103 protein-coding genes (2 of these 103 running past the window's edge) are annotated in these 115,343 nt (G+C 72.4%); 39 read left to right on the top strand and 64 right to left on the bottom strand.

The features are described 5' to 3' along the window. The 5 genes in view from AWQ70_RS08930 to AWQ70_RS08910 are tightly spaced (at most 34 nt apart) and all read left to right on the top strand, a layout consistent with a single transcriptional unit that may run on beyond the window. Positions 1 to 345: the 3' portion of a DUF7847 domain-containing protein gene (locus tag AWQ70_RS08930; protein WP_084516676.1), read on the top strand. The gene continues 1,062 nt to the left of window position 1, outside the view; only the last 345 of its 1,407 coding nucleotides appear in the window; the start codon falls outside the window, past its left edge; it ends in the stop codon at positions 343 to 345. Then, complete coding sequence (locus AWQ70_RS08925) at positions 342 to 1,034, top strand: DUF4129 domain-containing protein (protein WP_245646852.1); 693 nt, start codon at positions 342 to 344, stop codon at positions 1,032 to 1,034. The genes AWQ70_RS08930 and AWQ70_RS08925 overlap by 4 nt, the downstream gene beginning before the upstream one ends. Further along, positions 1,031 to 2,197, top strand: a complete 1,167-nt coding sequence (locus AWQ70_RS08920; RefSeq protein WP_157529959.1) for a DUF4350 domain-containing protein — start codon at positions 1,031 to 1,033, stop codon at positions 2,195 to 2,197. Before AWQ70_RS08925 ends, AWQ70_RS08920 begins: the two co-directional genes overlap by 4 nt. Further along, complete coding sequence (locus AWQ70_RS08915) at positions 2,194 to 3,168, top strand: AAA family ATPase (protein WP_067172627.1); 975 nt, start codon at positions 2,194 to 2,196, stop codon at positions 3,166 to 3,168. The genes AWQ70_RS08920 and AWQ70_RS08915 overlap by 4 nt, the downstream gene beginning before the upstream one ends. Positions 3,169 to 3,202: 34 nt before the next feature. Then, complete coding sequence (locus tag AWQ70_RS08910) at positions 3,203 to 4,525, top strand: DUF58 domain-containing protein (RefSeq protein WP_067172624.1); 1,323 nt, start codon at positions 3,203 to 3,205, stop codon at positions 4,523 to 4,525. Positions 4,526 to 4,570: 45 nt separating this feature from the next. Here the strand turns inward: AWQ70_RS08910 and AWQ70_RS08905 are convergent, their stop codons facing one another. Further along, positions 4,571 to 5,563, bottom strand: a complete 993-nt coding sequence (locus AWQ70_RS08905) for a stage II sporulation protein M (RefSeq protein WP_067172621.1) — start codon at positions 5,561 to 5,563, stop codon at positions 4,571 to 4,573. Between the two features lie 45 nt (positions 5,564 to 5,608). Between AWQ70_RS08905 and AWQ70_RS08900 the strand changes: the two genes are divergently transcribed. Beyond that, entirely contained in the window at positions 5,609 to 6,607 is a 999-nt protein-coding gene (locus tag AWQ70_RS08900; protein WP_067172801.1) for an RDD family protein, read from the top strand. Positions 6,608 to 6,979: 372 nt separating this feature from the next. Here the strand turns inward: AWQ70_RS08900 and AWQ70_RS08895 are convergent, their stop codons facing one another. Together AWQ70_RS08895 and ahcY are read right to left on the bottom strand one after the other, a co-directional pair. Continuing rightward, complete coding sequence (locus tag AWQ70_RS08895) at positions 6,980 to 8,227, bottom strand: adenosylhomocysteinase (RefSeq protein WP_067172617.1); 1,248 nt, start codon at positions 8,225 to 8,227, stop codon at positions 6,980 to 6,982. Positions 8,228 to 8,270: 43 nt separating this feature from the next. Then, complete coding sequence (ahcY, locus tag AWQ70_RS08890; RefSeq protein WP_067172614.1) at positions 8,271 to 9,698, bottom strand: adenosylhomocysteinase; 1,428 nt, start codon at positions 9,696 to 9,698, stop codon at positions 8,271 to 8,273. Positions 9,699 to 9,911: 213 nt separating this feature from the next. On the opposite strand from ahcY, the gene AWQ70_RS08885 reads away from it, so the two are divergent. Then, complete coding sequence (locus AWQ70_RS08885) at positions 9,912 to 10,244, top strand: MerR family transcriptional regulator (RefSeq protein WP_067172611.1); 333 nt, start codon at positions 9,912 to 9,914, stop codon at positions 10,242 to 10,244. 106 nt (positions 10,245 to 10,350) lie between these two features. On the opposite strand, the gene AWQ70_RS08880 is transcribed toward AWQ70_RS08885, so the two are convergent. The 6 genes from AWQ70_RS08880 to AWQ70_RS08855 form a co-directional block, all read right to left on the bottom strand. Further along, positions 10,351 to 10,896, bottom strand: a complete 546-nt coding sequence (locus AWQ70_RS08880; protein WP_169808637.1) for a nuclear transport factor 2 family protein — start codon at positions 10,894 to 10,896, stop codon at positions 10,351 to 10,353. A gap of 112 nt (positions 10,897 to 11,008) precedes the next feature. Then, complete coding sequence (locus AWQ70_RS08875; RefSeq protein WP_067172608.1) at positions 11,009 to 11,260, bottom strand: hypothetical protein; 252 nt, start codon at positions 11,258 to 11,260, stop codon at positions 11,009 to 11,011. Between the two features lie 19 nt (positions 11,261 to 11,279). Then, positions 11,280 to 12,185 carry a VOC family protein gene (locus AWQ70_RS08870; protein ID WP_067172604.1) on the bottom strand — a complete coding sequence of 302 codons (906 nt, stop codon included), beginning with the start codon at positions 12,183 to 12,185 and terminating at the stop codon, positions 11,280 to 11,282. 46 nt (positions 12,186 to 12,231) lie between these two features. Further along, positions 12,232 to 13,410 (bottom strand): acyl-CoA dehydrogenase family protein, encoded by a 1,179-nt coding sequence (locus AWQ70_RS08865; RefSeq protein ID WP_067172601.1) that lies wholly within the window; start codon positions 13,408 to 13,410, stop codon positions 12,232 to 12,234. A gap of 31 nt (positions 13,411 to 13,441) precedes the next feature. Continuing rightward, complete coding sequence (locus AWQ70_RS08860; protein WP_067172598.1) at positions 13,442 to 14,590, bottom strand: 3-ketosteroid-9-alpha-monooxygenase, oxygenase component; 1,149 nt, start codon at positions 14,588 to 14,590, stop codon at positions 13,442 to 13,444. Between the two features lie 158 nt (positions 14,591 to 14,748). Then, complete coding sequence (locus AWQ70_RS08855; protein ID WP_067172595.1) at positions 14,749 to 15,321, bottom strand: flavin reductase family protein; 573 nt, start codon at positions 15,319 to 15,321, stop codon at positions 14,749 to 14,751. Between the two features lie 216 nt (positions 15,322 to 15,537). Here AWQ70_RS08855 and AWQ70_RS08850 point away from each other — a divergent pair, with 216 nt between their 5' ends. Next, positions 15,538 to 16,563, top strand: a complete 1,026-nt coding sequence (locus AWQ70_RS08850; RefSeq protein WP_067172592.1) for an IclR family transcriptional regulator — start codon at positions 15,538 to 15,540, stop codon at positions 16,561 to 16,563. Between the two features lie 105 nt (positions 16,564 to 16,668). On the opposite strand, the gene AWQ70_RS08845 is transcribed toward AWQ70_RS08850, so the two are convergent. From AWQ70_RS08845 to AWQ70_RS08830, 5 genes are all read right to left on the bottom strand, one after another. Then, complete coding sequence (locus AWQ70_RS08845; RefSeq protein WP_067172589.1) at positions 16,669 to 17,598, bottom strand: cation diffusion facilitator family transporter; 930 nt, start codon at positions 17,596 to 17,598, stop codon at positions 16,669 to 16,671. 32 nt (positions 17,599 to 17,630) lie between these two features. Continuing rightward, on the bottom strand, positions 17,631 to 18,788 hold the full coding sequence (locus AWQ70_RS08840; RefSeq protein WP_067172585.1) for an SIS domain-containing protein: 1,158 nt from the start codon (positions 18,786 to 18,788) through the stop codon (positions 17,631 to 17,633). After that, a complete protein-coding gene (locus AWQ70_RS37455; RefSeq protein ID WP_084516674.1) occupies positions 18,785 to 18,958 on the bottom strand; it encodes a Trm112 family protein in 174 nt (57 codons plus the stop codon). The genes AWQ70_RS08840 and AWQ70_RS37455 overlap by 4 nt, the downstream gene beginning before the upstream one ends. 6 nt (positions 18,959 to 18,964) lie before the next feature. Then, complete coding sequence (locus AWQ70_RS08835) at positions 18,965 to 20,320, bottom strand: phosphomannomutase/phosphoglucomutase (RefSeq protein ID WP_067172582.1); 1,356 nt, start codon at positions 20,318 to 20,320, stop codon at positions 18,965 to 18,967. A 90-nt stretch (positions 20,321 to 20,410) separates the two neighbouring features. Continuing rightward, the gene (locus tag AWQ70_RS08830; RefSeq protein WP_067172579.1) at positions 20,411 to 20,776 is read right to left on the bottom strand and encodes a DUF3499 domain-containing protein; all 366 of its coding nucleotides are present in this window, start codon (positions 20,774 to 20,776) and stop codon (positions 20,411 to 20,413) included. Positions 20,777 to 20,965: 189 nt separating this feature from the next. Here AWQ70_RS08830 and AWQ70_RS08825 point away from each other — a divergent pair, with 189 nt between their 5' ends. Next, positions 20,966 to 21,361, top strand: a complete 396-nt coding sequence (locus tag AWQ70_RS08825; RefSeq protein WP_067172576.1) for a metallopeptidase family protein — start codon at positions 20,966 to 20,968, stop codon at positions 21,359 to 21,361. Positions 21,362 to 21,391: 30 nt separating this feature from the next. Here AWQ70_RS08825 and AWQ70_RS08820 read toward each other — a convergent pair whose 3' ends face one another. The 4 genes from AWQ70_RS08820 to AWQ70_RS41090 form a co-directional block, all read right to left on the bottom strand. Continuing rightward, complete coding sequence (locus tag AWQ70_RS08820; protein WP_067172572.1) at positions 21,392 to 22,870, bottom strand: DUF5719 family protein; 1,479 nt, start codon at positions 22,868 to 22,870, stop codon at positions 21,392 to 21,394. Beyond that, the gene (locus AWQ70_RS08815) at positions 22,867 to 25,710 is read right to left on the bottom strand and encodes a glycosyltransferase family 2 protein (RefSeq protein ID WP_067172569.1); all 2,844 of its coding nucleotides are present in this window, start codon (positions 25,708 to 25,710) and stop codon (positions 22,867 to 22,869) included. Before AWQ70_RS08815 ends, AWQ70_RS08820 begins: the two co-directional genes overlap by 4 nt. Before the next feature lie 166 nt (positions 25,711 to 25,876). Continuing rightward, positions 25,877 to 26,134, bottom strand: a complete 258-nt coding sequence (locus AWQ70_RS08810; RefSeq protein ID WP_067172567.1) for a WhiB family transcriptional regulator — start codon at positions 26,132 to 26,134, stop codon at positions 25,877 to 25,879. A gap of 193 nt (positions 26,135 to 26,327) precedes the next feature. Beyond that, positions 26,328 to 28,541: a hypothetical protein gene (locus AWQ70_RS41090; protein WP_245646851.1), complete on the bottom strand. Its 2,214-nt coding sequence runs from the start codon at positions 28,539 to 28,541 to the stop codon at positions 26,328 to 26,330. Positions 28,542 to 28,709: 168 nt separating this feature from the next. On the opposite strand from AWQ70_RS41090, the gene cofD reads away from it, so the two are divergent. Both cofD and AWQ70_RS08795 read left to right on the top strand, forming a co-directional pair. After that, positions 28,710 to 29,687 (top strand): 2-phospho-L-lactate transferase, encoded by a 978-nt coding sequence (gene cofD / locus AWQ70_RS08800; RefSeq protein ID WP_067172563.1) that lies wholly within the window; start codon positions 28,710 to 28,712, stop codon positions 29,685 to 29,687. Further along, positions 29,684 to 30,991, top strand: coding sequence for a coenzyme F420-0:L-glutamate ligase (locus AWQ70_RS08795; RefSeq protein WP_067172561.1), 1,308 nt, complete (start codon positions 29,684 to 29,686; stop codon positions 30,989 to 30,991). Before cofD ends, AWQ70_RS08795 begins: the two co-directional genes overlap by 4 nt. Positions 30,992 to 31,169: 178 nt before the next feature. Here the strand turns inward: AWQ70_RS08795 and AWQ70_RS08790 are convergent, their stop codons facing one another. The 4 genes from AWQ70_RS08790 to manB all read right to left on the bottom strand — a co-directional run bounded on the left by AWQ70_RS08790 (position 31,170) and on the right by manB (position 38,330). Beyond that, complete coding sequence (locus tag AWQ70_RS08790) at positions 31,170 to 32,855, bottom strand: substrate-binding and VWA domain-containing protein (protein ID WP_245646850.1); 1,686 nt, start codon at positions 32,853 to 32,855, stop codon at positions 31,170 to 31,172. Between the two features lie 174 nt (positions 32,856 to 33,029). Continuing rightward, the gene (locus tag AWQ70_RS08785) at positions 33,030 to 35,633 is read right to left on the bottom strand and encodes a bifunctional FO biosynthesis protein CofGH (RefSeq protein ID WP_084516671.1); all 2,604 of its coding nucleotides are present in this window, start codon (positions 35,631 to 35,633) and stop codon (positions 33,030 to 33,032) included. Positions 35,634 to 36,130: 497 nt separating this feature from the next. Next, positions 36,131 to 37,099 carry a DNA-3-methyladenine glycosylase family protein gene (locus AWQ70_RS08780; protein WP_067172792.1) on the bottom strand — a complete coding sequence of 323 codons (969 nt, stop codon included), beginning with the start codon at positions 37,097 to 37,099 and terminating at the stop codon, positions 36,131 to 36,133. Positions 37,100 to 37,226: 127 nt separating this feature from the next. Continuing rightward, entirely contained in the window at positions 37,227 to 38,330 is a 1,104-nt protein-coding gene (gene manB / locus AWQ70_RS08775; protein WP_245646849.1) for a mannose-1-phosphate guanylyltransferase, read from the bottom strand. 247 nt (positions 38,331 to 38,577) lie between these two features. Between manB and AWQ70_RS38690 the strand changes: the two genes are divergently transcribed. Continuing rightward, positions 38,578 to 38,751: a hypothetical protein gene (locus AWQ70_RS38690; protein ID WP_157529958.1), complete on the top strand. Its 174-nt coding sequence runs from the start codon at positions 38,578 to 38,580 to the stop codon at positions 38,749 to 38,751. A gap of 51 nt (positions 38,752 to 38,802) precedes the next feature. Here the strand turns inward: AWQ70_RS38690 and AWQ70_RS08770 are convergent, their stop codons facing one another. Together AWQ70_RS08770 and AWQ70_RS08760 are read right to left on the bottom strand one after the other, a co-directional pair. Beyond that, a complete protein-coding gene (locus AWQ70_RS08770; RefSeq protein WP_084516670.1) occupies positions 38,803 to 39,756 on the bottom strand; it encodes a lysylphosphatidylglycerol synthase transmembrane domain-containing protein in 954 nt (317 codons plus the stop codon). 178 nt (positions 39,757 to 39,934) lie between these two features. Beyond that, a complete protein-coding gene (locus AWQ70_RS08760; protein ID WP_218004466.1) occupies positions 39,935 to 40,780 on the bottom strand; it encodes a class I SAM-dependent methyltransferase in 846 nt (281 codons plus the stop codon). A 276-nt stretch (positions 40,781 to 41,056) separates the two neighbouring features. Between AWQ70_RS08760 and AWQ70_RS08755 the strand changes: the two genes are divergently transcribed. Next, the gene (locus AWQ70_RS08755; protein ID WP_169808636.1) at positions 41,057 to 42,016 is read left to right on the top strand and encodes a lysylphosphatidylglycerol synthase transmembrane domain-containing protein; all 960 of its coding nucleotides are present in this window, start codon (positions 41,057 to 41,059) and stop codon (positions 42,014 to 42,016) included. Here AWQ70_RS08755 and AWQ70_RS08750 read toward each other — a convergent pair. The 5 genes from AWQ70_RS08750 to AWQ70_RS40180 form a co-directional block, all read right to left on the bottom strand. Then, entirely contained in the window at positions 41,986 to 43,062 is a 1,077-nt protein-coding gene (locus AWQ70_RS08750) for a glycosyltransferase family 4 protein (RefSeq protein ID WP_067172555.1), read from the bottom strand. The two genes, AWQ70_RS08755 and AWQ70_RS08750, sit on opposite strands and share 31 nt — an antisense overlap. Positions 43,063 to 43,072: 10 nt before the next feature. Further along, positions 43,073 to 44,002: a glycosyltransferase family 2 protein gene (locus tag AWQ70_RS08745; protein WP_067172553.1), complete on the bottom strand. Its 930-nt coding sequence runs from the start codon at positions 44,000 to 44,002 to the stop codon at positions 43,073 to 43,075. A gap of 92 nt (positions 44,003 to 44,094) precedes the next feature. Continuing rightward, positions 44,095 to 44,904, bottom strand: a complete 810-nt coding sequence (locus AWQ70_RS08740; protein ID WP_067172551.1) for a permease-like cell division protein FtsX — start codon at positions 44,902 to 44,904, stop codon at positions 44,095 to 44,097. A 212-nt stretch (positions 44,905 to 45,116) separates the two neighbouring features. Beyond that, positions 45,117 to 45,296: a hypothetical protein gene (locus AWQ70_RS38685; protein WP_067172549.1), complete on the bottom strand. Its 180-nt coding sequence runs from the start codon at positions 45,294 to 45,296 to the stop codon at positions 45,117 to 45,119. 125 nt (positions 45,297 to 45,421) lie between these two features. Then, positions 45,422 to 47,746, bottom strand: coding sequence for a hypothetical protein (locus tag AWQ70_RS40180; RefSeq protein WP_174552369.1), 2,325 nt, complete (start codon positions 47,744 to 47,746; stop codon positions 45,422 to 45,424). A gap of 142 nt (positions 47,747 to 47,888) precedes the next feature. Here AWQ70_RS40180 and AWQ70_RS08725 point away from each other — a divergent pair, with 142 nt between their 5' ends. From AWQ70_RS08725 to AWQ70_RS08705, 5 genes are all read left to right on the top strand, one after another. After that, entirely contained in the window at positions 47,889 to 49,403 is a 1,515-nt protein-coding gene (locus tag AWQ70_RS08725; protein WP_245646848.1) for a hypothetical protein, read from the top strand. A 435-nt stretch (positions 49,404 to 49,838) separates the two neighbouring features. Beyond that, the gene (locus tag AWQ70_RS08720; protein WP_157529957.1) at positions 49,839 to 52,118 is read left to right on the top strand and encodes an LCP family protein; all 2,280 of its coding nucleotides are present in this window, start codon (positions 49,839 to 49,841) and stop codon (positions 52,116 to 52,118) included. A 940-nt stretch (positions 52,119 to 53,058) separates the two neighbouring features. Beyond that, on the top strand, positions 53,059 to 55,146 hold the full coding sequence (locus tag AWQ70_RS41945; RefSeq protein WP_157529956.1) for an acyltransferase family protein: 2,088 nt from the start codon (positions 53,059 to 53,061) through the stop codon (positions 55,144 to 55,146). Positions 55,147 to 55,206: 60 nt separating this feature from the next. Then, the gene (locus AWQ70_RS08710; protein WP_157529955.1) at positions 55,207 to 56,358 is read left to right on the top strand and encodes a glycosyltransferase family protein; all 1,152 of its coding nucleotides are present in this window, start codon (positions 55,207 to 55,209) and stop codon (positions 56,356 to 56,358) included. Between the two features lie 151 nt (positions 56,359 to 56,509). Next, positions 56,510 to 57,244 (top strand): acetoacetate decarboxylase family protein, encoded by a 735-nt coding sequence (locus AWQ70_RS08705; RefSeq protein ID WP_067172544.1) that lies wholly within the window; start codon positions 56,510 to 56,512, stop codon positions 57,242 to 57,244. Between the two features lie 33 nt (positions 57,245 to 57,277). Here AWQ70_RS08705 and AWQ70_RS08700 read toward each other — a convergent pair whose 3' ends face one another. Then, positions 57,278 to 58,000 carry a hypothetical protein gene (locus AWQ70_RS08700; protein ID WP_067172542.1) on the bottom strand — a complete coding sequence of 241 codons (723 nt, stop codon included), beginning with the start codon at positions 57,998 to 58,000 and terminating at the stop codon, positions 57,278 to 57,280. Between the two features lie 52 nt (positions 58,001 to 58,052). Beyond that, entirely contained in the window at positions 58,053 to 58,403 is a 351-nt protein-coding gene (locus AWQ70_RS08695) for a hypothetical protein (RefSeq protein ID WP_067172540.1), read from the bottom strand. A 263-nt stretch (positions 58,404 to 58,666) separates the two neighbouring features. On the opposite strand from AWQ70_RS08695, the gene AWQ70_RS08690 reads away from it, so the two are divergent. Beyond that, a complete protein-coding gene (locus AWQ70_RS08690) occupies positions 58,667 to 60,649 on the top strand; it encodes a sensor histidine kinase (protein ID WP_157529954.1) in 1,983 nt (660 codons plus the stop codon). Further along, entirely contained in the window at positions 60,637 to 61,278 is a 642-nt protein-coding gene (locus AWQ70_RS08685) for a response regulator transcription factor (protein ID WP_067172536.1), read from the top strand. Before AWQ70_RS08690 ends, AWQ70_RS08685 begins: the two co-directional genes overlap by 13 nt. A 75-nt stretch (positions 61,279 to 61,353) precedes the next feature. On the opposite strand, the gene AWQ70_RS08680 is transcribed toward AWQ70_RS08685, so the two are convergent. The 6 genes from AWQ70_RS08680 to AWQ70_RS41935 form a co-directional block, all read right to left on the bottom strand. Then, positions 61,354 to 62,235 carry a glycosyltransferase family 2 protein gene (locus AWQ70_RS08680; protein ID WP_157529953.1) on the bottom strand — a complete coding sequence of 294 codons (882 nt, stop codon included), beginning with the start codon at positions 62,233 to 62,235 and terminating at the stop codon, positions 61,354 to 61,356. A 202-nt stretch (positions 62,236 to 62,437) separates the two neighbouring features. After that, the gene (locus tag AWQ70_RS08675) at positions 62,438 to 63,196 is read right to left on the bottom strand and encodes a CDP-alcohol phosphatidyltransferase family protein (protein WP_067172534.1); all 759 of its coding nucleotides are present in this window, start codon (positions 63,194 to 63,196) and stop codon (positions 62,438 to 62,440) included. Then, a complete protein-coding gene (locus AWQ70_RS08670; protein ID WP_067172532.1) occupies positions 63,174 to 64,214 on the bottom strand; it encodes an iron-containing alcohol dehydrogenase family protein in 1,041 nt (346 codons plus the stop codon). Before AWQ70_RS08670 ends, AWQ70_RS08675 begins: the two co-directional genes overlap by 23 nt. Positions 64,215 to 64,361: 147 nt before the next feature. Next, entirely contained in the window at positions 64,362 to 65,093 is a 732-nt protein-coding gene (locus tag AWQ70_RS08665) for a phosphocholine cytidylyltransferase family protein (RefSeq protein WP_067172530.1), read from the bottom strand. 119 nt (positions 65,094 to 65,212) lie between these two features. Continuing rightward, on the bottom strand, positions 65,213 to 65,836 hold the full coding sequence (locus AWQ70_RS41940) for a DUF5941 domain-containing protein (RefSeq protein ID WP_067172528.1): 624 nt from the start codon (positions 65,834 to 65,836) through the stop codon (positions 65,213 to 65,215). 13 nt (positions 65,837 to 65,849) lie between these two features. Further along, positions 65,850 to 67,403 (bottom strand): CDP-alcohol phosphatidyltransferase family protein, encoded by a 1,554-nt coding sequence (locus tag AWQ70_RS41935; RefSeq protein WP_281196860.1) that lies wholly within the window; start codon positions 67,401 to 67,403, stop codon positions 65,850 to 65,852. Positions 67,404 to 67,506: 103 nt separating this feature from the next. Between AWQ70_RS41935 and AWQ70_RS08650 the strand changes: the two genes are divergently transcribed. Further along, entirely contained in the window at positions 67,507 to 68,913 is a 1,407-nt protein-coding gene (locus AWQ70_RS08650) for a bifunctional cytidylyltransferase/SDR family oxidoreductase (RefSeq protein ID WP_067172526.1), read from the top strand. A gap of 18 nt (positions 68,914 to 68,931) precedes the next feature. Then, on the top strand, positions 68,932 to 70,707 hold the full coding sequence (locus AWQ70_RS08645) for a CDP-glycerol glycerophosphotransferase family protein (RefSeq protein ID WP_067172524.1): 1,776 nt from the start codon (positions 68,932 to 68,934) through the stop codon (positions 70,705 to 70,707). 3 nt (positions 70,708 to 70,710) lie between these two features. On the opposite strand, the gene AWQ70_RS08640 is transcribed toward AWQ70_RS08645, so the two are convergent. Next, the gene (locus tag AWQ70_RS08640) at positions 70,711 to 71,907 is read right to left on the bottom strand and encodes a glycosyltransferase family 2 protein (RefSeq protein WP_505794577.1); all 1,197 of its coding nucleotides are present in this window, start codon (positions 71,905 to 71,907) and stop codon (positions 70,711 to 70,713) included. Between AWQ70_RS08640 and AWQ70_RS08635 the strand changes: the two genes are divergently transcribed. Then, positions 71,834 to 73,348, top strand: coding sequence for an LCP family protein (locus AWQ70_RS08635; protein WP_067172520.1), 1,515 nt, complete (start codon positions 71,834 to 71,836; stop codon positions 73,346 to 73,348). The genes AWQ70_RS08640 and AWQ70_RS08635 overlap by 74 nt on opposite strands. 15 nt (positions 73,349 to 73,363) lie before the next feature. Here the strand turns inward: AWQ70_RS08635 and AWQ70_RS08630 are convergent, their stop codons facing one another. Both AWQ70_RS08630 and AWQ70_RS08625 read right to left on the bottom strand, forming a co-directional pair. Then, positions 73,364 to 74,578, bottom strand: coding sequence for an MFS transporter (locus AWQ70_RS08630; protein WP_218004465.1), 1,215 nt, complete (start codon positions 74,576 to 74,578; stop codon positions 73,364 to 73,366). 188 nt (positions 74,579 to 74,766) lie between these two features. Continuing rightward, complete coding sequence (locus AWQ70_RS08625) at positions 74,767 to 75,501, bottom strand: TetR/AcrR family transcriptional regulator (RefSeq protein WP_084516665.1); 735 nt, start codon at positions 75,499 to 75,501, stop codon at positions 74,767 to 74,769. Between the two features lie 82 nt (positions 75,502 to 75,583). Here AWQ70_RS08625 and atpB point away from each other — a divergent pair, with 82 nt between their 5' ends. Beyond that, entirely contained in the window at positions 75,584 to 76,372 is a 789-nt protein-coding gene (gene atpB / locus AWQ70_RS08620) for a F0F1 ATP synthase subunit A (RefSeq protein ID WP_067172516.1), read from the top strand. Between the two features lie 296 nt (positions 76,373 to 76,668). Here atpB and AWQ70_RS08615 read toward each other — a convergent pair whose 3' ends face one another. Then, a complete protein-coding gene (locus tag AWQ70_RS08615) occupies positions 76,669 to 76,980 on the bottom strand; it encodes a hypothetical protein (protein ID WP_067172515.1) in 312 nt (103 codons plus the stop codon). Positions 76,981 to 77,123: 143 nt separating this feature from the next. Here AWQ70_RS08615 and AWQ70_RS08610 point away from each other — a divergent pair, with 143 nt between their 5' ends. Together AWQ70_RS08610 and AWQ70_RS08605 are read left to right on the top strand one after the other, a co-directional pair. Continuing rightward, positions 77,124 to 77,423 carry a hypothetical protein gene (locus tag AWQ70_RS08610; RefSeq protein ID WP_245646847.1) on the top strand — a complete coding sequence of 100 codons (300 nt, stop codon included), beginning with the start codon at positions 77,124 to 77,126 and terminating at the stop codon, positions 77,421 to 77,423. A gap of 261 nt (positions 77,424 to 77,684) precedes the next feature. Continuing rightward, on the top strand, positions 77,685 to 78,290 hold the full coding sequence (locus AWQ70_RS08605; RefSeq protein WP_067172755.1) for a DUF1707 SHOCT-like domain-containing protein: 606 nt from the start codon (positions 77,685 to 77,687) through the stop codon (positions 78,288 to 78,290). A 204-nt stretch (positions 78,291 to 78,494) separates the two neighbouring features. Here AWQ70_RS08605 and AWQ70_RS08600 read toward each other — a convergent pair whose 3' ends face one another. From AWQ70_RS08600 to AWQ70_RS38680, 4 genes are all read right to left on the bottom strand, one after another. After that, positions 78,495 to 78,968 carry a hypothetical protein gene (locus tag AWQ70_RS08600; protein WP_157529951.1) on the bottom strand — a complete coding sequence of 158 codons (474 nt, stop codon included), beginning with the start codon at positions 78,966 to 78,968 and terminating at the stop codon, positions 78,495 to 78,497. 309 nt (positions 78,969 to 79,277) lie between these two features. Continuing rightward, on the bottom strand, positions 79,278 to 79,673 hold the full coding sequence (locus AWQ70_RS08595; RefSeq protein ID WP_157529950.1) for a hypothetical protein: 396 nt from the start codon (positions 79,671 to 79,673) through the stop codon (positions 79,278 to 79,280). 224 nt (positions 79,674 to 79,897) lie between these two features. Next, a complete protein-coding gene (locus tag AWQ70_RS40430; protein WP_218004464.1) occupies positions 79,898 to 80,173 on the bottom strand; it encodes a hypothetical protein in 276 nt (91 codons plus the stop codon). Positions 80,174 to 80,428: 255 nt separating this feature from the next. Continuing rightward, the gene (locus AWQ70_RS38680) at positions 80,429 to 80,887 is read right to left on the bottom strand and encodes a hypothetical protein (RefSeq protein WP_157529949.1); all 459 of its coding nucleotides are present in this window, start codon (positions 80,885 to 80,887) and stop codon (positions 80,429 to 80,431) included. Positions 80,888 to 81,044: 157 nt separating this feature from the next. Here AWQ70_RS38680 and AWQ70_RS08585 point away from each other — a divergent pair, with 157 nt between their 5' ends. After that, positions 81,045 to 81,701: a TetR/AcrR family transcriptional regulator gene (locus AWQ70_RS08585; protein WP_067172509.1), complete on the top strand. Its 657-nt coding sequence runs from the start codon at positions 81,045 to 81,047 to the stop codon at positions 81,699 to 81,701. A 137-nt stretch (positions 81,702 to 81,838) separates the two neighbouring features. Here AWQ70_RS08585 and AWQ70_RS08580 read toward each other — a convergent pair whose 3' ends face one another. Continuing rightward, positions 81,839 to 82,894: a serine hydrolase domain-containing protein gene (locus tag AWQ70_RS08580; protein ID WP_067172508.1), complete on the bottom strand. Its 1,056-nt coding sequence runs from the start codon at positions 82,892 to 82,894 to the stop codon at positions 81,839 to 81,841. Positions 82,895 to 83,797: 903 nt separating this feature from the next. Between AWQ70_RS08580 and AWQ70_RS08575 the strand changes: the two genes are divergently transcribed. After that, on the top strand, positions 83,798 to 84,748 hold the full coding sequence (locus AWQ70_RS08575) for a hypothetical protein (RefSeq protein WP_067172506.1): 951 nt from the start codon (positions 83,798 to 83,800) through the stop codon (positions 84,746 to 84,748). 647 nt (positions 84,749 to 85,395) lie between these two features. On the opposite strand, the gene AWQ70_RS08570 is transcribed toward AWQ70_RS08575, so the two are convergent. Then, complete coding sequence (locus AWQ70_RS08570) at positions 85,396 to 86,559, bottom strand: acyl-CoA dehydrogenase family protein (protein ID WP_281196857.1); 1,164 nt, start codon at positions 86,557 to 86,559, stop codon at positions 85,396 to 85,398. Between the two features lie 90 nt (positions 86,560 to 86,649). Between AWQ70_RS08570 and AWQ70_RS08565 the strand changes: the two genes are divergently transcribed. Then, positions 86,650 to 87,369 (top strand): TetR family transcriptional regulator, encoded by a 720-nt coding sequence (locus tag AWQ70_RS08565; RefSeq protein ID WP_218004463.1) that lies wholly within the window; start codon positions 86,650 to 86,652, stop codon positions 87,367 to 87,369. A gap of 144 nt (positions 87,370 to 87,513) precedes the next feature. Further along, on the top strand, positions 87,514 to 88,833 hold the full coding sequence (locus AWQ70_RS08560) for a UDP-glucose dehydrogenase family protein (RefSeq protein WP_067172502.1): 1,320 nt from the start codon (positions 87,514 to 87,516) through the stop codon (positions 88,831 to 88,833). Between the two features lie 201 nt (positions 88,834 to 89,034). Here the strand turns inward: AWQ70_RS08560 and purE are convergent, their stop codons facing one another. Both purE and AWQ70_RS08550 read right to left on the bottom strand, forming a co-directional pair. Beyond that, entirely contained in the window at positions 89,035 to 89,556 is a 522-nt protein-coding gene (gene purE / locus AWQ70_RS08555) for a 5-(carboxyamino)imidazole ribonucleotide mutase (RefSeq protein ID WP_067172500.1), read from the bottom strand. Next, positions 89,549 to 90,682: a 5-(carboxyamino)imidazole ribonucleotide synthase gene (locus tag AWQ70_RS08550; protein WP_281196856.1), complete on the bottom strand. Its 1,134-nt coding sequence runs from the start codon at positions 90,680 to 90,682 to the stop codon at positions 89,549 to 89,551. Before AWQ70_RS08550 ends, purE begins: the two co-directional genes overlap by 8 nt. 271 nt (positions 90,683 to 90,953) lie before the next feature. Here AWQ70_RS08550 and AWQ70_RS08545 point away from each other — a divergent pair, with 271 nt between their 5' ends. Continuing rightward, complete coding sequence (locus AWQ70_RS08545; RefSeq protein ID WP_067172741.1) at positions 90,954 to 91,442, top strand: GtrA family protein; 489 nt, start codon at positions 90,954 to 90,956, stop codon at positions 91,440 to 91,442. On the opposite strand, the gene AWQ70_RS08540 is transcribed toward AWQ70_RS08545, so the two are convergent. The 9 genes from AWQ70_RS08540 to AWQ70_RS08500 all read right to left on the bottom strand — a co-directional run bounded on the left by AWQ70_RS08540 (position 91,415) and on the right by AWQ70_RS08500 (position 98,801). After that, entirely contained in the window at positions 91,415 to 92,683 is a 1,269-nt protein-coding gene (locus AWQ70_RS08540; protein ID WP_067172499.1) for a sensor histidine kinase, read from the bottom strand. The two genes, AWQ70_RS08545 and AWQ70_RS08540, sit on opposite strands and share 28 nt — an antisense overlap. Before the next feature lie 26 nt (positions 92,684 to 92,709). Next, complete coding sequence (locus AWQ70_RS08535) at positions 92,710 to 93,378, bottom strand: response regulator transcription factor (RefSeq protein WP_030451323.1); 669 nt, start codon at positions 93,376 to 93,378, stop codon at positions 92,710 to 92,712. A gap of 264 nt (positions 93,379 to 93,642) precedes the next feature. Beyond that, entirely contained in the window at positions 93,643 to 94,122 is a 480-nt protein-coding gene (bfr, locus tag AWQ70_RS08530) for a bacterioferritin (protein ID WP_067172497.1), read from the bottom strand. Between the two features lie 15 nt (positions 94,123 to 94,137). Next, positions 94,138 to 94,317, bottom strand: a complete 180-nt coding sequence (locus AWQ70_RS08525; protein WP_067172738.1) for a (2Fe-2S)-binding protein — start codon at positions 94,315 to 94,317, stop codon at positions 94,138 to 94,140. A 189-nt stretch (positions 94,318 to 94,506) separates the two neighbouring features. Further along, the gene (locus tag AWQ70_RS08520; RefSeq protein WP_067172496.1) at positions 94,507 to 95,112 is read right to left on the bottom strand and encodes an MBL fold metallo-hydrolase; all 606 of its coding nucleotides are present in this window, start codon (positions 95,110 to 95,112) and stop codon (positions 94,507 to 94,509) included. 49 nt (positions 95,113 to 95,161) lie between these two features. Next, positions 95,162 to 96,247, bottom strand: coding sequence for an S-(hydroxymethyl)mycothiol dehydrogenase (locus tag AWQ70_RS08515; protein WP_067172494.1), 1,086 nt, complete (start codon positions 96,245 to 96,247; stop codon positions 95,162 to 95,164). 58 nt (positions 96,248 to 96,305) lie between these two features. Next, positions 96,306 to 97,331, bottom strand: a complete 1,026-nt coding sequence (locus AWQ70_RS08510) for an adenylate/guanylate cyclase domain-containing protein (protein ID WP_084516663.1) — start codon at positions 97,329 to 97,331, stop codon at positions 96,306 to 96,308. Positions 97,332 to 97,349: 18 nt separating this feature from the next. After that, on the bottom strand, positions 97,350 to 97,862 hold the full coding sequence (locus AWQ70_RS08505; RefSeq protein ID WP_067172492.1) for a PH domain-containing protein: 513 nt from the start codon (positions 97,860 to 97,862) through the stop codon (positions 97,350 to 97,352). Between the two features lie 105 nt (positions 97,863 to 97,967). Continuing rightward, positions 97,968 to 98,801: a biotin--[acetyl-CoA-carboxylase] ligase gene (locus AWQ70_RS08500; protein ID WP_067172491.1), complete on the bottom strand. Its 834-nt coding sequence runs from the start codon at positions 98,799 to 98,801 to the stop codon at positions 97,968 to 97,970. A gap of 190 nt (positions 98,802 to 98,991) precedes the next feature. On the opposite strand from AWQ70_RS08500, the gene fdhD reads away from it, so the two are divergent. After that, positions 98,992 to 99,858 carry a formate dehydrogenase accessory sulfurtransferase FdhD gene (gene fdhD / locus AWQ70_RS08495; RefSeq protein ID WP_373282312.1) on the top strand — a complete coding sequence of 289 codons (867 nt, stop codon included), beginning with the start codon at positions 98,992 to 98,994 and terminating at the stop codon, positions 99,856 to 99,858. Between the two features lie 42 nt (positions 99,859 to 99,900). Here the strand turns inward: fdhD and AWQ70_RS08490 are convergent, their stop codons facing one another. From AWQ70_RS08490 to AWQ70_RS08480, 3 genes are all read right to left on the bottom strand, one after another. Then, positions 99,901 to 102,555: a phosphoenolpyruvate carboxylase gene (locus AWQ70_RS08490; protein WP_067172489.1), complete on the bottom strand. Its 2,655-nt coding sequence runs from the start codon at positions 102,553 to 102,555 to the stop codon at positions 99,901 to 99,903. Positions 102,556 to 102,658: 103 nt separating this feature from the next. Next, positions 102,659 to 104,215: a hypothetical protein gene (locus AWQ70_RS08485; protein WP_067172487.1), complete on the bottom strand. Its 1,557-nt coding sequence runs from the start codon at positions 104,213 to 104,215 to the stop codon at positions 102,659 to 102,661. Further along, positions 104,191 to 104,967 (bottom strand): ABC transporter ATP-binding protein, encoded by a 777-nt coding sequence (locus AWQ70_RS08480; protein ID WP_067172485.1) that lies wholly within the window; start codon positions 104,965 to 104,967, stop codon positions 104,191 to 104,193. The genes AWQ70_RS08485 and AWQ70_RS08480 overlap by 25 nt, the downstream gene beginning before the upstream one ends. A gap of 189 nt (positions 104,968 to 105,156) precedes the next feature. On the opposite strand from AWQ70_RS08480, the gene AWQ70_RS08475 reads away from it, so the two are divergent. From AWQ70_RS08475 to AWQ70_RS08450, 7 genes are all read left to right on the top strand, one after another. Next, positions 105,157 to 105,909, top strand: a complete 753-nt coding sequence (locus AWQ70_RS08475) for a lytic polysaccharide monooxygenase (protein ID WP_067172483.1) — start codon at positions 105,157 to 105,159, stop codon at positions 105,907 to 105,909. Between the two features lie 64 nt (positions 105,910 to 105,973). Continuing rightward, positions 105,974 to 107,563 carry an acyl-CoA carboxylase subunit beta gene (locus AWQ70_RS08470; protein ID WP_067172481.1) on the top strand — a complete coding sequence of 530 codons (1,590 nt, stop codon included), beginning with the start codon at positions 105,974 to 105,976 and terminating at the stop codon, positions 107,561 to 107,563. Further along, complete coding sequence (locus tag AWQ70_RS37425; protein WP_084516662.1) at positions 107,560 to 107,769, top strand: acyl-CoA carboxylase subunit epsilon; 210 nt, start codon at positions 107,560 to 107,562, stop codon at positions 107,767 to 107,769. Before AWQ70_RS08470 ends, AWQ70_RS37425 begins: the two co-directional genes overlap by 4 nt. A gap of 101 nt (positions 107,770 to 107,870) precedes the next feature. Beyond that, positions 107,871 to 108,806 (top strand): NYN domain-containing protein, encoded by a 936-nt coding sequence (locus AWQ70_RS08465; RefSeq protein ID WP_066933177.1) that lies wholly within the window; start codon positions 107,871 to 107,873, stop codon positions 108,804 to 108,806. 117 nt (positions 108,807 to 108,923) lie between these two features. Beyond that, on the top strand, positions 108,924 to 110,459 hold the full coding sequence (locus AWQ70_RS08460) for a DNA-3-methyladenine glycosylase 2 family protein (protein ID WP_067172480.1): 1,536 nt from the start codon (positions 108,924 to 108,926) through the stop codon (positions 110,457 to 110,459). A 91-nt stretch (positions 110,460 to 110,550) separates the two neighbouring features. Further along, complete coding sequence (locus AWQ70_RS08455) at positions 110,551 to 111,030, top strand: methylated-DNA--[protein]-cysteine S-methyltransferase (protein ID WP_245646846.1); 480 nt, start codon at positions 110,551 to 110,553, stop codon at positions 111,028 to 111,030. A gap of 122 nt (positions 111,031 to 111,152) precedes the next feature. Further along, on the top strand, positions 111,153 to 111,857 hold the full coding sequence (locus AWQ70_RS08450) for an NPCBM/NEW2 domain-containing protein (protein ID WP_067172476.1): 705 nt from the start codon (positions 111,153 to 111,155) through the stop codon (positions 111,855 to 111,857). On the opposite strand, the gene AWQ70_RS08445 is transcribed toward AWQ70_RS08450, so the two are convergent. The 3 genes from AWQ70_RS08445 to AWQ70_RS08435 form a co-directional block, all read right to left on the bottom strand. After that, complete coding sequence (locus AWQ70_RS08445; protein ID WP_067172474.1) at positions 111,847 to 112,857, bottom strand: hypothetical protein; 1,011 nt, start codon at positions 112,855 to 112,857, stop codon at positions 111,847 to 111,849. The two genes, AWQ70_RS08450 and AWQ70_RS08445, sit on opposite strands and share 11 nt — an antisense overlap. An 88-nt stretch (positions 112,858 to 112,945) precedes the next feature. Further along, positions 112,946 to 113,638 (bottom strand): hypothetical protein, encoded by a 693-nt coding sequence (locus AWQ70_RS08440; RefSeq protein WP_067172472.1) that lies wholly within the window; start codon positions 113,636 to 113,638, stop codon positions 112,946 to 112,948. A 119-nt stretch (positions 113,639 to 113,757) separates the two neighbouring features. Next, positions 113,758 to 115,343: the 3' portion of an AfsR/SARP family transcriptional regulator gene (locus tag AWQ70_RS08435; RefSeq protein WP_245646845.1), read on the bottom strand. 1,486 nt of this gene lie beyond the right edge of the window; 1,586 of the gene's 3,072 nt are visible here — the last part of the coding sequence; the start codon falls outside the window, past its right edge — the gene reads right to left on this strand; it ends in the stop codon at positions 113,758 to 113,760.

Below are 115,343 nucleotides of genomic sequence, written 5' to 3'. Positions count from 1 at the left end.
CTCGCCGGCGCGCTCGTGGGCGCGCTCGGCGGCTCGTCGGCGGGGGTCGCCGTGATCGTGACCCTCCTCACGGCCCTCGGCGGCACGGTGAGCGCGATGATCACCTATCCCTTCCAGGCCGGGGTGAACGGCCTGCTGTATGCCGACCGGCGGATGCGGGCGGAGGCGTTCGACCTCGTGCTGCGGTCGGCGGCGGCGCAGAACCAGACACAGGGCTGGGTGCACGCCTCGGTGGACGACCTGTGGGACCCGTCCAACGCCGCGGCGGCCGGCGCCGGCGCCTCCGCGTACGGCCAGGGCGAGCGGGACGGGTTCGGCGCGCCGCCGTACGGTCCGCGGTCGTGACCCTGCCCGCCTCCGCCCCGGCGTGGGCCGCGAGGCTGCCCGTGTACGCGCCCGCGACCGCCCTGGCGGCGCTCGGCCCGCCCCTGGACCTCGGCCGCGACGAGGCCCGGGACGAGGCCGCGCGGGAGCTGCTGCGCTCGGGATACCAGCAGGAGCCGCTGGCCGACCGGGTGTGGCGCCACATCTCGCAGTTCATCGGCGACCTGCTCGACGGCGCGTCCGGAGGGCCGGGCGGCGGGCTCGCGCTGGTCGTCATCGTGACGGTGCTCGTGCTGCTGGCGCTGCTGCTGCTCTGGTCGCTGCGCCGCATGTCCCGCTCCCGCCGGGTCGTGGAGGAGGGTGTCCTCGGCGGCGGCGTACGCACGGCCGCCGAGCACCGCGCCGAGGCCGAACGGCTGGCCGCCGCCGGAAACTGGGCCGAGGCGATCCGGGAGCGGCTCCGGGCGATCGCCCGCGACCTGGAGGAGCGGGCGATCCTCAGCCCCGTGCCGGGCCGTACCGCCGCCGAGCTGGCCGCCGACGCGGGGCGGGCGCTGCCCGAGCACGCCTCCGGGCTGGCCGCCGCGGCACGGCTCTTCGACGACGTCACGTACGGCGAGGCGCGGGGCACGCCGGCGGGCTACGTGAGCGTGGCCGGGCTGGACAAGCGCCTTGCGGCGGCCCGGACGCGGCTGGGAGCGGGCGCGTGAGCGCCGTGGCCGCGCCGTCGTCGGTCTCCACCGCGCCGACGGCCAGGGGCGTGTGGCGGAGCGGGCGCGGCGTCCTCGTGGTGGCCCTGCTGGTGCTGGTGACCGCGCTGGCCCCCGTGCTGCTGTCGTCGCCGGGGACGGCGGGCCGCCCGCTCGACCCGGCCGACCCCTCCCTCTCGGGCGGCAAGGCCCTCGCGGAGCTGCTCACGCGCCGCGGCGTGTCCGTCGAGCGGGTCGAGAGCGTCGCCGCGATGCTCGCCGCCGCGCGCCCCGACAGCCAGCTCCTCATCGGCGACACGGTCGCCATGACCGAGGACGAGGCACGTGAGATCGCCGCTTCGGGCCGGGACCGGCTGATCGTCGGCAACGCGGCCCACCTCGGCGTCCTGGCCCCCGGCGTGCTGGCCGACGACGACGCGCGCTCCAGGTCCCGCGAGCCGCGCTGCTCCCTGCGCGAGGCGGCGGGCGCGGGCAGCGCCTTCATCGGCGGTCTGTCGTTCACCGCCCCCGCCGGCGCCACCGGCTGCTATCCGGCGGACGGGCGGCCCACGCTGGTGCGGTACTCCCCGGACGGGGCGACGGTCACCGTGACCGGCGGCGGCGCGTTCATGACGAACCTGCGCCTCGCCGAGGACGGCAACGCCGCGCTCGCGCTGAACCTGGCCGGGGCCAGGCCCCGGCTGATCTGGCTGGCCGCCCCCGAGAAGCCGGGCCCCGGCGCGGCCGGCCCCTCGGGCACGTCCCTGGGCGACCTCATCCCGGACGCCGTCCCCTGGGCGATCCTGCAACTGGCCGTCGCGGTGGTCGTGGTGGCGCTGTGGCGGGGGCGCCGCCTCGGCCCGGTCGTCGCCGAGCGGCTGCCGGTGGTCGTCCGGGCGTCCGAGACCGTGGAGGGGCGGGGCCGCCTCTATCGGGCGCGGCGGGCCAGGGACCGCGCCGCGCAGGCGCTGCGCGCCGCCGCGATCGACCGGCTGGCCCCGCGGCTGGGGCTGCCGCCCACCGCCGCGGCGGAGGAGGTCGTCGCCGCGGCCGCCGTACGGACCGGGCGGGAGGCGGCCGAGGTGCGGTCCGCGCTGTACGGGCCCGTGCCCGCGGACGACGCCGCCCTGGTGGCCCTGGCCGCACAGCTCGACACACTCGAAAGGCAGGTACGAGACTCTTGACCACATCTTCACCCGGGTCCCCGGGGGCGGACGCGGCCCGCGAGGCGCTCGCCACGTTGCGCGCCGAGGTCGCCAAGGCGGTGGTGGGGCAGGACTCGGTCGTCACCGGGCTGGTGATCGCGCTGCTGTGCCGGGGGCACGTGCTGCTCGAGGGCGTCCCCGGCGTGGCCAAGACGCTGCTGGTCCGCTCGCTCGCCGCGACGTTGTCGCTCGACTTCAAGCGGGTGCAGTTCACGCCCGACCTGATGCCCGGCGACGTGACCGGCTCGCTCGTGTACGACGCCAGGACGGCGGAGTTCGAGTTCCGCGAGGGGCCGGTCTTCACCAACCTGCTGCTCGCCGACGAGGTGAACCGCACCCCGCCGAAGACCCAGGCCGCTCTGCTCGAGGCGATGGAGGAGCGCCAGGTCAGCGTGGACGGCGCGGCGCGCAAGCTGCCCGACCCGTTCATCGTCGTGGCGACGCAGAACCCGATCGAGTACGAGGGCACCTACCAGCTTCCCGAGGCCCAGCTCGACCGGTTCCTGCTCAAGCTGACCGTGCCGCTGCCGCCGCGCGACCAGGAGATCGCGGTGCTGGAGCGGCACGCACGCGGTTTCGACCCGCGCGACCTCTCCTCTGTCGCCTCGGTCGCGTCCGCCGCCGACCTGGAGGCGGGACGCGAGGCGGTGAAGCAGGTCCACGTGGGGCCGGAGGTGCTCGGCTACATCGTCGACCTGGCCCGCGCCACCCGCAGCTCGCCCTCGCTGCAGCTCGGGGTGTCCCCGCGCGGGGCGACGGCGCTGCTGGCCGCCGCACGGGCGTGGGCGTGGCTGTCCGGCCGCTCGTACGTGACTCCGGACGACGTCAAGGCGCTCGCCCGGCCCGCGCTCCGGCATCGCGTCCAGCTCCGTCCCGAGGCCGAACTGGAGGGCGCCACCCCGGACGGCGTCCTGGACGGTCTCCTCGCCGGCGTCCCCGTTCCCCGCTGATGGCGCGCGGAACCGTGATTGGAGGGACGGGGCGGTGGCGCTGACGGGACGCGCGGGTCTGCTCGCGGCCCTCGGCACGCTCGTGGTGCTGGTGGCGCCCGACCCTGCCATGGCCGTGCTGGGCGTCGCGCTGCTGCTCGCCGCGCTCGTCCTGTTCGACCTGCTGTTCGCGGGGGGCGTGCGCGACCTGCGCCTCCACCGCGACGGCGAACGGCTGGTACGGCTCGGCGAGTCGGTCACCGTGGGACTGGTCGTGGAGAATCCGGGCCGCCGCCGGGTCAGGGGCGTGGTGCGCGACGCGTGGCCTCCGTCGGCGGGGGCCGCGCCGCGCCGCCTGCGGCTGGACGTCCCGGCGGGGCAGCGCCGCCGCCTGGTCACCACGCTGACGCCGACGCGCAGGGGCGACCGCGAGGCGGTCTCGGTCACCGTGCGGTCGCTCGGCCCGCTGGGCCTGGCCGCCCGGCAGGGTTCGCACCTGGTCCCGTGGTCGGTGCGCGTGCTGCCGCCGTTTCTCAGCCGCAAGCACCTGCCCGCCAAGCTGGCCCGGCTCCGCGAGCTGGACGGCCGCCACCCGGCGCTCGTGCGGGGCCAGGGCACAGAGTTCGACTCGCTCCGCGAGTACGTGGTCGGCGACGACGTCCGGTCCATCGACTGGCGGGCCAGCGCCCGGCGCAGCGACGTCGTGGTGCGCACCTGGCGTCCCGAGCGCGACCGGCGGGTGCTGATCGTCCTGGACACTGGCCGTACGTCGGCCGGGCGGGTCGGCGTGGCGCCCCACCCCGGGGAACCGTCCGGGTGGCCCAGGCTCGACTGGTCGATGGACGCCGCACTGCTCCTCGCCGCGCTCGCGTCCCGCGCGGGCGACCGGGTGGACTTCCTCGCCCACGACCGTACGGTGCGGGCCTGGCTGTCCGGCGCGTCCCGCAACGACCTGCTGTCGTCGCTGGTCAACGCGATGGCGCCGATCGAGGCGGAGTTGGTGGAGGCCGACGGGCCGGGGATGGTCGCCGCCGTGCTGGCACGGGCGAAGCGCCGCTGCCTGGTGGTGCTGCTGACCGACCTGAACGCGGCCGCGATGGAGGAGGGCCTGCTGCCGGTCCTGCCGCGGTTGTCGTCCCGCCACACGGTGCTGGTCGCCGCGGTCGCCGACCCTCGGGTGGCCGCCATGGCCTCCGGCCGGGGTACGGCGGAGCTGGTCTACGACGCCGCCGCGGCCGAACGGCTGCGCGGCGAGCGGCGCAGGATCACGGCACGGCTGCGCGGCCAGGGGGTCGAGGTGGTCGACGCGCCTCCGGAAGGGCTCGCCCCGGCGCTCGCTGACGCCTACCTGGCACTGAAGGCCGCCGGCCGCCTATAGCTGTGCTTATTTGCGCTCGCTTCGCTCGCGCGGGCTCGGGGCGCCTTAGGCCGTGGGGGCGAGGTCGGGGGCGTGTTCGATGTCGCCGGTCTCGCCCGCCCGGGCGGCCCGGCGGCCGAACACGACCACGTACACCAGGAAGAGGACCTCGGCCAGCGCCCCGATGCCGATGCGTGCCCACGTCGGCAGGCCGGACGGCGTGACGCCCGCCTCGATCAGGCCGGAGACCAGCAGCACGACGACGAGGCCGAGTGCGACGCTCATCACCGCCCGCCCCTGCTCGGCGAGCGCCTCGCCGCGGCGTCGCGGGCCCGGGTCGATGACCGTCCAGCCGAGCCGCAGCCCCACCCCGGCGGCGAGGAACACCGCGGTCAGCTCGAGCATGCCGTGCGGGAGGATCAGCCCCCAGAAGACGTCGGCCTTGTCGTACGCCGTCATCAGCCCGCCGAGGAGGCCGACGTTGGCCGCGTTCTGCAGCAGGATGTAGGGGATCGGCAGCCCGAGGAGGACGGCCGAGATGATGACCTGCGCCGACACCCACGCGTTGTTGACCCACACCTGCCCGGCGAACGAGGCCGCCGGGTTCGCGGAGTAGTAGTCCGCGAAGTCGTGCTCGACGATCTGCCTGATCTCCTCCGGGGTGCCGATGGCCGCGCGCACGTCCGGGTCGCCCGCCACCCAGGCGCCCACCACGTACGCGATCGCGAGCGAGGCGAGGGTGGCGCCGAGCCACCAGCGGCGGGCGCGGTAGGCGACCACGGGGAACGACACGGTGAAGAAGCGGGCGACCTCCCGCCAGGCGGGCGTGTGCGCCCCCGTGACGGCGGAGCGGGCCCGCGCGACCAGCGAGGAGAGGCGGCCGACCAGGACGGCGTCGGTCGAGGCCGAGCGGACGGCGGACAGGTGGGTGGCGGTCCGCTGGTACAGGTCGACGAGCTCGTCCACCTCGGCCCCGGCGAGCCTGCGGCGTCGCCGCACCAGGTCCTCCAGCCGGTCCCATGCGGGCCGGTGGGCCGCGACGAACGCATCGATGTCCACGTGGGGAACTCTATCGATCGGTAATGCCCCAGTAGGGTGCGGTATGTGGCCGATGTTGTGACCGGCGAGGCCGTCGTCGTCGAGGTGCGGATCGCGCAGCTCCCCAGCCGGGGCGTCGCGCTTCTCATCGACTGGGTCGTCCAGTGGGCCGCCCTCATCGTGATGTACATCCTGATCGGCAGCGCGTCGCTGATCACGGACCCGGCGCTGGCGGCGGGCCTGATGATCCTGCTGACGGTGCTCGTGCTCGTGGGCTACCCCGTCGTCTTCGAGACGGTCGGCAGGGGGCGCAGCCTCGGCAAGCTGGCGATGGGCCTCCGTGTGGTGGGCGACGACGGCGGGCCCGAGCGGTTCCGGCAGGCGCTTTTCCGGGGGCTCGCGGGCTTCCTGGAGTTCTGGATGTTCTTCGGCGCGCCCGCGCTCATCACGTCGCTGGTCAACCAGCGGGGCAAGCGGCTCGGGGACGTCTTCGCCGGCACGATCGTCATCGCCGAGCGCGGGCCGCGCCAGGAGCCGCCGCCCGAGATGCCGCCGGGGCTCGCGCCGTGGGCCGCCTCCCTGGAGTTGTCGCAGCTCTCCGCCGATCTGGCCGACACCGCGCGGCAGTACCTGAGCCGGTGGCACCAGCTCGGCCCGGACGCGCGGCACCAGATGGGCGTCCGGATCGCGGGCCAGGTGGCCGCCCGGGTCGCCCCCGCGCCGCCGCCCGGCCTGCCGCCGCACGTCTATCTCGCGGCCGTCCTGGCGGAGCGCCGCCGCCGCGAGGAACTGCGGCTCGCCCGGGCCAGGGCCTCCGCGCCGTACGGCGGGGCCCCGGTTCCCGGCAACCCGCCGCCACCCGCGACCCCGTATTCCGCCGCCGCGCCGTACGCGAGCCCACCGCCACCCGTGAACCCCTATTCCGCCGGGCCTCAGGGGAGCCCCCAGCCACCGGCGCCCCCGTATTCCGCCGGGGCTCCTTACGTGAGCCCGCCGCCTCCCGCCGGCGCGCCTCCTGAGAATCCCGCCGGGCCCACACCGGGCGGTTTCGTGCCACCAAATTAATGTGTATAAGCCGCAAAGCGGGGCACAAGAGACAACCTGCAGGCTAGGGGCAGCCTGCAAGGGGGCAGGGTGGAGACGGCCGGCCGCAGAGGGACAGAGTCAGCCGGCCGTCTCCACCCGACACACGGCGGGGCGACCCCGCCCGATTCCGCGGCTCCGGACTTCCCCGAACCCGCGGGCCGCATGGCGGGAGACCCAGCTCCGGCGGTCCGCTTCGCCGGTTTCCCCCGGCCGCGCATTCCCTCAGGCCCGGCGCCCGGCTTCCAGCCGCTCCGTCGGCTCCCTCCGGACCCACCTTCAGCGGGCCGCATGGCGGGAGACCCCAGCTCCGGCGGTCGGGTTTCCGTGCGTCCGGCCCGCTCGTGGGCGGTGTCAGGAGCCGGCGCGCCAGGAGTGGAGGTAGTCCTCCTGCTCCGCGGTGAGCTCGTCGATCGTGATGCCGGTCGCGGCGAGCTTGAGCCTGGCCACCTCGGCGTCGATGTCGGCGGGCACGTCGTACACGCCGGGCGCCAGCCGTACGGACTCGGAGGCGAGCCAGCCGACGGCGAGGGCCTGGGCGGAGAACGACATGTCCATGACGGCGGCCGGGTGCCCCTCGGCGGCGGCCAGGTTGACGAGGCGGCCCTCGGCGATCAGGAGGAGCCGCCTGCCGTCGGCCAGCACGTACTCGTCGACGTTGGGGCGGACTCCGAAGTTGACCGACTCGGCCAGCCCCTCAAGGGCGCGGACGTCGATCTCGACGTCGAAATGTCCGGCGTTGGCGAGGATGACGCCGTCCTTCATCCGCGACAGATGCTCGCCCCGGATGACGTCGCGGTTGCCGGTGACGGTGACGAACACGTCGCCCACCCGGGCCGCCCGCTCCATCGGCAGGATCTCGTAGCCCTGGAGGGCGGCGTCGAGGGCCTTCACCGGGTCGATCTCGGTCACGATCACCCGCGCGCCGAGCCCCTTGGCCCGTTCGGCCACGCCGCGTCCGCAGAACCCGAACCCGGCGACGACGACGGTGCGGCCCGCGAGCAGCGCGTTGGTGGCGCGCATGATCCCGTCGAGCGTGGACTGCCCGGTGCCGTACCGGTTGTCGAACATGCGCTTGGTGCGGGTGTCGTTGACCGCCACCGCGGGGAACTTCAGCGCCCCCTCCGCGGCCATCTGGCGCAGCCGGATGATCCCGGTCGTGGTCGCCTCGCAGCCGCCCCGCACGGCGAGCTCCGTGCGCTCCGTGTGCAGGATGTTGACCAGGTCGCCCCCGTCGTCGAGCACGATGTCCGGGGAGATGTCCAGCGCCTCGTGGATGTGCCGGTAGTACGTCTCCACGTCCACCCCGGCGCGGGCGCGTACGGCGATGCCGTACGCGCCGAGCGCGGCGGCCACGTCGTCCTGTGTGGACAGCGGGTTGGAGGCGGCCAGCGCGATCTCCGCGCCGCCCGCCCTGAGCGCACCCATCAGGACGGCCGTCTCCGCCGTCACGTGCAGGCACGCGGCGACGCGCAGGCCGTCCAGGGGCCGTTCCTCCGCGAAGCGCGCGGCGATCGCGGTGAGCACCGGCATCGACCGCCGTGCCCACCCGATCCGCCGCTCGCCCGCCTCGACCAGGTCGGTCAGCTCGTGCGCCGTCATCGTCGTTCCCGCCCGCCGGCCGTGGCGCCAGGGGTGCCGTCGATCAGTAGCGGTAGTGGTCCGGCTTGTACGGACCCTCGACGTCGACGCCGATGTACTCCGCCTGCTTCTTGGTCAGCGTGGTCAGCTTGACGCCGAGCGCGTCGAGGTGGAGCCGGGCGACCTTCTCGTCCAGGTGCTTGGGCAGCACGTACACGCCGACCGGGTACTGCTCGGTCTTGGTGAACAGCTCGATCTGCGCGATCACCTGGTTGGTGAAGGAGTTCGACATCACGAAGGACGGGTGGCCCGTCGCGCAGCCGAGGTTCATCAGGCGGCCCTCGGCCAGCACGATGATCGAGTGGCCGTCGGGGAAGATCCACTCGTCGACCTGCGGCTTGATGTTGTTCTTCACGATGCCGGGGATGCGGCCCAGCCCGGCCATGTCGATCTCGTTGTCGAAGTGGCCGATGTTGGACACGATCGCCTGGTGCTTCATCCGCGACATGTGCTCGGCGGTGATGATGCCGAAGTTGCCGGTCGTCGTGACGAAGATGTCCGCGATGCCGACGACGTCCTCCAGGGTGGTCACCTGGAAGCCGTCCATGGCCGCCTGCAGCGCGCAGATCGGGTCGATCTCGGTGACGATCACCCGGGCGCCCTGGCCGCGCAGCGCGTCGGCGCAGCCCTTGCCCACATCGCCGTAGCCGCAGACCACGGCCACCTTGCCGCCGATCAGCACGTCGGTGGCGCGGTTGAGGCCGTCGATGACGGAGTGGCGGCAGCCGTACTTGTTGTCGAACTTCGACTTGGTGACCGAGTCGTTGACGTTGATCGCCGGGAAGAGCAGCCGGCCCGCCTTGTGCATCTCGTACAGGCGGTGCACGCCGGTGGTGGTCTCCTCGGTGACGCCCTTGATCTCCTCGGCGATCCGGGTCCACCGCTTGTCGTCGGAGACCGTACGGCGCAGCGTCTCCAGGATGACGCCCCACTCCTCGGGGTCGTCCTCACCGGCGACCGGGACGGCGCCGGCCTGCTCGAACTCGGCGCCCTTGTGGACCAGGAGCGTGGCGTCGCCGCCGTCGTCGAGGATCATGTTCGGGCCGGAGCCGTCGGGCCACATGAGCGCCTGCTCCGTGCACCACCAGTACTCCTCCAGGGTCTCGCCCTTCCAGGCGAAGACCGGCACACCGGAGGGGTTGTCGACCGTGCCCTCGGGGCCGACGACGACGGCGGCGGCCGCGTGGTCCTGCGTGGAGAAGATGTTGCAGCTCACCCAGCGCACGTCGGCGCCGAGCGCGACCAGCGTCTCGATGAGCACGGCCGTCTGGATCGTCATGTGCAGCGAGCCCATGATCTTCGCGCCCTTGAGCGGCTGCGCGGCGGCGTACTCCCTGCGGGTCGCCATCAGCCCGGGCATCTCGTGCTCGGCGAGTCGGATCTCCTTGCGGCCGAACTCCGCAAGTGAAAGGTCGGCGACCTTGAAGTCCATGTCGTGTGTCCCTCCGGTATCGGTCGCCTGCGAGTTTAGGCGTCCCGTCCGGCGCGGCGCACGCCAGGACGCGCGAACCTGACACAAGAATGTAAGGTTCCGCCGCTCAGAGGTGCGAAAGGGGCGTCGCGGTGTCTACCGTTGCCAGAAGGACGCCGGGAGGACACGGCCAGGAGGACGGCCGGGGACCGGGGACGGAGCGGAGAGACCTCGATGCGGATCACGGAGGCGGCCAGGCGGCTCGGCATGTCGCCTCGCATGCTGCGGTACCGGGAGGCGCTGGGATTGCTGCCGCCCGTCCGCGACCGGGGCGCGCACCGCAGGTTCGGCCCCGAGGAGCTCGCGGCCGTCGGCCAGGCCCTGGAGCTGGAGCGCCGGTTCGACGTCTCCCCCGCCGAGCTGGCCTTCGCCCTGCGGACCCTGACCGACCCCGTGGTGGCCCAGGCCGTACGGGACCTGGGGGTGCGGATCGGCCGCATCCAGGCCCCGCGCCGGGCGCTCGACTTCGAGAAGGAGAAGGCCCTGCGCCTGCTCAGGAACCGCTGACCGGGCCATGGCCCCGCGTCGACGGGCCGCCCGAAGCGGCCCCGCTCTCCCCGGAGGCCCGGGCCGATCGGGCCGCCGGGCGCATGCGGACGCTCTGGGGGCGAGGTCAGGGCCGGGCGCCGTCCGCGGGGTCGGTCGACCAGAACCGCCGCCACGACTCCCACCGCTCCGGCAGGTCGGCCTCGCGGATGAAGGGGTTGCCCGGGAAGTTGAACCGCCCCGGCACGCGCAGCGGGTTCTCCCCGACGTCGGCGGCGTAGAACACGTGGGTGCTGCGGGAGGCGAAGTACCAGTGCCCGTCCCGCCGCTCGTAGCGGTCCCAGTACTGCATGGGCATGACCACCCACAGGTCGCCGACCTCGTGCTCGGGACGGCAGTAGACGACGCCGGTGGCGCGGTCCTCGTCCACGAAGTCGATCACGTGGTTGCCCACCAGGTGGAACGTCGTCGTGAAGGGCCGCAGGATCTCGCCGAACCACTCCGCCAGCGCCTCGCGGCCCACGCCGCCGCCGTGAGTTCGCACGTCCTCGACGAAGAGCGCCGCCATCGCGGTGACGTCCCTGCCGTCGAGGGCCAGCGCGTACCGGGAGACGAGCTGCCGGATCTCCTCGACGGCTTCGAGCCGTCGCACACGGGCTTCCAGGTCGTTCACTTTCAACCTCATCGATGTGCGCGGCCGCGGTTCCCCCGGAGGCCGCACGGTGGCGGAGGTCCTCCCGCCCGCGACGGGCGGGAGGACCTCCCGGGCACGACCGGCTCGCCGCTCAGCGGGGCAACGGAGCCGGTTCGCCGAAGCGGGACTCCGGGACCAGGCCCGCGCGCACCGCCTCGTCGATCGAGGCGCGCAACGCCCCGCAGGTCGGCACGAACGCGCTGTCGGCTCCCGCCTCCGCCAGCCCCGCGAACTCGGCGCAGTCGGTCCGGGCGTCTCCGAGCCACTGCACGCTCGTGTGGATCGGGCTGTACTTCTCGACGAGCACCCGGTTGGCGCATCGCCGGCACGTCAACGGTCGCATCGCGTCGCCGCCTCCCGCCTCAGCCGAACGTGGCGAGGGGCTCGGAGCCGGACCAGTCGTGCCCCCAGTAGCTGTCCGCGGTGATCTCCTCGGCCGTGTAGTACGTCTCGTCGACGAGCATGCCCTCGCAGCCGTACTCGACGTCCCAGCCTCCGGGGGCGCGGACGTAGAACGACACCATCTTGTCGTTGGTGTGCCGGCCCAGCGTGGACGACAACGAGAAGCCGTGCGCGGCGCACCGGTCGAGCGCCCGGCCGACGTCGTCGAGGGCCTCCACCTCGACCATGATGTGCACGAGGGCGGGGTCGTTGACCTTCACCGCCGGGCACAGCGCCAGGCTGTGGTGCCGCCGGTTCACGCCGATGAACCGCACCCGCTGCGCCGGAACGCCGGGAGGCGTCACGCGGAAGGCCCCGCGCGGCAGGAAGCCGAGGGTCTCCAGGTAGAGCTTCTCGGACGCGGCCATGTCGGCGGTCGGCAGGACCACGTGGCCGAGGCCCTGGGCGCCGGTGACGAAGCGGTTGCCGTGCCGGGTGACCACCGGGGAGTGGTCGAGCACCGCGCTGTGGAACACCTCGACCCGCAGCCCGGAGGGGTCGTCGAACGCGATGGCCGCCTCGACCCGGCGCTCGTCCGCCTCCTCGTCCGAGAGCCGCGTGACGGGGTGTCCCGCGCGCTCCAGGGTATCCGCGACACGGTCCAGCGCGAAGCCGTCCCGCACCTCCCAGCCCACGGTCCTGACCGCGTCCACATCGCCCGGCCGGACGATGACGCGCGCCGCCCGCTCGTCCATCCGCAGGTAGAGCGCGTCCGGGTCCGGCCCGCTGCCCTCGGCGAAGCTCAGGACGTCGAACGCGAACTCCCGCCAGCGGTCGATGTCCGCCGTCTGGACGGTCACGTACCCGAGGGCACGGATGTCCTTCACGATCGTTCTCTCCTCTCGTCTCGTGTGGTCTCGTGTCGTCTCGTGCTCAGATCAGGGCGCGCAGCGGGCCCTGCGGGTCGACGCCCATCTTGGTGAGGGCCGCCGCGTGGTAGGTCGGGCCGGGGATGTTGATCGCGTGGTTCAGCCCGGCGTGCGCGTCGCGCCAGAAGCGCTGCAGCGGCTTGTCCATGCGCAGCGCGTTCCCGCCCGACCGGGCGAACACCTCGTCCACCGCGCGTACGGCGCGCCACGCGGCGCGCACCTGGGTGAGCCGTCCCAGCGCCCGGATCTCGAACGGCACCTCCGCGCCGGAGTCGACGATGTCCCAGATCCGGTTGAGGTTGCCCAGGACCTCCATGCGGGCGGCCTGGATGTCGGCGGCGGCCTCGCCGAGCGCCGACAGGGTGTACGGATCCTCGCGGACCCTGGTGCCCTGGGCGTTGATCCGGTCGCGCTGGTAGCCGAGCGCGGTCTCCAGGGCGCCCTCGGCGATCCCGATGATCGCGGAGATGATGCCGGCGGGGAACGCGCACGACCACGGGATGCGGTACAGCGTCTCCTCCCGGCCGAACTCCTTGACGGCCGTGCCGTCCAGGACCTTGTCGCCGTCCATCACGCGGTACTCGGGGACGAACGCGTCGCGGACGACGATGTCCTTGCTGCCGGTGCCCTTCAGCCCCACGACGTTCCACGAGTCCTCGACGATCTCGTAGTCGGACCGGGGCAGGATGACGTGGACCTGCCGCGGCGGGCTGACCGGCACGCCCTCCCGGTCCGCGAGCAGGCCGCCGAGGAAGATCCACCGGCAGTGGTCGGTCCCGGAGGAGAACTGCCAGCGGCCCGAGAAGCGGTAGCCGCCGTCCACCGGCTTCAGCACGCCGGCCGGCATGTACGGCGAGGCCATCCAGGTGTCGTGGTCCTCGCCCCAGACCTCCTCCTGCACCCGGCGGTCGGCGAAGGCGAGCTGCCAGGGGTGGACCCCGACGATGCCGTGGACCCAACCGGCCGACCCGAAGATGCGGGCGGTCTCCATCACCGTCTCGGCGAACTCGACGATGTGGGTCTCGGCCCCGCCGTACTCCTTGGGCTGGAGCATGCGGATCGAGCCCGCCTGCCGCATGAGGGCGGCGGTCTCGTCGGTGAGCCGGCCGAGTTCCTCGGCCTCCTCGGCCTGGGCCCGGAGCTTGTCCGCGTTGATGATGATCTGGTCGCGAACGGTGTTCATCGGTCCTCCACTGTGAAAGGGAAAGGTGGCGTCAGGCCGGCGCGTTCGCGGCGCGGGCGGCGGCCTCGCGGGACTCGGCCTCCCAGGTGGCGATGGCGTGGTCGCAGTCGACCTCGAACTCGAACCGCCGCACCATCTCGGGGGTGACGTCCTCGACGTCCACGTAGAACTGCTGGTACCAGCGGCGGAGCTGGTAGACCGGCCCGTCCTCCTCGGTGAGGAGCGGGTTGTCGATCCGGGACTTGTGCTTCCAGATCTCGACGTCCTGCAGGAACTGCACTTCGAGGCCGTCGATGAACGTCTGGGCCATCACCTGGGCCTGCTCGTCCGGCATGCCCGGCTTCTTCTCGACGACGATCCCGTACTGGAGCAGGAAGGAGTCGGGCGTGATCGGGTAGTGGCAGTTGACGAGCTTCGCCTCGACGACGTCGCCGTCCGACTCGGTCCAGATGGTGTCCAGCATGAACGAGGGGCCGTAGTAGCTCGCCTCCGAGCGGGTGACGGCGTCGGGCAGGTCCATCTGCACGCCCGTCTTGATGTCGTCCCTGCCGGTGGAGCGCATGTACTGCGAGGCGACGTGCCCCTCGAAGACGTTCTTGAAATAGCGCGGGATCTGGTAGTGGACGTAGAAGAAGTGCGCCATGTCCACGACGTTGTCGACGATCTCGCGGCAGTGCGCGCCCTCGACCAGGTAGGACTTCCACGACCACTCGCTCCACCGGTCGGTGCCGTAGCCCTCGATCTCGGGGATCGTCACGTCGGGCGGGGGCGGGTTGCCCTGCGGGTCGTTCCAGGCGAAGAGCAGCCCGTTGCGCTCCATCGTGATCCACGCCGTGGTCCTGGCCCGCAGCGGCACCCGCCGCGCGTACGGCACGCCGACGCAGCGGCCCTCGCCGTTCCAGCGCCAGTCGTGGAAGGGGCAGGCGATCTCGTCGCCCTTGACGGCGCCCCTGGCGAGGTTGCCGCCCATGTGCCGGCAGAAGGCGTCGATCATGTGGATGGTTCCGTCCCGGCGGGCGAAGACGACGGCCGTCTGGCCGAACGCCTTGACCTCGTGCGGCCGGCCGTCGCGGAACGTGTCCGCGAGCCCGAGGCAGTGCCAGCCGCGGGCGAACCTGGTGGGGTTGCTCCCCGTCTCGATCATTCGGACCTCGTCCTGCTCAGGCGTAGTGCCGCCCATGCTTGCCTCCTCGCTCCAGGCGTCTCGCCGCTTGGGCGGTCATCCTCAGGCAAGCGGCGGGAAATCCCCGAAGGGCCGCTCCCGCTCATCGGGAGTGCCCTGCGAGCGCGGCGTGCGCCCGCGTCCCGGGCCGGTGCGCGCGGCCGCGGGCCGGTCTCTCACCACCAGTGGTCCCGCCAGCCCCACTCCGCGGGCGGAAGCGCCGCCTCCGACGCGGCGTCCCCCACGCCGAACCGGCCGCGGAAGAACAGGAGCGGCGCCTCCTCGCCGACCCATTCGAGTTCGAGCACGCGGCCGACGACGATGTCGTGGTCGCCGGCGACGTGGGCGGTCTCGACGTCGCAGTGCACGCGGACGAGGACGCCGGGGAGCGACGGGGTGTCCCACCGGGACGGCGTCCAGTCGAGCCCCTCGAACCGGGCGCCGCGGCTGCTGCCGAACCGGGCGCAGAGGTCGCCCTGCCGCTCGGCCAGCACGTTGACGGTGAAGCGGCCGCTCTCCCGGATCCGCGGCCAGGTCCGGCCGCGGTGGTCGGCGCAGAAGAGCACGAGCGGGGGTTCGAGGGAGACCGAGGCGAACGACTGGCACGCGAAGCCCACGGGCTCGCCCCGGTCCAGGCCGGTGACGATGGTGACGCCCGTGGCGAACTGCCCCATCACGCGCCGCATGTCCGCGGCCGTGGGGGCGCACGGACCGCGTCCGCCGGACGTTCTGAGTGCGGCGATCGACATGGAGGACCTCCAGGCTGCGCGGCCGAACGTGGATCGGCCGCAGGTCGTGTCCTGGGAGGCTAGGCACGGTGCGGGCCGTACGTGTGCGCGCACTCTCACTGACCGGGAGCCGCCGCTGTGCGGAACTATGGACGTACGAGAGGAACCGCCCTTATAGTCACGATTCTAGCAATCATTTGTTTGGTAGAGCTGGCGAATGGTGACACGGAGGGCGTCGTGACGCTCACGATGGGCACGGCGGACCGGCAGGAGCAGGACCTTCCCTCCTCCATGGTCGGGCGGATGACCTTGATCCTCGACGCGTTCGAGCGCCGCGGGGCACGGCTCACGCTGGAGGAGGTCGAGCGGTCCACCGGGCTGCCCCGCTCGACGGCGCACCGGATCCTCGGCCAGCTCGTCCATCTCGGCTGGATCGAGCACGGGACCTTCGGCTACACCCTGGGCAGGCGCGCGCTCCGGCTCGCCGCCTCCCGGGGGAGCTGGGACGACCTGCGCAAGGCGGCCACGCCCCTGCTCCACGACCTCCACGTGCTGACCGGCTTCGTCGGCCATCTCTGCGTCCTCGACGGGCCGGAGATCGTGTTCCTCGACAAGATCGGCGGCGCGTACGCGTCCACCCTTCCATCGGACGTCGGCAGCCGCTGGTGGGCGACGAACGCCGCGATCGGCAAGGTGATCCTCGCGTCCCTCTCCCCCGAGCGGGTCGACGACCTGCTGCGCTCCTGCCCCGAGTTCTCCAGGAGCGCCGACGACGGCTTCTGCTCGATCCACCGGGAGCTGAACACCATCCGCAGGGCGGGCGGCCTCGCGTTCGAACGCGGCGAGGGGATGCCCGGCGTCGGCGCGGTGGCCTGCGCCGTCCAGGGCCCCGACGGCCCCGCGGGAGCGATCTCGCTGGCCGGCGACGTCGCCCAGATGCACTTCGAACGGCTCGTGCCGATGGTGCGGGCGGCGGCCCGGCAGGCGTCCGAGGCGCTCGCGACAAGTCCGGACGGCACGGCGTGGCCGCAGGACCCGCCCGCGTCGGCGTCGCCCGGCACGGCGGGCGCGGCGGGCGCGGCGGGTACGGGCGCCCCCGGGACCGCCACCGCCCGCCCGTCCGCGATCGTCGGCGCGGCGAGCGCGGGCACGGGCATCAGCACGGGCGCGGACGGCGAGGTCAAGGGGCCGCGCCTCCAGGGCTCGCGCGCCCGGCTCGCCCGCGCCTACCCCCGCGGGTGTTGCGGGCACATCCACACCTGACAGGAGCCGGGACCCCGCCCCGGACCGGTTCCCGGGGCCGCACGGCCGGGCCCGCGTGACGGGCACCGGACCGGGCCGGGCGATGCCCGGGAGTGATCGGCGGGGTCAGCTCACCGGAGCGCCGCTTGAGCGGTAGAGGTCGGGCTCCAGGTAGATGACCCGGGCGATCGGCACGGCCTCGCGGATGCGCCGCTCCGCCTCGTCGATCCCCTGGGCCACCTGCGCCGCCGTGTCGTCGTGCTCGACCGCGATCTTGGCCGCGACCAGGAGCTCCTCGGGGCCGAGGTGCAGCGTACGCATGTGGATGACCCTCGCGACCTCCGGCGCGCCTTCGAGCGCCGCGCAGATCCGCTCCTCGATCTCCGGCGTCGCGCTCTCGCCGATCAGCAGCGACTTGGTCTCCAGGGCGAGGATGATCGCGATGGCGGCCAGCAGCACGCCGATCATCAGCGTGCCGACGCCGTCCCAGACGCCGTCGCCGGTGACGACGGCCATGGAGACGCCGAACAGCGCGAAGATCAGGCCGAGCAGCGCGCCGAAGTCCTCAAGCAGGACGACCGGCAGCTCGGGGGCCTTCGCCCTGCGGATGAACGAGAACCAGGAGTGGTCGCCCTTGAGCTGGCGCGACTCCCTGATGGCGGTGCGGAACGAGAGACCTTCGGCGATGATCGCGAAGACGAGCACCGCGAACGCCCACTGGGGCGCCTCCACCGGGTGCGGGTCGGAGATCTTGTGCCATCCCTCGTAGATGGAGAACAGGGCGCCGATCGTGAACAGCACGACCGCCACCACGAAGGCGTAGAAGTAGCGCTCGCGCCCGAATCCGAACGGGTGCTTACGGGTGCGCGACCGCTCCGCCCGCTTGCCTCCGATCAGCAGAAGCGCCTGGTTGCCCGAGTCGGCCACCGAGTGAACCGACTCGGCGAGCATGGAGGACGACCCCGTGAAGAGGAACGCCACGAACTTCGCAGCCGCGATCGCCATGTTGGCGCCCAGCGCCGCGACGATCGCCTTTGTACCGCCACCCGCGCTCACAGAACTCTCCTCACGAATCGACCAGAGGGATCCTATTGGGAAATCCTGGCCCGGAGTTCAGTGATGACCGACATCGGCGCGGGATCGAGACCGTAGCCGAGCGCGAGATAGGCGGCGGCGAAGTCGCCCAGGCAGACGAGCGAGGCCAGCCGTTCGAACGGGTGAACGCCCTCGGACGCGATCTCCGAGGCCGGGACGCCGCGATCCTGCGCGAGCCGCAGGGACGCCTGGCGGCGTTCGGTCACCTGGGCGTGCTCGTCGGAGTCGCGGAGCAGGAACAGCCGCAGCCGTGCCCGGGGGCCGGACGACTCGTCGTCGCCGAAGTCCTCGAAGATGTCCCGGGCGGCGAGGGGGCCGTCGAGGACGCCCGCCTGGTCGTGCGCGGCCTCCGGCAGCTCGCCCCACAGCGCGGGCCAACCGGCGTGCTCGGCGAGCTGCGCCGCCAGCCGGTGCGCGGCCACCGCCGCGAGCGGCGAGGACCCCCAGATCACCGGGACGCCGTCGGCGAGCTCCATGGCGAGGGTCTTGCCGGGGTTGATGAAGGAGTCGCTCGCCGGACGGCACCGGTGCGCGATGTCCTCAAGACGCTCCGCCGCCGACTCGAAGACCGCCTCCCCGGCGTCGGTCAGGCCGAGCGCGGACGCGGCGACCAGCAGCGGCACCGCGAGGCCCCACATGGTGGCCCGGGGCTGGCCCGCCACCGTCTCCACCGGCACGAAAGGCGCGCCGGCCTGGGCCGCGAGGGCGCTGAGCGGGGTGTCGGCCGGGCCCACCGCCAGCAGCGAGCACCCGCGGCGCACCGCCTCGGCCCCTGCCGCCAGCGCCTCGTCGCCCCGTCCGGTGAACGACAGCACCATCACCAGGTCGGCCGCGCCGATCCACCCGGGAAGCCGGTAGCCCCGCACGGCCACGACCGGGACGGGCGTTCCCGGCCCGCACACCGCGTCTAGGACGTCGCCCGCGATCCCCGCGGCGCCCACGCCCGCCACCACGAGGGCGCGCGGCCTGCCCTGAGCGCTCACCCGTGCCGCCCCCGCCTCCACCGCCGCGCGGTACGCGGTGCGCACCTGGGCGGCCGAGGACGCCACGCTCCGCAGCACCCCCGAGGGATCCGCCTCGGACAGGTACGCCTGGTCGTCGAGCCTGCTCGGGTCGAACCGCGGGATGGACGCCCCGCCCGGGAGGCTCATGCCTTGCGGGCCTCGTCCACGAGCAGGACGGGGATGTCGTCGCGCACGGGGTAGATCAGCCCGCACGACTCCGAGGTGCAGGCCAGCTCGTCGGCGTCCGCCGAGGCGTGCAGCGGGGACTTGCACGCCGGGCAGGCGAGGACGTCCAGCAGCCAGTCGTCGATCTTCAAATCCTGTCAGCTCCTTAGGGCGGCGAGGACCTCGTCCCGCACGGCCGCCATCTTCTCCTCGTCGGCCGCCTCGGCGTTCAGGCGCAGCAGCGGCTCGGTGTTGGACGGGCGCAGGTTGAACCACCAGTCGCGGCCGCTCACCGTGAGGCCGTCCAACTCGTCGAAGGTAACACCCTCGCGACCCGCGAACGCCGCGCGCACCGTCTCCAGGGCGGCCGCCTGGTCGGCGACCGTGCTGTTGATCTCGCCGGACGCGGCGTACCTGGAGTATCGCCCGAGGAGCTCCGACAACGGCCGGTCCTGGCCGCCGAGCGCGGCGAGCACGTGGAGCGCCGCGAGCATCCCGGAGTCGGCGAACCAGAAGTCGCGGAAGTAGTAGTGCGCGGAGTGCTCGCCGCCGAAGACGGCGCCGGTGCGGGCCATCTCCGCCTTGATGAACGAGTGGCCGACCCGGGTGCGGACCGGGACGCCCCCGTGCTCGCGCACGATCTCCGGCACGCCCTTGGAGGTGATCAGGTTGTGGATGATCGTGGCGCCCGGGTGCCGGGCCAGCTCGCGCACGGCGACCAGGGCGGTGATCGCGGACGGGGAGACGGACTCGCCGCGCTCGTCGATCACCCAGCACCGGTCGGCGTCGCCGTCGAAGGCGATGCCGATGTCGGCGCCCCGCTCGACGACGGCCTTCTGCAGGTCCACCAGGTTCGCCGGCTCGATCGGGTTGGCCTCGTGGTTGGGGAAGCTGCCGTCGAGCTCGAAGTAGAGCGGCGTCAGCTCGACCGGCAGGCCGTCGAACACCTCGGGAACGGTGTATCCGCCCATGCCGTTGCCCGCGTCGACCACCACCTTGAGCGGCCGGATGCCGGAGAGGTCCACGAGCGTCTTGAGGTGGGCGGCGTACCCCGGCAGCAGGTCTCGGGCGGTGACGCTCCCCGCGCCCGGCGTTCCGCCGACGCCCGCCTCCAGCAGCTCGGCGGCGCGGTCGCGGATCTCGGCGAGCCCGAACTCGCTGCCGACGGGCACCGCTCCGGCTCGGCACATCTTCATGCCGTTGTACCGGGCGGGGTTGTGGCTGGCGGTGAACATCACGCCCGGCAGGCCGAGGCTGCCGCTGGCGTAGTAGAGCATGTCGGTCGAGCCGAGCCCGGCGTTCAGCACGTCGGCGCCGCGCGAGGTCGCACCGCGTGCGAAGGCGGCGGCCAGCGGGCCGGACGACTCCCGCATGTCGTGCGCGATCACCAGGGACCGCGCCCCCGTCACCTCGGCGAAGGCCGCCCCGACCGCCTCGGCGATCCGCTCGTCGAACTCCAGCGGCACCACGCCGCGCACGTCGTACGCCTTGAAGATCCTGGTGAGGTCGCCCACCGCAGCCCCCCGATCGTTTGGTTTGCCGCGCCCGAGCCTACAAGGCGCCACCGGCGGGGCGCGTACGATCCACCGGCGGTCGGCCCGCCGTCACCGGTCCCGGTTGGGCTGGGCGGACTTGAGCACCCTCAGGTGTCCGCGGCGGCCGACCTCGACGGCCTGGCCGACGGGTTCGCCCGCGGCGGGCGTGGGACGGGCCGCCTCGCGGACCGCGTTGGCGAGAGCTTCCAGATCGTCGCCGCTCGGGGATCCGGCCTCGGACGGGAGCCGCACGACCTCCCACCCACGGGGGGCGGTGAGCCGTTCCGCGTGCTCGGCGCACAGGTCGTAGCAGTGCGGCTCGACGTACGTCGCGAGAGGGCCGAGAACCGCGGTCGAGTCGGCGTAGACATACGTGAGTGTGAAGACGGCAGGCTGCCTGCAGGCGGTACGGGAACAGCTGCGGACGGGGCTCACGGAGGGACCGTATCCGGTCCGCGTTCACATTGCCACCACCCTGCCGCTCTTAACGAGCGTGTCGCCACAATCCGGACACCGCCTCGCCCTCGGTACGGCGGGCGTCCGCTCCTTTAAGCTGGCCGCGTGAGCGAGCGAAGCGGAGATTCCCGGCGCCGTGTACGGCGGCGCGACCGGCACGGTCGCGGGATGCGCGGTCCCCTGGCGCCGTCGCACGTCCCGATCGCGAAGTCGCGCGGCGAACGCTTCGACGACCTGGTCCTCGACGCGGTGGACCGGCTCAAGCCCCGATGGGGCAGGCAGCTCGCGACGATGGAGTTCTCGGTGGAGGAGGTGCCGCCGCCGAGCGAGCTGATCGACGGCCCGGGGCGGCTCGACACCGACCCGATCCCGTTCGGCAGGGCGGAGACGGCGGCCGGCTCCGAGCCGGCGATGGTGGTGATCTACCGCCGCCCCCTTGAGGCCAGGGCGCGCGACCGCGACCAGTTGGGGGCGTTGGTGAGCGACGTCGTCGTGGAGCAGGTCGCCAGCCTGCTCGGCCTCACCCCGGAGACGATCGACCCCGGCTACGACGACCGGCACTGAGCCCCCGCCGACCCCCGGACGCGGACGCGTCTAGGGGAGGACGACGCCCGGCCATTCGGAGGTGGCGGGCACCAGCGCCCACGTCCGCGCCTGCGCGAGCGGCTGCGCGGTGAGCAGCACTCCCTCGCCGGTCTCCTCGCTCAGCACGCGCCCGCCGTACACCGGGCCCGATCCGGGGACCGGCACGATGTGGACGGCGAAGCCGGAGCCCGCGCCCGCGGGCGCCTTGAGCTTGATCTCCTTGCTCCGGGCGGCGGGCAGCCGCACCTCGACCGGCGCGGCCGGGGCGCCGTCCTGCGGCAGGATCCGGACCCGCACGGTCGCGGCGCCGAAGGGCGCGGACAGCACCAGCCGCGACTCCTGCTTGCCGCCTCCCTTGGCGGACTTCTTGCCGGGACCGCCGTCGGCGACCACGCTGCCGAGGTCGATCGGCGCCGCGCCCGCCGTGAACGCGGCGTCCTGCCGCGAGCCGGTGCCGGTCATCCTCATCCCGGCGACGATGGGCTCGTCCGAGGTCAGCACGAGCGCGCCGGCCTGGCCGCCGACGCCGGTGGTCAGGTCGAGCGTCGTCGTGGAGCCGGCCGGCACCTCGACGGTCTCCTTGTTCTTCAGCGCGTACGAACCGTCCTTCAGCACCGCCTTCACCTGGACGACGGTGTCCCGTTCGCCCGGGGTCGCGACGTACAGCTCGCGCTGGCCCGCGCTGCCCGGAAGTCCGGGCACGACGACCCGGGTGGACGGCGGGGTGGCGACGGGAAGCCAGTCCACCCCCTTGCCCTCGCCCAGGGACGCCCTGATCGCGGCGGCCACCCGGCCGCCGTCGGTGGTCACCTGGACGGCCATCACCAGCGGCGACGGCGCGAGGTCGCGCAGCTTGACCTCGCGGTACTCGCCCGGCTTGATCACCATCCCGTTGCCGCGGTCGGAGAGCACCGGCCCCTCGCCCGCGTAGATCATGACGGCGACGTCGGCCGGGGCGACGTCGGCGTTGGCGACGTGGAGGGTGACGTCGGCGGCGGCCGGGCCCGGCCCGATGAACCACGCCTCCGCGCCGGGCTCGACGCAGCGCACGCCGGACAGCCCCCGCTGCGCGCCCGAGGCGACGCGGGTGGTCTGCGCCGCCTCCAGGCCGGCCGCCATCGTGCCCATCCCGGCGACCGTGACCGGCCGGGTGCGCAGCGGGACGTCCTGCCGCCACAGCCCGCCCACCCGGTCGAGCGTGGCCAGCGGCTTGCCGCCCTTCATCTGGGCGACCGTGGCCGCCCCGCCGCCCTGAGCGCTCTGACCGCCCTGGCCGGTCTGCTCGACCGGCGGCGTGACCACGTTCAGCCGGCCGCCACCGGGGTCGGGGCACACCATGGACACCGACTCGACCGCGGCCCTGACCTTCTGGGCCGGCTTCTCCTGCACCGGCGCGGGCCGGCTCACGAACGCCACGCCGTACAGGGCTCCGAGCGCGACCAGCACCAGAGTGAGCAGGCCGAAACGGTTCTCGATCAGGGCCTTCACGCCGCCACCTGCTCCCCGGGGTTCTTCGAACGCCTCCGGGACTGCCGGGGCGGTTCCGGCGCGTCGCCGTAGTCCTCGATCTGCTCCGCCGTACGGGCGCCGGGCGAGGCCAGGACCAGGATGAGCGCGACGAGGGCCCCCTGCGCCCACAGCCAGGTCCGGTGCCAGGCGTCGCCGCCGGCCGGGGTCGGCGGCACGGTGACGGTCCCGGCCACCCGCCACAACCCTCCGGTCTCAGAGAGGTTCACCCGCACCAGGGCGGGCTCGGAGTCGAGGGCGCGCCGCAGCTCGGTGTCGACGGGGCCGGGCACGGTGACGAACTGGACGCCCTCGGCGGCGAGCGTACGCACGTCGTCGCCGCCCCTGCCGGAGGCCAGGCCCGCGACGGCGGCGCCGACGCGCCGGGCGTTCGCGTCCGGAGCACGCAGGTCGGCCTCGCCGATCAGCGGCGCGCGTCCCGGCAGGATCGTGTACGCGAGGCGTCCGCCCTCGGGGCGCATGAGCAGGGTGCGCTCGCCGTTCGGCGACCAGACGGCCGCGAGCGGCGGCACGGGGTCGGTCAGGTCGCCGCGCAGCGGGCCGCCCGCTCCGCCGGCGATCCAGAGGCCGGCCGCCGCCGCCGGCGTGGCGAACGCGACGAGGACGATCAGCAGGGCGCCCGCCCTTCGCAGCCCGCCCGCCGCGCGGAACTCGGTGATCCGGTGCGCGGTGAGCGCGGTGGCGACGAGCAGGCCGGTGGCGGCGAACGCGAGCGGGACGCCGGGCCACTCACCCAGCCTGCCCACGACGACCGCGAGCAGCACGCCGAACAGGGTGACGGCCCAGCCGACCGCGACGACCGTCTGGTGGCGGCGCAGCAGCAGCGCGCCGAGGGCGACGGCGACCAGGCCGCCGGTGACCCAGACGGGCGGGGTGCCGGGCCCGCCCGGGTTGAGCATGAGGATCGCGTCGGCGCTCAGCCGGGGGTCGGCGAGCGCGGGGTCGGCCAGGCCCGATTCGAGCAGGATCCGGCGCGGCTCCCGCACGATCCCGGCCAGCCAGGGGGCCAGCAGGACGAGCGGCGTGCCGAGGCCGATCGCCAGGGAGACGCCGACGCCGCGCCGGACGCCGCCGAAGGACACGGCGGCGAGCCCGCCGAGGATGGCGACGACGATGTAGACGAGCGGGGCGAACGCCGTGCCGACCGCGAGGAGCAGGCCGAACCCCCACGCGGCGCGGCGCGACCCGGCGACGACCCGGGTGGCGAGCGCGGCGTAGACGGGGATCAGGACGAGGATCAGCGCGGTGCCGACCCGGCCGCCCGCGACCACGCCGGTCGCGACCGGCAGCAGGGCGTAGGTGGCGCCCAGCCACACCCGGGCCGGGGTGTAGGAGATCATCCGCCTCGTCGCGACGTACGCGGAGAGCCCGGCGAGGGGCACGCAGCCCAGCAGCAGGACGGACACGGCCAGCGAGGTCTTGCCGAGGAAGAGCGTGGACAGCGCGGCGAGCACCGCCACGTACGGCGGGGCCCAGGTGTCCGAGCCGAGCCCGGCGGAGTGGTGGTCCTCGACGTAGAGCCGCCACAGGTCGGAGGCTCCGCCGGTGACCGGCACGAGCGCGCCTCCGCCGAGCAGCCCGCCTCCGGTGAGCAGCGGCCACTCGGCGGCCACGGTGATCCCGGCGAGCAGGAGGCAGAGCAGCACCGCGGGGCTGGAGGACATCCGCTGGAACAGCCCGGAGTCCGTGAGCAGCTCGTCGCCCTCCTCCTCGGCGGCCGCCCCGGCGGCGTGGTGCCGTCCGGCCGAGTCGACCGGCCCCTCCCCCGCGAGGTAGCGCTGGACCATGTCGGTGAGCCGCCGCCAGGTGGCCCCGGGCGGGGTGAGCAGCCGCGCGACGGCGGGATAGCCCTGTTTCCTGCCCTTCCTGCGCGCCCGGCGTGCTGTGATGAGCCGCCCCGGGCGGCCGATCACGGAGCCGAGCGCGGCGAGCTCGTCCAGCGCGTTGGCCGGCTGCTTGGCGAGGAGGAACAGGACCGTGCGGGCCAGAGACCCGGCGACGTTGCGGAAGACGGAGCGGACCAGCGCCAGGAACGGCAGGTTCGCCATGACGACGAGCAGGCCGTTGCGCCGGTCGAGGCGGCGGGGGTGGTCGTCGCTGACGGCGATACGCCTGCGGCGCCGGGACGCCGCCTCGGCGTGCCAGGCGACGGCGTCGGTCACGTTGAGCACGCGGTGCCCGGCGACCCGGGCGCGCCAGCACAGGTCGAGGTCGTCGCGGAACATCGGGAGCAGCGGGTCGAGCCCGGCCAGTTCCTCCCAGACGTCGCGGCGGATCAGCATGCCGGCGGTCGAGACGGACAGGACGTCGAGCACGCCGTGGGCGCCGTCGTGCTGGCCCTGGTCGTACTCACGCGGTTCGAGGCCGGTGTCCCTGCGACCGGAGCGGCCCACGGTGACGCCGATCTCGAGCAGGACGCGCCGGTCGAGCCAGTCGCGGAGCTTCGGGCCGAGGATCGCGGCCTTGGGGTTCTCGTCGGCGGCGCGGAGCAGCGCCCGCAGCGCGTGCGCGTCGGGGGCGCAGTCGTCGTGGAGCAGCCACAGCCACTCCTGGCCCTGGGCGCGCGGAAGTCTCCGTACGACCTCGTGGACCGCCTCGCCGAACCCGGTGGCCCTGGACATGCTCAGCACGCTGTTCGGACCGAAAGCCGCGGTGAGGAGCCGGCCGCTGCCGTCACGGCTGCCGTTGTCGACGCCCGCGACGCGGTCGAGTGGCCGTGACTGGCGGAGCACCGCGTCGAGCGTCTCCTGGAGCCAGCGGGCGCCGTCGTGAGCGACGACTATCGCGGTGACGGAGTGCACGTGGTTGAGTCCTCGGGGGTCGTCCCGCAATCTCAGCACATCTCACGAAATCGCGGGGGATTTCGGGTCAAGCGCGACAACCCTACGGCACCCCCGGCTCAACCGATCACAGGAGAGCCGAATCGGCAGACGGGGGTCGCGCGCCGCCCGCGCGACCCCCGCCGCCTCACACCGCCTGGCGCTTGATCCTGCGCCGTTCACGCTCTGACAGTCCACCCCAGATGCCGAACCGCTCGTCGTGTTCGAGCGCGTACTCAAGGCACTCCGCTCTCACCTCACACGAGCGGCAGACCTTCTTGGCCTCCCGGGTGGAACCGCCCTTCTCCGGAAAGAACGCCTCCGGATCGGTCTGAGCACACAATGCGCGCTCTTGCCAACCAAGATCCTCACCGTCGAGCGCCTGTGCCATGACCAGATCGGCCATTGCACACCTCCCTGTCGCTCGCCAGCCCACAATGGAGCCCCCCATGGAACGCCTTCCTGGTTACCCAGCTATTGGAAGGCGTAACAACATGTCTGTAATTACACGCGCGTGCCGCGTGTGGCGTCAAGCGGCATACCGATACCCGGGGAAAGACCAGCTTGCCCCGGTTTCGCGACCCTTGTGTTCAGCCGTATCAGCGTTGGGAACCGTACCAGGGGGCCTGCGGGTCAGATCCGTGACCTGCCTGCTCTGTGCTCACACCTTCCTCAAGCTTTGCCTGCGACCGCTCGGGAGTGTAGATCGCGGTCGGATCGATGGTGTCCTCGCGACGCGACGGCCCGCTGAGCGGGTCGCCCTGATAGAGGTTGGCGTCGAAGCGCATGGTCTGGTCGCTCGGAGCGGGGTAACGGGCGGGCTCGGGCGTCTGGGCGTGGCCGAGCGGGTTGTCGTAGTAGTCGGGGTAGTCCTGGGGCGCGGTCTGCGATCCGGCGTAGTCGGCAGGCTGCGCGTGCTGCTGGTAGTTCTGCGCCTGCTGGTACGCGGCGGCGAGCTGCTGCTCCCTCGGGTCCACGGCCTGCTCGTACGGCCGGGACGGGTCGAACGCGGCCGGCTGCTGCTCGAACGAGGAGCCCTGGTCGGCCGGCTGCCCGCCGAACTGGCCGCCGCCGTAGCCGGGGAACGACGCCGGGGCCTGCTGGCCGTACGGCTGCTCGGCCTGCTGGCCGTACGGCTGCTCGGCCGGCCGGCCGTACTGGTCCGCCGCCCGGCCGTAGGGCTCCTGCTGCCCGTACTGCTGGCCCTGCTGAGCCTGCTCGTACGGCTGGGCCTGCTCGTACGGCTGAGCCTGCTCGGTGGCGGCGGGGTAGCCGGCCTGGCCGAAGCCCTGGTCCGCGTGGCCCTGCTGGCCGAAGCCCTGGTCCGCGTGGCCCTGCTGGCCGAAGCCCTGGTCGGCGTGGCCCTGCTGGCCGAAGCCCTGCTGGCCGTAGCCGGGCGCCTCGATCTGGGGCACCGGCGGGAACTGGGCGCCGTCCTGGCGGCCGCCGAAGGCGCCGTAGCCCGCCCCCTCGCCCTGCTGGCCGGCGTAGCCGTGCTGGTCGAACATCGGGCCCTGCGGAGGCTGGGCGTAGCCGCCGGTCTGCGGGAACGCCTGCGGGGCGGGCTGCGCCGGGGGTTGCTGCGCCTGCTGGCCGGGCTGGGAGGACTGCGCCGGCTGGACGGGCTGGGCCGGAGGCGCGGGCTGTGCGGCGGGCTGGGCCGGCCCGGCCTGCTGGGGCTGCGGGGTGGGCTGCTGGGCGCCGTACGGCACGATCGCGCCCGGCTGGGACTCGGGAGCGTACGCCGGGGAGTCGGGGGCGTAGCCCTGGCCGCCGAAGTGACCGGAGGGCTGCGGCTCCTGCTGGGGGAAGCCCTGGCCGCCCGGCGCGTACCCGTCCTGGAAGCCATGCCCCGGCGTGTACTGCTCGGCGGGCTGGGGGCTCTGGGCCGGGGTGGTGGGGGCCGGGCCGCCGTGCGCTCCGGCCGGGGCGGCGTACGGCTGCTCGTGCTGGGGCCGCCCGTACGGGGGCTCCTGCTGGCCGAAGGGCGCGTCCTGCCCCTGCCCGAACGCGGGCTCCTGGGCCTGGCCGAACGCGGGCTCCTGGGCCTGTGCGAAGGGCGCATCCTGGGCCTGGCCGAACCCGGGCCCCTGGGCCTGCGCGAAGGGCGCGTCCTGCCCCTGCCCGAACGCGGGCTCCTGGGCCTGGCCGAACGCGGGCTCCTGGGCCTGGCCGAAGGGCGCGTCCTGGCCGGGGACGTACGCCTGCTCCATCTGGGAGGGCGCGTAGGCGGGGCTCCCCTGCGCGGCCCCCTGCATCGGCTGCACGGGCTGCACGGGCTGGATCGGCTGCACGGGCGGGACCTGCGACGGCTGCTGGGGGTCGTAGCCGCCGAAGCCCTCCTGGGGGAAGCCCAGGAAGCGCTCCCCTGCCGCGGCGGGCCGACTGCGCGGCACGTCGGCGCCGATGGAGCTCCTGGCGAGCAGCATCCCGGCCGCGGTGAGCGCGACCTGGGGCAGCGCCACGATCACGTACTCGATCCTGTCGCCGAACGACCCGTCGGCGAAGAACCCGAGGATCGTGGCGACCAGGCCGAGCAGGGTGGCCAGGCCGAGCAGCGCCATGGTGCCGAGGTTGACCAGCCGGGCCCGCGCAGTGGGGTCGCCCGCCCGAGTCACCAGCAGCACCGCGCCCGCGGCCAACGCCGTGAGCAGGGGACTCGCGAACGCCGGCAGGTAGGCCATGGCCCGGCCCGTGAACGGTCCCGAGCCGAAGAAGAGGTGGATGGCGCCGAAGAGGACGTTGGTCGCGACCACCGCCAGCATGATCCACGCGGCGGGCTCGCGCAGCCGTCCGGAATCAACCCTGAGCACCACTACCCCCAACGCCTTCCAAAAGACACTCGGGGAAGTTTCGCACAAGAGCGACTTTGGTGTCGGTAGACCCAAGAAGCTCATCCCATTACAAGTGTTTTCTACCTCACATTCCGCCTCATATGAGGCGCGTGCCGCCTCCGGCAGTCCGGGTGCGAGACTGGCGGCATGCGCATCGTTTGCCTCGCCGGCGGGATCGGCGGCGCCCGTTTCCTCCGCGGCCTCAAGGCGGCCTGTGCCGCGGCCGCCCCAGAAGAACCCGCCGAGATCACCGTCATCGGCAACACCGGGGACGACATCACCCTGTTCGGCCTCCGGGTCTGCCCGGACCTCGACACCGTGATGTACACCCTCGGCGGCGGGATCAACGAGGAGCAGGGCTGGGGCCGCACCGACGAGACCTTCACCGTCAAGGAGGAACTGGCCGCCTACGGCATGGAGCCCCAGTGGTTCGGGCTGGGCGACCGCGACTTCGCGACGCACATCATCCGCACCCAGATGCTCGCCGCGGGTTATCCGCTGTCGCAGGTCACCGAGGCGCTCTGCGCGCGCTGGCGACCCGGCGTACGGCTGCTGCCCATGTCCGACGACCGGTGCGAGACCCACGTCGTCGTCGAGGACGACCAGGGCCGGCGGGCCATGCATTTCCAGGAATGGTGGGTGCGGCTGCGCGCCTCGCTGCCGGCCCGGCAGATCGCCCTCGTGGGCGTGGACGAGGCGAGCCCCGCGCCCGGCGTGATCGACGCCATCCGCGACGCGGACTTCGTGATCCTGCCGCCGTCCAACCCGGTGGTGAGCATCGGCACGATCCTCCAGGTGCCCGGCATCAGGTCCGCCCTCTGCGAGAAGACCGTGGTCGGCGTCTCCCCGATCATCGGCGGCGCCCCCGTGCGCGGCATGGCCGACGCGTGCCTGGCCGCCATCGGGGTCGAGACGAGCGCCCAGGCCGTCCTGGAGCTGTACGGATCCGACCTCGTCGACGGCTGGCTCGTGGCCGAGGAGGACAAGGCGGTCTCCCTTTACGGCGTGACCGTCGAGGCCCGTCCCCTCCTCATGGACTCGCCCGAGGCCACCAGGGACATCGCCGCCGCCGCGGTCGCGCTCGCCCGCGGGCTCGCCTCCTCCGAAAGCGGGAGGGCCTCGTGAGCGCACGGGAGGACGGCGCGGCGGTCCGCGTCACGGTCACCGGCGTCCCCGGACTGCCCGAGATCCGGCCCGGGGACGACATCGCCGCCCTGGTGGCGGACGCCGTTCCCGATCTGGCCGACGGCGACATCCTCGTCGTGACGTCCAAGATCGTGAGCAAGGCGGAGGGCCGGGCGCGGCGGGGCGACAGCCGTACCGACGCGATCATGGAGGAGACCGCCCGGGTCGTCGCCCGGCGCGGCGACACGGTGATCAGCCAGACCCGGCACGGTTTCGTGATGGCGGCGGCCGGGGTGGACGCCTCGAACACCGAGCGCGGCACGATCCTGCTGCTGCCGGAGGACTCCGACGCCTCGGCCCGGCGGATCAGGAAGGGCGTGCGGGCACGGAGCGGCGCCGACGTCGGCGTGATCGTCTCCGACACCTTCGGGCGTCCCTGGCGGCACGGGCTGACCGACGTGGCGATCGGCGCGGCCGGGGTGCGGCCGATGGACGACTTCCGCGGCGCGACCGACGCGTACGGGAACCCGCTGCGGGCGACGGTGACCGCGCTCCTGGACGAGATCGCGGCGGCGGCGGAGCTGGCCAAGGGCAAGCTGGCCGGGGTGCCGGTCGCGGTGGTGCGCGGGCTCGCCCATCTCGTGACCAGCGAGGACGGCCCCGGGGCGCGCGTCCTGGTTCGGCCGCCCGACGAGGACCTGTTCCGGTACGGCTCCGCCGACGTGGTCTTCGCCCGCCGGACGATCCGCGAGTTCTCCGGCGCCCCGGTGGATCCGGCGGCGGTGCGGCGGGCGGTGGCGGCGGCCGTCGCCGCCCCGGCGCCGCACCACACGACCCCGTGGCGCTTCGTGCTCGTGGAGACGCCCGAGGCGCGTACGGCGCTGCTCGACGCGATGCGGGACGCCTGGATCGAGGACCTGCGCGGCGACGGCTTCTCCGAGGAGTCGATCGCCCGGCGGGTCAGGCGGGGCGACGTGCTGAGGAACGCCCCCTATCTGGCGGTTCCGTGCCTGGTGATGGACGGCTCGCACACCTATCCGGACGACCGGAGGAACGCCGCCGAGCGCGAGATGTTCGTGGTCGCCGCCGGGGCGGGCGTGCAGAACTTCCTGGTCCAGCTCGCGGTGGAGGGCCTGGGCTCCGCCTGGGTGTCGTCCACGATGTTCTGCCGCCCGGCGGTGCGGGAGGTGCTCGGCCTGCCGGAGAGCTGGGACCCCATGGGCGCGGTGGCCATCGGTCACGCCGCCGCGCCGCCGAGGGACCGGCCGCCGAGGGACGCCGCGGACTTCATCGTCACCCGCTGACGGTCCCGGCGGCTCCCGCGGTGTCGATCGAGCTCCGCACGACCTCGATCGACACCGCGGGACGCGTGGTCGATATCCCCGAGCCGGACACCGGCCCCCCGGCCGCTCCCGTCCAGGGCACCGGCCCACTACCGGGCCGGTCTCCGGCCCGCCCGGCGGGGCCGTGCCGGGACAGGGGTCAGCCTGCCGAGCCGGGGCAGGTCGGGTGGCACAGGCGCCGGGCCAGCGCCGACAGGAACACGTCGATGATCTGACCCGGCTGCTCGGCCACGTAGAGCTGGCCGTTGGTGGCCGAGACGACCTCGTTCAGGGCGTTCCGGTCGGCGCCCGCCCCGAACGCGACCACGATGATCTGCACCGGCCGTTCCGGATCCCATTCGGCGCGTAGCGCCGCGACCAGCTCCGCGCGCGAGATGCCCTTCCCGTCGTCCTTGCCCGCGGTGAGCAGGAGCAGCGAGTTGTTCATCAGCGGGTCGTAGTCCTTGGACACCGCGCGGAAGCCCGCCAGCATCGAGTCGTACAGGGAGCTGGTCCGGCCGGGGAGGGCCCGGATGCCGTCCGCGACGCGGAACAGGCTGGTCCGGCGGATCTCCTGGCCGGAGTCGGGCTTGGCGATCGAGCCGAGCCCGACCAGCTCCCGCTCGTCCGCGCGGCCGGTGAGGCGGCGGGCGAACTCCCACACGCCGATGGAGGTCTCATCCGGGAACATCCGGATGCCGATCTTGGCGGCCTCGATCGCCACGCCGAGCCGGGTCTCGCCGCCCGCCCTGATCGGCTCGGCCGTCTCCTTGGAGACGTCGGCGAGGACCAGGATGCGGGTCGGCGGCGCCAGCCTGCTCCACGCCTCCAGCGCCTCGTCGATGACCTCCGTCGTGATGGACGGGCGCGGGTCGGGCGCGTCCTCCGGGATGTCCGGGCCCACCGGGAACGGCGGCTGCCCGCCGTCGGCCGTGCGGAACCCGGCGCGGCGCATCGCCTCCTGCGTCTCCGCAGAGCGCAGCCAGCCCGCGAACAACCGCGCACCGGCCGCCCGGTCCCGGTCCGGAGAGGTCACGACGTACGGATAGTCGAGGATGATCGTGCCCTCCTTGGGGTGGAGGGCGGCCACGGGCGCGACGCCCGGCGCCTGGTTGTGCGCCCACACCGTCTGCTCGGGGACGACCACGACCGGGCGCGTCCAGAAGCCGGGGGCGTCGACGGCGGCGAGCATGCCGCGGTAGTCGGGGACCGAACCCGCCTGTGCCATCCGCACGAACGCGGTGAGCTGCTTGCCCGAGTCCGGCCCGGTCCCGACGATGTCCCGGGCGGCCGCGACCGTGGCGATGCCCGCGCCGGTGACCGAGGGGTCCGGGACGCGGACCACGTCGGGCTCGCGTTCGGTGGGCTCCAGCCGGCCGCGGGAGGTGGCGGGGAAGACCATGTCCCAGCTCATCGCCGTCCCTCCGGCGGCGAACCGCCGGGCGAGCGACCGGCTGGTGGCGAACACCAGCGGGGACGTGGCGACGACCGTCTCCCCCGTGGCGACGTCCCGCGCGCCCTGCTTGCGGGCCAGCCGCACCCAGGCCGAGGAGTCGGCGATCCAGCCGTCCGGACGCTGCGACAGGACGCCCGCGCGGTCGCCGATCAGCGTGCGCAGCACGGGCGCGGGCGGCTGCTCGGCCACCTCGACCTTGACGCACCGCCCGTCCACCGCGGCCCCGCTCTCGTTGAACCGCCGGGCCGCCTCCATGACGGGCGGCGCGATGTCCACCGCGGCCGCCACCCCGACCATGATCGGGTCGCGGGCAGAACACGTTCCCGGCGCCGCGCCCACGAAGCGGACGGCCGCTCCCGCCAGCAGGAGCACCATCGCCGCGGCCGCCATGAGAAGGCTCCTCCGCACAGGAGGGCGCGGCTGGTCAGCGGGTGTCGCGGCGCGATGACGTCCGTACGGCACGGGCATGACCCCTCTCAGGCACGGGATCACGATTGTGCCTAGTCGCCCGGGGCGGGAGGCAACCCCTCCGGCGGCGAATATGTAGAACTTGTTATAACCGGCTCACACGACGGGCAGCGGCCTCCTGACGCTCTGGCAGACGCCGTCGCTGCGTCCGGCCGCGGCGATCCGCTCCGGGCTCGGCGTGCCGTACGACGTGGTGCGCTGGCGCAGCGGCCGGCCCGTTGGGGCGACCATCGCGGCGATCTCGCTGATGGTCTTGTAGGAGCCGTTCTCGGATCCGGCCATCCGGCTGATGGTCTCCTCCATCAGCGTGCCGCCGAGGTCGTTGACGCCTCCCGCGAGGACCGAGCGGCAGAGGTCGTCGCGGAGCTTGACCCACGAGCACTGGATGTTCGGGATCGCCCCGTGCAGCATGATCCGGGCCAGGGCGTGGACGGCGCGGTTCTCGCGCGCGGTCGGCCCGGGACGCGCCACCCCGGCGAGGTAGATCGGGGCGCTGTGGTGGACGAACGGCAGCAGCACGAACTCGCGGAACCCGCCCGTCTCCTCCTGGATCCGGCGGATGAGCCGGATGTGCTTGACCCAGTGCTCGTGCGTGTCGACGTGGCCGTACATCATGGTCGAGGTCGTCGGGATGCCCACCCGGTGGGCGGTGGTGATGACCTCGATCCACTCCTTGGCCGGGAGCTTGCCCTTGGTCAGCACCCAGCGGACGTCGTCGTCGAGGATCTCGGCGGCCGTGCCCGGCAGCGAGTCCACCCCCGCCTCCTTGGCCGCGTGCAGCCACTCCTCGACGGACAGGTTCGTCCGGCTCGCGCCGTTGATGACCTCCATCGGCGAGAAGGCGTGCACGTGGATGTCCGGGCAGCGCTCCTTCACCGCGCGGGCGATGTCGAAGTAGGCGGTCCCGGGCAGGTCGGGATGGATCCCGCCCTGCATGCAGACCTCGGTGGCGCCCGCGTCCCACGCCTCCGCCGCCCGGTCGGCCACCTCCGACAACGACAGCGTGAACGCGTCGGCGTCCGTGCGCCGCTGCGCGAACGCGCAGAACCGGCACCCGGTGTAGCAGACGTTCGTGAAGTTGATGTTGCGGTTGACGACGTAGGTGACGTCGTCGCCCACCGTCTCGCGGCGCAGGCCGTCCGCGATGCGGGCCAGCTCGTCGAGGCCCGCATCGTCGGCGCCCGCGCCGTTCTGGTCCCCGGCCAGGCCGAGCAGGGCCAGCGCCTGATCGTCGGTCAGCGCCGCCGGGTCGCTCTCCGCGACCCGCAGCGCCTCCCTGACGGTCGCGGCGAGCGCACCGGTGCGGCTCGGCGTGCCGGGCAGCCGCTCGCGCAGGGCCTCCCAGTCGCCGTACACGCTGTCGAAGTCGGCCCGGCGGTCGGCCGTCCGCCCCTCGGCGTCGATCGCGACGTGCAGGTCGGCGCGGCCGGTGCTCGCCGCGTCGACGGGGAAGCCGCCGTCGGGCTCCTGCCACGGCCGCCCCTCCGGCGTCGCGCCCTCGCGGGCCAGGCCGGTACGGGGGTCGGCCAGGGCGGCGACGTGCTCGCGCAACCGGGGGTCGAGCCACGGCTCCCCGGCCACCACATATTCCGGATATATCGTGAGCCGTTCCTTGAGCTCGAAGCCGGCGGCGGCCGTACGCGCGGCGAGGTCGTCGATCTGCGGCCACGGCCGTTCGGGGTTCACGTGATCGGGGGTGAGCGGCGAGACGCCGCCCCAGTCGTCGATGCCCGCGCGGATCATCAGGGCGAACTCGGCGTCCACCAGGTTCGGCGGGGCCTGGATCCGCGCCTTCGGGCCGAGCACGAGCCGGGCCACGGCGATCGTCGCGGCCAGTTCCTCCAGGTCGGCGTCCGGCATCCCGCGCATCGCCGTGTCCGGCTTGGCGCGGAAGTTCTGGACGATCACCTCCTGGATCCCGCCGTACTCCCTGGCCACGCGCCGGATCGCGAAGATCGCCTCGGCGCGGTCCTGGACGGTCTCGCCGATGCCGATCAGGATGCCGGTGGTGAACGGCACGCTGGTCCGGCCGGCGTCCTCGAGCACGCGCAGCCGTACGGCCGGGTCCTTGTCGGGCGAGCCGTAGTGCGCCTGGCCCTTCTCGGTGAAGAGCCGCTCGGACGTGGTCTCCAGCATCATCCCCATGGACGGGGCGACCGGCTTCAGCCGCTGCAGGTCCCGCCACGTCATGACGCCGGGGTTGAGGTGCGACAGCAGCCCGGTCTCCTCCAGCACCCGCACCGCCATGGCCCGCACGTACGACAGGGTGTCGTCGTAGCCGTGCGCGTCCAGCCACTCGCGGGCCTGGTGCCAGCGGTCCTCGGGGCGGTCGCCCAGCGTGAAAAGGGCCTCCTTGCAGCCCATCGCCGCCCCCTGGCGGGCGATCTCCAGCACCTCGTCCGGCGGGAGGAAGGGGCTGTCGAGCTTGTGCGGCGCGGTCGCGAACGTGCAGTAGCCGCAGCGGTCCCGGCACAGCCGGGTCAGCGGGATGAAGACCTTCCTGCTGTACGTGATGGTCCCCGAGCGGCCCACCGCCGCCAGCCCGGCGTCCCTGACCCGTGAGGCGTGGTCGAGCAAGGTCTCCAGGTGATCGCCTCGGGCGTGCAGCAGGACGACGGCCTCCGTGACGTCGAGGGCCTTGCCGTCCCGGGCCCGAGCCAGTGCGCGCCGCAGCGCGGCGTCCGTGGGGTTCGCGCTCATGGGCTGCACATTACGTCGCGGCCGGACGCCCGCGATCGGCGGGGTCAGCTATTGATTCAGCGTTTCTTAATAGATGGCCGCAGAACATTTCACTAGACGTGAATAGATGCACGCAAACATACTTGAGATGTCACCCAAAGCGACCAAGGAGGCCCCCGATGGGCTGGTTCGTCATCACATTCACGATCGTCGTCGCGGCGCTCGCCCCGCTCCTCGGCGCCGACACCCGCGACGGCCACGACTGGACGCCCGGCGAGGCCGGCTGAAGACCCCCGAAGCCGCGGGCATGCGCACGCCGTCACTCAGAGCGGCCCGGCCGCACCGGCGCCCCGGACGCGGACCCCGCCCGCAGGAAGAGCCGAGGCCCACACACCGGCGCCCCGGACGCGGACCCAGTCCGCAGGGAGAGCAGAGGCCCACACCGGCGCCCGGGACGCGGACCCCGCCCTCAGGAAGGGCCGGGGCCATAGCGTCGCGCGGGACGCGGACCCTGTCTTTCAGAACGACCGATAGTCCCGCACCGGCATCCGAGGGCCGCGCGCGGGCGGCCGGAGCCCGCTGAGCGCGATCAGCCACGTCACGCGGTGACGCTGCCCCCGGAACGGCTCCAGGAGCTCCAGCATCGCGGCGTCGTCGACCTTCCGCCCGGTCAGCGCGTAGCCCACCAGGCCGGCCAGGTGGAAGTCCCCGACGCTCGGCGCGTCCGGATCGCCGTGGGCGCGCTGGCGGACCTCCGCGGACGTCCAGACCCCGATCCCCGGCAGCGCCCGCAGCAGCCGGTCCGCCTCGGCGCACCCTCCATCGGGCGCGACCGCGGTCGCCTCCAGCCTGGCCGCGTGCCGGGCCGCGTTGCCGATCGTCCGCGCGCGTACGGCCTCGGCTCCCGACCGGTGCCAGTCCCAGGACGGGATCCGGCGCCAGACCTCGGGAGGCGGGATGACGATCATGCCGTCGGGCGCGGGGCCGGGCGGGGCCTCGCCGTACCGGCGCAGCAGCCACCGCCAGGCTCGCCACGCCTCCATGCCGACGACCTTCTGTTCGAGCACGGCGGGGACCAGCGCCTCGAAGACGCGCAGCGATCGCCCGACACGCAGACCCGGGTGCCGGGCGGCCAGCTCCGCCACGAAGGCGGCCGTACGCGCCGCGCCCGGGGCGGCGGCCCGCGCCAGCACGTCGGCGAAGGCGGTGACGTCGTCGTCCGCCCCGAGCAGGGAGGGCAGCGTGTCGAGCAGCCACTCCGCCCCCGGGCCCCACGCCTGCCCCAGCACGTCCCCGCCCGAGGCGCTGATCCGCAGCGTGCCCGGGCCGTCCGGGGTGCGGGAGGTCCGCCAGAACGCGCCGTCGGGAGTGCGGCGCCAGGTCGGGTCGCCGCCTCCGTGCCTGTGCGGCGACAGCGTCAGGACCAGGTCGAGGTCACCCGCGGGCCGCCACCGGCGCTCCCGCAGACTCGGCGCCGTCGTCGTCATCGCTCCCGCCACCACACCGTTTCAACGTACTCGCGCCCGGCACCCGCCGGTCCCGCGATACGGTCCGCTGATCACCCGCGCCGGCGCGACACGGGTGTCCAGGGCGCGCGCCGGCCGGGGACGCGTGTCAGATGTCGCTGGAGAACCGGACCGAGCACCTGTCCAGCGTGACGCCGGGCCAGATGCGCGCGCCGGCGGCGAGCTCGTTGCCCGGGCCGATGACGGCGCCGTCGCCGACGACCACGTCGCGCAGCACCGCGCCGGTCGAGACGCGAGCCCCCGGGCCGACGATCGAGTCGATCACCGTGGCACCCGTCTCGATCACGGCCCCGTCGCCGAGGACGCTGCCCTGGACGCTGGCCCCCGCCTCGACGGTGACCCGCGCGCCCACGACCGTGCCGCCGCCGACCTTGGCCTCGGACGAGACCGTCGCGCCGTCCAGAAGGAGGAACTCTCCCACCGGGCCCGGCAGGGCGGGCGACTCCAGCCTGCCCAGCACGAGGTCGGCGGACCCCTGCACGAAGGCGGCCGGGGTGCCCACGTCCAGCCAGTACGACGTGTCCGAGTAGCCCAGGACCAGCTCGCCGTCCTCGATCAGTCCGGGGAACGTCTCCCGCTCCACCGAGACGACCTGGCCCGCCGGGATCGAGTCGATGACCGAGCGCTGGAACACGTAGCACCCGGCGTTGATCCGGTTCGTCACCGGGTTGGGGGTCTTCTCCAGGAAGGCGGTGACGCGGCCGTCGGCGTCGGTCGGCACGCAGCCGAACCGGGACGGGTCGTCCACCTCGGTCAGGTGGAGCGTGGCGGCGGCGCCGCGCTCGACGTGGACCCTGATCTGGTCGGAGATGTCGTGCCCGGAGAGGATGTCGCCGTTCAGCACCAGCACGGGGTCGTCCGGCCCGCAGGTGAGCGCCTGGGCGGCGTTGCGGATCGCACCGCCCGTGCCGAGGGGCGTCTCCTCGGTCATGTAGACGATGTCCAGCCCCAGGCCGGAACCGTCGCCGAACGCCTCGGCGAACATCGAGGCGCGGTAGGAGGTGGCGAACACGATCCGTCGCACCCCGAACGAGCGCGCCTTGGCGAGCTGGTGCGCGAGGAACGGGACCCCGGCGGTCGGCAGCAATGGCTTCGGAGTAAAAAGCGTCAAAGGCCGCAAACGCGTACCTTGACCTCCAACCAGAAGAATCGCCTCATAATGGGCCGACTCCGGCAAACAGCTCGTCCTCACATTGGCGAGGTTAGCCTAACGTCCCGCAGGACGCCGGAAGGAAACCAGATGTGCCCGACCTGAGACCCTTCCCTGGAATTCCGCTGGCCAGGTAAATGCCGCGAATCGCGCAAACCGCCGCCCACGGAAGGGTGGCCGGGATCACGTCCGCCGCCCCGACACCCGCGCGCCCCGCCCGCCCCCCAGGGAACGACGCCACCCACCGCCCTGAAGTAAAGGATTCGCTACAGGCGGAGGAGAAGAAGCGATGACCGGCTTTCCCAAGTGGAGCGACATCCGCGCCGACATCGTGGCCGACTCGGGAGGCGAGGAAGCGGTAGCCGAGGCTCGGCGCCGCGACCAGGCCTACATCGACGGCTTCCGGCCGGCCGAACGGCCCAAGAGGCTGGGCCTGTCCCAGACCGAGGACAAGGCGTCCTGAGGGCAGTGTCATCCCTTGAGCAGCCACGCCGGAGCAGCGTCCCGGGGGAGGTCAGTCCTCGGGCGGGTCGCCGTGCGCGGACACCGCGCGCGACCCGACCGGCGTGGCGGCGGCGGCCCCGCGCGCCGCTATCCCGGCGAGGGCCGCGCACACGAGGTCGCCCACCGAGACGATCAGCCGGGAGCACAGCGTCGCGGCGATCGCGGCGTCCTGGCTGAGCACGGGAGCCAGCGCGGCCACCATCGCGACCTCGCGCACTCCCACTCCCGCCGGAGCGATCACCACGACGAAGCCCAGGCACCACGCCAGGGCGAACGCGCCGAGGCTCAGCAGCGCCGCCCTCGGTCCCGGCGCCCCGAGACCCCGGACGATCAGCGCGAGATGCACGCCGTACGCCGCCCATCCGCCGAAGGCCCAGCCGCACGCGACCAGCACACCGCGCCGGGTCAGCGGCCGCTCCAAGGGCGGCCTGCGCAGCAGCCGCAGCCCGCGGTTGATGCCCCAGTTGACCACCGACGGATGCAGGACGGCCGCGAGCACCGGGATCAGCAGCAGCAGCCAGGCGAACCTGGCGACGGAGCCGCCCGCGAGCACCGGAAGCGTCACGGCCGCCGTCAGGAGCCCGCTGCCCAGATAGACGGGATAGGTCAGGAAGAAGGCCGTCGCGCTGCGCGCCCGGGGGATGCCGTGGTCGCGGCCCATCTCCATCTGCGCGAGCACCGGCCACAACGAGCCGGGGATGTACTTTCCGAGCTGGCCGACGAAGAAGATCTTCGCGGCGTGCGGGAGCGCCAGCGGCGAGCCGAGATCGGCGAGCAGCGCCCGCCACATCATCATGCCGCAGCCCAGAGCGGCGATCACGGCGAGCAGCGAGCCGCCGAGCTCCGGCCACGACAGCCGGGCGAACCCCTCGGACACCTCGGTCCACCGGCTCGCGACCGCCCATACGCCGAAACCCAACGCCACAGCCAGGAACAGCAGCCGAAAGACCTTCCGCCCGCTCACCGGACCTCCCCCCGCCGTCCCCTCGCGACCGCCCACACGCCGAAACCCGGCGCCACACCCGGGAACAGCAGCCGCACGGCCTCGCGGCAGTCGCTCCGGCCGGTCACGGCCCCGCCCCTCGCGGCCGTGCGGCCGGGGCCGGGGCCGGTCGCCGGGACGGTGCGGTCACGCGGCCCGATCACGGCGTACGTACCGGCTCTGGGGGCTGCGGGAGCAGGGGGCCGCGCGGGCGGCGGGGGCGCCGGGTGGCGACCCACAGGTACGTGGGCACGACCGGGAGCAGCGCTTTCAACGCCGCGCGCGGCGCCCGCTCCAGCGTGTCCTTCGCGGCCCGCCCGACCGCTCCCGGGAACAGCTCGCCGCCGGCGAACCGCTCGGGCGAGGCCAGCACCGGGAAGGTGTAGTCCCACACGTGGAAGTCCCTGAGCATCCGGCGCAGGCCGCCCCGGGTGCGGAAGCGCTCGTAGTAGCTGTCCGCCCGGCCGAAGGCCCGCACGTAACGGTCGGCGGCGGCGGGCGGCAGGTAGGACAGGAACGGCAACTTGTAGTGCGGCTCCATGACGCCGAGCCGGTTGCCGAGGCCGAGGTAGAGCACGCCGTCGTCGGACAGCACCCGGTGCATGTCCTTGATCACCGCGTCGGGGTCCACCACGTGCTCGTAGATGTGGTTGAACACCAGCACGTCGACCGACCCGTCCGGGAACGGCAGCGCACCGCCGTCCGCGCACACGAACTCGACGCGCTCACCGAACCGCTCGGCGGCCTTGCGCAGCCCGGGGACGTCGATGTCCACCCCGAACGTGTGGGCGGCCCCGGCGGCCGCGAGCTCGTCCGCGATGAACCCGGCGGAGCACCCGATGTCGGCGACGGTCAGCCCGGCCAGCGGGCGGGTGGGGTCCTCGGCGCCGAGGAAGTGCCCGAGCACCGCGATGATCTTCGCCGCCTTGCGGCGGCGCTTCTCCTCGTCCAGCATCGCGGACTGGAACTCGGAGTATTCAAGCTGGGCGGCCCGCTGCCTGCTCACCTGTCGCTCACCACTCCCCGGCCGCGACGCGGCCCCATCCGCTCATCGGCCCGTCCACCAGACCGTCCGTCCGCCCGCCCACCGGGCTGCCCGACGGTGTCCACCGGGCTGATCACCCTGCTGATCACCGGCCCGCTCACCGCTCCCGCGCTTCCGGCGCCGCACAACAGTCGCTTCCCACGCCGCCCAACAGTACCGGCGCGCCCGGCCCCGCTCGCCCGCCCTGTGGACAACCGACCCCTACCAAACGGTAGCTTCAGGTCGTACTCTTGGCGGATGCTGAGCCGCCTGCTGAGCCGTCTGCGGTCGAGCCGACTGCTCAGGGGCCTCCTGGCCCTGGTCGCACTCGGATTCCTGGCGTACGGCCTGGCCAGGAACTGGACGGAGACGTCGGCCGCCCTCGCCCGCCTCTCGTGGTGGTCGCTGGCCGGATGCCTCGCCGCCGTGCTGGCGGGCTTCGCCTTCATGCTGCTCGCCTGGATGACCGTCCTCGGCGGGCTCGGCTCGCGCCTGCCGTTCCGGGTGGCCGCCCGCGTGCTCTACGTCGGGCAGCTCGGCAAGTACATCCCCGGCTCGGTGTGGGCGTTCGCCGCGATGATGGAGCTCGCCCGCGACCACGGGGCCCCTCCCCGGCGCACGTTCAGCGCCACCGCGCTCGCCCTGGTCACCTCGCTCGGCTGCGCGCTCACCCTGGCGGCGGCCACCCTCTCCCACCAGATCGCCGGCCAGGCGTGGCAGTTGCTCGCGCTGATCCCGCTCATCCTCGTCGGCCTGCACCCCCGCGTGATGACCTGGGGCCTGAACCTCGCCCTCAGGATCGCCCGCAAGGAGCCTCTCGACCGGGTGCTGAGCGGAACCGACATGCTGCGGACGGCCGCCTGGACCATGGCCGGCTGGCTCTGCTACGGCGCCCACCTGTGGATCCTGGTCGCCGACATGCGGCCGGGCGGCCTCTCGCTCTACGCCGTCGCCGCCGGTTCGTACGCGCTGGCCTGGGCGACCGGCATCCTCACGGTCGTGGTCCCGGCGGGCATCGGCGTACGCGAGGGGGCCATGGTCGTCGCCCTCGCGCCCGTCCTCGACACCCCGAGGGCGCTGGTGGTCGCGGTCGTGTCGCGGGTGGCCTTCACCCTGGGGGACGCCGCCTGGGCCGGGATCGGCTTCCTGCTCGCGCGCACCGTCCCGCGTCCCGACCTGTCCGCCGGTCAGGAGAGCCCGAGCAGCGTGTCCAGGTAGGCGGTCCAGAACGGCTCGGGATCGACGGCCTTGACGCCCTCGGCCAGCCGCCGCGCCGTACCGGGCTCGTAGAAGCGCACGATCGCCTCGGCCAGCGCGTCCGCGGAGCCGGGCTCGACGAGCAGGCCGTCCACGTCGTCGGTCACGTTGTCGGGAAGCGCGCCGACCCGCGTCGCGATGACGGGGACGCCGTGCTCGTGGCCGAGCCACACGTTCTGGCTCGCCGTGGCCGACCGGTAGGGCAGCACGAGGGCGTCGGCCCGCGCGAACAGCTCCGGCACGTCCTCGGCGGGCACGTATCCGGGCCGCAGCTCGACCCGCTCGCCCAGCCCCAGCTCACCGATGAGCGTCCGGGTCTCCTCCAGGCCGCCCCAGAACTCGCCCGCGACCGTGAGGCGCACGTCCGGCACCCGGGCCAGCGCCCGCAGCAGCAGGTCCAGCCCCTTGTACGGCCGGACGATGCCGAAGAACAGCAGCTCGCGACGCGGCTCGCGCCCCCGGGCGGCGGCTCCTCCGGACGCCGGCAGGTGCGGCGCGAGCGCGGACACCGCCACCGGCGCCTTCGCCAGCCCGCGGGCCAGCTCCGCCTGCTGCTCCGAATGCGCCAGCACCGCGTCCACCCGGGACAGCAGCGCCTTGATCAGCGGCCGGTCGTACGGCTTGCGCTCGTGCGGCAGCACGTTGTGGCACAGCGCCACCACGCGGGTCCGGCGGCGCAGGCCGTACAGGATGCCGAGGTAGGCGGGCACCTGGACGGGGCTGAGCACGGCCAGGATCACGAGATCGGCGCCGCGCAGGCGCCGCCCGCAGGCGACCCACCCGTCGGGCCGCCGCCAGTCGAGCTCGCGGCGCGTCCCCGGATACGGCTCGCCCTCGGGCGTGTCGATCGTCTGCCGCCCGGGATAGAGGAAGGAGGGGTACTGCGCCCGCCACGACTCGATCACCACGTCGTGGCCGCGCGCCCGCAGCCGGTGGGCCAGCTCGGTGGTGTGCTGGGCGCCGCCTCCCTTGTAGGGATATGTCGGGCCGACGATCGCGATCCTCATCGTGCCGCCGTCACTCGGCCCTGGAGCGGACGATGAGGTCGGCGAGCAGCGCGAGCGACCCGATCAGCAGACCCGAGAGGAAGATCACGATCGTGTTGCTGGTCAGGTAGAAGCCGTGCCTGATCACGTCGACGACGCCCTTGAGCAGGCCGATGCCGACCAGCCACAGCGCGGGCGGCATCAGCACCTTCAGCGGGTTGAAGTACATGATCATCCGGAGCACCTGGAGGATGTACCGGTAGGCGTCCGACACGAAGCTGAACTTCGACTTGCCGGCCCGCTTCGCGTACTCGATCGGCAGGTAGTAGACGTCGTGCTGGTTCGACAGGAACGCCAGCGTGATCGTCGTGACGCAGGAGAACCCGGGCGGCAGCAGCCGCAGGTACGGCTTGGCGACCGACTTGCGGAACGCCCGCAGACCCGAGTTCAGGTCGGGGATGCGCTGCCCGGCGAGCCGCTCGGCGACCTTGCGGATGAACCACTTCGCCGGCACCCGCAGGAACTTGTGCGACCCCTCCTCCGTGGTCCGCGCGCCGACGACCTGGTCGATCGTCGGGTCCTTCTCCAGGATGCCGACCAGCTCGGGGATCCGCTCGTTGGGGTAGGTCATGTCGGCGTCCGTCCACACGACGATCTCGCCGCGCGCCTCCTGGGAGCCGATCCTGCGGACCGTGCCCGATCCGCCGTTGCGGTGGAACGCCTTGATCCGCATGTTCGGGAACCGCGGCGCGGCCTCCTTGAGCCGGATCAGCGTCTCGTCCGTGGAGCAGTCGTCGACGGCGAGCAGCTCGTACGTGTAGCCGCTGGAGTCCATGGCGGCGCAGATGCGCTCGACCTCGTCGATCACGTGGTCCTGCTCGTTGTAACAGGGCAGGACGATCGTCACGTACGGATTTTCGGCGGGGGTCACGGCGCTTCCAGAGGTGTCGGGCGTGCTCACGTCGGCAAAGGGTACTCTGCCGCGGCCACATCCCCGCCCCACATCACGATCTCGTACGGCTTCCGCCCGAGGTTCACCCGCCGCCGGCGGCCTCACGGCGCCGCGACCGGTGCCACGACGGCGACACCGGCCAGACCGGCGACGGACTTCTCGATCCGCGCCGCCGCGCCGGGGTCGGCGAGCTTGACGTAGAAGGTCTCGGGGAACTCGTCGAAAGGACCCTTCGCGTACGACGCCCTACCCCCGTGCCACTCCAGGTGGTCGCGCACCTTCGCCGCGTGCGCCGGGTCCTCGACGTAGATCTTCTCGATGCCGCGGACCTCGCGGATCCGGTCGAGGACGGCCTGCCGCTCGGCCTCGGTGGCCCGCCCACGCCCTTCGCATGCTCTGGCGAACCGGTCAAGCGATACCTCCGGGCACAGGGCGACCGAAACGTCCGCCTTCCCCCACCAGAAGTCGTCGCGGTAGGCGATGGGAACGCCGACCCCGGGCAGGCCCGCCAGCGTGCGGAGCAGGGCACGCCAGTCTCCCGGCCGCAGTGTGCCGCCGTAGCTTTCGCGCATCAGATCCGCGGTGAGGATGTAGCCGATCTGCCAATCCTGCCGCGCGATCGCCAGCGCCTCCTCCGACGTCATCCGGCCGTACGTCGCGACCTCGGGGAGCGAGGCGAGCGTCCCCTCGATGACCCACCTCTCCGCGTCCGTCGTGGCGCCACCGCCCTCACAGGCCTCCCAGGTCGCGGCGCTGTCGTCCCGGCAGAGATGGATGAGGAAGGTGCCGGTTGCGGGCCAGGGGCCGTCGGGCGGCGGCAACGGCCACTGGCCGCGCTCATCTCGGGCGTCGGCCGCCGCTCCGGCCAGCAGAACCGCTACGGAGACCGCCGCCGCGAACGCTTTCCCCACCCCGGAATTTCGTCGCGGAGAAGAGAACTTCCGCAGCCACGCGCTCCTCCTCGGCTCACGAGTGGCTTCCTTCCCGAAGGACAGTTCCTCGCTTTCCGGAATATCCGACGACAAATCCATGCGGCAGACCTTAGTGGCGTGATCATCGGCGCGGGCCACGAACGGCGGGCCGCCCCCTCACCGCTGGAACTCGGCAGGGGACCCTGTGCGGGTCACAGGACGATCAGGGCGGGCCTTACACCGGGCCGCGCCGCGTCGAGCAGCGCGCGCAGATCGCCGGGATCGGACGTGAGGATGGCCGCCGTCTCACGGACGGCGGTGACGACGACGGTCGCCTCCACCGCGTCGGAGGTGCCGGCGAGCCCGCACAAAACGCCCGCTTCCCGCCCCACGCTCTCCCGAACATCTCGGCGTCGGCAGCACAGGATCGGCAGCCGGAACGCCGCGGTTCGTTCGTCCTGTGGTCTCCCTACAGGTGATCCTGGTGCTCACCGGCCGACGAGAGCCGGCGCGCAGGTCAGCGGGATTCCTCCGGGACGGCCATCCAGACATCGGACGCGAAACCCCACACGGCGTCGGGGGGGCCGACGAGCGACCGCTCGTCCTGACTGCTGCGCAGCCGCAACACCTGGGTGGCCGTGCCGTACGGCGTGAGCTGGTCCTGCTCGGCGGCGAGCAGCACGGGACGGTGGCCCGCCGCCCGCACCTTGCCGATCAACCGGCGCACGTCGAGCCCCGTCGCGACGCTCGAACCCGCGGGGTTCTTGATCCGGGCGGTGGGGACGCCGCACTGGCCGCGCACCACCTGGGCGAACCTCTCCCCGGTGACCCGCTCCACGATCAGCACGGACGCGTCGCGCGGGATGGCCGCGCACATGCGGTCGAGCGCGGCCGCCTCGCCCCGCTCGACCGGTGAGAACGCGGTCCCGATCGAGATGACGACAGGGGGGACCACGAGCAGGAGGACCCCGGCGGCCACGGCGAGACGGCTGCCGTGCCCCGAACGGCGGAGGCGGTCGCACCCCCACCGCAGGCCCCAGACCGCGAGCACGATCAGCCCCGGGATCACGACCGGCACCAGCCTCCGCGCCGCGAACGGGTGGTCCGGGGTGATCGCGGGACGCCACAGCGTCGTCACGGTCGTCCAGCCGACGATCGCCAGCGGGAGCAGCCACTTCGGGCTCCGCCCCTTGGCGAGGCGCCGCGCGAGGACGGCCGCGGCGAGCGTGGCGAACACCACGACCGGCACCCCGACGTACCAGATCACCCAGTAAAGGGAGTCCTCGTAGTACAGCCGGGTGCCGTCCACCGGCAGCCGGTTGGCCATCTGGGCCTTCTCGATGAAGTCGGCGGTCAGCATGTCCTCGCGCGTCACCGCCACGCGCCGCACGGTCTGCACCCAGGGCCGTACGGCGAAGCCGGCCATGACGAGCACGACGAGCGCGGCGGCCCACCCGGGCAACGCCGACGACCGGAACAGTCCGGACGGCCGCGGCAACCGGGAAGGCCGCGGCAGCCGGGAGGACCGCGGTGACCGTCCGCCCCCGGCGCCGTCCCGCTCCGGGCTCCCCTGGGCTCGCGGCGTCCGCGGATCAGCTCCGCGGGGACGCGCGTCATCGCCCCGGTCATCCCGCACGGTCCGCGACCGGCGCGCGGCGACCCGGACGGCGATCCTCGGGGCGAGTGCCGCGCCCGCGGCGGTGACCACGACGACGACGGCGCAGATCGCGAGCAGCGGCGTCAGCGAGCCCGACAGGTACTCCAGGTAGGGGCGGGCCAGCAGGTAGCAGGCGGCGAACCCGCAGAACCCGCCCGCCGCCAGCCCGGCGAGGAGCGGCACGCCCAGCCTGCCGTCCGCGAACCGCCGCGCCGCCACCGTGTCCGCGCCCGCGCCGGCGGGCGCGGGCGGCCAGGAGATCCGGCGCAGCGCGATCAGCAGCCCCGCGTACGCCAGGACGGGGAGCACGTCGCGCAGACCGTCGATCCGTACGAGCAGGGCGAGGCCGAAGACCAGCCCGGCCAGCGCCGCCGCGGTCCTGGCGCCCACCCCGGCGCGGAGCCGGTGGCGGGCGTCGAGCAGCAGCGTCATGCCGCCGAACAGCAGGATCAGGGACGGGATCTCGCTGAACGTCGTCCGCGACGTGTAGAGGATGGGCATGCTGACCGCGAAGACCAGGGCCGCGAGCGGCGCCCAGCGGCCTCCGGCGAGGCGGGCGGCCGTCCCGGCGACGACGAGCACCGCCAGCGCCCCCAGCACCGGCGGGACCAGCAGGAGCCCGGGCACCCCGCCGAGCCAGTAGCCGATCGCGTCCAGCATGGGCGGGCCCGGCATGAACTGGGGCACGATCGCCCCGTGGAAGTCGTAGAACCCCGCGCTGTCGAAGCGCAGCGCGGGGTCGAGGCCGCCGAAGCCGCCCTCGCCGTACGGGATGGGCAGCGAGCCGTGCCGGGCCAGCCAGATCGCGTACTGCGCGTACGTCGCGGGATCGCGCCGCACGAGAAGCTGCTCGGAGCGCAGGAACCCGTTGAACAGGCCGGACCCGACGGCGATGCCGGCCACGGCGGCGGTGTGCCGCCCGAGGGCGTGCACGCTCTCGGGGAGGCGGCGCAGGCCCAGCACGCACAGGAGGACGGCCGTGCCGCCGCCGAGCAGCGCCATGGGCAGCGGCCGGAACCAGCCGAGCAGCAGCAGCGGCAGGCCCGCGAGCAGCCATCCGGCGAGCGCGAGCGTGGGCACGACGGAGCCGACGGCGAGCACCCGGCCCGCCGACGGCCATGTCCTTCGCGGCCGGAGCCGGCCGAACCGTTTCGTCGGGATGAGCCGAGCGTAACGGCCCGCCACGACTCATCGGCCCGCGCGCTCCCCGCCGGGACGGTGTACTGAGAGGGCGCGGGCCGGCGCTGCTCGATCTGTCGGCGGCGCCCGGTAGCGTACGCCGGGGAGAACGCGGGGGACGAGGAACGCCGGGGGACGGGGAGTAAGGGTGTCGTGGTTGCGGCGCATCGCGCCTTGGGCTCGCCGCCACAGATGGTTCCTGGGGGTGCTCGGGCTCGGCGCCGCGCTCCGGATCGTGACCATGCTGGGGTTCCGGCCCGCGCTGTGGTTCCCGGACTCCTACAGCTACGTGGTGACGGCGATGCGGCCGAAGCCCGACCTGGTCCGCCCGGCGGGCTACTCGATGTTCCTGCGGCTGCTGGAGCCCCTGCACGACTTCGGGTTCGTCGCGCTCACCCAGCACGCGCTCGGCCTGCTGACCGGCGTGATGATCTATGTGGCCGTGATCCGCCGTCGCAGGCCGCTGTGGGCGGGGACGCTCGCGTCCGCGCCCGTCCTGCTCGACGCGTACCAGGTGCAGCTTGAGCACCTGCTCGTCTCCGACTCGCTGTTCACGTTCCTGGTCGTGGCCGCGGTCTGCGTGGCGCTGCGCCCGCTGACCTGGCGCACGGCCGTCGCCACCGGTCTGCTCCTGGCCGCGGCGACCCTGACGCGGACGGTGGCGCTCCCGCTGATCGCCGCCTTCGCCGTCCTCCTGCTGTGGTACGGCTCACGCGCCGCCGGCCGGGCTACCGGAACCACGGGCGACGGGGCGGGCCAGGGCGGCGCGGGGGCCGCGGGCGCGTCGGGCGGGCGGGGGCGGCGCGGCCGGTTGCCGTGGCGGGTCACCGGGGCGTTCCTGGCCGCGGCGCTGGTCCCGGTCGCCGCGTACGCCGGCTGGTTCTGGGCCGCCCACCACCGGGTGGGGCTCGTCGGCTCGAACGGGGCCTTCCTGTACGCGCGGACCATGGCGTTCGCGGACTGCCGGGTGATGCGGCCCCCGGCCGACCTGGCCGTGCTCTGCGACGACCGGTCTCCGGCGCGCAGACCGCCGTCGCAGGACTACATCTGGGACCCCGACTCTCCCCTGGTCCGCCTGCCCGGCATCACGTTCCTCAGCGAGACCGACGCGCTGGCCGGCCGGTTCGCCTGGCTGGCGATCCGCAGCCAGCCGCTCGACTACGCGGCGACCACCCTGGACGAGCTGGCCCGGACGTTCACGTGGGGCCGTCCGGTCTATCCGGACGCCGAGGTCTACGGGTACTACGAGTTCCCCTCGGAGACCCCCGACCCGCCGGGCCGCCATCCCGCGATCGTGGGCACCCAGTTCGCCGAGCGTTACCAGCGCGGGCCGATCTCGACCGAGGTCGTCGAGCCGTTCGCCGGGGTGATGCGGGCCTACCAGAGCGTGGTCTTCCTGCCCGGAGCACTGCTGCTGCCCGTCCTCCTCTTCCCGCCGCTGGCGGCCGCCGCGCGCTGGGCGCGGCGGCTGGCCGCCTCGGGGCCCGGGTCGCGTACGGGTGACGGGTGGCGGCTGGCCTGGGCGGTGCCGTGGTCGATCGCGGGCCTGCTGCTGCTCGTTCCCGCCGCCACGGCCGAGTTCGACTACCGGTACGTCCTTCCGGCGACCCCGCTGGCGTTCCTCGCCGCCGCGCTCGTCCTGCGTCCGCGTCCCCGGCGCTGACTCCGGGCCGCCCACCGGCACCGCCGGGGCTGCCGCGGCTCGGGCGGCCGGGGCGTGATCTGGGTTTCGCGGATTTTCCCGTCCGGGCCGGGGGTTCCTGACCTGCCCGATCTCCGGCGCATCGGACGGATGCTCCACGCTGACCTGGAGGATTCCTGAGAGTCCGACATTCTTCAGCTATTTGACATACCCCGAAATATCCATGCTTGAGTATGCTTCCGGCTGGATCACCCCCGTCGAAGCAAAAGACAGGTCACGTCCAAAATCTGCGATCACGGCGCCCGCCCGCGCGTACGTGGCCTAGCCTTCGGCAAGAGCTGTCACGCTCTCGGTCAAATGACCGTAAAGCAAGGAGGAAGACGTGTGCGTGCGAAGCAGTAGTCGGACCGGCTGTTCGCCCACACGTCCAGCGCGCCTCACCACGAGGAGAGGCGCATGAGCGACCGCCGCCACCAGCCCCAGGGAATACCCGGGAACGACCAGCGGGTCTGGGGCCGCGAGGAGCCGGGCCCCGGTTACGGCCAGGCGGACCCGCGGGACCGCCGCCCCCTCGACGCGCGCGGGCGCGACGGCTACCCCTCCCGGCAGGAGGGGTACCAGGCCGACGCCTACCAGGACGCCCACGACGCTCCGCGAAGTCGCCGCAGGAGCGGCGGCAGGGCCGCCGAACGGCCCGCTCCGCCTCCGCAGGACCGCGGATACCGCGACCAGAGCCACCACGACCAGGGGTACGCCGACGCGGGCTACCGCGACCAGGGGTACCAGGACCCCGGTTACCAGGACCCGGCCTATCAGGAGCGGGGATACCAGGGGCAGGGGTACCGGCAGGACGAGTACGACGAGCCCGAGCGCGGCCCCTGGGGCGAGCGCGAGCCCGACGACGACTATCTCGACGACCCGCCGAAGCGGCGCTGGGGACGGCGCTCCAACGTCGACCCCTGGGACGAGCCCGACGACGAGGAACCCCGCCGCAAGCTCTGGGGCCGTCGCAAGTCCGCCGACGAGGACGTCGTCGAGGACGTTGCGGCCGCCGAGGGCTACGACGACGAACCGGACGGCGGTAAGGGCCGGGCCAGGCGCGGCAGGCGCGGAGGCCGCGGCGACGACCACTACGAGATGGGCACGGACGACACCTCCGGCGACGACGGCGCCGGGCGGCGGGGAGCCCGCCGGGCCGGGGGCGGCGGCGACCGCCCCGGCGGCCCCAACGGCGGAGGACCGGGCGGGCCCGGCTCGCGCCGCCCCGGCTCGGGCGGCGTCAAGCGCGGCCTGGGCGTGCTCGGCTGGACGAGCATCGCGCTGACCACCGTCATGGTCGCGGGCACGCTCACCGCGTACAAGGTCTACCGGGACACGTTCGGCATGATCCACGTCGGCAAATCAACCGACGACCTGGACAAGAACCGCCCGGAGAACGCGACCGGCGCGATCAACGTGCTGCTCGTCGGGTCCGACACCCGGACCGGCGACAACAAGAAGTACGGCCAGCACATGGAGAACGACGGCGAGCGCACCGACACGATCATGCTGCTGCACATCGCCCCGAACCGGGACGGCGCGACATTGATCAGCTTCCCCCGCGACTCCATGGTCCTCATCCCCGAGTGCCGCGACGTCAAGACCAAGGCCGTCATCGGGCAGCACCTGGGCATGATCAACTCAGCTTTCTCCAGCGGAGGCATGATCTGCACCCGCCGGACCATCGAGACGCTCACCAAGATCCCCATCGACCACTGGGTGAAGGTCGACTTCACCGGCTTCAAGAACATCGTGAACGCCCTGGGCGGCATCGAGATCTGTCTACCGAGGGACGTCAACGACAAGAAGGCCAAGCTGGTCCTGAGCAAGGGCAAGCACATCGTCAAGGGCGAGACCGCCCTCGCCTACGTACGGGCTCGCTACGGCCTCGGTGACGGCGGCGACATCAGCCGGATCGAACGCCAGCAGCTCTTCATCTCCCAGGTGGTGAAGAAGGCGACCAGCAGCGGGCTGCTCACCGACCTGGGCAAGCTGCAGAAGTTCGTCGCCGCCACGGCCGACTCCGTCACGATGGACGACAAGCTCAACGGCGACGCGCTCATCCAGATCGCGATGAGCGCCTCCAAGCTCAGCGCCAAGGGGTTCAAGGGCACCAAGGTGCCCTGGGAGCCGTACGTGGCGGACAAGAACCGCGTCCAGTGGAAGCAGCCGGCCGCGGAGAAGCTGTTCGCCGGCATCCGGGGCGACGTGGAGGTCACCGCCACCCCGAGCCCGGCCGCCTCCGCCTCCGGCGGCACCACCAAGCCCGCCACCCCGACCGTGACCAAGCCGGAGCAGGTCAAGATCCAGGTGTTCAACGGCACCAACACCTCCGGCAAGGCCAAGGAGGTGGCCGAGGAACTGGCCGCCGAGGGCTTCCGCGTCGTCGGCGTGGGCGACGCCCGCAAGGCGGACGGCAGTGACCAGCCGGCGACCATGATCCGCTACACCGGGCAGGGCTGGGACCAGGCCAAGATCCTCAGCGGCAAGCTGCAGACCGAGGTCAAGCCCGAGACCGGCAAGCTGGCGACCGGCCCGGTCACCCCGTTCGTCTCGACCACGACACCGGCCAAGCCGGGACGGGTGGCCGGCCCGATCATCCAGCTCGTGGTCGGCGCCGACTGGAAGGGCGTCAAGGTCGCGCTCGACGTCGGCGACGACGCCGTGACCTCCGAGACCGACATCTGCAAGGGCTGAGGTCGGCCGCTCACAGCAATTATTGATGTCCGATACAGGAGTGATCCACGAGACTTACGTTAAGGTTGGGCGAGCGGACGCATTCCGTGCTCGCACGTTCGCCTGACCGCACGGGAAGTCCGCGCTAGCGTCTTGAACGCAGGCTCCATCTCGAATGAGCCACCGGCCCCCGCTCGGCGAACCTTGAGAGTTTCCTCCCGTGACTGACACTCGCCCATCCCCTGACGTACCGGGAGCGAACCCGGGCGATCCGTACGATCCCTCCGAGGACGCGCCCACCGGAGTGATCGGCCGCATCACCGGCGAGTGGCCGCCGCAGCCCGGCGCTCCCGGTGACGGCGCGCCCGGGTCCTCCCTGGAGCCCGGAGCGTCCTCGGAGCCCGAGCCGCCCGTACGGCAGCCGTGGGCGGCGACGCCCGCCGGCGGCCACTTCGGGTCGTCCCAGGAGCCGCCGTCGACCGGGCACTTCGCGTCCTTCGGCTCCGCGCCCGCCTCCCCGGCGGGCTCGGCGAGGCCGACCGGAGCCCCGGGCCCGGCAGGCTCGGCGTCGTCGTCGGGATCCCTTGGGCCGGCCGGTCCGGCGGAGCCGACGCGCTCCCCGGGCTCGGCATCGGGGCCGTCGGGGTCGCTCGGGTCTTCGGGTTCTGCCGGGCCGACGGGGTCCCCGGGCCCGATGCATCCGGGCCCGGCGGCTTCCGCGCCTTCCGGCGCCGGCCCGTCCCGCCCCGGCGCGTCCGGGTCCGCCTTCCCGGGGACGGACGCTCCGTCCTCGTCCGGCTTCCGGCCCGGCGCACCGGGACCGGCCCCGTCGAGCTCTGCAACCTCCGGGGCCGACGTCTCGGGATCCGGGTCTTCCGGCGCTCCGTCGTCCTGGCCGGGACGGTCCGGAGCCACCCCGTCGCCTGCCGGGCCGCCCGGCCCGCCGGCCACCGGCGCCTTCTTGGCGGCCGAGCCCGAGGCATCCGACTCGCACTCGCGGGCGTCCCGGTCTTCCGCGACGACCTCGCCGGAGACCGGCACCCCGGCTCCTCCCACGACCTCGGCCGGGTCCACCCCCGCCGGCGCGGCCTCCGCCGGGTCCGCCCCCTCCGGTACGACCTCCGCCGGTTCCGCCGGTACGACCTCCGCCGAGCAGGGCGCCGAACACCGGCCACTGCCCAAGCGCCGGCCGCGCTCCCCGCGCGCGGGAGCGGCGCAGGCGATGGGAGCGCCCGACCCGGCCTCCCAGGGCTTCGACTACTTCTCCACCGGCCGCTCGGCGAGCGCGGAGTCCGCCTCCGCGTCCGACCCGGCCGCCCCGGCCGCGCAGAGCCCCTTCGGGGAGCAGGGCCCCTTCGGGGAAGCGGCACAGAGTCCCTTCGGTGAGGCCGCGCAGAGCCCGTTCGCCGCGCCCATTCCTGACGTGGCCACCGATCCCGCCGCCTCCGGGCGCGCCCCCTACGGCGCCCCCGCCCAGGACCCGTTCGCGGCGGCCCCTCAGGACCCGTTCGCTCCGCCGGCTCAGGACCCCTTCGCGGCACCCGCTCAGGACCCGTTCGCGGCATCCGCACAGGACCCGTTCGCGGCATCCGCACAGGACCCGTTCGCGGCACCCGCACAGGACCCGTTCGCACAGCCCGCGTCGCCGGAGCGCCTGCCCCAGCGCCCGCGCCGCGGCTCCGGCCACGGACAGGCGCCGACGCAGGCGATGCCCGCCGTCCCGGCGGCTCCCCCGGCCCAGCAGTGGCCCGAGCTGCCCGCGGACCCGTGGGACCCGTGGCGTCGCGCCGGTCACGACGTGCCGCAGGGCCTCGCCGTACCGAGCACCGTGGAGCAGGCCGCACTCGCGGCCCCGCCCGCGCCCGCACCTCCGGCTCCCGGCCCGGACCCGCTCCCGTTGCCCGCCTGGGCGCAGGCCCCCCAGCAGACGTCGCCGTACGGCCCCGGCCCGGGGGCGCCCGGGTTCGGCGAGGTGCGGCCGCCGGCCGGGTGGGAGGAGCAGGAGCTCGAGGAGCCCGCTCCGCGCCCCAAGCGCCGCGACCCGTACCTGGACAACGTCAAGTTCCTGCTGATCGCGCTCGTGGTGACCTCGCACGCGATCCGGCCCACGGTCGGCGCCGACGCCAACCGGGCGCTGTACATCTTCATGTTCTCGTTCCACATGCCGCTGTTCGTGATGATCAGTGGCTATCTGTCGAAGAACTTCTGGAACTCGAACGCCAAGACCAACAAGCTCGTCGACACGTTCCTCGTGCCGTATGTCATCGTCGAGTTCGGCTACAACCTGCTCCGCGTCGTCTTCGGGCACAAGTGGAGCATCTCGATCCTCGATCCCTACTGGCTGAACTGGTATCTCCTCGCCCTGTTGTTCTGGCGACTGTCCACACCCGTGTGGAAACGGATGAGATATCCGCTGCCCACCGCGGTGGTCGTGTGTCTCTTCTCCGGGCTGTCCCAGCTCAGCGGTGATTTCAGCATCGACCGCGTGTTCGGCCTGCTGCCCTTCTTCGCGATGGGCCTGGTCCTCAAGCCCGAGCACTTCGAGCTGCTCAACCGCGTCTGGGTACGGATCGTCGCCGGGGTCACCCTGCTGGTCTGGGCGGTCGCCGTCTACGTCCTCGCGCCGCGCCTCAAGCTGGGCCTGTGGTACTTCAACGCCAGCTACCACGACCTGAACATGACGTGGTGGTACGGCATGGGCTTCCGCGTGGTCTTCCTCGCCGGGGTCACGGTGATCTGCTTCAGCGTCATGGCCCTCGTGCCCCGGCGCCAGATGTGGTTCTCCGACCTCGGCACGCGCACCCTGTACGCGTACCTGCTGCACGGCGTGCCCGTGATGATCGGCAAGGAGATGGGCTGGCTGAAGGCCCCATGGCTGGAGGGCCCGCTCGGCGTCGTCGCCATCCTGAGCGGCAGCTTCCTGCTGGCCACCATCCTGTGCCTGCCGATCACCCGGACGCTGTTCAAGTGGATGCTGGAGCCGCGCCTCACCTGGCTCTACCGCAGGGCCAAGCGCCCGGTGGAGCCGCAGCCGGAAGTTCAGCGGTAGTTTCGCATGGATTAACGCGCCACATCCGGGCGCGACGGGATGAGACCGCAAAGTCGACGCATGAGGGTATGTGTCGGCACGATCGTCCACCACCCCGACGACGCCCGGATCGCGCACCGGCAGATCCGGGCCCTGCTCGACGCGGGGCACCAGGTCACCTACATCGCCCCGTTCACCCACTGCAACGTGACGCCGCCCCCGGAGATCCGGGCGCTCGACGTGCCCCGGGCGGTGGGCCTGCGGCGCGCGAGGGCGCTGCGCGCGGCGCGGTCCGCGCTGGCGGAGGGCTGCCGGGACGCCGATCTGCTCCTGGTCCACGACATCGACCTCCTGCTCGCGCTGCCCCGCCGCCGGCCGGTGACCGTCCTGGACGTCCATGAGGACACGCGGAGCGTGCTGGAGGCCGAGGCGTACCCGCCCGGGCCGCTGCGCGCGGCGCTGCCGCCGCTGGTCGCCGCCCTTGAGCGGCGCGCGGAGCGCCGCCTGCACCTCATCCTCGCCGACGAGTCGCTCCGCGGCCGTTTCCCCGGCGGCCACCCGGTGGTGCCCGATCACACGTACGTCCCCGCCGTCCCGCCCCCGCCGCCGGGCGACGACCGGCTCGTCTACGTCGGACGCCTCTCGCGGGCCCGCGGCGCGGCCGGGATGATCGAGCTGGCCCGCCGCCTCCGGCCGTACGGGATCCGGCTGGACCTGATTGGCTCGGCCGACCCCGGCGTGCGGCCGCTGCTGCGGGACGCCCAGCGGCAGGGGCTGCTCGACTGGTTCGGGCACGTCCCCAACACGCACGCGCTCCGGATGGCCGAGGGCGCGCTGGCGGGCCTGTCCCTGACGCACGACGTGCCCGGCCTCCGCGACGCCGTTCCCCCGAGGGTCATGGAGTACATGGCCCGCGGCATCCCGGTGATCACCACGCCGTCGCCGGGCGCGGCCGGGGCGGTGACCGGGGCCGGGTGCGGCCTGGTGATCCCGTTCCCCGGGAGCGCCGACCGCACGGCCGGGGACGCGGCGGACGCCGCCGTACGCGCGGTGCTCGACCTCCGCGACGACCCCGCGCGGCGCGCCGCGATGGGGGCCAGGGGACACGCCGAGGCGCTGCGCCGCTTCCACTGGCCGGTACGCGCCCCGCGGTTCGTGGCCCAGCTCGAACGGTGGGCGCGTGCCCCGCACCGCGCCCCCGTCCTGCCGCGCGGACGCGCCCTCCCCGCCTGACGCGGCCCGCGCGGCCGCCGCAGGCCCGGCTCCCACGAGCCCCGCGCCCCCAGGAGACCCGCCGCCACGGCCGGTTCACCGCTGCGAGCGGCGGGGACCCGTGCCCGCGTACGGCTACCGCCCCGGCCCCGGGCTTGCTCTACTTGGAGGCGTGAGCAGCCATCTCATCCAGGGACGCCGGATCGACATGCCCGTACGCATCAGGGACGCGTCGGCCGGCGCGGCGACCTACCTCGTGCGGGCCGACGCCGCCCGCGCCGTGATCGCGTACTCGGGACTGGACGTGACCGAGGTGCTGCCCGGCAAGGCCGCATGCACGCTGGTGTTCGTGCGGTACCGCGACGGCGATCTCGACGCCTACCACGAGTTCGGCATGGCGTTCCTGATCAGGCCTCCGGGCTCCGGCCGCCCGCCGTCCCGCGGACCGCTGGCCGGGCTGAAGGACGCCCGTACGGCCGGCTCCGGCGCCTTCGTCCACTGGTTGCCGGTCGACCAGGGGTTCACGATGGAGGCCGGCCGGCAGATCTGGGGTTTCCCGAAGGAACGGGCCGAGATCGACCTGCGGCTGGCCTCGCCGTACAAGCGGTGCGTGCTGCGCAAGGACGGGCGGCTGGTGCTCGACCTGCTGCTCCGCCCCGGCGTCCCGCTCCCGCCGGGGAGCCTGGCCCGGATGGACGCCTACTCCCACATCGACGGGGTCACCCGGCGCGTCCCCTGGGCGGCCCGGGCGAGCGGGGTGCGAGCGCGGCCCGGCGGGGCGCTGATCAGGCTGGGGAACCATCCGATCGCCAAGGAGCTGAGCGAGCTGGGCCTGCCGGGCACGGCCGTGATGACGGCGACAGCCGACCACGTGCGGATGTCCTTCGAGGACGCCGTCGTCGTGTGACCGGCGGCCCGCCCCTTCCCGCCCGCCCTCGTGTCAGGCCGTCCCGGCCTCCGGAAGGCCGGGACGGGCCAGGAGTCGCAGGCCGACGACGGCGAAGCCGACCCCTTCCAGGACCGCGCCCGCGACCTCGAACCACTCGCTGCCGGCGACGAGCCCGATCACGTGCAGCACGGGCCACGCGACGACCGCGGCGCCGGCCCAGAACGGGACGGCCCGGCTGCGGAGGAGGGCCAGCGCGAGCAGCAGCGTTCCGACCATGTTGCCGAGCACGAAGAGAAGGAACACCCACAGGGTCGACGGGTCGCTCTGGCTGCTGTCGAGGACGGCCGCGTACTCTGCGGCCGGGCCCGGGTGCTCGGCCATGGCGACGGCGACGTTGCCGCTGAAGGCGATGCCGAAGTAGCAGATGTACCCGGCGCCGGTGAGCACCGCGCCGGCGAAGCCGAGCTTCCGGCTCCGGTCGGCCACGAGGCGCCTGACGCCGAGGACCGCCGGGACCATGAGCAGGCTTCCCAGCATCGCGGCGACGGCGCTGAGGCGGTTCAGCGCGGGGTGCGCCGCCGCAAGGGCGAGCGCCTCCGCCCCGGTGCTGTCACCTCCTCCGGCGCGCGTCGCCCACGCGTACGCGCCGTTGGCGACGACGAAGCCCCACGGCGCGGCGAACAGCGCCAGGGCCGGGGCGAGGGCACGCCGCGGCGGATCCGGCGGCGCGGAGACGCCGGACGAGGGCGCGGAAGGCGGAAGGGACGTTTCCATGATTCTCCTCGTGATGAGTTCGGCGAATCGGCGGTGAGCCGGGCGCGGAGGGTCAGGCGCGTGACCGGAGCGCCGGGGCGACCAGGGCGACGCAGAGGAGGGTCAGCACCACGCCGACCGCGGCGGCGACGCGCGCCTCGGCCGGCACCCCGTCGACGAAGAACGCGGGTACGGCGGTGAGCCCGGCAAGCAGCCTGGTGACGATCACGACCACGGCTCCGGCGCGGCTGCCGCGCCAGGCGAGCACGACCCCGGCGAGGGTGGCCAGCGCGAGGACGATGCCCACGACGGTCACGGCCGCCGGTGGCTGCGCGCCATCGTCGGCCGGCAGCGGCACGAGGTCGAAGAGAGCGAAGAGTCCGGACAGGATCAGCCCGGCGACGAGGACGGGGGAGCGTTTCATACGGCCCTCCTGGAGTGGACGGAAACCCCGGCCGCGGGACCGGACGGGCGTCCCGCGCACGGATTGGGCGAATGCGCCACCGGCGGGTCCGGGCGGAAGCCCGGGCGGTGGGAGGGGACGGATGTCCCGACGTCCGAAGTGTCGGCGCGCCGGGCCCCTCGCGGATCGGTGCCGGCCCTGGTCCCGGGTCGGTGCGGGCCCGGGTTCCGATCTCCGTGCTGCCACGTATTCACGTGCCGCGTCCTCGGGCCTACCGTTGGCTCGTGCCGTCTCCCCGGATGCTCGCCTACGCCGCCGCGGTCGCGGTGTGCGCGCTCGCGGGCGCCGGGGCGGTGCTGGCCGTGCTCGCCGGCGGCGGGGGCGCGACGGTGACGTTCCTCGTGGGCGCGGCGTTCGCGCTTCCCTCCGTCGTGCTCGGGGTGGTGGTCGCCGCGCGGCGGCCGGACAGCGCGGTCGGCCTGCTGCTCGTGCTCGTCGGCGCGACGGCGGTGTGGCTCGCGCTCGGCGAGCTGTACGGGCTGGCGTTCACCCGGCGGCCGGGACTGCCGCTCTCCGAGCTGTACGCGGCCGTGTCGCAGGGCGACTGGATGCTCCTGTACGTGCCGGCCGCGATGCTCATGCTCGTGTTCCCCGACGGCCGCCTCGCGGGGCGGCGACGGCGCTGGACGGCGGCCGGGTTGCTGGTCGTTCCGGTGCTGTTCATCGTGATTGTGGCGTGCGCCCCCGCCCCGTACGCACCGCCGTTCCAGGACACTCCGCACCTCCTGCGGCTGCCCGAACCGTACGTGGGGGTGCTCGGCGTCGCGGGGCTCGCCCTGCTGCCGGTCTTCCTCGGGCTGCTGGTCGCGTCCGCCGCCGCGGTGGTGACGCGCTACCGGCGGGCGGCCGACGACGTACGGCGGGCGCAGCTCAAGTGGCTGACGCTCGGCGCCGCGTTCCTGCCGCTGACGCTGCTGCTGTGCTGGGCCGGATACCTCTTCATGGGCGGAGCCGAGCCGGCCCTGGTCGGCCTGGCGGCCACGGCCCTGGCGATCCCGGCCGCGACCGCGATCGCCGTGCTCAGGCACGACCTCTACGACGTGGACCGGGCGATCAGCGCCGCCGTCACGTACGGGCTGGTGACCGCGATCCTGCTGGCCTTCTCCACTGCCGCCTCGTTCGTGGTGGGCCTCGGCGCGGGCCGGGCCTCGCCGGTCGCGGCCGCGGCGGCGACGGCGGTGTGCGCGGCCGCGCTGTCGCCGCTGCGCGTACGGCTCCGCCGCTGGGTGGACCGGCGCTTCTACCCGCTGCGGCAGGCCGCCCTCGCCGCCGTACAGGACCTGCGCGACCGGACGCACGCCGGGCAGGCGCAGCCCGAGCAACTGGAGGAGACGCTGCGCGCGGCGCTGCGCGACCCCGAACTCCGGGTCGGCTACCGGCTGCCCGGCGAGACCGGGCTGGTGGACGCGGCGGGCGCCCCCCTCGTGCCCGGCGCGGCCCACGTGGCCCCGGTACGGCTCGGCGGGCACGAGATCGGCGCGCTCGTCCGCGGCACGGCCGGCAGCCGCGAGCTGCTGCGCGAGGTCGCCGCCGCGAGCGCGCTGCTCGTCGAGGTGGTACGGCTGCGCGTCGAGGTCAGCCGGGCGCTCGACGAGGCCGAGGCCGGCCGCGCCCGGCTGCTGCGCGCCGGATACGAGGAAAGGCGGCGGCTCGAACGCGACCTGCACGACGGCGCGCAGCAGCGGCTGGTCTCCCTCGGCATGGCGATCCGGCTGGCGCAGCGCCACCTCTCCGACGGCACCGTGAACGTGGACGACCTGCTGGACCGGTCGGTGGCCGAGCTGGCGGCGGCGGTCGCCGAGCTGCGCCAGATCGCGCACGGACTGCGCCCGAGCAGCCTCGACGACGGACTCGGGAACGCGCTCACCATGCTGGCCGGCAAGGCGCCGGTGCCGGTGACGCTCGACGTCGCCGCCGACGACCTGCCCGACGACGTGGTCGTGACCGCGTACTACGTGGCGAGCGAGGCCATGACGAACGCGGTCAAGCACGCCGGTCCCGCCGCGATCGGCGTCCGGGTCAGCCGCGCGGGCGACCGGGTGACCGTGCGGATCAGCGACGACGGCCCGGGCGGGGCCGTGATCCGCCCGGGGGCGGGACTGGCCGGACTGGCCGACCGGGTCACGGCCGCCGGGGGCTCGCTCCGGCTGACCAGCCCGGACGGCGGAGGAACCCTGGTGGAGGCGGTGCTGCCGTGCGCGTGGTGATCGGCGAGGATTCCGCGCTGTTCCGGGAGGGGCTGGCCCGCCTGCTCGAAGACGCGGGGCACGACGTCGTGGCCAAGGCCCAGGACGCCCCCGGCCTGGTCGCCGCCGTCGCCGCCACGGACCCCGACCTGGCGATCATCGACATCCGGATGCCGCCCGACCTCACCGACGACGGCGCGCGGGCGGCCCGGGAGATCCGCGCCGCCCGGCCGGAGCTGGGCATCGTCCTGCTCTCCCAGCATGTGGAGACCCGGCACTCGGTCGAGCTGGTGTCCACGGGAAAGTTCGGCTACCTGCTCAAGGACCGGGTCTTCGACGTGGACGACTTCCTCGACGCGCTGCGCCGGGTGGCGGCCGGCGGTTCCGCCCTCGACCCCGAGGTCGTCTCCCGCCTCATCGGCGGGCACCGGGCGAACGATCCGCTGCGGTCGCTGACCGCCCGGGAGCGCGAGGTGCTGGCCCTGATGGCCGAGGGCCGCACCAACGTCGGCATCGCCCGGCGGCTCTGGCTGACGGACCGTACGGTCGAGACCCACGTCAGCTCGATCCTCACCAAGCTCGGCCTGTCCGGCTCCGACGAGGACCACCGCCGCGTGCTCGCGGTCCTCGTCTACCTCAACCGGTCGTGACAGGCCCGCCCGGGGGCCCGGACGCTCCGTCCCGGATCCGCCGCCCGGAGGCCGTGAGCCGCCTGTACGGAGTCGCTAGACGATCGGCGGGCGGCCGAGGCGGAGCATCCGCCACGCCGTGCGCCACGCCATCGGCCGGCGCTCGCCCGCGGGCTCGCGCAGCCCCTCGCGGAAGCCTTTGAACCAGGCCTTCAGCGACGCCGCCGACCGCTCGCGCAGCAGGGTGAGGACGATCCAGTTGCCCAGGTACAGCACGGCGAGCGGCCAGGGGAGGTTCCTGCGCGCCAGCCACACCCGGTTGCGGGCGTTCAGCCGGAAGAAGTCGGCGTGCCGGGTCGGGAGCACCAGCGGGTGGTACATGACGGTCCGCGCGTCGTATTCGATCCGGTAGCCCTCGCCCAGCAGCCGCCAGGCCAGGTCGGTCTCCTCGTGCGCGTAGAAGAACCGCTCGGGCAGCCCGCCGACCTGCAGGTAGGCCGACCGCCTGATCGCGCAGGCGCCGCCGAGGAACGTGGTGACCGGCGAGGAACGCTCGGGGTCGCCGGCACGGAGCCGGGGGACGTGCCGCCGCTGCACCGAGCCGCCGTCGGGATCCATCACGCGGAAGGAGATCACCGCGAGGTCGGGCTCGGAGGCGAAGCGCTCGCGGACGTGCGCGACCAGCTTGTCGTCGGCGTACCATCCGTCGTCGTCGAGGAACAGCACGACGTCGCCCGAGCACTCCTGGACGCCGCGGTTGCGGCCCATGGGGATGCCCGCGTTGTGGCCGATCCGTACGGTCTTGACCGTCGCGGCGGAGCCGGGTCGCGGCCGGGCCGTGAGCTCCGGCACGTCCGCGCCGTTTCCGACGACCACCACTTCGACGTCGCCGTCGGTCTGCGAGAGCGCGGACTCGACCGCGCGGTCCAGTTCGACGACCCTGTTCCCCATGGTGAGGATGACGCACGAAATCTTCACCGCGTCATCGCCTCGACGCGTGGCTGCGGGCACACGATTTCATGATCACCGAGTCTGTACGGCCGAACCATCCCGGACCTGTCTGGTTTACTGCGCAACAAGGGTATCGGAACGGAAACCGAAGCCCCACCAAACACTCGGACGCGGCGAGCGGCCTCCGGGTTCCCCGCTTTCCCTCCCGTGGACGTCGAGAAGACCGGGATCACGACAGCCGCCGCGACGCCAGGATGCTGACGAGGTGCAGCACGAGCTGGAGACCCGCGATCACCGCGCAGGCGACGGTCAGGATCCGCGTGGCCGGGAACCAGAAGTCGAGCACCGCGGCGACCACCACGATCAGGGACAGCTCGACGGCCTGGATGACGCGGTGGAAGCGCAGCGCGGCGGCGACCTTCCGCGCCGCGCCGAGCCCGCGGGACTGGAACTGGCCCGCGGACGCCTCGGTGGCGGCCACCAGTCCGGACCGCGCCCTGGCGACGTCCACCAGGTCGGTCTCGGCCTTGATCAGGATCGCGCCGAGCGCGGCCGCGACGCCGAGCACGGTGTACCAGTCGGGCAGCACCTCCGACGCCCGGAAGCCCAGGCCGATGAGCAGCGCCGCCTCGGCGAGGTAGTGGCCCACCCGGTCGAGGTAGACCCCGGCGATCGAGGTGCGGCCGGTCCACCGGGCCAGCTCGCCGTCGGAGCAGTCGAGCAGCAGGTAGACCTGGATCAGCACCGCGGCGCCGACGGCGGCCCAGAGCCCGGGAAGCGCGAGCACGGCTCCCGCGAGCACGCCGCAAAGGATCATCAGGCCGGTGACCTGGTTGGGCGTGATCGGGGTCTTGGCCAGCACCCAGGTCGCGTAGATGGACAGTTTCCGCATGTACAGCAGGCCGGCCCAGTGCTCGCCGCTGCGGCGGTCCATGGTGGTCTGCGGCTGCGCGACCGCGCGCAGCTCAGCGACCGACGGCGCGGACATAGTCCTCCACCCTCGCCTTGACCTCGGTCTCCGACAGACGGAGGTGTTCGAGGATGGTATACCTGCCGGGCCGCGTCGACGGAGCCAACATCACCGCGTCGGTGAACTGCTCGACCGACAGGCCGAGGTCTCCGGGGGTGACGGGAAGCGCGTGCCGTCTCAGGCAGTCGGTGACCTGGTCGAGGCGGCGCGCGTCCTCCCGAAGGAAGAAGCAGAACGCCGCGCCCACACCGGCGATCTCGCCGTGGTTGGACGTTCCGGGAAAAAGCTGATCCACGGCATGAAGGATCTCATGGTCACCACCGCTCGAAGGACGGCTCGACCCCGCCACGACCATCGCCATGCCGCTGAGGATCAGCGACTCGGCGAGGACGGTGAGGAACCCGTCGGACTCGATCGAGTCGGAACGGCCGACCACCGCCTCGGCGGCCGTGCGCGCCATGGAGACGGCGACGCCGTCGATGGGCTCGCCGCGTTCGGCGTTGCCGAGCTGCCAGTCCTCGATCGCGGACAGGTTGCTCACGACGTCGCCCACCCCGGAACGGACCAGGGCCTCCGGCGCGTCGTGCACGAAGTCGAGGTCCACCATGATCGCGAGCGGCATGGGCACCCCGAAGGAGCCCTTGCCGCCGTCGTGGACGAGGGAGGCGACCGGCGAGCAGATGCCGTCGTGCGAGAGGTTCGTGGCGACCGCCACCATCGGGATGCCGGCGAGGGACGCGGCGTACTTGGTCGCGTCGATGGTCTTGCCGCCGCCGATGCCGATGACCGCTTCGTACGCCCCCTTCCGCAGGTCGGCGCCGAGGGAGACGGCGGCGTCCACCGAGCCGTCGGGCACCCGGAAGATCCGGGCCTCGCCCAGGGACGGCGTGATCACCTCCGCGATCTTGTCACCCTGGCTCACCCCGACCGCGACGGCGACGCGGCCTGAGGTGGCGACCCGGCTGTCGGACAGCAGCACACCGAGCTGCGCGATCGCGCCCCGCCGGACCTCCATCATGAGGGGGGCGGGGAGCATCCTGGCCAGAATCGGCAAGAGCGTCTCCTTAGGTCACGGGAACGTGGGCACCGGAGGGGGCGGCGTCCAGGGGGGTGCGTCGCGCGGCGGCGGGGCGCCGCTCCCGGCGGCGCGACGGCGCGGGGAACGACCCGAGGAGCGCCGGACCTAGTAGCGGCACGCGATCTCGCGCGCCCTGGCCAGGTCGTCGTGGTTGTCCACCTCGACCCAGTCGACCTTGCCGATCGGGGCGACGGAGATCTTCTCGCCCCGGGCGACCATCTCCTGGTAGCCGTCCTCGTAGTAGAGCTGCGGGTCGCGCTCGAAGGTGGCGCGCAGCGCGTCGGCCAGCCGCTCGGCCGCGCCCGGGCGGATCAGCGTGGCGCCGATGTACTCGCCGTACGCCTCGGCCGGGTCCATCAGCTTGGTGATGCGCCGGAGGCTGCCGCCGTCGAGTGTGACCTTCATCTCCTCGTCGGCCAGGACCTTCACGTCGTCGACCGCGAGGAGGACGTCGCTGGTGTGGTCCGCCGACAGCAGGGTCTCCTCGACCGAGACGGGGTGCACGGTGTCGCCGTTGACCAGCAGCGCGCCCTGCGCGAAGTGGTCGCGGGCGCACCACAGGGAGTAGGCGTTGTTCCACTCCTCGGCCTTGTCGTTGTGCACGAGGGTGAGCTTCACACCGTGCCTGCGCTCCAGGTCCGCCTGGCGCTCGTGTACGGCCTGCGCCTGGTAGCCGACGACGACGACGACATCGCGCAGGTCGACCGCGGCGAGGTTGCGCAGGGCGATGTCGAGGATCGTGGTCTCGCCGTCGACCGGCACGAGCGCCTTGGGCAGCGTGTCGGTGTACGGCCGCAGGCGGCGTCCGGCTCCGGCGGCCAGCACCATTCCCAGCAACGTGCACTCCTAGAGTCGATCGACTGACAGTAACCCCAAAGATTAGTTGCCTTTGTGCCCTGATCGTGTAATCCGTACGTGAGGCGGGGTTCATCCGCCGTGGTCCGGACCCGTTCCGGTCAGTCCCCGGCGCCGAGATCGGCCGCCTCGACGCCCGACCGCGGCGCCGCGAGCCAGCAGGTCACGCTCTCCCAGCAGAACAGGCCCCAGAGGTACAGGCAGAGCAGCGCGAACATCGCGGTGACCAGGTCGAGGGCGCCGCCGATCGCGACGGCGAGCATCCGGCCCTCCCAGCCCAGCCCGGCCGGAGCCAGCCACGGCGGCGGATAGACGTGCTGCCGCACCCGGTACACCGTGTCGTAGTGGTGGAACACGATCGCGCCGAGCAACGCGAAGATCAGCAGTGGTGGGACTCCGTGCGCGAAGCCGACGGAGGCGACGAAGCCGTACTCGGTCAGCCGCAGGATCGGCGGGACCAGCCAGTCGAGCCGTCCGTCGTGCCGGTGGGAGCTGCCCGGACCGGCGAGCAGCAGGGCCACCGCGGGGGCGAAGACCGCCAGGCCGTCGGTGGCCGCGACGCCGACGGCGAGCAGCACCCCGGTGACGAAGGCCCCGGCGACGGCGGGCGGCAGCGGCGGGAGCTGGCCCGCGACCAGCGCGCCCATCCCCCGGGACAGCGCCCCGTCGTCCCGGTAGGCGACGACCGCGCTGCGCGGCACCGGCGTCATGTGGACGAAGATCATGCCCGCTCCCCGCTCATGTGAGGGACCTGCCGACGCGGCCGGCCAGCGTGTAGGCGAGCGCCAGCGCGCCCCAGCCGATCAGGGCGAGGAACGTCACCCTGGCGTTGAACACGGCGGCGGTGACGGCGATGAGCGCCATACGCTCGCCGATGGGCAGCACGACCACCTTCTTCGCCCACCGGGTGGCCACGCCCAGGTCGAGCCGCCGGGACAGCCAGGCCACCCGGCTCGCGACGCTGCCGTCCGTCGCGGCGCCGGCCCCGCCCTTTCTGAGCCCGCCGCCCGGGTCGTCCAGGTGCGGCAGGTCCGAGGCGACGGAGAGGGGGAGCGGCGGGCGCTCGCCGTCCCGGGTCGCGTCCGCCAGGCCGCCCGCGTACGAGAAGTCGATCATGTGCCGGAGGGCCTGCAGCAGCATGGCGGCGACCGCGAGCGCCCAGATGCCGCCCGGCCCGGTCTCCCCGGCCTGGACGCTTCCGGCGTACCCGATGGCGAGCCCGGCGTAGACGAGGTACTCCTTCACCCGGTCGAAGGTGGCGTCGAGCCAGGCGCCCAGCGGCGAGAAGCTCCGTGTGTACCGGGCGAGCTGGCCGTCCACGCAGTCGAGCGCGAACGACAGCAGGAGCGCCGCCGCCCCGGCGATCTGGGCCCCCCGCTCCCCCGCCGTGAACCAGACCGCCGCGACCACGGCCAGGCCGACCGAGACGCCGGTGATCGCGTTGGGCGTCATGCGCAGCCGCGCGGCGAGCCGTACGAGATGGGGGGACCAGGTGCTCACGCAGTAGGTGGCGAACAGGCCGTCGTCGGACTTGACGGCGGCCCGCAGCCGGGCCGCGCGCTCGTCCACATCGGAGAGGCGGCGCACCGCCTCGTCGGCCGCCCCCTGGCTCGTCACCCGCGCGCAGTGCAGCCCGCCCAGCGGCGCGGCCCGTACGGGGACCCCGGCGCGGACCAGTCCGGCGAGCAGCAGGTCGGCCACCTCGGTGTCGCCCGCCCGGCCGAGCCCGCGGTTCTGGGCGAGGTCGGCGAGCTCCTCGGCCACGTCGGCGAGGCTCGCGAGGTGGGCCTCGCCGACCTGGAGGACGCCGTGGAAGGCGGCGTCGGGCGCCTCGACCCGGTGGAAGGAGTTGCCCGCCGCCGCGATGCGCCCCTTCCGGGTGCGTACGGGCGGCAGGGGCGGCGCGGCGGGGCCGGGGGCGACCAGCGCCCGCGAGCCGCGTGAGGGATGGTCGAGCACCGCCGCCAGGGCCTCGGTGTGGGCCACGAGATCGCCGTACAGCACGGCGATCGGGCCGCTGGAGGCCCGGGCCGCCTTGGCGACGGCGCGCAGGTCGTCGGCGAGGCCGCCGCCGGTGTCCTCGGTTCGGGCGACCACCTGGACCTCTCGGACGGACAGCGTGCGGAGCTGGGCGGTGAGACGGTCGAGCAGGGTGGCCTTCCCGGACGTCAGGCGCGCCGCGGGCGTCGTCGCGAAGATCACGGCGACGGCGCCCGACGCGGCCCCGGGTCTGGTGCCGGGCGCTCCCCGGGCCGCTGGTGCCTCCATCGTCTCCCACTCCGCTGTGATCACTTCGGGTCCACACCGCAACGTAACCGAGTGATCACGGGGTGGCAATGCCATTCGGCAGCGGTTCGCGAACGGCCTGCGGGTATGGTCAGTGCGGGGAGGCATCATGATCGCGAAATCGCGTCTGCGTACGGTTGGGGTCGTGCTGGCCGGCGGGGTCGGCCAGCGGGTGGGGCTGAACACCCCCAAGCAACTCATCAAGGTCGCCGGCAGGACGATCCTGGAGCACACGCTCTCCGTGTTCGACGGCCATCCGGAGATCGACGAGGTCGTCGTGCTGATGACCCCCGGTTTCACGGACGAGGTCGCCTCCCTGGTCGAGCGGAACGGCTACGGCAAGGTCACCAAGATCCTCGAAGGGGGCGCGAGCCGCACCGAGACCACGTGGCGCGCGCTCCAGGCGCTCGGCGACGAGGAGTGCGACGTGCTGCTGCACGACGCGGTCCGCCCGCTCGTCGAGCCGCGCATCATCAGCGACTGCGTGGCCGCGCTCGCCCGCTACGAGGCGGTGGACGTGGCCATCCCCTCGTCCGACACCGTCGTCGTGGCCGTCCCCGGGCCGCGCGGCGAGATCATCCGCGACATCCCCGACCGTTCGCGGCTGCGGCGCGGCCAGACCCCTCAGTGCTTCCGGCTGTCGGTCATCCGCGCCGCGTACGAGCGGGCCTTCGCCGACCCCGACTTCGACAAGCTGCCCGCGACCGACGACTGCGGCGTCGTGCTGCGCTACCTCCCCGACGTGCCGATCTACCTCGTGCCGGGCAGCGAGCACAACATGAAGGTCACCCACCCGGTCGACGTGTTCATCGCCGACAAGCTGTTCCAGCTCGCCGAGAGCACCGCCCCCGCGCCGTCCGAGGAGGGCTACCACGAGGCGCTGCGCGGCAGGTGCCTGGTCGTCTTCGGCGGCAGCTACGGCATCGGCGCCGACATCGTGCGGCTCGCCCGCGGCTACGGCGCGACCGTCCACTCCTTCTCCCGCACCGTCAACGGCGTGCGCGTCCAGGACTCCGCGGCCGTCGAGGACGCGCTCGCCGGCGTGTACGCCGAAACGGGCCGCATCGACTACGTGGTCAACACGGCGGCCGTCCTGCACATGGGCAAGCTGGGCGAGGCCGACCACTCCACCATCGAGGAGACGGTCGGCGTCAACTACCTCGGCCCGGTCAACATCGCCCGCGCCTCGTTCAAGTACCTGGCGGAGACGCGCGGCCAGCTCCTGCTCTACACCTCCTCGTCGTACACGCGGGGGCGGGCCGACTACAGCCTCTACTCCTCGACCAAGGCCGCGGTCGTCAACCTCACCCAGGCACTCGCGGACGAGTGGGCCGACCAGGGCGTGCGGGTCAACTGCGTCAATCCCGAGCGCACCGCCACGCCGATGCGGTTGCGGGCCTTCGGCGACGAACCGGCCGGAACGTTGCTCTCGTCGGCCGCGGTCGCCCGCACCAGCCTGGACGTGCTCATCTCCCGACTCACGGGACACGTCATCGACGTGCGTCTGACGAGGTGAGTGGGTAGGCAGCGGTGCATGGGGGCATCGTTCACGGGGAGAAACGCGCTGCTCGGCGGGGTGGTGCTGGCGTTCTATCCGGCGCTCACGGCGGCCGCGCTGTACCCGCTTCCGTGGGTCTTCGCGGTGCTGGCGCCGCTGTCGTACGGGGCGGAGGCGGCGCTGCCGGCCCGCGCCGCGGAACGGCTCGGCCGGCTCCAGCTCCCGGCCACGCTGCGCTTCCTGATGCGCGAGATGGCGGCCGTGCTGCTGCTCGCCAGGACGGCGGGCGCGGACTCCACGTGGTTCGCGCTCCTCGCGGGCGGGCTGTTCCTGTTCCACTGGACGCGGGCGGCGCACAGCGGGCTGGCCACGTACCTGAACCGGTGCCACAACCTGAAGCCGGTGGACACCAGGAACGTCGACGTCGCCTTCCCGCCCGCGCCGCCTGAGACGCTGGTCAACTGGCGCGGCGCGCGTCTGCTGTACCTGGACGCGCTGCCGGTGGCGACGGCCGCGTTCGGCGCGCTGACCGGGAACGACTGGCTGGGCGCGGCCGGGGCGGGGGCCGCGCTCGCACTGGAGGCCGCAGCCGTGCTGGCCCTGTCCGTCCACGTCCGGCGGGCCGCGCCGCTGGCCGACCGGCGCGGCGTCATCGCGGCCGTGGACGAGCGGGTCCGCGCGTACCGGCCCGAGGTGCTGCTGTACTTCTCCGGCCCGGCCGACTCGGCCTACCAGGCCACGATGTGGCTGGGCCCGCTGGAGCGCATCAGCGCGCGGGCGCTGGTGGTGCTGCGGGAGCGGGAGCTGCTCGGGGCGCTGGGCGAGACGACGCTCCCCGTGTTGTGCATCCCCTCCGCGGTCGACATGATGAACTTCCGCGGCCTGGACACCGCGCGGGTCGCCCTGTTCGCCTCCAACGTCGGCAACAACATCCACATGTTGCGGACGCCGGGCGTCGTCAGCGTCTTCATCGGGCACGGCGACAGCGACAAGGAGGCGTCGTTCAACCCCTTCACCAAGGTGTACGACGAGGTGTGGGTCGCCGGTCCCGCCGGGCGGGACCGCTACCGCCGCGCCGGGGTCGGCGTGCGCGACGAGGCGATCGTGGAGGTCGGCCGCCCCCAGCTCGCCGGCGTGCGGCGGACCGGCCCCGGCCTGCCGTACCCGAGCGTCCTGTACGCCCCCACATGGGAGGGATGGACGGACGACCTGTTCCACACCTCGGTGATCACGATGGGGCCGGCGCTGGTGCGCGAGCTGCTCGCCCTCGGCGTGCGGGTGATCTACAAGCCGCACCCGCTCACCGGCCACCGCTCCGCAGCCGCGCGCCGGGCGCACGCCGCGATCATGCGGACGCTGCGCGACGCCGGTGACGGAGCCGTGCCGCACCTGGCGGTGACCGGCGACGAACCGCACCTGTACGAGTGCTTCAACCGAGCCGACCTGCTGATCAGCGACATCTCCAGCGTGATCGCCGACTTCCTGGCGAGCGGCAAGCCGTACGCGGTCACGAACGTCGCCGGGCTGCCCGAGCGGGAGTTCCGGGAGCGGTATCCGACGGCGGCCGCGGCCTACCTGATCGGGCCGGACCGGGCGGAGCTGCCCGGCGTGGTGTCGCGGATCCGTCCGGAGGAGGACGTCCTGGCGGAGGCCCGGCGCGAGCTGAGGGGCCACCTGCTCGGGCCGGACCACCCGGACGCGCTCACCCGGTTCGACGAGGCCGTGACCGCCGCCCGCGCGAGGGCGGGCGGCGGCGAGGCGGCGGCCGCGGCGGGCCGCAGCCTCGCGACGGCCGGCGACGAGGTCGCCTAGGGACTATTCGCCGTAGGGGTTCCGAACGGGGGTGCCCGTTCCCTGCGGCGCGGGGCGCGGCTTGCTGAGCCGTGGCGGGCTGGTCAGGAAGCCCGTGCCCCACGAGACGTGCATCGTGGCGTAGACCAGCGGCAGCCGGGCGAGCGCGGCGGCCGACAGCCCGCGCCCGGTGAGCACGGACCCGGCCAGGATCGCCGCGAGGTACGCCCCGGGGACGAGCAGGCCGGGCCAGAAGAACGGCGACACCACGATGCCGAGCACCATGGCGAGCACCGCCGCGGGCGGCGCGAGGTAGCGCAGGTTGATGGTCCCCTGGTGGGTCCGGGAGACCACCCGCCGCCAGCGGCCGTAGTGGAAGTACTGCTTGGCCAGGGCGCGGGCGTTCGGCCGGGGGCGGTAGGACACCCGCATCCGGGGCTGGAAGTAGACCAGGCCGCCGGTCTCCCGGATGCGGTGGTTCATCTCCCAGTCCTGGGCGCGCTGGAAGTGCTCGTCGTAGCCGCCGACCCGCTCCAGCGCCTCCCTCCGGAAGACGCCGAGATAGACGGTGTCGGCGGGGCCGGCCTGGCCGCCGGTGTGGAACCGGGCGTTGCCGACGCCGATCTTGGAGGTCATCGCGCACGCGACGGCCTCCTCGAACGGGGTGACGCCCTCGGCGGCCATGATGCCGCCGACGTTGTCCGCGCCGGTCTGTTCCAGGGTCTCGACGGCGGTGGCCAGGTAGTCGGGCGGGAGCATGGCGTGCCCGTCCACCCTGGCGACGATCGGATTGCGGGACGCGGCGATGGCCGCGTTGAGCGCGTTGGGCGTGCGGCCGGTGGGGTTCGGCACGACGACGACGCGCGGGTCGGCCGCGGCGATCGCGTCCGCGACCTCCTGCGTGCGGTCGTGGGACGGGCCGACGCTGAGGACGACCTCGATCGGGCCCTCGTACTGTTGGGCGAGGACCTGCCGTACGGCTTCAGCCAGGTGCCGCTCCTCGTTGAGCACCGGCATGATGACCGAAATCGGCGGCCAGACGCGCGAGGGCGACTGGCTCATTTGTGGCGAGTCGGGGAAGGGCTTCATGGCCTGGCTCACGCTACTGTACGTGGGGGCGGAGACGGCAACCGAAAGGTGACCGCGGATGCGTGGCGACCACGAGGAGGACTCCGGCGCTCGTGAGGAGGACTCCGGCGTTCGCGTGGGGGGCGACGGCAACGGCGGGGTCAGGCTCGCGGCCAGGCGGGCCAGGCGCGGGCGCGCCGGTCTCCGGTCGCTGATCATCTCCGGCTCGCTCTCGACGGCGGTGCTGCTCGGCTCCGGGGCGTTGTGGGCGATCCCCAATTACGCGGCCAGCCAGATCAGGTCGGTGGACGCGGGCACCGAGGCGTCGGCGCCGCAGGGCGCGATGAACATCCTCCTGGTCGGCCTGGACAAGCGGGACGACCTCAGCCGGCGGCAGCAGAACGAGCTCCACCTGGGCCGCGAGGAGGGCCAGCGCACCGACACGATGATGGTCATCCACCTGTCGGAGGACCATCGGAAGATCACGGTCGTCAGCCTCCCCCGAGACAGCTGGACCGAGGTCCCCGGCTACGGCACCCACAAGATCAACTCCGCGTACCAGTACGGCGGGGCGAAGCTCGCGGTCCGCACCGTCCAGCAGGCGACCGGCCTCAAGATCAACCACTATGTCGAGGTCAACATCCTGGGCTTCATCGACGTGGTGGAGTCCCTCGGCGGCGTCACCGTCTGCACCCCGGTCGCGATCAACGACCCGAAGACCAAACTGAATCTCCAGCCCGGGACGTACGAGCTCAACGGCGCGAACGCGCTCGCGTACGCGCGCACCCGGGCGACGGCGCGTTCCGACCTCGACCGGATCGACCGCCAGCAGCAGGTGATCTCGGCGCTCATCCAGAAGGCCATGAGCGGGGGCACGCTGACCAACCCGGCCAGGCTCACCGGTCTGGTCAACTCGACGCTCAAGACGCTGACCGTGGACGACGCCCTGAAGAAGGACGTGGTCGGCCTCGCCGGTCAGCTCAAGGACGTCTCCACCGACGACGTGACCTTCGTGACCGTCCCCCTGTCCGACGTCGACTTCATGACGCCGACCAAGGAGTCCGCCGTCCTGTGGGACAAGAAGGCCGCGCGGGAGCTGTTCCAGCGGATCGACTCCGACCAGCCGCTCGCCGGCCCGACCGCCGCCGCGTCGCCCTCGGCCAAGGCGTCGCCCTCGGCCAAGCCGTCGCCGTCCGCGTCCCCGTCGCTCACCATCCCGCCGGAGCGCATCGCCGTCCGCGTGCTGAACGGCACGCTGATCACCGGGCTCGGCGCCAGGACCAAGGCCGCGCTGGTCGGGGCCGGGTTCATGGTGCCCGCCGCGCCGGGCGACACCGCCAACCGCGACTTCACCACCACCGTGGTCCGGTACGCCAAGGGCCGTGAGGACTCGGCCCGCACCGTCGCCGCCGCGATCCCCGGCGCCGAGCTGCGCGAGGCGGACGTCCAGGGCATCGAGGTCGTCGTGGGCCAGACCCACAACACGGTCAAGAAGGTGAAGGTCACCGTGCCCGCCGCCGAGCCCACCGCGGACGCGACACCCACGCCCACGCCGTCGGCGAAGACGGCCACCGAGAACATCTGCAAGAAGTGACCCGCCCGGCCGCGCTCACGCCGTCTCGGCCAGCCGGCGCTCCGGGCGCGGCTGCCGTACGGGCGTGAACACGGCGGCGACGGCGACCAGCAGGCAGGCCGTCCCCGCGGCCACGTACACCGCGGCGGCGCCGTAACGGCCGGCGGCTGCGGTGAGCACGGCCGCGCCGATCGGCCCGAGGGCCGAGTGGATGGTCCAGAACGCGGACGTGACCCGTCCGAGCAGGTGGTCGGGGGTGACCTCCTGGCGCAGCGACATGGAGCAGATCCCCGCCAGGGCCGTGGCGAACGTGACCGCCGTCAGCAACGCGACGACGGGGGCGACGTGACCCGCCACGGCCAGCCAGACCACGGCGATCCCGGCGAGCGCGTGCGCGGCGATCCAGCAGGGACCGAAGCCGAATCTCCTGCGTACGCGGGCGACCAGCGCGGACGCGGCGACGGTGCCCACGGAGGAGGTCGCGAGGACCGTCCCCACGGCGGCGTCCGTCTGGCCGAGGTCGCGTTTGAGGTGGTAGATGGTGACATCCGTCAGGCCGAGCATGACGAAGCCGAAGACGGACAGCAGCACGGTCAGCGAGCGCAACACCGGGTGCCGCCACAGGAACCCGGCGCCGTCCAGGAACCCGCGCAGGGGCGCCGCCGCCGGGCCGGGCGCCGTGGCGCTCCGGGTCCCCGGCCGCACGAAGCACAGACCGAGCGCGGAGGCGGCGAAGCTCGCCGCGTCGACGGCGATCGCGACGGAAGGACCGAAGGCCCCCGCCACCGCGCCGGCCAGCGCCAGCCCCAGCACTCCGGCGATGGAGTACGACGCGGAGAGGCGGCCGTTGGCCTCGGTGATCCGGTCCGGCTCCACGAGTGCGGGCACCACGGTCACGTAGGTGACCTGGAACGTCATGGCGAAGCACGCGCCGATGGGCACGATGACGTACAGCAGCCACACCTGCGGGCCGAAGAGCCACACGATCGGGATGAGCGCGTACAGGAGGGCCCGCGCGACATCGCAGGTGATCAGCACCGCCCGGCGGTTCAGGCGGTCGGCGACGACCCCGGCGAAGAGCCCCGTGATGATCGACGCCGTCCCGGACAGGCCGGTCAGCAGGCCCATCTGCAGTACGGAACCCGTCGCCTTGAGCGCGAGCAGCGGGATCGCGATCATCGTGAACGTGTCACCGGCCACGGACAGCGTCTGAGCGACCAGGAAGATCGTGAACCCGCGGTTCCTCCGCACGGGACGGCGCCTCCGATTACGTCTCGGCCGATGGTCATCCGGCCGTGTCGACCGGATGATCGCCGCACCACGCTAACGGCGGCGCGGTCCGGCCGTCAGCTCCTTGATCATGTCCGTCCGCGCCCGGTCGCGTCCGGACCCCGCCGACAAGGAGCCGCCGCTCGTCTTCCACAGGGCGGAGCGGCCGCTCAGCCGTCGGATTCCGGCAGCCTCGCCTCGATGCCGTCCAGCACGCGCTCAAGCCCGTACTCGAACCGCTCCTCGATGTCGGCGTACGCGCGGCCGCCCTCGGTCGCCATCCTGGCGATCATGGGATGGTCGCCGCTCGCGATGACGGCCATCATGAACGGCGCCTGGAGGGCCGTCCACTCCTTCAGGTCGAGGCCGGTGCGGCGCAGCGCCTCGGCCTCGGCCAGCTCGCTCTGCACGAACCCGTTGACGTACGCGAAGACCGCCCCGATGAGCGTCAACATCTCGTCGACGCCGAGGCCCAGGCCGTCCACCATGCGGAGGGACGCCTCCAGGAGCCGCAGTCGGTTGGGGCTCGCGCCCTGGCGGTTCGCCGCCAACGGCGCCAGCCAGGGATGTCGCAGCATGGTCCGCCGGGCCCGCCGGGCGAGCGCGCCGAGATCGGCCTTCCAGTCACCGCTGATGACGGCGTCCTCCGGGAGGTACTGCGCGACGACGGAGTCGACCATCAGCTCGATCACGTCGTCCTTGCCGGAGACGTAGCGGTAGAGCGACATGGTCCCCGCACCGATCTCGGCCGCGAGCCGCCGCATCGAGATGGCCTCCAGCCCCTCGGCGTCCGCGACGCGTACCGCCGCCTCGGTGAGCGCGGCCCGGCTGAAGCTCGGCTGCGGCCCCCGGGCCGACCGCTCCGGACGCATCCACAGGTTCTCCGGCACTTTCCACCGCCCCATTGCGTACGCCGTACCTGGTTGAGTATGGTCGAAAAGCAAGTGAGTACGCCGTACCCAGTTTTCTGGACCGCGAGGAGCGCCGGTGGCGATTCACCTGGCAGATGACGTGTTCCGGGCCCCGGGCGTGGGGCTGTTCGACTTCCCGCCGCTGTGGGAGAGCGCGCCGTTCTGGCTGACCAAACCGGTCGTGCTGGCCGTCGCCGGGGCGCTCGTGGTGTGCGCGCTCGCGTGGGCCGCCTTCGCCAGGCCGACCCTCGTCCCCGGGAGGATCCAGAACGCGGGCGAGCTCGTCTACCTCTTCGTCCGCGACCAGGTGGCCCGGCCGTTCCTCGGCAAGGACGCCGACCGCTGGATGCCGCTGCTGCTCAGCCTGTTCTGCCTGATCCTGCTCTGGAACTTCATCGGGGTGGTCCCGGGGCTCCAGTTCCCGGTCAACTCCCACATCGCGTTCCCGATCGTGTTCGCGTTCGTCGCGTACGCCACCAAGATCTATCTGGGGATCAGGCACCAGGGCCTGGTGGGCTATTTCCGGAACCTGATGTTCCCGCCGGGCCTGCCCAAGCCGCTGGCCCTGCTGCTGTACGCGCCGCTCGAACTGCTCTACACGTTCGTCACCGCGCCGTTCACGCACGCCGTACGGCTGTTCGCCAACATGTTCGCCGGGCACCTGCTGCTGGCGTTCTTCAGCGCCGCCGGATTCTGGCTCCTGTACGAGCATCCGTCCCTGGCGGGAGCGCCCGTGGGAGTCCTGAGCGTGGCCGTCGCGGTCGCGATGACGGCGTTCGAGATCTTCATCCAGTTCCTGCAGGCGTTCCTGTTCACCCTGCTCACGGCCATGTACATCGGCGCCTCCCTCCACCCCGAGCACTGATCCCCCGGCCCCGTACGGACCCGCACCCCTCGCGGCCGCCTCCTCAGCGAGCCGTTCCCCCACCCCGGCCAGTGGCCCCCGAGAGCGCCGCCCGTCCCCCACGTTCTCCGCACGGAACCCGGGGTCCTGGCCGCCACTCACTTACGCGATTCGGTAGAGACGGTCGAGATCGATCAACAGGACACGGTCGTCACCCGCCGCAACGGCCTTCATTACAGAACCGTAGTTCCCGGAAGTATGGTTCTGTATATCGAGGCGGAGGAGCAGCGGTCGCCCCGGCCAGCAGGAAGTGCCCGTTAGCGTTCGGAGTCGTGGCCGGCGTCCGTCTCGGCGATCTCGACGTGCCGCCGATGCCAGGAGACCAGCCGCTCGGCGAAGCCGTCCGCATTCCTCGGCACCGGATCCAGACCGAAATGCTCCTCAAGCTCATGCCAGAGGTATTCGCTGAGCTCCGCCACACCGGCTCCCCGGGAAAGCCTGCTGAGAATCGGTCCGATGAGGCAGTCGTACTCATCGGGGGGGAAGTCCAGCTCCTCGTCGTAGACACCGATGGGGTCCCACCGGTTGAGCAGATATCGCAACTCGTCTTGCAGATCAGGCGGGTTCACCTGACGCGGTCTCACCGACGCCGCGAATTCACGCCACCGCCCCAACGCGGCCGGGCTTACGCTTCCCGGGATCTTCTCTGTGCGCTCCCGACGAACAGGCGGTGACCGCGATGCTTCCGAAGAAGGGCTCCCGCCTCATCACTGTGAGTGATGTTCCTTACCGCTGGCGCGTCCGCCACAAGCCCACCTACTGCCAAGGGAACGGCTGGACCCCCATGACCTTCGCGGTCGAACTCGCGGAGAAGCCGGGCAACGTCCTTCTCGTCACCCTCCCCTACGCCAGACCCGACAACTGGCTCCTCGAACGATCGGTGAGCGTTCGCCCCGCCCTCGTCGCGCGGTGCGTCCGTAGAGCGATCAACGAGGGATGGGCGCCGCACGCCCCTGGCTCCGCGCACCGTCTGGAGCTCGCACGCGACGAGGTTCGCGCCCATCAGCCCTAGCTCTCGCGAGCAGGCGTCTGTTTCGCGGGAGACGCGCGGACGCGCAGGGCCTACGCCACCTGGTGGGACCGGTCATCGGACGCGAGCGACGCCCGGCCTTGTCGGAGTGGCCGGCGTCCACGGTTCGGTCGTCGTCTCCACGCTGTCTCAACCGGCCGACGGGCTCACGGCCGTCCTGACGGCGACGACATCCGACTCTGGGCTCTCGACGATCTCCGTACGGAGATGAAGCCGGAATAAATGAGAACTATCGTGACCAGCATGGAAAATCCCCCTTCGCGTAGGGAACCCCAGATGCCGCACCTGCGCGCCTCGGACAGCAACAGGGAGCAGGTCGCCGCCATGCTCGCCGATGCCCTGAGCACCGGTCAGCTGAGCCACGACGAGTACTCCGAGCGCCTGGACTCGCTCTACCAGGCCAAGACCGTGGGGGAGCTCGAGATCCTCACCCACGACCTGCAGGTCGACCGGCGCCGCCCGGCCGCGTCCCCGGTGTCCTTCTCGGCCGACGCGAGCTCCGAGCCCGAGAACGTCGTCGCCATCTTCGGCGGCGCCGACCGCAAGGGCCGCTGGCGCGTACGCCGACGGACCAGGGCGCTGGCCCTCTTCGGCGGCATGCGGTTCGACCTGACCGACGCCGAGTTCGAGGCGAAGGAGGTCGAGATCACGATCACCGCGATCTTCGGCGGGGCCGAGATCATCGTGCCCGAGGGGGTGGAGGTGCGCTGCCATGGCGTCGGCGTCTTCGGTGGCTTCGACGTGAACGGAAGCCCGGACGTCGACCCGTCGGCGCCGGTGGTCGTGGTGAAGGGTCTGGCACTGTTCGGCGGAGTGGGCGGCAAGATCCGGCACCGCCGCGAGCGCTGAGCGACGTACCTGGGCGCGCCGGGGACTCCTGCCCGGAGTCGGCGGACCCCGCCCCCCAATCGGGGAAGGCGGGGTTCTCGCATGTCGCCCCCTGCTTGAGGAGCCGGCGGGCCATGACCACGCGCCGGATCCGGTCCGACGCCGTCGCCGGATCCGCGAGCCGCAGTCGACGGTACGGCTCGGAGCGTTCAGAGCGTCCGGCTGTCAACACCAGCCCCCGCCTTCCGGGGAAGAGCTCACGTCCACGTCGTAGTCATCGGCGTGCTCCTCCCCTATCGCTTCCGGGATCCACACCGAGAGCTCGACCGTCCTCCCGCCGACGGATTTGGTGAAGCAGCCCACCCCTTCACCGTCGTCCTCGGGAGGGGGCGTCCACCCGTCCCTGATCGCGGCCTCTCTGTAGAAGGACAGCAGTTCGGCTCGCGGACCCGAGGCACGGTAGGTCTGCACGACGGTCGTTATCCGGTCATCGTTCTCACAGGAGCTACTGCGCCCCTCCTGGGGCGTCGCGCCTGCCGGATGAGCGTCGAGAATGCCAAGTGCGGCCAGGGAGGCGGCGAGCCGGTCATCCTCAGCGCCACATCCATAGGTCAATATCCAGGAGGCGAAGGGGGCGACCGCAACAACGCCGAGCACCATATAGACGGCCACGAGCACCGCAATCGTCGAGCGCTTCATGATCGGCAGATTAGCGCCGCCGCGCATTCCTCAACAATTACGCATTTGGCCGTCCTGGAATGCACCGGGGACCACTTGATTACCAAAGAACGGCGGGCTCGTCGTTTTGACTCGCCGCCCTGGCCGGGGCGGTAGCGGGGCCGGTGGCGCATGGTCGTGCGTGAGACGGTGTCGCTCCATCCATTGCTCTACAGCGGCGGACCGCCGTCGCCGATAGGATGCGGGAGAGGGCGTGTCGGCGATCGGCGTCGTACGCCGGCGCTCTCGCTGAATCCGTGATGCGGCGAAATCCGGGCCGCGTCGATGCTCTCAATAGCTGTCGCTCCAGCGGTACCACGGGCCTTGTACGTGCTCGAATAACGATGCCGCGGCGTCTTCGGGATCATCGGTCGGCGGGCTCTTCGGACTCCAGACGTAGCCGTAGGGATCGATGCCGGGCATGGAGGAGTCACCCAGCTTGAAGTACACGCGGTCTCCGTCACGGAAAACGTCCTCGAAAAGGAACATTCCGATCTCTTGGGGCTCTTCCTTTGTCCGGTCACCGGGCCCCGCGGTCCTGGCCACCTCTTCCATGCTCTCGACAGATCGCCGAAAACGTTCATCATCGGAGATTCCGCACGACGCGACGGCTGCCAGGACGACGCCCGCCAGCAACGTCGCCGTTCCTCGCCTGTACGCCGTCCACGAAGCGATCGGGTTGCTCACTTGGCGACACCACCTCCAGCCCGGTCTTCGGATCCGCCTCGTCCACCCGGCTCCGCCTTCACCCAGCGGGTGGAAAGATCGGCCGCGGACCCGCCTCCCGAACCAAGAGGCGGGATTCTCACACGTCAACCCCTGGTTGAGGAGCCGGCGGGGCCATGACCATGTGCTCAATCTGATCTCCGATGTGCGATCAGGCTATCGGCGCTACAGGAAGAGCGGATATGTCAACGCTTCCCGCCCTGCTCAGATGGTGAATGCGGATCGGCGGCCTGTGACCGCCTGCGGATCCGGAAGACCGGATACCGGTGCGCGATCGCCTCGAACTCCGACAGCGGCGCCCGCCGATCCACAATGATCTGGGGCCGCGCGCCAGGAGCGACGGCGAGATAGCGACGTATCACGGGAGCACGCCGCTCCACCGGAATCTCTTCCAGCGTGACCGCCTCACGGCCACGACGGCGCAGGACGGCGCGCCCACCTGCGGCGCGGACGTTGCGCACCCAGTTCGCGTTCGACGAACGACTGGATGAGCCGATTCATCGCGCCCCCTCGGGAGCGGGCCGCAATGAGCGATTCCCTTGCCATGACATCCCGGCTCAGCCGACGATCCGCCGTAGGCGGCCGTCGCCGGTCTCTCGCTTTGTCGGCAATGGGACGGTGGTTCAGCGGTTGCAGCAGCCGATGACTCGGGAAGGTCATGGCTCCGGGTTTTCCGCGGCGACCGTTCGCGGAGGGGCCGGTGGTCACGCATTCGGTCATGCCCGCGATGTCGGCCGCGACCTCCTCCACAGCAGCGCGACCGCCAGGAGTCCTGCCAGGGACGGCAGCATCCCGACCCAGCCGAGCAACGGCGGCAGGCCCGTGTCTCCGGAGGTGTCCCTCACGAGCAGGTCGAACAGGGCGATGCCCGAACCGAGCACGAACACCAGGGTCGCGACGCCGCGGGCCCACCGCTTGCCCGTCCCGGCCGCCCAGATGGTGCCGAACCAACACATGACGCCGAGTGCTCCGACAACCGACAGGCAGACAAGCCATGTCATGACGGCGGTGTCGATGCGCTCCTGCGTGAAGGTGGGATAGCCGGCCCGGATGTGGCCGGCCAGCACGTTGCCGGCGCCGAGGTCGATCCACGGGACGATCACGGCGACGACGGTGAGCCCGAGGCCCGCGTACATCGCGCCGATCGCTGGTCGATCATGACGGGTCTTCGTCATCGAACTGTCTCCTTCGAAGTAACCGCACGCACCGCGCACAACCGGCGAGCCAGGTGGTCGCTCCCCCGCTCTGCGCGCTACCTACACCGTAGGTATTACCTACGGTGTAGAATATAGGTCTACGGTGTAGGTTGAGCAAGGCGCGAGAGGGCGACGAGTGGCGAAACGCACGCAGGGCAAACCGGCCGGGCTGAGCCGCCGGCGGATCGCCGCCGCAGCCGTGGACCTCGTCGATCGTGAGGGTCTGGAATCATTCGGGGTGCGGCGCCTGGCATCCGAACTCGGCGTCGATCCGATGTCGATCTACAACCACATCAAGGGCAAGGCAGCGCTCCTGGACGCCATCTCCGAGGCCGTCCTGACCGAGGTCTCGGCCGCGGCCGCGCAGTGGCCGGACGACTGGATGGGCATCGCGCGCACGATGGCCCGCGCATACCGGGACATGGCGATACGCCATCCCCGGATCTCCCCGTTGCTGGCGACCCGGGCGCAGACCTCGGCGGTGGCCCTTGAGGCACTCGAGCGACTGACCGCGGCGATGCGTCGCGCCGGGATCGCGGACCAGGCGATCGCGGACGCCCCCCTGGTTCTCTTCGGATTCCTCAACGGGTATCTGCTCGCCACCTTGAGCGGGAATCCCGGCGGAACCGATGACCCCGCGACGGGCGTGGCCCAACCCGCGTTCGATCCGGCCCCGTATCCGACCCTGGCCGCCCTGGCTCCCCTGCAAGCCGGGTTCGGTGGCGAGGACGAGTTCGAGCGGATGCTGGAAACGGTCTTGGCCGGCATCGCCCAGCGTGCGGCCGGAGCGTAGGCGACGCGTTCATCGCCAGGTTCGCGGCGCGGCACGCCGCAGGGCCTGCGGCCCCAGTGATCGTTCAGCGTGGCAATCAGGAGACAGCGAACCCCGCCCCCCGAATACGGGAAGCGGAGTTTCTGCACGTCAAAGGTCTAGTCGGGAATCGGGCCAAGCCCGAGAACGGCGCGCAGAGCGTTCTCCAGGTCAGTGGCGCGATCGAACTCGCCGGCATGGCCGGTGAGGAAGGCGAAAGTGTAGCCAGCGGCGGCGCCGGCATAGTTGCCGCCCAGGCCGCCCATGCCGTAGTCGTCACCATCGATGCCGAAGCCCAGCCCCCAGGTCGCCTGTGCCCCGAAAACCGCGTCCACCCCCGAGCATTGGGCGGTGGTGGCCTCGGCGAGCAGGTCGGCTGACAGGAGCCGCGGCAACGCGGAGTAGAACCCCGCGGCTGCCCGGGCGGTGCCGTGGCCGTTGACAGCGGGGATCTCGGCGGCCCGCCAGGCGGCGGAATTGACCACAGCCGGGTCCTGGGCACCGAGCGGATTGCCGATAGCCCGGCGGTAGAGGTCGGGTTTGCCGTCCAGCGCGGCGGCCCGGTAGGCCGAGGTCAAGCCGGTCAGCTCGATCGCCCGTGCCTGTTCAGCGGGGCCGAGGCCGATGTGGAAGTCCAGCTCGTGCGGGCCGCAGACCTCCTCAGCGAGAAAGCGGCCGAGCGTCCGCCCGTCGGTGCGCCGGACCAGTTCGCCGACCAGGTGCCCGTAAAACAGCGCCGACTCTCCGTGCGCGGTGCCCGGCTCCCACGACGGCTCCTGCTCGGCAAGAAGCGCGCACATCCGATCCCAGTCGTAGAAGGTCTCGGTGGATACCGGCTGGTCCAGTGCCACCACACCCGCCTGGTGCGACAGGACATGTCGTACGGTCGCCGGCGCGGTGAACTCGGGCCAGTACCGCCGCATCGGCGCGTCCAACTCCAGCACGCCCCGGTCCACGAGGAGCAACACACAGACCGCCGCGAACGGTTTGGTCACGGAGTACGGCATGACGATGCTGTCGCGTGACCAGCCGGGCCCGCCCCACAGGTCGATGATCCATCGGCCGTCCAACTGGGCGGCAACCGCCGCCCCCGCTCCCCCGGCCTGCCGCTTCAGCACATCGGCGAAAACGTCCCGTACCTGCTCGAAACCCGGTTCCACCGTTCCGTTGACCATGGCCCTCACCTTAGGAGCGGGCAGGCGATTTCGTGCTCACTCCCGGTGCGAAGGAGTTGAAGATCAGCGCCTGCGGCGGAGCCGGAGACCCGAGTCGGTGCCGGGTCATCCATGACGAATCCCGAAAGGACGTACGGCTGGGGAAGCCGCGCGAGACCGCCCATGAGCCGTTCCTTCAACACCGGATCGCGAGCCTCTTGCCGCGGAATCCCTGCTCTCCGAAGGTCGCCAGATGAAGAGACACTCGCTGACTGAAGCGTCCAGCGTGGGCTCTTGGGGGGTGGTCACTGGACAAGGGTAGAAGCCAGAACGGGCACAGCTCACATGATCAGTCCTGCGCCAATGCCGCCGCCTCGTCGTCCAGCGGGTCCAGCAACCACGCGCTCACGTTCGCCCGCGCCGCCAGCTCCACCGCGCGCCAGGCGGCGGCCAGGATCTCGCTCGTGCGTGGTCGCCCGGCCGAGCAGCTGCTCCTCCGTCCACGGCTGGCACGGCTCCCCCGTCGCCGTACATGCCGCTCGGCGTGGTGAACACGAGGTTGTCGCGCGGCCGGCCACGTTTGAGCAGGCCCATCCCTCCAGCGTGTCGCGGGCGAGCCGTACCCCGCCGCGCTCCCACCGAGCCCCTCGCCGCGCCTTCTCCGCCGGAGTCCCCCTCGGCAACCGCTCGCCCACTGGCTCTCCTCATCGGCGGCGGAACGGTAGACGGCGAATCCAGCACCGCCGCACGGTCGGCAACCCGGTGAACGTCACGGCACGAGGGTCCCGATTCATGGTGTTCCGGCGTAGGTTGGGGGCGGGCTCGGCGTCGGGGCCAGGGTTGGTGCGGGGTGACAGGGTGGCGCTGGATGGACGTGAAGGTTCTGGTGTAGTACCGCGGGCGGAGCTTCGTCCTGATCGTGGGATGACCTTCGATTCCCCTGTGCCTCCAGTAGTCCTCTCCTGGGACGCCGACACGGGAATGCTGGTGGTGACCGACACCTCCTCGGGCCGGTCGGTGCGGGCCGCACCTGCGTCGCTGTGGAACTACGGGTACGACCGCAAGGTCCTCGACGACAAGGGCAAGGAACAGGGGCAGCGGGTCTACGGGCTGGCGGCACTGGACGCCGACGGGCTGATTCTCCTGGACATTCCCGGCGGGTGGTCGGCTGGCGGCGTGGCGGCCTTCGCGTCCGCGTCTGGCATACCCTACGTGAACGCCCTTACGGAGCCGGCGAGACCGGTGCGGACGGTCCTTGCAGGGCGTGCCCCGGGTTACAGCCGCTTCGTCTCCGGGCCGGTCTCGCGCCTGACCGCCCGGCAGCGGCAGATCATCATGTACGGCGTCGGCGCCGCGGGCCTGGTCGTGATGATCGTGCTCGTTTCAACGGTTGGCGGGGCCGGCTGGCGAGGGCTGAGCTGGCTCGGTAGGTTCCTGCTCGACCTGCTGGAGGTCAAGTGGCTGGCGATCTTCTTCGCTCCGCTGCTGGTCGTCATCCGGCCTGTGCACGGGGCGCTGCACCGCAGGCGCACCCGGCGGGGCAAGATCCTCGGCCCGCCGGGCGGCCCGAGCCTCCAGGTCAGGAAGGACCGCATCCTGCGGGTCCGGCCTGCCCGGCCACTGCCGCCCGAGGACATCCCCATCGGTGCAGACGCCGGAAAGGCGATGGCCCTGCTCGTCTACCGCTATGCCGACTTATCCGGGCTCTTCATCATGAGTGCGGGTGACCTGCCGCTGCGTCACATCCCAGGCCCGTGGTCCCCGAACGAGGCCCACGAATTCGCCGCCAAGCACGGCCTGGCGTTCTCACTTCGCACGCTAACCCGCGAGGAGTACCTCGACCTCGTCACCCGCACCAGCGATGCCCTCCCCTGAGATGGACGATCACGAGGAGACGGGACCGCCGTCGTGATAGAGGCCTGCGGTGGCACCGGGGACGCGAGCGGTTTTCAAGAGCACTATGGTTCCTCCGCCCGTACCGGTCCCGGCCTGCGGGTCAGCCTCGAACGGAGGCATGGCCAAGGAAGATCATCCCGCACATATCCCGCAACGGCCCGGCGTTGGCCGATGTACGGCAGACCGCTCCCGGTGAGGTCATGGCCGATCCGTAACCGCATTGACCGGTCCATCCGCAGGCCCGTGACCTGGTCCCGGGGGACCCACAAGCGCCGCGCCCTTGGCAAGCTGGGTGACGCCCTCGGCTGAAGCAACACAAAGCACGTCGAAGTGCCCGGGAGATTCACCCCGGCCGCTTCTGTTGATCGCCTGGCTACGTATGCCGCCATTTGGCACGTTCAGGCACGAGAGGAACGTAGTCGTAGCCCATCTCATCCAACCGAACGCGAACCCACTGCGCAGCGTGATCGTCGGGGTTCAGCTCACGCAGATGGAACTTGAGGCTCTCCAGCTGCTCCTGGGCTCTCACGGAACAGCAACGGAACAAGATCCGTTAGAGGGCTCGAATCGGACATGACGAACCCGGCCTGCCCAATAGGACAGGCGGGGTTTCCGCACGTCAAGGGCTACTTAAGGAGCTGGCGGGCCATGACCATGCGCTGGATCTGGTTGGTGCCCTCGTAGATCTGGGTGATCTTGGCGTCGCGCATCATGCGCTCGACCGGGTACTCCCGCGTGTAGCCGTACCCGCCGAGGAGCTGGACGGCGTCGGTGGTGATCTCCATGGCGGCGTCGGAGGCGGCGCACTTGGCGGCGCTGGAGAAGAACGTCAGGTCCTTGACGGGGGTGCCGCGCATGGCGAGCTCGGACTTGGCGGCGGCGGCGTAGGTGAGCTGCCTGGCGGCCTCCAGCTTCATCGCCATGTCGGCGATCATGAACTGCAGGCCCTGGAACTCGGCGATCGGCTTGCCGAACTGCTTGCGCTCCTTGACGTAGCCGATGGCGTAGTCGAGGGCGCCCTGGGCGATGCCGAGCGCCTGGGCGGCGATCGTGACGCGGGTGTGGTCGAGCGTGGCGAGCGCGGTCTTGAACCCGGTGCCGGGGGCGCCGATCATGCGCGACTCGGGGATGCGCACGTCCTCAAGGATGACCTGCCGGGTGGGCGAGCCCTTGATGCCGAGCTTCTTCTCCTTCGCGCCGAAGGAGACCCCCTCGTCGGACTTCTCCACCACGAACGCGGAAATGCCGCGCGCCCCGGCGGACGGGTCGGTCACGGCCATGACCGTGTAGTACTCCGACACCCCGGCGTTGGTGATCCACATCTTCGTGCCGTTGAGCACGTAGTGGTCGCCGTCCCTGACGGCGCGGGTCTTCATGGAGGCGGCGTCCGAGCCCGCCTCGGGCTCGCTCAGCGCGTACGAGAACATCGCCTCGCCGCGGGCGACGGGCGGGAGGTAGCGCTGCTTGAGCTCCTCGGACGCGGACAGCAGGAGCGGGACGGTGCCCAGCTTGTTGACGGCGGGGATGAGCGAGGACGAGCCGCAGGCGCGCGCGACCTCCTCGATCACGATGACGGCGGCGAGCGCGTCCGCCCCGGCCCCGCCGTACTCCTCGGGGACGTGTACGGCGTGGAAGTCGGCGGCGACGAGGTCCTTGTAGACCTCCCACGGGAACTCCTCGTTCTCGTCCGCCTCCGCGGCACGCGGTGCGATCTTCTCGTCCGCGAGGGCACGGACGGCTTCGCGGAGCATCTGGTGCTCCTCGGACGGCTGGTACAGCTCCGCGTCCACGGTTTATCCTCCTTTATGGCATCTTGTGCATCACTATAAGACACCGAGTGCCACCCGAGAAGGTGCTCTTACATGGAAGGACGGGGACACGTGGCGGTTCGACGCGACGTACGGCGGAGCCTGACCGCCGCCGCGCTCGACCTGTTCCTCGCCCAGGGGTTCGACGAGACGACGGTGGACCAGATCGCCGAGGCCGCGGGCGTGGCCAGGCGCACCTTCTTCCGGCATTTCCGGGTCAAGGAGGACGCGATCTTCCCCGACCACGACGCCATGCTGCGGGAGATCGTCGCCCATCTCGACTCGGCGTCACCGCTGGTCCCGCCGCTGACGGCGGTCACCGAGGCGGCGCTGATGGTCGTCGACACCTACGCCGCCGATCCGGAGACCTCGGTCAAGCGCTACGAGGTGACCCGGCGCGTCCCGTCCCTCCGCGAGCACGAGATCGCCGCGACCAGCCGCTACCAGCGGGCCTTCGCCGCGTTCCTCAACGAGCGCGACGGACTGGGAACGCCCGAGGGGCTCGACGAGCGCGACGGCGCGGCCGGGCAGCGGCGGCTGCGCCACGAGGTGATCGCGGCGGCCGTGGTCACCACGCACAACCACGTGCTGCGCGCCTGGCTGCGCGGGGGCGGAACCGGCGACGTGCGGGCGCACCTGTCCGAGGCGCTGTCGGGCATCCTCGCCGGGCTGGAGCCGTGGCTGGACGACCGCGCCCGGCCCGGGGACGACGAGGACGACGTGCTGGTCGTGGTGACCCGCCGCGGCACCCCCCTGTGGAGGATCGCGCAGGAGATCGAAGCCGCGAGGTGAACTCCGGATGTCCCTCAGGGGAAGGGATTTCGCACGTCAGGGGCAGGCGTCCGCGGCCGCGCCTTTGTTTGCCGAGGTGCTGACTGGGGCAGTTGACTGGCCCGATACCATGCGCACACCCCGTACAAACAGGTAGATGGGAGCATGGCCGTGCCGTACCGCCTGACAGTGCTCGGGACCGGATACCTGGGAGCCACCCATGCGGCGTGCATGGCCGAGCTTGGCTTCGAGGTGCTCGGTCTCGATGTCGACGCCGACAAAATCGAGCGCCTTCGGCGCGGCGACCTGCCCATCCACGAGCCCGGCCTTGAGGAGCTGCTCCGGCGCAACCTCGCCAGCGGCCGGCTCAGGTTCACGACGTCCTATCAGGAGGCGGCCGAGTTCGGCGACGTCCACTTCGTCTGCGTCGGCACGCCGCAGAAGAAAGGCGAGTACGCCGCGGACGTCTCCTACCTCGACGCCGTCGTGGAGTCGCTCGCCCCTTTTCTCGACCGCGAGTGCCTGGTCGTCGGCAAGTCGACCGTCCCCGTCGGCACCGCCGAGCGGCTCGCCGACAAGCTGATACGGCTCGCGCCCGCCGGGTCGCAGGTCGAGCTGGCGTGGAACCCGGAGTTCCTGCGTGAGGGCTTCGCGGTCCAGGACACCCTCAGGCCCGACCGCATCGTCCTCGGCGTGGCCTCCGAGCGCGCCGAGAAGATGTTGCGGGACGTCTACGCGCCGCTCGGCGACATCCCGATGGTCGTGACCGACTATCCGACCGCCGAGCTGGTCAAGTCGGCGGCGAACGCCTTCCTCGCCACCAAGATCTCCTTCATCAACGCGATGGCCGAGGTGTGCGAGGCCTCCCACGCGGACGTCAAGCAGCTCTCCCTGGCCCTGTCGTTCGACGAGCGGATCGGCGGCAAGTTCCTCAACCCCGGCCTGGGCTTCGGCGGCGGCTGCCTGCCCAAGGACATCCGCGCGTTCATGGCCCGGGCCGGCGAGCTGGGGGCCGACCAGGCGCTCACGTTCCTGCGCGAGGTGGACGCGATCAACATGCGCAGGAGGGCCCGCATGGTGGACCTCGCGCGCGGACTGGTCGGGGGATCCTTCCACGGCTGCACGGTCGGCGTGCTGGGCGCGGCGTTCAAGCCCAACTCCGACGACATCCGCGACTCGCCGGCCCTCGACGTGGCCGTGACGATCAGCCAGGCGGGCGGCCGGGTGACCGTCTACGACCCGGTCGCGCTGGACAACGCCCGCCGCGCCCACCCCGGGCTCGGGTACGCCGACAGCGCCACGGGCGCGGTCGGCGGCGCCGACGTGGTGCTGCTGCTGACCGAATGGCAGGAGTTCGTGGCCCTCGACCCGGAGGAGCTGGGCCAGGCGGTGCGCATCCGGAACATCGTGGACGGCCGCAACGCCCTCGACGCCGAGACCTGGCGCGCGGCCGGCTGGAACTACCGCGCCCTCGGCCGCCCCTGACCGAGCCTCCGGCGCGCGATCATCGCGAAGAGCCGCCCGGGAACGCCCCGGAGCGGCTCTTCGCGCGTCTCGGGAAAGGCCCCTGGAACGACACCGCTCGGCCGGGGAAGCCCCGGCACGTCTCCGCCGGGAACCGGCCGCGAACACTCCGGACCGCCGCGCGGCCGGGAAGGGCTCCCGGCCGCGCGGCGTGATCTCGCTTCAGGAGAGCGAGCCCAGCTCCCGCGCCTCGGCGCGCAGCCGCTCGCCCTTGGCGTACGCCTGGGCCTTCAGGTCGGTCTGGAACTCCTCCATCCGCTCCCGCAGGGCGGGGTCGGCGGCGGCGAGGATGCGTACGGCGAGCAGGCCCGCGTTGCGCGCACCACCGACGGCCACGGTCGCGACCGGCACCCCGGCCGGCATCTGGACGATCGACAGCAGCGAGTCCATGCCGTCGAGGTACTTCAGCGGCACCGGCACGCCGATCACCGGCAGCGGCGTGACCGAGGCCAGCATCCCGGGCAGGTGGGCGGCGCCGCCCGCGCCCGCGATGATCACCTTCAGGCCCCGGGAGGCCGCGCGGGTGCCGTACTCGATCATCTCGGCGGGCATCCGGTGCGCGGAGACGACGTCGGCCTCGAACGGCACGCCGAACTCCCGCAGCGCCTCGGCGGCCTGGCGCATGACCGGCCAGTCCGAGTCGCTGCCCATCACGATCCCGACGGGAGCACCAGCCTCAGACATCCCTCGGCCCCCTCAGGCAGTCGGCGGCGTGCCAGGCGCGGGCCCGGACCTCGTCGAGGTCGGTGCCCAGCGCGGTGACGTGCCCGATCTTCCGGCCCGGCCGTACGTCCTTGCCGTAGAAGTGGATCTTGATGCCGGGGTCGTTCGCCATGACGTGCTCGTACCGGGAGAAGACGTCCGGGTCGGGCCCGCCGAGCAGGTTGACCATGACCACGACCGGCGCGGTGGGCGACGGCGAGCCGAGCGGCAGGTCGAGAACGGCCCGCAGGTGCTGCTCGAACTGGGAGGTCCTGGCGCCCTCGATGGTCCAGTGGCCGCTGTTGTGGGGCCGCATGGCCAGCTCGTTGACGACCAGGCCCGTCTTGGTGGCGAACATCTCGACGGCCAGCAGGCCGGTCACGTCGAGCTGCTGCGCGATGCGCAGGGCGATCCGCTGTGCGGCGGCGGCGTCCTCGGGGGCCAGGCCGGGCGCCGGGGCGATCACCTCGACGCAGATGCCGTCCTTCTGCACGGTCTCGACCACCGGATAGCTGACGCCCTGCCCGTGCGGGGACCGGGCGACCAGCACGGCCAGCTCCCGCTCGAACGGCACGAACGCCTCGGCCAGCAGCGGCACGCCGGATCCGACGACCTCGCGGGCCTCGTCCGCCGACGCGCACACCCACACGCCCCGGCCGTCGTAACCACCGCGTACGGCCTTCAGCACGACCGGCCAGCCGTGCTCCTCTCCGAACGCCTCGACGTCGGCGAGGTCGGACACCCGCCTCCAGGCGGGGCAGGGGGCGCCGATCTCCGTGAGCCGCTCGCGCATGACCGCCTTGTCCTGGGCGTGGACGAGCGCCTCCGCCCCGGGATGTACGGCCAGGCCGTCGTCGATGAGGGCCTGGATGTGCGCGGTGGGCACGTGCTCGTGGTCGAAGGTGACCGCGTCGCACCCTTTCGCGAAGTCGCGCAGGTCGGCGAGGTCGCGGTAGTCGCCGATGCGGGTGTCCACGATGACGCGGGCGGCGCTCTCGTCACGGGAGTTCGCGAGGACCCGCAGCTCGACGCCGAGCGCGATCGCGGCCTGCTGGGTCATCCTGGCGAGTTGTCCCGCTCCCACGACGCCGACCACCGGACCGACCACCGGGCGGGGGGTATGGGGCACGTTTGGGCTGTTCACGACATGCCAGCCTACCGATCCCTCCGGACCGGGAGTCCCGCGGCGGGCCGTGACGAGGCGCACCCCACCCTGGCCCGATATCGCGGGATATTTCATGAAACTTTCCTCGGATTGGCGTAAGACCGCCCATCCTTACCAGGGAGAGGAATCGGACCGGGGTGACGGGGACCACCGCGAGCCTCGGTACCGGTAGCCTGGTGAGAACGCAGTGCAGGCCGGGAAGGATCAGCGAGTCGTGCAGCTTCTCCGAGGCGTCTACGAGCGGTTCGCCGCCATCCTCCATGAGCTGATCAAGTTCGGTCTGGTGGGCGCGCTGGCGTTCGTGATCGACTTCGGCGGGACGAACCTGCTGCGTTTCGGCGTCGAGCTCGGCCCGCTGACGTCCAAGACCATCGCGACCGTGGTCGCGGCGACGTTCGCCTACTTCGGCAACCGCTACTGGACGTTCCGGCACCGGGAGCAGAGCGGCCTCGCCCGCGAGTACCTGACGTTCTTCGTGCTCAACGCGGTCGGCCTGGCGATCTCGCTGGTCGTGATCTGGTTCGTGACCTACGCCATGGGGATGCACGACCCGGTCAGCTACATCGTCGCCCAGCTCGTCGGGCTGGTCCTGGGCACGCTGTTCCGCTTCTGGTCGTACAAGAAGTGGGTGTTCCTGGAGACGGTCCCCGACACCCCGGCCGTCGTCGTGGAGAATCAGGCCGGGCCGCTCACCACGCGGTAGCGCCCGTCGTCGTCGACGTGCCGGAGGAAGATCGCGAAGGTCGCCGGCCGCCGTTTGACCAGTTCGAGCCGCCCGCCGTCCGCCGCGACGATCGACCGGGCGAGCGTCAGGCCGAGCCCGGTGCCCCCGGCGCCGCTCACGTTGCGTTCGAAGACCCTGGTGCCGAGCTCCTCGGGGATGCCCGGCCCCTGGTCCGCCACCTCGATGACGACCGACTTCTCCGTGCTCATGGTGGTGATGGTGAGCGTGCCGCCGCCGTGCTGGAGGGAGTTCTCCAGGAGGGTCGCGACGGTCTGGCTGAGTCCGCCCGTTGTGGCGAGCGCGTGCAGGCCGCGGCTGCCCACCAGCTTGATGGAGCGTTGCGCCCGGCGGAACGCCGGCTCCCATTCCGTGACCTGCTGGTCGAGGATCTGGTCGACGTCGATCTCCTCGGCCTGGGCGTGCCGCTGCCGCCGCGCGGCGGCGAGCAGCTCGTCGATGACCGCCGTCAACCGCTCGACCTGCACGATCGCGGCCTCGCCCTCCTCGCGGACGATCGCCGGCTCGCCCGCCGCCGCAACGATCTCCTCCAGGCGCATGTTCAGGCCGGTCAGCGGCGTACGCAACTGGTGTGACGCGTCCGTGGCGAACTCGCGTTCCCTGCCGAGCAGGTCCGCGATGCGTACGGCGCTGCGGTCCAGCACCTGCGCGACGCGGTCCAGCTCGGGGATCCCGTATCTGTGCCGGCTCGGGCGGGCGTCGCCGGAGCCGAGCCGCTCCGCGATCCTTGCGAGGTCCTGGAGCGGCAGCGTCAGGCGTATCGAGGTCACGATGGCGAGCCCGACCGCCACCCCCAGGGCCGCCAGGACGAGCACGACGGTGAGCACCAGCCGCGCCCGGACGTCCTGCTGGACCTGCGCGGCGTCCCGGCTGACCCGGACGTACCCGTTCTCCGAGCGCGCCTCCTCGGTCAGTCTCCGGTGCGCGGGGGGCGCCGTCCCCGCCGCGATCGGCGCCATCCCCTGCACGAACACCTGGATGTAGCGGCCCGGATAGTTCTTCTCGAGCTGCTTGGGGTCGATGGACTGCTCCTGGCTTATGGAGTATTCGACCCCGATCAGCAGCCGTGTGGCCTCCGAATGCAGCTCCTGCGCGGCGTCCTCGCGGATCAGGCGGACGAGGACCACACCCAGGGGGACCCCGAGCAGCAGTACCGCGATGACCGCGACGAGCAGCATCGAGGAGAGCAGGCGCCGACGCACGTGCTAGTCCCTTCGCCCGTGCGGGCCTATTCGCGCTCGAATCGGAAGCCCACTCCCCGGACGGTCGTGATGTAACGCGGCTTGGCGGCGTCGTCCCCGAGCTTGCGGCGGAGCCAGGAGATGTGCATGTCCAGGGTCTTGGTGGACCCCCACCAGTTGGTGTCCCACACCTCCCGCATGATCTGCTCGCGGGTGACCACCTTGCCGGCGTCGCGTACGAGCACGCGCAGCAGGTCGAATTCCTTGGTGGTCAGATGCAGCTCCTTGTCCCCCATCCAGGCACGGCGGGAGTCGGCGTCGATCCTGACGCCCTGGACCACGGGAGTCTCGGATGTGCCCCTCCGCAGCAGCGCCCGTACGCGGGCGAGCAGCTCGGCGAGGCGGAACGGCTTGGTCACGTAGTCGTCGGCCCCGGCGTCGAGGCCCACGACGGTGTCGACTTCGTCGACGCGCGCGGTGAGAATCAGCACCGGTGTGCCGTGCCCTTCGGCGCGGATCCGGCGCGCGACCTCGAGTCCGTCCATCTCGGGCAGGCCGAGGTCGAGAACGATGAGGTCGACACCTCCCGACAGAGCCCTTTCCAGGGCCTGCGGGCCATCAGGGCTCACCTCTACCTGATAGCCCTCCCGGCGCAACGCGCGCGCGAGCGGCTCGGAAATCGAGGTGTCATCCTCGGCGAGAAGTACGCAGGTCATGGTGCGATCGTAGGACCTTAAGGGGTTGTTTCCCGGCCACAGCGCGCGGTTTGACTTGTCGTTGACCCATCAATTGACCTGGGCAAACACTGATAAATGCCCAATAGTCCCCACGCAAGGGTTCCAGCTTTTCGCGCGGCTGCCCTGTCCGCCGTACCCAGAAGGGCGAATGCCGACACGCGGGGCGCGGTTCTTCACCGGAATGGAAAGTCCGGCAAAAAAGAACGCCCGCCGGAACGGGCGGGCGTCAAATGTCCGGAAATTTCAAGAGGAGGGAGGTTCCGCGTACCGCTGGAGGTAGAGCTGCTCCCCGAGGCTCTCGAAGAGGCCCAGCTCGGTCTCCAGATAGTCGATGTGCTTCTCCTCGTCTTCCAGGATGTCCTCGAAGATGTTGGCGGAGGTGATGTCCCCGCGCTCGCGCATCAACGCGATGCCGGATCTCAGTCGCTTCACCACGCCGAGCTCGAGCGCCAGGTCCGCCTGCAACTGCTCGCGCACGGTCTGCCCGATGTGCAGCGTGTTCAGCTTCTGGTAGTTCGGCAGCCCCTCCAGGAAGAGGATGCGGTCGGTGAGCCTCTCGGCGTGCTTCATCTCGTCGAACGACTCGTGCCGGGTGTACTCGGCGAGCTTGGTGTATCCCCAGTTCTCCTGCATCTTGGCGTGCAGGAAGTACTGGTTGATCGCGGTCAGTTCGCTGGTGAGCTGCTCATTGAGCAGCGCGATGATTTCCTTGTCGCCCTGCATCCCGGGCCTCTCGATCTATGCGCTGGTGACGAGGTCGTCTGATCTCTTCAGCATCGCACAGACCTTCCGCACGCAGAGAGCACAGTCCCCTCCCGCGCCCGTCATGTCGCGCACCTGCCGGGCGGTCCTGGCGCCCTCGGCGATGCAGTCGTGCACTTCGCTCTCGGTGACGGCACGACAGACACAGACATACATGAGGGCCTCGCAGAGGGGAATGAGGTAAGGCATACCTAAGATAGCTCAGCGAGGTAAGCCTTGCCTACGTGAGGCGCCCCACATCTTCGCATGTGAGATGTGGGGCGCCCGGCCGTCTCCACGTGCTTCGGAGCCTCCGGCGCCGGCCGGCCGCTGACCGTCCGGCGCTCTCGGCGTCTGCGGGAGCGGCTACTTCACGTTGGGCACCTCGGCGCCGATCGTGGTCGAGTCGCCGTGGCCGGTGTTCACCACCGTGTCCTCCGGCAGGGTGAGCAGCCTGGTCCTGATGGACTCGACGATCGTCTCGTGCGACGAGAACGACCGGCCGGTCGCGCCGGGGCCACCCTGGAAGAGCGTGTCCCCGGTGAAGACCACGCCCAGCTCGGGCGCGTACAGGCAGACCGCGCCCGGTGAGTGGCCGGGCGTGTGCATGACCCGGAGCTCCGGCCCGCCGGTCTCGATCACCTCACCGTCCTCCAGCGGCCGGTACGGCACGGCCGTGCCGTACTGCATCTCCCAGAGGACCTGGTCGGCGGGGTGGAGCAGGATCGGCGCCCCGGTGCGCTCGGACAGCTCGGCCGCGGCGTTGATGTGGTCGTTGTGCGCGTGGGTGCAGACGATCGCCCGCAGGCGGCGCGGCCCGACGGCCTCGGCGATGGCGGCGGCGTCGTGGGCCGCGTCGATCACCACCACCTCGTCGGCGGAGCCGACCAGCCAGACGTTGTTGTCGACCTCCCAGGTTCCTCCGTCAAGGGAGAACGTGCCCGACGTGATCAGGCGGGAGACAGCGCTCATCGTTGGTTCTCTTCTCGTGTCGCAGGGGTCACCGGACGCGGGTGCGCCGTCACAGCACCACCACGGAGCGCAGCACCTCGCCGCGGTGCATCTTGGCGAACGCCTCCTCGACCTGGTCGAGCGCGATCGTCTCGGAGACGAACCCGTCCAGGTTGAGCCGCCCCTGCAGGTACAGGTCGATCAGCATCGGGAAGTCGCGGCTCGGCAGGCAGTCGCCGTACCAGGAGGACTTGAGCGAGCCGCCCCGGCCGAAGACGTCGAGCAGCGGCAGGTCGATCCGCATCTCGGGCGTGGGCACGCCCACCAGCACCACGGTCCCGGCGAGGTCGCGGGCGTAGAACGCCTGCTCGTAGGTCTCCGGGCGGCCGACGGCGTCGATCACCACGTCGGCGCCGTGGCCGCCGGTGAGCTCGCGGATCGCCTCTACGGCGTCGGTCTCCCGCGAGTTGACCGTGTGGGTGGCCCCGAAGTCCCGGGCCCAGGTGAGCTTGCGGTCGTCCACGTCCACCGCGATGACCGTGCCGGCGCCGGCGAGGTGCGCGCCGAGGACCGCCGCGTTGCCGACGCCGCCGCATCCGATGACGGCGACGGAGTCGCCGCGGGTCACGCCGCCCGTGTTGATCGCCGCGCCCAGCCCGGCCATCACGCCGCAGCCGAGCAGGCCGGCGACCGCGGGCTTCGCCCGGGGATCGACCTTGGTGCACTGCCCGGCGGCCACCAGGGTCTTCTCCGCGAAGGCGCCGATGCCGAGCGCCGGGCTCAGGACCGTTCCATCGGCGAGCGTCATCTTCTGCGTCGCGTTGTGCGTGTTGAAGCAGTACCACGGGCGTCCGCGCAGGCAGGCCCGGCACTGGCCGCAGACCGCGCGCCAGTTGAGGATCACGTAGTCGCCGGGGGCGACGTCGGTCACACCGGGGCCGACCGCCTCGACCACTCCCGCCGCCTCGTGCCCGAGCAGGAACGGGAACTCGTCGTTGATCCCGCCTTCGCGGTAGTGCAGGTCGGTGTGGCAGACACCGCACGCCTGGACGTTCACCACGGCCTCGCCCGGCCCGGGATCGGGCACATGGACGGTCTCCAACGTCACCTGCTCGCCCTTGCCCCGCGCGATCACACCCTGGACCTCGTACGGCATTACTGACACCTCATCTCGAATTGGGAAACCCTCAGGATTTCCACCGTGCCGGAGTTCGTCAAGCTTTCCGACCTGCGGAAGGCGATGTGCGACGAACGACATACGGCTGGACGAGCCCCAGGCCGCGGGCGGGCCGGCGGCGGATGCGCATCACCTCGACCCCGTCCGCGCCCTCCAGCCCGCGCGCCATCTCGGCGTCGGCGAGGATCGCCCCCGGCCTGGCGATGGCGGTCAGCCGGGCCGCCAGGTTGACCGTCGTGCCGAACACGTCGCCCATCACCGGGAGCACGGGGCCGTACGAGAGGCCGATGCGCACGTCGGGCCCCTCCTCGCCCCTGCCGGTGGACCGCTTCAGCTCGTCGACCAGGTCGAGGGCGATCCGCGCCGCCGTCACCGGGGCCGTCGTCGTGAACAGCACCTCGTCGCCGAGCGTCTTGACCAGCCGCCCGCCGTGCGAGGCGATCACGTCGGAGGTGCGCGACTCGAACCCCTCCACCAGATCGGCCAGCGCCAGCTCGTCCAGCCGCCGCGAGAACGCGGTGAACGACACCAGGTCGGCGAAGCCCACCGCCAGCGACATGCGTGACGTGGCCGGCTGCTCCTCCGCCATCTCGGTGAGGGCGAGCAGCCGGCTGGCCGTGGCCGCGAGCTGCGCCCGCCAGACGTGGACCAGCGTCTGCTCGAAATCCGGCAGGAAACGGGCGGCGATGGACATCGACCGGGCCAGCTCCTCGTCACTCGGCCGTGTGCCGGGATCGAGGATCGCCCCCATCATGATCTCGGCCTGCCACTCCGCCAGCCGCGACGTCGTACGGCCGAGGGCCCTCGCCATGCGGACGATCGCCCGCTCGTCGAGGACGCCGGTGTCGAGCATCTCGCGGATCCGGCGCAGCGCGTCCACGTCGCCGTCGCTGAACGCGACGGCGTCGTCGGCGAGTGTGGCGAAGCCCAGGGCGCGCCACACCCGGCCGGTCAACTCCAGCGGCAGCCCGGCGGCGGCGGCCACCTCGCCACGGGTGTAGCGGGGCGGCGACCCGACGAACAGCCGCCGGATGTCGTCCGCGGTGGGGCGCCGTGTGGCCACCTTGGCCCTCCTGCCGGGCTACTTGCCGTCGATGGTCCCGTCGGAGGCATCCTCCACCAGGCGGAACAGCTCCTGGCGGACGAGCTGGATCTTCGGGATGTCCAGGTAGTCGATCTCCCCCTTGTCCGAGGCCGACTCGACCCGGAGCGTCCCGCACCCCAGGATGCGCTCGACGAACCTCTGGTCGGAGCTGACGCTGTTGACCTTCGCCAGCGGGATGTCGTCGTCCGACTTGTTCAGGATGCCGGTGCTGATGGCGAACCGGTGCGACGTCAAGGTGTACGACGTGGTCTTCCACCGCAGGTAGGGGATAAACGTCCACAGCGTCAGGGCGACGAACGCGACCACGGCCACCGCGATCCGGGCGTACCCGGAATAGGTGTAGTCACCGGGGATGAAGTAGATCGCGGCGCCGGCGGCGGCCACGACGAGGACGAGCGCGAGGAAGGGGAGGATGAGCCGCTTCCAGTGAGGGTGGAACGAGAGCACGAGGCGCTCGCCCTCGGTCAAATGGTGTTCGGGGAGACCCATGCGGCAAATCGTGGCACGATCCGCCCCCGGCGCGCGACGGCCCCCGGCTTCCGTTCACGTCGCCGAGGCTCCGCCCGCACGGTGGGGCAGCGCTTCGCCCCCGGCTCAGGGGTTGGCGGGGCGCACGTGGACCACGTCGCCCGCGCTGAGCGCGTGCTCCTCGCCGTCGGCGCGTACGAGGAGGCAGCCGGAGCCGTCCACACCGGTGGCGACACCGATCAGGAGCCGGTCGCCCGGCAGCTCCACCCGCACCTCCTGCCCGATCGTCGCGCAGGAGGCGAGGTACGCGCCGCGCAGACCGCAGGCGTCCGGGTCGCCGCCCGCCGCGGTCCACTCGCGGTAGTGCGTCTCGATCTCGCGGAGCACGGCCCGCAGCAGCGGGTCGCGGTCGAGGCAGGTCGCCGTCTCGACGGCCAGCGAGGTCGCCCGCTCGACCGGCAGCTCCTCCTGCCGCATCGAGACGTTGAGGCCCATGCCGACGACGATTCCGCCCTCGACGCGCTCGGCGAGGATCCCGGCGAGCTTGCGCTCGCCGATCAGGAGGTCGTTCGGCCACTTCAGCCGGACGTCCACCTCGGCCACCCGCCGTACGGCGGCGGCGGCCGCGACGCCGACCAGCAGCGGCAACCAGCCGAGCCGGGCCGGTCGCGCCGCCGCCGGGCCCGGCCGGAAGAGCATCGAGACGGCCAGCCCCGAGCGCGGGGGCGCCGACCAGACGCGGTCCAGCCGTCCCCGCCCGGCCGTCTGCGCCTCGGCGACGAGCACCGCGCCCTCGGGAGCGCCGCCGCGCGCCGCCTCGGCGAGATCGGCGTTCGTGGAGCCCGCCCGCTCCACCACGGTGATCTCCGACCAGAGCGATCCGGGGCGGACCAGGGCCTTGCGCAGCGCATTCTCGGAAAGGGGCGGCCGATCGAGGTCGGTGAAGGGCGATTCCGGCATCCGCCCAGGCTACCGGCCGCGCGCCGGACGGAACGGGCCGGGCCGGGCCTCACCGCGGCACCGGAACGACCTCGCCACGGACTCACGCGGCGGGCGGGCGTAGCCTGAAACGCACCCGGGCATCGACAGCCGAGGGCCGCGGGCCCGACCGCTCTCCCCGCCCGCCCCCGCCACCAGCGAAGATGGGATCGTGACCTTGCGACCGGCCGACCGCCCCGCCCACCGTCCCGGACCGGTCACCAGGATCCGGGTCCGCCAGGTGTCCGGCTCCGAGGTGCGGGAACGGCGGGACGATCTGGCGACCGAGGAGCCGCTGGAGATCCGGCTGACCGCCGGGGGCGCGAGCCGTACCGTGGCGATCACCATGCGCACGCCCGGCGCGGACTTCGAGCTGGCCGCCGGGTTCCTGCACGGCGAGGGCGTCGCCGGTCCCGGGGACATCGCGGCCATCGGCTACTGCACGGACGCGGACCTCGAACCGGAGGCCCGCTACAACACCGTGACCGTCCGGCTGGACACCCCGGTGCTGCCGGACATCCCTCAGCTTGAGCGGCATTTCATGACATCGAGCGCCTGCGGGGTGTGCGGAACGGCGAGCCTGGACGCCCTCCGCGGCCGCTGCGCGCCCCTCACCGCCGCGCCCGATCTCACCGTCTCCGCCGAGGTGCTGTACGGCCTGCCGCACCGCCTGCGCCAGGCCCAGGGGGTGTTCGGGCGGACCGGCGGACTGCACGCGGCCGGCCTGTTCACCGCCGACGGCGCCCTGGTCGCCGCCCGTGAGGACGTGGGACGGCACAACGCGGTGGACAAGCTGGTCGGCTGGGCGCTGCTGAACGGCCGGCTGCCGCTCGGCGGACACGTCCTGCTGGTCAGCGGCCGGTCCAGCTACGAGATCATGCAGAAGGCCCTCGCGGCGGGCGTCCAGGTCGTCTGCGCGGTGTCGGCGCCGTCGTCCCTGGCCGTGGACCTGGCCCGCGAGTTCGGCCTGACCCTCGTCGGCTTCCTGCGCGACGAGCGGTTCAACATCTACTCCGGGGCGGAGCGGATCACCCCCTGACCCGGTGCGGCCGGAGGTGATCCGCGTCGCCGAACCGGGTGGTCAGCCGGTGTTCTGCAGGCCCGCGGCCACGCCGTTCACCGACAGGAGCAGCAGGGTGGACAGCCGGTCCCGCTCCCCCTCGGACAGGTCGCCGTCCGCCCGCAGCGCCGACAGCGCGCGGAGCTGGAGGTGGCTGAGCGCGTCCACGTACGGGTCGCGGAGCTGCACCGCCCGGGACAGGACGCGACGGTTCTCCAGCAGCCGCGTGTGCCCGGTGGTCTCCAGGACCAGCTTCCTGGTCAGGTCGTACTCGTCGAGCACCTGGGCGGCGAAGTCCTCCCTGCCGCCCAGCGCCAGATAGCGCGCGGCGATGGCCCGGTCGGTCTTGGCCAGCGACATCTCCACGTTGTCGAGCAGCGACGCGAACAGCGGCCACTCCTTGTACGCCGACCGCAGCTCGGCCAGCCCGCCTCCGGAGACGACCTCGGCCAGGCCGCTGCCCAGGCCGTACCAGCCGGGGAGGTTGACCCGGGTCTGCGCCCAGGCGAACACCCACGGGATGGCGCGCAGGTCGTCCAGGGACCGGGGCGCGCCGAGCCCGCGCCGGGCGGGACGCGAGCCGAGCCGCAGCGAGCCGATCTCCTCGAGCGGGCTGACCAGCGCGAACCACTCGGGGAAGCCCGGCGCCTCGGTCAGCGCCCGGTAGGCGCGCTCCGACGCCGACGCCACCCGCTCGGCGAGCGTGCGGAACTTCGCCGCGGCGGCGGCCGTACGCGACTCGACGGTGGGCGTGGACGCGAGCAGCACGGCGTTGGTGACCTGCTCGATGTGCCGCCGGGCGATGGCGGAGTGCCCGTAGCGGGCGAAGATGACCTCACCCTGCTCGGTGACCTTGAACCGGCCCGCGACCGAGCCGGGCGCCTGGGCGAGCACCGCCCGGTTGGCCGGGCCGCCGCCCCGGCCGAGGGCGCCGCCCCGGCCGTGGAAGAGCGTGAGCCTGATGTCGTTGGCCCTCGCCCAGTCGGCCAGCGCGGCCTGCGCGTCGTACAGGCGCAGCGTCGCGGCGGCGGGGCCGAGCTCCTTGGCGGAGTCGGAGTAGCCGAGCATGACCTCCAGCCGGCGGCCGTTGGCGGCGAGCCTGCGGCGCACCGGCTCCAGCTCCACCATGCCGGACAACACGTCGGAGGAGTTGTCCAGGTCCTCGCCCGACTCGAACAGCGGCACGACGTCGAGCACCGGGGCCCGGTCGCCGAGCGCGTGCCGGGCCAGCTCGTACACCGCCGCGATGTCGTCGGCGGAGCGGGTGAACGACACGACGTACCGGGAGCAGGCGGTCACGCCGAACCGCTCCTGGATCCAGGCGATCGTGCGGATCGTGGCGAGGACCTCCTCGCCGCGCTCGGAGAGCGTCCCGGCGGCGATCTCCTCCAGGGTGGCCGCGTGGACCTGGGAGTGCTGGCGCACCTCCAGCTCGGCCAGGTGGAAGCCGAACGTCTCCACCTGCCAGATGAGGTGCTGCAGCTCGCCGTACGCCTGGCGGACGGCTCCGGCGCCGCGCAGCGACTCCTGCACGAGCCGCAGGTCGTCGAGCAGCTCGGACGGCGAGCGGTAGGCCAGGTCGAGGTCGCGGCGGCGGGTGGCCGCGACGCGGGCGGCGACGAAGAGCAGCCACTGGCGGTGGGGCTCCTGCGGCGACCGGGTGGCCATCTCCGACACCATGTCGGGGAAGTCGCCGGTGGCGCGGGCGAGCGCGGAGCGCAGCTCGGCCGACGGCGGGGTGTCCATGGCGCCCGCCGTCATCGTGCGCCCGATGCGGACGGCGGCGTTCTCCAGCGCGGTGAGCACGTGCTCGGCCTGGATGAGCACGGCCTCGCGGGTGACCTTGGACGTCACGTTCGGGTTGCCGTCGCGGTCGCCGCCGATCCAGCTCCCGTACCGGATGTACGCCTTGGCGAGGGGCTCGCGCGTCCCGGTGCCGGGTTCGAGCGCCGCGTCGAGCGACCGGTAGATCAGCGGCACGGTGCGGAAGAGCGTCTCGTCGAAGGCGGCCATGGCGGTGCGCACCTCGTCGAGCGGGTCGAGCTTGGTCGAGCGGAGCTGGGCGGTGCGCCAGAGCAGGTCGATCTCCTCCAGCAGCCGCCGGTGGGCCTCCTCCCGCTCGCCCGCCCCCCTGCCGGGCGCGTTGTACGCGTCGAGCTGCCCGCTGACGCGCTGGATGGCCGTGACGACGGCCCGGCGGCGCGCCTCGGTCGGGTGCGCGGTGAGCACCGGGCGGTATTCGAGCCCCTCGACGAGGTCGGCGGGCGGCTCGCCGCCCTCCAGCCGTTCGTCGCCGCGCAGCTCCTGCACGGCCTCCGCGAGCGACTCCCGCAGGGGGACGTCGTCGCGGTCGCGCTGCCGCAGGATGCGGATGCGGTAGTGCTCCTCGGCGAGGTTGACCAGGTGGAAGTAGCAGGTGAACGCCCGCGCGATCTGGACCGCGCGGTCGAGGGGCCACTCGGCGACGAGGGCGGCGACCTCGTCGGCCGTCGTGTCCCCGCGCCGGGCGCCGATCACCGCTTTGCGCAGGCGTTCGACGTCGGCGAGGAGGTCGGGACCGCCGTGCTCGGCGATCACCTGACCCAGGAGTCCACCCAGGAGACGGACGTCGGCACGGAGCTCATCAGGCATCTCCGTGACGGCACTGTGTCGTTCGGCAGGAGCGATGGCGGCCATGTCTCGAAGACTAGCGACTTCGGTCACACCGCCGGATATCGGTCTCACCAATTGGACTAGACCACTTGTCCGGGGCACCCACCTGCGGAGACGGCGGGGCGCGTCAGGTCGGCCGGGACACCGCCGCGACGATCTCCGGGAGCCGGTTGTGCCCGATGACGCCGCCGAGCCTGCGCCCTCCCCACGCGGCCAGCAGCCCGTACGGCACGGCGAGCACGCTCGCCCAGGTGAGGCCGAGGAACACGGGCAGCATGACGGGGAGCGCGAGCAGCCCGGCGCCCAGCATCGCCGCCATCGAGCCGAGGAACGCCTCGCCGCCCTGCCCGGGAGCCGCTCCGCTGAACGCGTTGATGCGCTCGGGGAGGGTGTAGGGCACGAGCACGCTGGTCACCGCCCCCACACCGAGGCCCACCCCGAGCACGCCCCACGCGGTGAACACGGCGGGGGCGATCCAGGCGGGCCGGCCCATGATCAGGGACGCGGCGACGGAGAGCACCAGCAGCAGCGGCACCGCGATGATCGCGACCGCGAGCTGCCGCCCGGCGAAGTCGGTGCGCACGTCACGCTCTGTGGAGAAGGCGACGGCGTTCATCCACAGGGAGCGGCCGTCGATGCCGAAGGAGTTGGCCGCCTGGACCCCGATCATCACGGCCGCGAAGCAGGCCGGTCCGATCGCGAGCAGCGGCCCCTCCCAGCCGTCGGGCCCGCGCAGCGAGAACGTGAGGACGCCGGTCACCACGATCGGCATTAACCAGGCGATCCGCCCGCGCGGCTCGCGCCGGGCGTACTTGAGCTCCTTGGCCACGACCGCGCCGACCATGCCCTGCGGCAGGAGCCCGCCGAGACGCGAGCGGCGTACGGCCCCGCCGCTCTGGTTGGAGGAGTCGGGCGTGACGAGGGAGCGGCGCAGCGCCGCGATCCACAACCAGGTGAGCACGGCGACGGTCGCCGCGACGACCGCGAGCTCGCCGAGACCGGCGAGGCCGCCGTCGGCGATCGCGTGCGCCGCCATGCCGGGCGGGGCCCAGCGCAGCGCGGAGGCCAGCGAGTCGAGCAGCGCCGCCGGGTCGCCGGAGAGGCCCCGGTTGGCGAGCAGCCCGGGGAGCTGGAACAGGACGATGACCAGCACGGCGCCGACCGCCAGCGCGTCGCGCCCGCGGCGGCTGCGCAGCGTCGCCGACAGCGCGGTGGTGACGGCGCGCGAGGCGACCAGGCACAGCGCGAACTGCAGCAGGACGGCGAGGACGCCGATCAGGACGCCTCCGGCCCCGGAGGCGAGGCCGGCGACCGCGCCCGCGAGCGCGACCAGCGAGGCGAGCGGCCACGGCCCGGTCGCGGACGCGGCGAACAGCCCGGCCGCCATCTGCCGGGCGGTGAGCGGGAACAGCGCCAGCCGGGACGGGTCGAGCGTCTCGTCCAGGCCGAAGGCCAGCAGCGGGACCAGGATCCACCCGATCGTGAACACGGTGAACGCCACGATCGCGACGTTCGACGCGATGTCGGGGCTCGCCAGCCGCAGCAGGGCGAACAGGGCGAACCCCCCGGCGGCGCAGGCGAGGGCGATCAGCGAGGTGAGGACGAAGCCGACCTGCTTGACCGTGTCGCCGCGCAGGTTGCCGCTGATCAGCCGCAGCTTCAGGCGGACGAAGAGCCCAACCACGACAGCCCCTCCTCCCCGCCTCCGCGCACGCCGACCAGGTCGAGGAACGCCTCGTTGAGGCTGCGGCCGTTCCTGATGGAGTCGATCGGCCCCTGGGCCACGATGCTTCCGCGGCTCATCACGGACACCCAGTCGCAGAGCCGCTCGACGAGGTCCATGACGTGGCTGGAGAAGACGACCGTGGACCCGGACGAGGTGTACCGCTGGAGGACGTCGACCAGCGTGTTCGCCGAGACCGGGTCGACGCCCTCGAACGGCTCGTCGAGGAAGAGCACGTCGGGGTTGTGCAGCAGCGCGGCGGCCAGGCCGATCTTCTTGCGCATCCCGGTGGAGTAGTCCACGACCAGCTTGTCCTGCGACTCGACGAGGTCCATCACGCGCAGCAGCTCGTCGGCCCGGCGCGCGACCTCGTCGCGGGGGATGCCCCTGAGCTCGCCGTTGTACAGCAGGAGCTCGCGGCCGGAGAGCCGCTCGAACAGGCGCAGCCCCTCGGGGAGGACGCCGATGCGCGACTTGACCTTGACCGGGTCGCGCCAGACGTTGTGGCCGTTGATCTCGATCAGGCCGCCGTCCGGCCGCTGCAGGCCGGTGACCATGCTCAGGGTGGTGGTCTTGCCCGCGCCGTTGGGGCCGACCAGACCGGCGAAGCTCCCCCTCGGCACGAGGAGATCCACGCCCGCGACCGCTATCTGCGCGCCGAACCTCTTGAAGAGCCCTTGTGTCTTCACTGCCTCGGGTTTTGCCTCAACCATGCCTCAACTCTGCCAGATCGCCGCGTCCGGCGGCTCGCTCCGTCCACAGGGCCGGGGCGGGGCGCGGCACCGGGCCGGACCGGCCCTCGCACTTGACTCGTTCCATGGATAAGCCCTGACCAGAGCATTTACTGTTAGGAAACTTTCTTTTATATTGACTTCACCACCCCCCACCGGAGGAAGCACGACATGCGAAGACTGATCTCGTTCCTGGCGGCGGCGCTCGTCGCCGCCGCGACCGTGCTGTTCGTCGCGTCACCCGCCTCGGCGCACGGCTACATCTCCGACCCGCCGAGCCGGCAGGCCAACTGCGCCGAGCGCCGCGTCCCCAACTGCGGGCAGATCATCTGGGAGCCGCAGAGCGTCGAGGGGCCGAAGGGCCTGCGGACCTGCAGCGGCGGCGACCCGCGCTGGGCTCCGCTCGACGACGAGTCCAAGCCGTGGCCGGCCGCCAAGGTGGGCGACACCGTCAACTTCAAGTGGCTGATCGAGGCCCGGCACGCCACCAGCACGTGGGAGTACTACGTCGGGAACACCAGGATCGCGGTGTTCGACGACCACGGCAGGCAGCCGGGATCGACGGTGACGCACACGGTGAGCCTCGGCGGCAGGACCGGCCGCATCAAGGTGCTCGCCATCTGGAACATCGCCGACACCGAGAACGCCTTCTACAACTGCGTCGATCTCCAGGTCGGCCCCGGCGGCGGCGACCCGAGCCCGTCGCCCAGCCCCTCGCCCAGCCCGAGCGCCAGCCCGTCGCCGAGCCCGTCGCCGACGGTCAGCCCGAGCACCGGCCCGACCGGCAACTGGACCGCGGGCACCGCGTACAAGGGCGGCGACGTGGTGGTCTACAACGGCGTCACCTACCGCTGCCTCCAGCAGCACACGGCGCTGACCGGGTGGGAACCGCCCAACGTCCCCGCGCTCTGGCAGCGCGTGTGAGCCGGCCCGGCGGCCGGGGCTCCCCTCCGGCCGCCGGACGAGCACGTCTGGTTACCCTGCGAACATGACCGCGGAACGGGTACCCGACATCGATGTCCACACGACCGCAGGCAAGATCGCCGACCTGGAGCGCCGCAGGGACGAGGCGGCCCACGCCGGTTCGGCGAGAGCGGTGGAGAGACAGCACGCCAAGGGCAAGATGACCGCCAGAGAGCGGGTGCGCGCCCTGCTGGACGAGGACTCGTTCGTCGAGTTCGACGCCATGGCCCGGCACCGCTCGACGAGCTTCGGCCTCGACCGGGAGCGCCCGTACGGCGACGGCGTGGTCACCGGTCACGGCACCGTGGACGGCCGCCCGGTCGCGGTGTTCGCGCAGGACTTCACCGTCTTCGGCGGCTCGCTCGGCGAGGTCTTCGGCGAGAAGATCGTCAAGGTCATGGACCACGCGCTCAAGACGGGCTGCCCGGTGATCGGCGTCAACGACTCCGGCGGCGCGCGGATCCAGGAGGGGGTCGTCTCCCTCGGCCTGTACGCCGAGATCTTCAAGCGCAACGTGCACGCGTCGGGCGTGATCCCGCAGATCTCCCTGGTCATGGGCCCGTGCGCGGGCGGCGCCGTCTACTCCCCCGCCCTGACGGACTTCGTCCTGATGGTGCGGGAGAAGTCGCACATGTTCATCACCGGCCCGGACGTCATCAGGACCGTGACGGGCGAGGAGGTGACGTTCGAGGAGCTCGGCGGCGCGCACGCCCACGGCTCCAGGTCGGGCGTCGCCCACTACGAGGCGGCGGACGAGGAGGACTGCCTGGACTACGCCCGCGCGCTGCTGTCCTACCTGCCGTCCAACAACATGGACGACGCCCCGGCCTACGACGTCGACACGCCCATGGAGGTCACCCCCGAGGACCTCGAACTCGACACCGTCATCCCCGACTCGGCGAACCAGCCGTACGACATGCGCTCGGTGGTCGAGCACGTCCTGGACGACGGCGAGTTCCTGGAGGTCCACGCGGGCTTCGCGCCGAACATCGTGGTCGGTTTCGGCCGGGTGGACGGGCGGTCGGTCGGCGTGGTCGCGAACCAGCCGCTGAGTTTCGCCGGAACGCTGGACATCGCCGCATCCGAGAAAGCCGCGCGCTTTGTACGGACTTGTGATGCCTTTAATATTCCGGTCTTGACATTTGTTGATGTTCCGGGATTCCTGCCGGGCACCGACCAGGAATGGAACGGAATCATCCGGCGCGGCGCGAAACTCCTCTACGCGTACGCCGAGGCGACCGTTCCACTGGTCACCGTCATCACCCGCAAGGCCTACGGCGGGGCGTACGACGTCATGGGATCCAAGCACCTCGGCGCGGACGTCAACCTCGCCTGGCCCACCGCGCAGATCGCGGTGATGGGCGCGCAGGGGGCGGTCAACATCCTCTACCGCCGCGAGCTGGCCGCCGCCGAGGACCCCGAGGCCGCCCGCGCGACGTTCGTCGGCGAGTACGAGGACACGCTGGCCAACCCCTATCTCGCGGCCGAACGCGGCTATGTGGACGCCGTGATCAGGCCGTCGGAGACCAGGGTCCAGATCGTCAGGGCGCTGCGCGCGCTCCGCGACAAGCGGGCGACGCTGCCGCCCAAGAAGCACGGGAACATCCCGCTGTGACCGAACTGCGCGTCGTCAAGGGCGACCCGACCCCCGAAGAGGTGGCCGCCCTCGTGACCGCGCTCGTCTCCGTTCTCGCCGCGTCCCCTCCCGCGCCCGCCCGCCGGGCACCCGTACGTAAGAAATGGGCAAACCCCGCACATGGGATGCGGATGGGACTACCGCGCGGTCCCGGAGCTTGGCGTTCGGCCATGCTTCGGCATTAGATCAGCGGAACAGGGTGTCAACGGGCTCAAGAGTTGGGAGTATCTAGAAAAGGGGGAGATATAGTCAGCCGATCATCTAGTGACGAGTCCTGGAGGACGACATGGCCATCCCGGACCTCACCGCACACAGCATGGCTGCCAAGTACGCGGTCCTCGTGGACGTCGGTTATCTGTACGCGGCGGCCGGCGAAGTCCTGCTGGGGGCGAAGGAGCGCAAGGAGTACCGCGTCGCCGCGGACGAACTGATCCAGTCGTTGCAGAAACACGCGATGGAGCGCATTCCCGGAGAGTTGCTCCGCGTCTACTGGTACGACGCCGCGCGGGACCGGGTCCCGACCGTGGACCAGCGCGTGATCGCCCAGCTTCCCTGGGTGAAGGTACGGCTTGGCAACCTGAACGCGCGTGGCCAGCAGAAAGGCGTGGACGCCCAGATCCGCAGCGATCTGGAAGCCCTCGCCCGGCACCACGCCGTCAGCGACACCGTGCTGATCGCGGGCGACGAGGACATGGTGCCGGCGGTGGAGGCCGCGCAGGCGTACGGGGTACGCGTCCATCTTTGGGGGGTGGAGCCGCCGTTCGGCACGAACCAGGCAGAGCGGCTGGTGTGGGAGTCGGACACTGTCGAGATCTTGAGCGCCGATTTCCTGCGTCCCTACTTCAACCGGGCGCCGGTCCCGGTGCCCGTGACGCCCGCGCCGTCCCCGGCGCAGGTGTTCGCGGGCCGTACCGTCAAGCCGGTGCCGAAGGCGCCGGTCGGGCAGATCACCAAGCTGGGCCCCGGACGGCCGCACGTGGAGGAGGTCGGCGAGCACGTCGCGCAGAAGTGGATACTGACCCGGGGGCGCGACAACATCAGGGACCTGCTGCCCGGCCCCATACTGCCGACCGTGATCGACACGGAGCTGCTGATCGAGGCGGAGAAGGAGCTGGGCCACTCGCTGCGCCCCTACCCGGAGGCCCGGGTGTGGCTGCGGGACGGTTTCTGGGCCAGGGTCTACCGCGAGTTCGACCTCGGGGTCGGCATCTCCAGCAAGTGACCGGCCGCGCGCCGCGTCGGTGGTTCGCGAGAGGCCGGTCACGGTCATGACCGGCCTCGACGGTGAGGTCCGATTTCCGCCGGTCCACAGTGGCGGACAGGGCATACGGTCGAAGACGTGAGCACGCGACAGCTTGACTTCGACTCGTGCTACGCGGCGGTCTCCGCCCGTGACTCCCGCTTCGACGGGCGTTTCTACACGGCGGTCACCTCCACGGGCATCTACTGCCGGCCGGTCTGCCCGGCCCGCACCCCGGCGCGCAAGAACGTCCGGTTCTACCGGCACGCGGCCGGAGCCGAGGCGGCGGGGTTCCGGCCCTGCCGCCGGTGCCGTCCCGAGCTGAGCCCGGGCGCCCCCGGCTGGGACGTACGAGCGGACCTCGTCGGGCGGGCGCTCCGCCTCATCGGCGACGGCGAGGCCGACGACCACGGCGTCGGCGGCCTCGCGCGGCGGCTCAACGTCACCGAACGCCACCTGCACCGGCTGTTCGTCGCCGAGCTGGGGACCGGGCCGCTCGCCGTCGCCAGGACCAGGCGGCTGCTGCTGGCCAAGCAGCTGCTCACCGAGACCCGCCTGTCCATCACGGACGTCGCGTTCGCGGCGGGGTTCGGCAGCGTCCGCCAGTTCAACGCCGCCATGAAGGAGTCGTACGGCTTCGCCCCCGGCGACCTCAGGAAGGCCAACGGGCCGCTGAGCGGCGGGGCGTCGCCGCACCTGTTCCCCCACGGACTCACCCTGCGGCTGCACTACCGTCCTCCGTACGACGCGGCGCCGATGTTCCGGTATCTCGCCGCCCGCGCCATCCCGGGCACCGAGTCCGTCACCCTCCCGGAGCCGCCGGAGCAGGGCGCCGGCGGGCCGGACGGGCGTTCGCCCGGCGAGGCGACCTACCTGCGGGCCGTCCCCGGCGGGTGGATCACGCTCGTGCCCATGGCCGACCACATCCGGCTCACCGTGCGTACGGACGACACCCGGCGGCTCGCCCGGTTCGTGGCGCGCTGCCGCCGCCTGCTCGACCTGGACGCCGACCCCGAGCCGATCGCCTCGGCGCTCGGCGCCACGTCCCTCGCCCCGCTGGTCGCGGAGCGTCCCGGCCTGCGGGTGCCCGGCGCGTTCGACGGCTTCGAGCTGGCCGTACGCGCGGTCGTGGGGCAGCAGATCTCCGTCGCGGGGGCGAGGACCCTGCTGGGTCGGATCGCGGCCCGGGCGGGCACGGTCGTCGACGTGGCGGCGCCGGACCGGGACGGCCGGGAGACCGCGGCGGTGACGACGCTCTTCCCCACGGCCGACCGGCTCGCCGGGGCGGACCTCACCGGCATCGGCCTCACCGATCGCAGGGTCGCCACGCTGCGCGCCCTCGCCGAGGCCGTCGCCGAGGGGCGGATCGACCTCGACGGCGCCGAGGACGTGCCCGAGACCACGGCCAAGCTGCTGGAGATCCCGGGGATCGGGCCGTGGACCGCGAGCTACGTCGCGCTGCGCGCGCTCGGCGACCCGGACGCGTGGCCGGGCGGCGACCTGGTGCTGAAGAAGACCATGCAGTGCCTCGGCATCCCGGCCGAGCACGCCGAGCGGTGGCGGCCCTGGAGGGCGTACGCGGCGCTCCACCTGTGGAGCTCGTCCGCGCCCCCGGCCGCCGCCTGCGCCATCTGAAGAACATCTGAAGAACATCGGACAGGAACGCCAGACAGGAGGGAGCGGCGGGCCGCCTGCGCCCGCCGCGATCGACATGATCGTTGCTCAGGTGCTGCCCACCCCCGTGGGCCCGGTGAGCGTACTCGCGCGGGACGGCGTCGTCGTGGCGGCCGGGTTCTGCGCGGACCCGAAGGAGCAGTTCGACCGCCTCCCGGCGGCGCTGCGCGAGCTGCCGCTGGTCGAGGGCGACCTCGGCGACGCCGCCCAGGCCGTACGCGACTATCTGGACGGCGAGCTCGACGCCCTGGACCGGGTCCCGGTGACACAGCCGGGGACGCCGACCCGGCAGCGGCTCTACACGGCGCTGCGCAGCGTACCGGCCGGCACCACCGTGTCGTACGGGACGCTGGCGGAGATGGCGGGGCTGCCGAGGACGGCGGCCAGGGCGGCGGGCTCGGCGTGCGCGCAGAACCTGATCGCGCCGTTCGTCCCGTGCCACCGGGTCCTGCCGACGACGGGCGGGTTCGGCGGCTACTACTACGGGGTCCCGGTGAAGGAGTGGCTGCTCGCCCACGAGCGCCGAGGATGATCGGCTCCAGCGGAACTCAGCCGAGATCCGCCGAGATCACAGGACAATGAACACAGGTCCGTCCTGACCGTCTTGTCGATACCGTCTGTCAGGTGCGGAGACACGAACCATCCCCGGTCCCCATGGACGAAACGCGCGAGTCCTCCACGGGGACCGATTCCACCGTGAAGGTGGCGATCATCACCGCTGTCGGCACACTCGGTGCCGCATTCCTCGGCGGTGTGTTCTCGGTCCTCACCGGCTATCTCCAGATCAACCCTTCGGGCGGCGATCCGACGCCCGCCGCCACCGCCACCGTGACGGTCACCGCGACCGTCACGGCGGGCGCCGCGGCCCCGGGTCCGTCCTCGGAGCCCACGCGGCCGGAACCCGACACGTCATCCGACTCCCCACCCCCCGGTGAGTCGCGTCTCCACCTGGCCGACCTCACGCCGGTCGGATCCGCCTGGCTGCAGGGCACGTACGCGCTGGCCTCCAAGAGCCACGAGAAGAGCCTCGCGGTGGAGGGCGTGAGCTGCGGTCTCCCCACGCAAACCCGTTACCACCTCGACAAGCCGTACTCGCGCTTCCGGGCCACGGTCGGGGTGAGTGACGAGGTGATCGGATCCGCGCGAACCGGCACCGTCGATTTCCGCGTGTACGCGGACAGGGACCAGGACGACCGCGCGGACTCCGATGAGCAGATCGGGGCACGGGCCGCGCAGTACGCGCAGCCGAACACGATCGACATTGCGCTCGACGACACCCAGACGTTGATCCTCGAGGTCCTGGCGAACGGGTGCTCCCGGCCGACCGCGGTCTGGGGGGACCCCCACCTCATCCCGTGACGACGGACTGGACCTCGCCGACGGGCACGTCCCTGGTGACGGCGGCCCGCAGCGGGGCGTACGCGATGGGGGCGCCTCCCTGGCCGACCGCGCCGGTCACCGGCCACACGGCGGTGACGGTCATCGTGTAGACCTGGCGCGGCAGGTCGATCGAGGCTCTCAGGTAGCGGACGCCGCAGGTGAAGTCGCCGCCCTTGGCGTACGGGCGCCCGGTGGGGCCGCAGTCGTCGCGGACCTCGGCGCGGTCGGACGCGGTGCCCGAGTCGATCTCGATGTTCTTGAGCGTGGCCGTCACCGTCGCGCTCATCACGCCGGGCAGGGTGGCGGTGACGGTGCGGGTCACCGGCCCGGCGCCCTCCAGCCAGACCCAGGTGGGCAGGTTGACGAAGCTCTTCGCGTCCGGGCTCAGCTTGATCTTCGGCTCGGGCACGGTCAGCGCGGCCCTGGCGATCTGCAGCAACTCCTCGGGGGTGATGCCCGCCGGAGGGGTCTGGCCGTCCGCGACCCACACGGCGGGGGCCAGGGAGGCCACGCAGGCCACGCCGCTCTGGTCGCCGGCGTTGTAGGCGGCGCGCCACCAGCGGCCCTCCTGCCCGAGTTTGTCCCGGTACTGCCGGAGAAGGTCGTCGACCGTACCGCCGGAGACGTTGAGATCGGGGTCCGCCCCGAGGGCGTGACGCAGGGACTCGTCCTCCGCGCGCACCATCTCCTCGGCGTTCTTGTACGGCTCGTACCAGCAGGGGCGCGGCATCCGGTAGCCGTCGCCCTTCGCCCCCTTGCCTCCGAGGCCGTTGCCGGAAAGCACGATGGAGGAGTTCGCCAGCCGCACCCCCGCGGTGCGGCCCTCCTGGAACCCCTCGGCGGTCGGATTGCCCGTCCCCGGCTTCGGGTCCGCCGCCGCGGACGCGAGCGGGCCCCCGGCGGCGGTGACGGTCACGGCCACCGTCGCGCACAGGGCCAGGACGCGGGGCGAGCGCAGCGGCGCGAACGGGGATCTCATCCGGCGCACCCCCTCGTGGGCTCGGCCAAGGCGCCCACCACCCCACCGGACGAGGCTCGCGAAGGCGAACGGAGGGCATCGAGGTCGTTCATCGGGCGCACCTCTTGGCGGACGCGGACGGATAGGTGGCGATGCGGAACGTCCGGACCCGCCAGACTCCCTGCTCGTCCCGGCCGACCGCCGCGACCCACAGGTAGGTCGAGAGCGGCGGGCGGGTCCAGCCCGGCTGGTCGGCGACCGGGTTCCCCTCCTGGTCGGTCATCCGGACGCCGGACTCGTCCACGCAGCCGAGCACCTGAACGCCCATCCGGTCGCCGATCTCGACCTTCGAGTCGACCCGCAGCGCGTACAGCCGGGCCACGCCGCGGGCGGACATCCTCCGGTCGAGGAACGAACGCAGGCGGGTCGCGGCGTCGCGGAGGGCCGTCTCCTCCACGGTGTGGACATAGGCGGTGTCCCGCCCGCCGCTGGTGACGGCCCGCCAGGTGGCCGTGTAGCTCTCCGCGTACATGCGGACTCCTCCGACGACGTCGGCGTCCAGCCCCGAGGGCCACTCGATCTCGACGCGCAGCCCGTCCCCGGCGGAGACCCGCTCGACGCCCGGGGTGATGGACGGCTCGGGCGTCCCACGTACGGCGCCGGGGGTGCTCTCGGCGGCCGTCGCGGCGGGACCGCCCGCGGGCTCGAACCGCGGCTCGGCGCGGGACGGCGCGCAGGCGGCGGCCATGAGGCAGCCGGCCAGCGCGGCGGCGGCGAACCGGACGTCACGATGAACGCGCACCGCCGACCTCCCTCTGACGAATCCTGAAACAGCCGGAATGTTCAACCCCGGCGCTCCCGCCCTCGCCGATCCCGCCGGTCCCGCCCCGGTGCGCCGCTGTCGATCCCATCCGGCCGCCGTCACGCGAGACGCGGGGAGCCGAGGCCGGCGGCGTCCCCGCGCCATTCGGGGAGCAGCTCATCGATCAGCGCCTCCGTTTCGGGAGCCATGCCGCCCCCGTAGGGATGGGACGTCGCCCTCCGGCGCAGGCCGTCGGCCACGGCCCGCAGCCGGGCGCGGTCGCCGGTCGCGTGCGCGGCCCGCAGCAGGTCACGCCACAGGCCCTCGTCGTCGGCCGCGAGGAGCAGCCCGGCCCGGGCCGCCGCGACCGCCGCCTCCGCCTCGCCCCGGGCCAGCCTCAGCTCGCAGAGGCGGTGCGCGGCGTCCGCCACGCTCGCCGTGACGTCGTACTCCAGGGAGTCGGCGGCGAGCCAGGCGTACCGGCCCGCCGGACGGCCGCTCAGCAACGGCCCGCGCACCAGCCCCACCGCCTTCTCCAGGAGGAGGACCTCCGCCTCCGGATGCTGGTCACGGGACCGGCGGACCAGCTCCTGGAACAGATGCCAGTCACTCCTGATCTCGGGTCCGAGCCGCAGCCGTCCCGACTCGTCCGGCTCGACGTGGGGGCGGCCCTCGGCGTCGGCGCCGAGCCACTCGACCACGCGCGCCACGGCGGCGTCGCGGACGGCCGCCTGCACGCCGCGCGGCCACAGGACGCCGCCGAGCACGACCGGGTGGACTCCCGCCGGGTGCGTGGCCAGGTAGACGACCATCTCGTGGGCGAGCGCCGTCCTGCCCTCCTCCAGCGGGGGCACCGGGCCGATCTCGATCGGCCCGAGGATCCGGACCTCGATCGACGGGGGCTCGTCGGGCACCCGCACCTCGGGCTCGGGAAGCGGCTCCCCCTCGGTGCGCTGCGCCGTACGGAACAGGTCGACGACGGCCGCGTAGTGGCGGCGCGGGAGAAGCTGGGCGTCGACCTCGAACCCCAGGGCGTCGATCCTGGCGCGGTCGTCGTCGGTGATCTCCCAGGTCCAGGTCGCGTACGGCATGCCGCCCGCCACGACGTACCCGGTGGCCGTTCGGGTCGCCTTGCCGAGCAGGGCGAGGCGGCGCGCCTCGTCCTCGTCCGGCCGGATCGCCGAGAGCAGGTAGTGCGGCGTCCAGGCGGGATCGGCCACCCGGGAATGGATCCGCCCGGTGAGGACGTCTCCGGTCTGCCGCGCGGCGCGCTCCTCCAGCTCGGGCAGGACCTCGGCGAGGCCGCCCGCGACGCGGATCCGGTCGGGCGCGATCAGGGCGAGCTCCTCGCCGAACCCGACGAGGGTGAGCCGCATGTGGTCCGACCAGCGGTTGGTGGCCAGCTCGACGGCGAGCGCGGACATGGCCGCGACGGTCCGCGCCCCCTCCATCGCGACGACGCCCTGCGCGGCCTCCAGGTCGACGAGCACCCTGCCGCCGTCGGCGGTGCCCAGCGAGACGAGCCCCGGATAGGGCGCGGGCACCCCGGCGAGGTCCCCCTCGTCGATCCGGCGGCCGTCGTGCGCGTGGAGCCGCCAGACCTGCCCGCCGTCGCACGCCTCCCAGGGGGCGGGCGCGTCCATGTCGGCGGGGTGGATCCACAGGTCCAGCCCCCTGCTGGACAGGTGGACCGCGTAGATCGTCG

Source organism: Microtetraspora niveoalba (genome assembly GCF_001570405.1).
GTDB lineage: Bacteria > Actinomycetota > Actinomycetes > Streptosporangiales > Streptosporangiaceae > Microtetraspora > Microtetraspora niveoalba.
The sequence above is the reverse complement of the archived record's forward strand: the minus strand, read 5'-3'. Positions and strand labels throughout refer to the sequence as shown.

Bases quoted from the DNA above. Each gene is read 5' to 3' on its own strand.
- AWQ70_RS08780 (WP_067172792.1), bottom strand. From the start codon at position 37,099: ATGACGACGACGGCGCCGAGTCTGCGGGAGCGCCGGTGGCGGCCCGCG.
- purE (WP_067172500.1), bottom strand. From the start codon at position 89,556: ATGTCTGAGGCTGGTGCTCCCGTCGGGATCGTGATGGGCAGCGACTCG.
- AWQ70_RS08480 (WP_067172485.1), bottom strand. From the start codon at position 104,967: ATGGTTGAGGCAAAACCCGAGGCAGTGAAGACACAAGGGCTCTTCAAG.
- AWQ70_RS08670 (WP_067172532.1), bottom strand. From the start codon at position 64,214: ATGCTCCCCGCCCCCCTCATGATGGAGGTCCGGCGGGGCGCGATCGCG.
- AWQ70_RS08465 (WP_066933177.1), top strand. From the start codon at position 107,871: ATGGCCATCCCGGACCTCACCGCACACAGCATGGCTGCCAAGTACGCG.
- AWQ70_RS08450 (WP_067172476.1), top strand. From the start codon at position 111,153: ATGGACGAAACGCGCGAGTCCTCCACGGGGACCGATTCCACCGTGAAG.
- AWQ70_RS08755 (WP_169808636.1), top strand. From the start codon at position 41,057: ATGCTGAGCCGCCTGCTGAGCCGTCTGCGGTCGAGCCGACTGCTCAGG.
- AWQ70_RS08575 (WP_067172506.1), top strand. From the start codon at position 83,798: ATGACCTTCGATTCCCCTGTGCCTCCAGTAGTCCTCTCCTGGGACGCC.
- bfr (WP_067172497.1), bottom strand. From the start codon at position 94,122: ATGCAGGGCGACAAGGAAATCATCGCGCTGCTCAATGAGCAGCTCACC.
- AWQ70_RS08525 (WP_067172738.1), bottom strand. From the start codon at position 94,317: ATGTATGTCTGTGTCTGTCGTGCCGTCACCGAGAGCGAAGTGCACGAC.
- AWQ70_RS08505 (WP_067172492.1), bottom strand. From the start codon at position 97,862: ATGGGTCTCCCCGAACACCATTTGACCGAGGGCGAGCGCCTCGTGCTC.
- AWQ70_RS08700 (WP_067172542.1), bottom strand. From the start codon at position 58,000: ATGGAAACGTCCCTTCCGCCTTCCGCGCCCTCGTCCGGCGTCTCCGCG.
- AWQ70_RS08560 (WP_067172502.1), top strand. From the start codon at position 87,514: ATGGCCGTGCCGTACCGCCTGACAGTGCTCGGGACCGGATACCTGGGA.
- AWQ70_RS41940 (WP_067172528.1), bottom strand. From the start codon at position 65,836: ATGATCTTCGTCCACATGACGCCGGTGCCGCGCAGCGCGGTCGTCGCC.
- AWQ70_RS08860 (WP_067172598.1), bottom strand. From the start codon at position 14,590: ATGGGCGGCACTACGCCTGAGCAGGACGAGGTCCGAATGATCGAGACG.
- AWQ70_RS08580 (WP_067172508.1), bottom strand. From the start codon at position 82,894: ATGGTCAACGGAACGGTGGAACCGGGTTTCGAGCAGGTACGGGACGTT.
- AWQ70_RS08515 (WP_067172494.1), bottom strand. From the start codon at position 96,247: ATGCCGTACGAGGTCCAGGGTGTGATCGCGCGGGGCAAGGGCGAGCAG.
- AWQ70_RS08490 (WP_067172489.1), bottom strand. From the start codon at position 102,555: ATGGCCGCCATCGCTCCTGCCGAACGACACAGTGCCGTCACGGAGATG.
- AWQ70_RS08825 (WP_067172576.1), top strand. From the start codon at position 20,966: ATGCGCGGTCCCCTGGCGCCGTCGCACGTCCCGATCGCGAAGTCGCGC.
- AWQ70_RS08710 (WP_157529955.1), top strand. From the start codon at position 55,207: ATGAGGGTATGTGTCGGCACGATCGTCCACCACCCCGACGACGCCCGG.
- AWQ70_RS08445 (WP_067172474.1), bottom strand. From the start codon at position 112,857: ATGAGATCCCCGTTCGCGCCGCTGCGCTCGCCCCGCGTCCTGGCCCTG.
- AWQ70_RS08695 (WP_067172540.1), bottom strand. From the start codon at position 58,403: ATGAAACGCTCCCCCGTCCTCGTCGCCGGGCTGATCCTGTCCGGACTC.
- AWQ70_RS08520 (WP_067172496.1), bottom strand. From the start codon at position 95,112: ATGAGCGCTGTCTCCCGCCTGATCACGTCGGGCACGTTCTCCCTTGAC.
- AWQ70_RS08895 (WP_067172617.1), bottom strand. From the start codon at position 8,227: ATGACGGCGCACGAGCTGACCGACCTGGTCGAGGCGGGCGAGCGGCGG.
- AWQ70_RS08535 (WP_030451323.1), bottom strand. From the start codon at position 93,378: ATGACCTGCGTACTTCTCGCCGAGGATGACACCTCGATTTCCGAGCCG.
- AWQ70_RS08810 (WP_067172567.1), bottom strand. From the start codon at position 26,134: ATGGCCGATCTGGTCATGGCACAGGCGCTCGACGGTGAGGATCTTGGT.
- AWQ70_RS08875 (WP_067172608.1), bottom strand. From the start codon at position 11,260: ATGCGACCGTTGACGTGCCGGCGATGCGCCAACCGGGTGCTCGTCGAG.
- AWQ70_RS08790 (WP_245646850.1), bottom strand. From the start codon at position 32,855: ATGGCGGCCGCGGCGATGGTGCTCCTGCTGGCGGGAGCGGCCGTCCGC.
- AWQ70_RS08750 (WP_067172555.1), bottom strand. From the start codon at position 43,062: ATGAGGATCGCGATCGTCGGCCCGACATATCCCTACAAGGGAGGCGGC.
- cofD (WP_067172563.1), top strand. From the start codon at position 28,710: ATGCGCATCGTTTGCCTCGCCGGCGGGATCGGCGGCGCCCGTTTCCTC.
- AWQ70_RS08645 (WP_067172524.1), top strand. From the start codon at position 68,932: ATGGGGGCATCGTTCACGGGGAGAAACGCGCTGCTCGGCGGGGTGGTG.
- AWQ70_RS08675 (WP_067172534.1), bottom strand. From the start codon at position 63,196: ATGTCCGCGCCGTCGGTCGCTGAGCTGCGCGCGGTCGCGCAGCCGCAG.
- AWQ70_RS08605 (WP_067172755.1), top strand. From the start codon at position 77,685: ATGGAAAATCCCCCTTCGCGTAGGGAACCCCAGATGCCGCACCTGCGC.
- AWQ70_RS08785 (WP_084516671.1), bottom strand. From the start codon at position 35,633: ATGAGCGCGAACCCCACGGACGCCGCGCTGCGGCGCGCACTGGCTCGG.
- AWQ70_RS08500 (WP_067172491.1), bottom strand. From the start codon at position 98,801: ATGCCGGAATCGCCCTTCACCGACCTCGATCGGCCGCCCCTTTCCGAG.
- AWQ70_RS08840 (WP_067172585.1), bottom strand. From the start codon at position 18,788: ATGAGCCTCCCGGGCGGGGCGTCCATCCCGCGGTTCGACCCGAGCAGG.
- AWQ70_RS38690 (WP_157529958.1), top strand. From the start codon at position 38,578: ATGACCGGCTTTCCCAAGTGGAGCGACATCCGCGCCGACATCGTGGCC.
- AWQ70_RS08650 (WP_067172526.1), top strand. From the start codon at position 67,507: ATGATCGCGAAATCGCGTCTGCGTACGGTTGGGGTCGTGCTGGCCGGC.
- AWQ70_RS08470 (WP_067172481.1), top strand. From the start codon at position 105,974: ATGACCGCGGAACGGGTACCCGACATCGATGTCCACACGACCGCAGGC.
- AWQ70_RS08865 (WP_067172601.1), bottom strand. From the start codon at position 13,410: ATGAACACCGTTCGCGACCAGATCATCATCAACGCGGACAAGCTCCGG.
- AWQ70_RS38680 (WP_157529949.1), bottom strand. From the start codon at position 80,887: ATGACGAAGACCCGTCATGATCGACCAGCGATCGGCGCGATGTACGCG.
- AWQ70_RS08600 (WP_157529951.1), bottom strand. From the start codon at position 78,968: ATGAAGCGCTCGACGATTGCGGTGCTCGTGGCCGTCTATATGGTGCTC.
- AWQ70_RS08885 (WP_067172611.1), top strand. From the start codon at position 9,912: ATGCGGATCACGGAGGCGGCCAGGCGGCTCGGCATGTCGCCTCGCATG.
- AWQ70_RS08625 (WP_084516665.1), bottom strand. From the start codon at position 75,501: ATGGGGCGGTGGAAAGTGCCGGAGAACCTGTGGATGCGTCCGGAGCGG.
- AWQ70_RS08475 (WP_067172483.1), top strand. From the start codon at position 105,157: ATGCGAAGACTGATCTCGTTCCTGGCGGCGGCGCTCGTCGCCGCCGCG.
- AWQ70_RS08635 (WP_067172520.1), top strand. From the start codon at position 71,834: ATGCGTGGCGACCACGAGGAGGACTCCGGCGCTCGTGAGGAGGACTCC.
- AWQ70_RS08720 (WP_157529957.1), top strand. From the start codon at position 49,839: ATGAGCGACCGCCGCCACCAGCCCCAGGGAATACCCGGGAACGACCAG.
- AWQ70_RS08855 (WP_067172595.1), bottom strand. From the start codon at position 15,321: ATGTCGATCGCCGCACTCAGAACGTCCGGCGGACGCGGTCCGTGCGCC.
- ahcY (WP_067172614.1), bottom strand. From the start codon at position 9,698: ATGGACTTCAAGGTCGCCGACCTTTCACTTGCGGAGTTCGGCCGCAAG.